The sequence below is a fragment of the Streptomyces sp. NPDC006743 genome (assembly GCF_040703815.1).
Lineage (GTDB): Bacteria > Actinomycetota > Actinomycetes > Streptomycetales > Streptomycetaceae > Streptomyces.
This window is the reverse complement of record NZ_JBEYJA010000037.1, coordinates 1-82489: the sequence shown is the minus strand read 5'-3', so window position 1 is coordinate 82489 and position 82489 is coordinate 1. Positions and strand designations below refer to the sequence as shown.

General features: G+C 73.1%; 75 protein-coding genes and 2 pseudogenes. 41 read left to right on the top strand and 36 right to left on the bottom strand.

The genetic code is table 11. The features are described 5' to 3' along the window. Nucleotides 1-121: 121 nt before the first annotated feature. The 3 genes from ABZ719_RS26290 to ABZ719_RS26280 all read right to left on the bottom strand — a co-directional run bounded on the left by ABZ719_RS26290 (nucleotide 122) and on the right by ABZ719_RS26280 (nucleotide 2702). Nucleotides 122-1024 carry a nucleotide disphospho-sugar-binding domain-containing protein gene (locus tag ABZ719_RS26290; protein ID WP_366727627.1) on the bottom strand — a complete coding sequence of 301 codons (903 nt, stop codon included), beginning with the start codon at nucleotides 1022-1024 and terminating at the stop codon, nucleotides 122-124. A gap of 23 nt (nucleotides 1025-1047) precedes the next feature. Next, on the bottom strand, nucleotides 1048-1860 hold the full coding sequence (locus ABZ719_RS26285; protein ID WP_366727626.1) for an AfsR/SARP family transcriptional regulator: 813 nt from the start codon (nucleotides 1858-1860) through the stop codon (nucleotides 1048-1050). Between the two features lie 215 nt (nucleotides 1861-2075). Next, nucleotides 2076-2702: a dTDP-4-dehydrorhamnose 3,5-epimerase family protein gene (locus ABZ719_RS26280; protein WP_366727625.1), complete on the bottom strand. Its 627-nt coding sequence runs from the start codon at nucleotides 2700-2702 to the stop codon at nucleotides 2076-2078. Between the two features lie 157 nt (nucleotides 2703-2859). Here ABZ719_RS26280 and ABZ719_RS26275 point away from each other — a divergent pair, with 157 nt between their 5' ends. The 3 genes from ABZ719_RS26275 (at nucleotide 2860) to ABZ719_RS26265 (ending at nucleotide 6289) form a co-directional block, all read left to right on the top strand. After that, entirely contained in the window at nucleotides 2860-4284 is a 1425-nt protein-coding gene (locus ABZ719_RS26275) for an NDP-hexose 2,3-dehydratase family protein (RefSeq protein ID WP_366727624.1), read from the top strand. Between the two features lie 449 nt (nucleotides 4285-4733). Continuing rightward, nucleotides 4734-5831, top strand: a complete 1098-nt coding sequence (locus ABZ719_RS26270) for a type III polyketide synthase (protein ID WP_366727631.1) — start codon at nucleotides 4734-4736, stop codon at nucleotides 5829-5831. Next, nucleotides 5831-6289 carry a MaoC family dehydratase gene (locus tag ABZ719_RS26265; RefSeq protein WP_366727623.1) on the top strand — a complete coding sequence of 153 codons (459 nt, stop codon included), beginning with the start codon at nucleotides 5831-5833 and terminating at the stop codon, nucleotides 6287-6289. The genes ABZ719_RS26270 and ABZ719_RS26265 overlap by 1 nt, the downstream gene beginning before the upstream one ends. A 196-nt stretch (nucleotides 6290-6485) precedes the next feature. Here the strand turns inward: ABZ719_RS26265 and ABZ719_RS26260 are convergent, their stop codons facing one another. From ABZ719_RS26260 to ABZ719_RS26250, 3 genes are all read right to left on the bottom strand, one after another. Beyond that, entirely contained in the window at nucleotides 6486-6905 is a 420-nt protein-coding gene (locus tag ABZ719_RS26260) for an ester cyclase (protein WP_366727622.1), read from the bottom strand. 253 nt (nucleotides 6906-7158) lie between these two features. Further along, complete coding sequence (locus tag ABZ719_RS26255) at nucleotides 7159-8301, bottom strand: glycosyltransferase (RefSeq protein WP_366727621.1); 1143 nt, start codon at nucleotides 8299-8301, stop codon at nucleotides 7159-7161. 350 nt (nucleotides 8302-8651) lie between these two features. Continuing rightward, nucleotides 8652-10139, bottom strand: a complete 1488-nt coding sequence (locus ABZ719_RS26250; protein ID WP_366727620.1) for an MFS transporter — start codon at nucleotides 10137-10139, stop codon at nucleotides 8652-8654. Between the two features lie 316 nt (nucleotides 10140-10455). Here ABZ719_RS26250 and ABZ719_RS26245 point away from each other — a divergent pair, with 316 nt between their 5' ends. The 9 genes from ABZ719_RS26245 to ABZ719_RS26205 all read left to right on the top strand — a co-directional run bounded on the left by ABZ719_RS26245 (nucleotide 10456) and on the right by ABZ719_RS26205 (nucleotide 20059). Beyond that, nucleotides 10456-11448 (top strand): NAD-dependent epimerase/dehydratase family protein, encoded by a 993-nt coding sequence (locus ABZ719_RS26245; RefSeq protein ID WP_366727619.1) that lies wholly within the window; start codon nucleotides 10456-10458, stop codon nucleotides 11446-11448. Between the two features lie 48 nt (nucleotides 11449-11496). Continuing rightward, nucleotides 11497-12597 (top strand): DegT/DnrJ/EryC1/StrS family aminotransferase, encoded by a 1101-nt coding sequence (locus ABZ719_RS26240; RefSeq protein WP_366727618.1) that lies wholly within the window; start codon nucleotides 11497-11499, stop codon nucleotides 12595-12597. After that, the gene (rfbC, locus tag ABZ719_RS26235) at nucleotides 12597-13202 is read left to right on the top strand and encodes a dTDP-4-dehydrorhamnose 3,5-epimerase (RefSeq protein WP_366727617.1); all 606 of its coding nucleotides are present in this window, start codon (nucleotides 12597-12599) and stop codon (nucleotides 13200-13202) included. Before ABZ719_RS26240 ends, rfbC begins: the two co-directional genes overlap by 1 nt. A 1-nt stretch (nucleotide 13203) precedes the next feature. Next, nucleotides 13204-14100 carry a glucose-1-phosphate thymidylyltransferase RfbA gene (gene rfbA, locus ABZ719_RS26230; protein ID WP_037859022.1) on the top strand — a complete coding sequence of 299 codons (897 nt, stop codon included), beginning with the start codon at nucleotides 13204-13206 and terminating at the stop codon, nucleotides 14098-14100. A gap of 33 nt (nucleotides 14101-14133) precedes the next feature. Beyond that, a complete protein-coding gene (gene rfbB / locus ABZ719_RS26225; protein ID WP_366727616.1) occupies nucleotides 14134-15165 on the top strand; it encodes a dTDP-glucose 4,6-dehydratase in 1032 nt (343 codons plus the stop codon). Between the two features lie 109 nt (nucleotides 15166-15274). Beyond that, nucleotides 15275-15682: a hypothetical protein gene (locus tag ABZ719_RS26220; protein WP_366727615.1), complete on the top strand. Its 408-nt coding sequence runs from the start codon at nucleotides 15275-15277 to the stop codon at nucleotides 15680-15682. Continuing rightward, nucleotides 15679-17976 (top strand): TOMM precursor leader peptide-binding protein, encoded by a 2298-nt coding sequence (locus tag ABZ719_RS26215; RefSeq protein ID WP_366727630.1) that lies wholly within the window; start codon nucleotides 15679-15681, stop codon nucleotides 17974-17976. The genes ABZ719_RS26220 and ABZ719_RS26215 overlap by 4 nt, the downstream gene beginning before the upstream one ends. 130 nt (nucleotides 17977-18106) lie before the next feature. Then, nucleotides 18107-19345: a histidine kinase gene (locus ABZ719_RS26210; protein ID WP_366727614.1), complete on the top strand. Its 1239-nt coding sequence runs from the start codon at nucleotides 18107-18109 to the stop codon at nucleotides 19343-19345. Between the two features lie 105 nt (nucleotides 19346-19450). Then, nucleotides 19451-20059, top strand: a complete 609-nt coding sequence (locus ABZ719_RS26205) for a response regulator transcription factor (RefSeq protein ID WP_366727613.1) — start codon at nucleotides 19451-19453, stop codon at nucleotides 20057-20059. Between the two features lie 36 nt (nucleotides 20060-20095). Here the strand turns inward: ABZ719_RS26205 and ABZ719_RS26200 are convergent, their stop codons facing one another. Then, nucleotides 20096-20725 carry an NADH oxidase gene (locus tag ABZ719_RS26200; RefSeq protein ID WP_366727612.1) on the bottom strand — a complete coding sequence of 210 codons (630 nt, stop codon included), beginning with the start codon at nucleotides 20723-20725 and terminating at the stop codon, nucleotides 20096-20098. Between the two features lie 280 nt (nucleotides 20726-21005). Here ABZ719_RS26200 and ABZ719_RS26195 point away from each other — a divergent pair, with 280 nt between their 5' ends. The 5 genes from ABZ719_RS26195 (at nucleotide 21006) to ABZ719_RS26175 (ending at nucleotide 25912) form a co-directional block, all read left to right on the top strand. Continuing rightward, a complete protein-coding gene (locus ABZ719_RS26195) occupies nucleotides 21006-21284 on the top strand; it encodes an acyl carrier protein (protein ID WP_366727611.1) in 279 nt (92 codons plus the stop codon). A gap of 21 nt (nucleotides 21285-21305) precedes the next feature. After that, nucleotides 21306-22100 (top strand): 3-oxoacyl-ACP reductase FabG, encoded by a 795-nt coding sequence (gene fabG / locus ABZ719_RS26190; protein ID WP_366727610.1) that lies wholly within the window; start codon nucleotides 21306-21308, stop codon nucleotides 22098-22100. Nucleotides 22101-22128: 28 nt separating this feature from the next. Continuing rightward, the gene (locus ABZ719_RS26185) at nucleotides 22129-23064 is read left to right on the top strand and encodes an aromatase/cyclase (RefSeq protein WP_366727609.1); all 936 of its coding nucleotides are present in this window, start codon (nucleotides 22129-22131) and stop codon (nucleotides 23062-23064) included. 293 nt (nucleotides 23065-23357) lie between these two features. Further along, nucleotides 23358-24638, top strand: coding sequence for a beta-ketoacyl-[acyl-carrier-protein] synthase family protein (locus ABZ719_RS26180; RefSeq protein WP_366727608.1), 1281 nt, complete (start codon nucleotides 23358-23360; stop codon nucleotides 24636-24638). 80 nt (nucleotides 24639-24718) lie between these two features. Further along, nucleotides 24719-25912 (top strand): ketosynthase chain-length factor, encoded by a 1194-nt coding sequence (locus ABZ719_RS26175; RefSeq protein ID WP_366727629.1) that lies wholly within the window; start codon nucleotides 24719-24721, stop codon nucleotides 25910-25912. A gap of 142 nt (nucleotides 25913-26054) precedes the next feature. Here the strand turns inward: ABZ719_RS26175 and ABZ719_RS26170 are convergent, their stop codons facing one another. The 4 genes from ABZ719_RS26170 to ABZ719_RS26155 form a co-directional block, all read right to left on the bottom strand. Then, nucleotides 26055-26504 (bottom strand): nuclear transport factor 2 family protein, encoded by a 450-nt coding sequence (locus ABZ719_RS26170; RefSeq protein ID WP_366727607.1) that lies wholly within the window; start codon nucleotides 26502-26504, stop codon nucleotides 26055-26057. A gap of 146 nt (nucleotides 26505-26650) precedes the next feature. Then, complete coding sequence (locus ABZ719_RS26165; RefSeq protein WP_366727606.1) at nucleotides 26651-27001, bottom strand: antibiotic biosynthesis monooxygenase family protein; 351 nt, start codon at nucleotides 26999-27001, stop codon at nucleotides 26651-26653. Nucleotides 27002-27275: 274 nt separating this feature from the next. Next, nucleotides 27276-27479 (bottom strand): ferredoxin, encoded by a 204-nt coding sequence (locus ABZ719_RS26160; RefSeq protein WP_234438710.1) that lies wholly within the window; start codon nucleotides 27477-27479, stop codon nucleotides 27276-27278. A 40-nt stretch (nucleotides 27480-27519) separates the two neighbouring features. Continuing rightward, complete coding sequence (locus ABZ719_RS26155; RefSeq protein WP_366727605.1) at nucleotides 27520-28731, bottom strand: cytochrome P450; 1212 nt, start codon at nucleotides 28729-28731, stop codon at nucleotides 27520-27522. Between the two features lie 518 nt (nucleotides 28732-29249). On the opposite strand from ABZ719_RS26155, the gene ABZ719_RS26150 reads away from it, so the two are divergent. The 6 genes from ABZ719_RS26150 (at nucleotide 29250) to ABZ719_RS26125 (ending at nucleotide 35549) form a co-directional block, all read left to right on the top strand. After that, nucleotides 29250-30734, top strand: a complete 1485-nt coding sequence (locus ABZ719_RS26150) for an FAD-dependent monooxygenase (RefSeq protein WP_366727604.1) — start codon at nucleotides 29250-29252, stop codon at nucleotides 30732-30734. A 24-nt stretch (nucleotides 30735-30758) separates the two neighbouring features. Beyond that, entirely contained in the window at nucleotides 30759-31085 is a 327-nt protein-coding gene (locus tag ABZ719_RS26145; RefSeq protein ID WP_366727603.1) for a TcmI family type II polyketide cyclase, read from the top strand. Between the two features lie 177 nt (nucleotides 31086-31262). Next, nucleotides 31263-32447: an FAD-dependent monooxygenase gene (locus ABZ719_RS26140; RefSeq protein ID WP_366727602.1), complete on the top strand. Its 1185-nt coding sequence runs from the start codon at nucleotides 31263-31265 to the stop codon at nucleotides 32445-32447. Next, on the top strand, nucleotides 32444-33940 hold the full coding sequence (locus tag ABZ719_RS26135) for an FAD-binding protein (protein ID WP_366727601.1): 1497 nt from the start codon (nucleotides 32444-32446) through the stop codon (nucleotides 33938-33940). The genes ABZ719_RS26140 and ABZ719_RS26135 overlap by 4 nt, the downstream gene beginning before the upstream one ends. 40 nt (nucleotides 33941-33980) lie before the next feature. After that, nucleotides 33981-34349, top strand: coding sequence for an antibiotic biosynthesis monooxygenase family protein (locus ABZ719_RS26130; protein WP_366727600.1), 369 nt, complete (start codon nucleotides 33981-33983; stop codon nucleotides 34347-34349). A 231-nt stretch (nucleotides 34350-34580) separates the two neighbouring features. Continuing rightward, nucleotides 34581-35549: an LLM class flavin-dependent oxidoreductase gene (locus ABZ719_RS26125; RefSeq protein WP_366727599.1), complete on the top strand. Its 969-nt coding sequence runs from the start codon at nucleotides 34581-34583 to the stop codon at nucleotides 35547-35549. A 438-nt stretch (nucleotides 35550-35987) separates the two neighbouring features. On the opposite strand, the gene cydC is transcribed toward ABZ719_RS26125, so the two are convergent. From cydC to ABZ719_RS26105, 4 genes are all read right to left on the bottom strand, one after another. Next, complete coding sequence (cydC, locus tag ABZ719_RS26120) at nucleotides 35988-37739, bottom strand: thiol reductant ABC exporter subunit CydC (protein WP_366727598.1); 1752 nt, start codon at nucleotides 37737-37739, stop codon at nucleotides 35988-35990. Continuing rightward, nucleotides 37736-39445: a thiol reductant ABC exporter subunit CydD gene (cydD, locus tag ABZ719_RS26115; RefSeq protein ID WP_366727597.1), complete on the bottom strand. Its 1710-nt coding sequence runs from the start codon at nucleotides 39443-39445 to the stop codon at nucleotides 37736-37738. Before cydD ends, cydC begins: the two co-directional genes overlap by 4 nt. Nucleotides 39446-39461: 16 nt before the next feature. Continuing rightward, nucleotides 39462-40484 (bottom strand): cytochrome d ubiquinol oxidase subunit II, encoded by a 1023-nt coding sequence (locus ABZ719_RS26110; protein WP_366727596.1) that lies wholly within the window; start codon nucleotides 40482-40484, stop codon nucleotides 39462-39464. 276 nt (nucleotides 40485-40760) lie between these two features. After that, nucleotides 40761-42053: a cytochrome ubiquinol oxidase subunit I gene (locus tag ABZ719_RS26105; protein WP_366727595.1), complete on the bottom strand. Its 1293-nt coding sequence runs from the start codon at nucleotides 42051-42053 to the stop codon at nucleotides 40761-40763. A gap of 616 nt (nucleotides 42054-42669) precedes the next feature. Between ABZ719_RS26105 and ABZ719_RS26100 the strand changes: the two genes are divergently transcribed. Further along, nucleotides 42670-43245 carry a GNAT family N-acetyltransferase gene (locus ABZ719_RS26100; protein ID WP_366727594.1) on the top strand — a complete coding sequence of 192 codons (576 nt, stop codon included), beginning with the start codon at nucleotides 42670-42672 and terminating at the stop codon, nucleotides 43243-43245. Nucleotides 43246-43259: 14 nt separating this feature from the next. Here the strand turns inward: ABZ719_RS26100 and ABZ719_RS26095 are convergent, their stop codons facing one another. Continuing rightward, nucleotides 43260-44399 carry an NAD(P)/FAD-dependent oxidoreductase gene (locus ABZ719_RS26095; RefSeq protein WP_366727593.1) on the bottom strand — a complete coding sequence of 380 codons (1140 nt, stop codon included), beginning with the start codon at nucleotides 44397-44399 and terminating at the stop codon, nucleotides 43260-43262. A 135-nt stretch (nucleotides 44400-44534) separates the two neighbouring features. Between ABZ719_RS26095 and ABZ719_RS26090 the strand changes: the two are divergent. The 4 genes and pseudogenes from ABZ719_RS26090 to ABZ719_RS26075 all read left to right on the top strand — a co-directional run. Further along, nucleotides 44535-44765 (top strand): annotated as a pseudogene (locus tag ABZ719_RS26090) (TetR family transcriptional regulator); the annotation flags it as partial. Nucleotides 44766-45083: 318 nt separating this feature from the next. Continuing rightward, nucleotides 45084-45551 (top strand): annotated as a pseudogene (locus ABZ719_RS26085) (TetR/AcrR family transcriptional regulator C-terminal domain-containing protein); the annotation flags it as partial. A 370-nt stretch (nucleotides 45552-45921) separates the two neighbouring features. Further along, entirely contained in the window at nucleotides 45922-47274 is a 1353-nt protein-coding gene (locus ABZ719_RS26080; RefSeq protein WP_366727592.1) for a glycoside hydrolase family 3 N-terminal domain-containing protein, read from the top strand. 273 nt (nucleotides 47275-47547) lie between these two features. After that, nucleotides 47548-48474 carry a VCBS repeat-containing protein gene (locus tag ABZ719_RS26075; RefSeq protein ID WP_366727591.1) on the top strand — a complete coding sequence of 309 codons (927 nt, stop codon included), beginning with the start codon at nucleotides 47548-47550 and terminating at the stop codon, nucleotides 48472-48474. 207 nt (nucleotides 48475-48681) lie between these two features. On the opposite strand, the gene ABZ719_RS26070 is transcribed toward ABZ719_RS26075, so the two are convergent. From ABZ719_RS26070 to ABZ719_RS26055, 4 genes are all read right to left on the bottom strand, one after another. After that, nucleotides 48682-49878 (bottom strand): NAD(P)/FAD-dependent oxidoreductase, encoded by a 1197-nt coding sequence (locus ABZ719_RS26070; protein WP_366727590.1) that lies wholly within the window; start codon nucleotides 49876-49878, stop codon nucleotides 48682-48684. Between the two features lie 82 nt (nucleotides 49879-49960). After that, nucleotides 49961-50338 (bottom strand): nuclear transport factor 2 family protein, encoded by a 378-nt coding sequence (locus ABZ719_RS26065; protein WP_366727589.1) that lies wholly within the window; start codon nucleotides 50336-50338, stop codon nucleotides 49961-49963. A gap of 43 nt (nucleotides 50339-50381) precedes the next feature. Next, complete coding sequence (locus ABZ719_RS26060; protein WP_366727588.1) at nucleotides 50382-51350, bottom strand: MBL fold metallo-hydrolase; 969 nt, start codon at nucleotides 51348-51350, stop codon at nucleotides 50382-50384. Nucleotides 51351-51454: 104 nt separating this feature from the next. After that, entirely contained in the window at nucleotides 51455-52045 is a 591-nt protein-coding gene (locus ABZ719_RS26055) for an NADPH-dependent FMN reductase (RefSeq protein WP_366727587.1), read from the bottom strand. 209 nt (nucleotides 52046-52254) lie between these two features. Here ABZ719_RS26055 and ABZ719_RS26050 point away from each other — a divergent pair, with 209 nt between their 5' ends. Next, entirely contained in the window at nucleotides 52255-53226 is a 972-nt protein-coding gene (locus tag ABZ719_RS26050) for an Lrp/AsnC family transcriptional regulator (RefSeq protein WP_366727586.1), read from the top strand. 260 nt (nucleotides 53227-53486) lie between these two features. On the opposite strand, the gene ABZ719_RS26045 is transcribed toward ABZ719_RS26050, so the two are convergent. From ABZ719_RS26045 to ABZ719_RS26020, 6 genes are all read right to left on the bottom strand, one after another. Further along, the gene (locus tag ABZ719_RS26045; protein ID WP_366727585.1) at nucleotides 53487-53921 is read right to left on the bottom strand and encodes a nuclear transport factor 2 family protein; all 435 of its coding nucleotides are present in this window, start codon (nucleotides 53919-53921) and stop codon (nucleotides 53487-53489) included. A gap of 380 nt (nucleotides 53922-54301) precedes the next feature. After that, nucleotides 54302-55096 carry an ABC transporter permease gene (locus ABZ719_RS26040; protein ID WP_366727584.1) on the bottom strand — a complete coding sequence of 265 codons (795 nt, stop codon included), beginning with the start codon at nucleotides 55094-55096 and terminating at the stop codon, nucleotides 54302-54304. Beyond that, nucleotides 55093-56088 (bottom strand): ATP-binding cassette domain-containing protein, encoded by a 996-nt coding sequence (locus ABZ719_RS26035; protein WP_366727583.1) that lies wholly within the window; start codon nucleotides 56086-56088, stop codon nucleotides 55093-55095. Before ABZ719_RS26035 ends, ABZ719_RS26040 begins: the two co-directional genes overlap by 4 nt. A 103-nt stretch (nucleotides 56089-56191) precedes the next feature. Beyond that, nucleotides 56192-57034: a DUF4097 family beta strand repeat-containing protein gene (locus ABZ719_RS26030; protein ID WP_366727582.1), complete on the bottom strand. Its 843-nt coding sequence runs from the start codon at nucleotides 57032-57034 to the stop codon at nucleotides 56192-56194. Between the two features lie 206 nt (nucleotides 57035-57240). After that, complete coding sequence (locus tag ABZ719_RS26025) at nucleotides 57241-57801, bottom strand: hypothetical protein (RefSeq protein WP_366727581.1); 561 nt, start codon at nucleotides 57799-57801, stop codon at nucleotides 57241-57243. A 704-nt stretch (nucleotides 57802-58505) separates the two neighbouring features. Next, nucleotides 58506-59195 carry a ScbR family autoregulator-binding transcription factor gene (locus ABZ719_RS26020; protein WP_366727580.1) on the bottom strand — a complete coding sequence of 230 codons (690 nt, stop codon included), beginning with the start codon at nucleotides 59193-59195 and terminating at the stop codon, nucleotides 58506-58508. A 164-nt stretch (nucleotides 59196-59359) separates the two neighbouring features. On the opposite strand from ABZ719_RS26020, the gene ABZ719_RS26015 reads away from it, so the two are divergent. Continuing rightward, nucleotides 59360-60307 carry an NAD-dependent epimerase/dehydratase family protein gene (locus ABZ719_RS26015; RefSeq protein WP_366727579.1) on the top strand — a complete coding sequence of 316 codons (948 nt, stop codon included), beginning with the start codon at nucleotides 59360-59362 and terminating at the stop codon, nucleotides 60305-60307. Here the strand turns inward: ABZ719_RS26015 and ABZ719_RS26010 are convergent. Then, a complete protein-coding gene (locus ABZ719_RS26010; RefSeq protein ID WP_366727578.1) occupies nucleotides 60284-61555 on the bottom strand; it encodes a cytochrome P450 in 1272 nt (423 codons plus the stop codon). The two genes, ABZ719_RS26015 and ABZ719_RS26010, sit on opposite strands and share 24 nt — an antisense overlap. A 399-nt stretch (nucleotides 61556-61954) precedes the next feature. On the opposite strand from ABZ719_RS26010, the gene ABZ719_RS26005 reads away from it, so the two are divergent. From ABZ719_RS26005 to ABZ719_RS25990, 4 genes are all read left to right on the top strand, one after another. Beyond that, nucleotides 61955-62899, top strand: coding sequence for a ScbA/BarX family gamma-butyrolactone biosynthesis protein (locus ABZ719_RS26005; protein WP_366727577.1), 945 nt, complete (start codon nucleotides 61955-61957; stop codon nucleotides 62897-62899). A gap of 363 nt (nucleotides 62900-63262) precedes the next feature. Then, nucleotides 63263-63835, top strand: a complete 573-nt coding sequence (locus ABZ719_RS26000) for a transcriptional regulator (RefSeq protein ID WP_366727576.1) — start codon at nucleotides 63263-63265, stop codon at nucleotides 63833-63835. Nucleotides 63836-63922: 87 nt separating this feature from the next. Next, entirely contained in the window at nucleotides 63923-64276 is a 354-nt protein-coding gene (locus tag ABZ719_RS25995) for a helix-turn-helix transcriptional regulator (RefSeq protein ID WP_366727575.1), read from the top strand. Continuing rightward, nucleotides 64273-66159, top strand: coding sequence for a helix-turn-helix transcriptional regulator (locus ABZ719_RS25990; protein ID WP_366727574.1), 1887 nt, complete (start codon nucleotides 64273-64275; stop codon nucleotides 66157-66159). Before ABZ719_RS25995 ends, ABZ719_RS25990 begins: the two co-directional genes overlap by 4 nt. Nucleotides 66160-66319: 160 nt before the next feature. On the opposite strand, the gene ABZ719_RS25985 is transcribed toward ABZ719_RS25990, so the two are convergent. Beyond that, on the bottom strand, nucleotides 66320-67048 hold the full coding sequence (locus tag ABZ719_RS25985; protein WP_366727573.1) for a transglycosylase SLT domain-containing protein: 729 nt from the start codon (nucleotides 67046-67048) through the stop codon (nucleotides 66320-66322). 280 nt (nucleotides 67049-67328) lie between these two features. Between ABZ719_RS25985 and ABZ719_RS25980 the strand changes: the two genes are divergently transcribed. Then, on the top strand, nucleotides 67329-68735 hold the full coding sequence (locus ABZ719_RS25980) for an FAD-binding oxidoreductase (protein WP_366727572.1): 1407 nt from the start codon (nucleotides 67329-67331) through the stop codon (nucleotides 68733-68735). A 15-nt stretch (nucleotides 68736-68750) separates the two neighbouring features. Here ABZ719_RS25980 and ABZ719_RS25975 read toward each other — a convergent pair whose 3' ends face one another. The 4 genes from ABZ719_RS25975 to ABZ719_RS25960 form a co-directional block, all read right to left on the bottom strand. After that, a complete protein-coding gene (locus tag ABZ719_RS25975) occupies nucleotides 68751-69182 on the bottom strand; it encodes a hypothetical protein (RefSeq protein ID WP_366727628.1) in 432 nt (143 codons plus the stop codon). Nucleotides 69183-69352: 170 nt separating this feature from the next. Beyond that, nucleotides 69353-70537, bottom strand: coding sequence for a putative sulfate exporter family transporter (locus ABZ719_RS25970; protein ID WP_366727571.1), 1185 nt, complete (start codon nucleotides 70535-70537; stop codon nucleotides 69353-69355). Beyond that, a complete protein-coding gene (locus ABZ719_RS25965) occupies nucleotides 70534-71097 on the bottom strand; it encodes a cysteine dioxygenase family protein (RefSeq protein ID WP_366727570.1) in 564 nt (187 codons plus the stop codon). Before ABZ719_RS25965 ends, ABZ719_RS25970 begins: the two co-directional genes overlap by 4 nt. Before the next feature lie 199 nt (nucleotides 71098-71296). Further along, complete coding sequence (locus ABZ719_RS25960; protein WP_366727569.1) at nucleotides 71297-72202, bottom strand: LysR family transcriptional regulator; 906 nt, start codon at nucleotides 72200-72202, stop codon at nucleotides 71297-71299. 278 nt (nucleotides 72203-72480) lie between these two features. Here ABZ719_RS25960 and ABZ719_RS25955 point away from each other — a divergent pair, with 278 nt between their 5' ends. The 3 genes from ABZ719_RS25955 to ABZ719_RS25945 all read left to right on the top strand — a co-directional run bounded on the left by ABZ719_RS25955 (nucleotide 72481) and on the right by ABZ719_RS25945 (nucleotide 76096). Then, on the top strand, nucleotides 72481-74136 hold the full coding sequence (locus ABZ719_RS25955) for a VCBS repeat-containing protein (protein ID WP_366727568.1): 1656 nt from the start codon (nucleotides 72481-72483) through the stop codon (nucleotides 74134-74136). A 353-nt stretch (nucleotides 74137-74489) separates the two neighbouring features. Then, nucleotides 74490-75002, top strand: a complete 513-nt coding sequence (locus ABZ719_RS25950; RefSeq protein ID WP_366727567.1) for a hypothetical protein — start codon at nucleotides 74490-74492, stop codon at nucleotides 75000-75002. 419 nt (nucleotides 75003-75421) lie between these two features. Beyond that, nucleotides 75422-76096 carry a hypothetical protein gene (locus tag ABZ719_RS25945; RefSeq protein ID WP_366727566.1) on the top strand — a complete coding sequence of 225 codons (675 nt, stop codon included), beginning with the start codon at nucleotides 75422-75424 and terminating at the stop codon, nucleotides 76094-76096. An 86-nt stretch (nucleotides 76097-76182) separates the two neighbouring features. On the opposite strand, the gene ABZ719_RS25940 is transcribed toward ABZ719_RS25945, so the two are convergent. Next, entirely contained in the window at nucleotides 76183-76308 is a 126-nt protein-coding gene (locus ABZ719_RS25940) for a hypothetical protein (RefSeq protein ID WP_366727565.1), read from the bottom strand. A 413-nt stretch (nucleotides 76309-76721) separates the two neighbouring features. Between ABZ719_RS25940 and ABZ719_RS25935 the strand changes: the two genes are divergently transcribed. Continuing rightward, nucleotides 76722-77195, top strand: coding sequence for a GMC family oxidoreductase (locus tag ABZ719_RS25935; RefSeq protein ID WP_366727564.1), 474 nt, complete (start codon nucleotides 76722-76724; stop codon nucleotides 77193-77195). 140 nt (nucleotides 77196-77335) lie between these two features. Here the strand turns inward: ABZ719_RS25935 and ABZ719_RS25930 are convergent, their stop codons facing one another. Together ABZ719_RS25930 and ABZ719_RS25925 are read right to left on the bottom strand one after the other, a co-directional pair. Then, complete coding sequence (locus tag ABZ719_RS25930; protein ID WP_366727563.1) at nucleotides 77336-78325, bottom strand: aldo/keto reductase; 990 nt, start codon at nucleotides 78323-78325, stop codon at nucleotides 77336-77338. A gap of 201 nt (nucleotides 78326-78526) precedes the next feature. Then, nucleotides 78527-79114: a flavodoxin family protein gene (locus tag ABZ719_RS25925; protein WP_366727562.1), complete on the bottom strand. Its 588-nt coding sequence runs from the start codon at nucleotides 79112-79114 to the stop codon at nucleotides 78527-78529. A 304-nt stretch (nucleotides 79115-79418) separates the two neighbouring features. Here ABZ719_RS25925 and ABZ719_RS25920 point away from each other — a divergent pair, with 304 nt between their 5' ends. Next, nucleotides 79419-80141 carry a TetR/AcrR family transcriptional regulator gene (locus tag ABZ719_RS25920; protein ID WP_366727561.1) on the top strand — a complete coding sequence of 241 codons (723 nt, stop codon included), beginning with the start codon at nucleotides 79419-79421 and terminating at the stop codon, nucleotides 80139-80141. An 81-nt stretch (nucleotides 80142-80222) separates the two neighbouring features. On the opposite strand, the gene ABZ719_RS25915 is transcribed toward ABZ719_RS25920, so the two are convergent. Continuing rightward, nucleotides 80223-81476 (bottom strand): amidohydrolase family protein, encoded by a 1254-nt coding sequence (locus tag ABZ719_RS25915; RefSeq protein ID WP_366727560.1) that lies wholly within the window; start codon nucleotides 81474-81476, stop codon nucleotides 80223-80225. A 142-nt stretch (nucleotides 81477-81618) separates the two neighbouring features. Between ABZ719_RS25915 and ABZ719_RS25910 the strand changes: the two genes are divergently transcribed. Next, the gene (locus tag ABZ719_RS25910; RefSeq protein WP_366727559.1) at nucleotides 81619-82116 is read left to right on the top strand and encodes a MarR family winged helix-turn-helix transcriptional regulator; all 498 of its coding nucleotides are present in this window, start codon (nucleotides 81619-81621) and stop codon (nucleotides 82114-82116) included. Nucleotides 82117-82489: the final 373 nt, after the last annotated feature.

Here is an 82489-nt window from a genome sequence, read left to right as displayed (position 1 = left end):
ACGCACGCTCGCGGCGTTGCCGAAAGGCCCTGGTAGCTCCGCTACAAGGACCTTCCGGCGCCTTGCGATCGCACGCACCGGACGCCGCGAGCTGACCGGAATCCCCTTTTGTTCGCAGCTCTCAGCGCACCAGCGCCTCGATGTCCGCGACGAGGTCCGCGGGCTGCGGCATGCGGGCGATGGCCAGGCCCAGGCGGGCCGCCTCGGGCAGCACACGGCCGCCGTTGACCAGCTCGGCGACGTGGAAGCGCAGCCGCAGCATGCTGGGGTCGCCCGCCAGCTCGTCCTCGGACAGACAGCGGCCGATGCCGGCCTTCTCCAGACGCGCTCCGGCCCGCCGCTCGTCCTCCCCCGCGGGCAGCACCAGCTGGGAGATGCCGAACCGGGCCGCCGCGTACACGACCCCCTCGTCGCCGCCGTGCACGACGGCGACGCAGCCGGGCAGCAGCAGGCTCCAGGGATGGTCGTCGCCGGTCAGTTCGAGCAGTTGCAGGCCGAGGCTCTCGACGCCCTCCGCGACCCGCCGGAAGAGCCGCGCCCGGCGCCGGTCCTTTGGCCGGGACCCCACCGGCGCCCCGGTGACGCAGACGCGCGGGGTCAGCGCGAGAGCCGGGAGCCGGGGCACCGGCCTCCCCGGCGGTTCCCAGGCGTCGCAGCGCACCTGCCAGGAACCGGGTTCCGGCCGTTCCCGCAGCGGCGGCGGGCAGGGGTCGATCCAGACGGTCGGCCGCGGCGACGACGGCGGCCGGGCGTAGGGGAGGTAGCCGATGGTGGGCACCCCGGACTCGGCCGCCATGGCGGCCGAGTCCGGGCACAGCGGATCGTGGACCACCAGGTCGGGCCGCCAGGCCCGGCCGAACCGCTGCGGCCCGGCCAGGACCGGCACGAGTCCGGCCCGGACCACGCGGTGGCGGGCCCGGGCCGGACAGCAGAACCGGACCTCGTTGCCGGCCGCCTGCATCGCCCTGGCGAGCAGGACGAGTCGCAGGACGGCCGGCATGCCGAGGCCTCCGGAGAACAGCACGCGCACGGATCCTCCTCGCGGAGTCACCCGGTGAAGCGGTCGAGCAGCCGCCCGGTCCCGGTACCGATGTCCAGCACCGGATCGCTGCCGAGCACGGCCCGCTGCAGACGCTGAAGGCGCTGTGAGGGCTCGATGCCCAGTTCCTCCACCAGGTGGCCGCGCAGGTTCTGGAAGACCTGGAGGGCGGCGGAGGGGCGCCCCGCCCGGTAGAAGGCCACCATGGACTGGGCGTGCAGCCCCTCGTGCAGCGGGTGCCGGGCGGTCAGCGCCGTGAGCTCGGTGAGCAGTTCGGCGTGGCGGCCGAGCCGCAGTTCGACGTCGTTGCGCCGCTCCATCATCCCGAGGCGGCTCTCCTCCAGCCGCATCGCCTCGATCTCCAGCAACGGCCCGGTGCGCACGTCGACCAGGGCGGGGCCCCGCCAGAGGCCGAGGGCCTCCCGGAACAGCTCCGCGGCCTTCTGGTTGTCGCCGCGGTCGTAGGCGCGCTGGCCGAGGGAGGACAGCCGGTCGTACTCGTGCACGTCGATGCTGCCGGGCTCCGCGCGCAGGAGGTATCCCCCCTGCCTGGTCAGCAGCACTTCCTTGGAGCCGCCGGGCTCGCCCTGCAGCGCTTTGTCCATGCAGCGCCTGAGCTGGAGGATGTACGTCTGCAGCGTGGTGAGCGCGCTGCGCGGCGGGGCGTCGCCCCAGATCTCCTCCATCAGCGCGGACACCGGCAGGACCTGGTTGGCGTAGATGGCGAGCAGTGTCAGGATCTGCCGCGGCTTCGCCGCCGTGGGCAGGATCGGGACGCCACTCAGCTCGGCGTCCAAAGACCCCAGAACGAAGATTCGCATGCGGCTCCCCCTTGTCTGTCGTAGGACCTCGAACCTCCCACGCGGCCCGCCGGGCGGACAGTGCGTCACTCCCCCTCTGCCGGGTGTCCTGGTCCTGCCCGGCGTGTGACCGATTCATGGTCCGTTTCCGGTCACCGCCCGGGCCGCCCGGCCGAAGGGGCCCCGGACATGACTGAGGCCCCGCGTGTCCGTCACGGCACGCGGGGCCCGGTGGTTCAGTCGGTGGCGGCGGGTAAGGAGCCGGCGTACAGCGCGAGGCAGTCCTCGTAGGCCGGCAGGAGCCCCCTGGCGAGCGCCTCGGCGGCGGTGGGCGCGGCCAGGTCGTCGTCGGTCATCACCGGTGCCCTGGTCAGTCCCCAGGGCAGCGCGAGGGCCGGGTCGAGTGCGCTGACCGTGTAGGCGGCGCCCGCGGTGTACGGCCGGGAGCTGTGGCAGGCGACGACCGTGTCGTCCTCGAGGGCGAGCCAGGCGTGGCCGAGCCCCTCCGGGACGAACACCCCGGCCGCGGTGCGGTGGTCCAGCCAGAGCGTCTCGTACCGGCCGTAGTCCGGGGATCCGACGCGCAGGTCCACCACGACGTGGACGGCGGCTCCCCGCACACAGCACAGCAGCCTGGCGCGGCCGTCCGGGCCCGTGCTGCCGTGGATGCCGCGCAGCACCCGGCGCCGGGCGACCGACAGGTCGCTGTACCGGATCGCGAAGGGTCGTCCGATCGCTTCCTCGACGCAGTCCTCGCGGAACGCCTCGTAGCGGACCACGACGTCGTCCTCGACGGCCCGCGACGAGATCAGGAACACGTCCGGGAGGGCGAGTTCGCTGATCTCCAGGCTGCGGAAGTCCATGCCGGCGAGGGTAGACGGTGCTGCTCAAGACCGGCTGGAGCGCTGCGTACGGCGTTCGCTCCCCCGTCTCGAGGCTCTCTCCAGCCGTAGGCGATCGGGGTGCAGGAGGGTCGTGGTCCCTGTCCCCGCGCACGAGCCCACGCGAAGGAGCCCGTCCATGACGATCGCCGCGACCCCAGGGGTGCCCTCCGAGACGACCGCGGACCTCGCGCTGCGCTTCGCGCTGTCCGCGCAGGCACACGACAGCGCCATCACGTCCAACGCCGGGTTCCGCCGCTGGTTCACCGCCCAGCGCCGCGCCAAGCGCTACGACGTACGGCGCATCCCGTTCTCCGCGCTCGCCGGATGGCACTTCCAGGACGGCACCGGCAACCTGGTGCACGAGAGCGGACGGTTCTTCTCGATCGAGGGGCTGGACGTGCGCACCTCCTGGAACGGACGGGAGAGCAGCTGGACGCAGCCGATCATCAACCAGCCCGAGATCGGGATCCTGGGCATCGTGGTCAAGGAGTTCGACGGCGTCCTGCACTGCCTGATGCAGGCCAAGATGGAGCCGGGCAACCTGGAGACGGTGCAGCTGTCACCGACCGTCCAGGCGACCCGCAGCAACTACACGGGGGTGCACGGGGGTTCGGCGGTCCGCTACCTGGAGCACTTCGTGCCGCCGCGCCAGGGCGGCCGGGGCAGCCGGGTGCTGTTCGACTCGCTGCAGTCCGAGCAGGGCGCCTGGTTCCTGCGCAAGCGCAACCGGAACGTGGTCGTGGAGGCGGTCGGCGAGGTCCCCGCGCACGAGGACTTCGTGTGGCTGACCCTCGGGCAGCTGTACGGGCTGCTGCACGAGGACAACGTGCTGAACATGGACGCCCGGACCGTGCTGTCGCAGATCCCCTCGTTCACCGGCGGCGGGCGCCCGCTGTACTCGCTCCAGGAGGTCCTGGGCCGGCTCACCGAGGTGAAGTCACGGCGTGAACTGGTCCAGCGGTCCGTACCGTTGGCGGAGGTCGCCCACTGGCGGCGCACCGACGACGAGATCGCCCACGAGTCGGGGCACCACTTCACGCTGCTCGCCGCGGACATACGCGCCACCAACCGTGAGGTGACGCACTGGTCGCAGCCGCTGCTCGCACCGGCCGAGCGGGGCCTGGCCGCGTTCCTGGTGCGCCGGGTCGCGGGCGTGCCCCACCTGCTGGCACAGGCCAGGTCGGAGGCCGGGGTGCTGAACGTGGCCGAACTGGGGCCGACGGTGCAGTGCCAGCCGGGCCGCGCGCTGTCGCTGCCGCCCGGGGACCGGCCCCGCTACCTGGACCTGGTCCTCGGCGCGCCGCGGGAACGGATCCTGTTCGACTCGGTGCAGTCCGAGGAGGGCGGCCGCTTCCACCACGCCGACAACCGCTACGTGCTGGTGGAGGCCGGGGACGAGTTCCCGCTCGACGTGCCGGAGGAGTTCATCTGGGTGACCGAGGAACAGCTCGGCGGCCTGCTGCTGCACGGCAACTACGTGAACATCGAGGCGCGCACCCTGATCGCCGCACTGCGCGCGACCCGTGCGGTACGGGGGGAGTCCGCCCGCTGGAGGGACTGAAGGCGGGTCGAGCGACGGCGGTTCCCGCTCGTGGCCGCGGCGCCGCGGCCGCGGGCGGGCGTCACGGTGCCGTCCAGGAGGCAGACGGTGCCGTTGCGTGGCGGGCGAGTCGAGGAGGTGAACCGAAGGCCCGGCAGGTGCGTTACACAAGTGAACACCGAGGCGTGCAGACGTACGGCCCCGCACAAGGCGAACCGCCCGCCGGCCTCTGCTGTGAGGAAAGGGAAAGCATGAGACACAGCGACGTCGCGATGGACGAACGGGTCCAGGAACACTTAGGGAGCCCCGGAACGGCCGTCCTCACAGCGGACAAGGGCACGTCAGCGCCGTCGCGCCGTGTCCCTGGCGGCTCGGCGACCGCGAACGGCGGGCACGGTGCGCACTGCGCGGCCGAGGCCGAGGGCATGGTCCATGCCGAGTGCGTGTCACGGGGGGTGGGTGACATGCCGCTGCCCCTGCTGTGCAGGCCTGCCGTCGCCGTACCCGAGCATGTGATCACCCAAGAGGAAACGCTGGCGCTCGCCGCGCGGCTGCACCCGGACCACCCGCAACTGCCGCTGGTGCTCCGCCTGATCAGGAACACCGGCGTGATCAAGCGGCACACCATCCGTCCGGTCGACGAGATCCTGCGGCACACCGGATTCACTCACCGCAATCGCGTCTTCGAGAGCGAAGCCAAGAAACGCCTGCCTGCGGTGATCAGTGACGCGCTCGCCCATGCCGGACTGCGGGCCGAGGACATCGACGTCATCGTGCTGGTCTCCTGCACGGGGTTCATGATGCCCTCGCTCACGTCGTGGATGATCAACGAGCTGGGGCTCCGCACCGACACCGTGCAGCTGCCCATCGCGCAACTCGGCTGCGCCGCGGGAACCGCGGCGATCAACCGCGCGAGCGACTACTGCGTGGCCCACCCGGGCGCCAACGCCCTGATCGTCTCCTGCGAGTTCTGTTCCCTGTGCTACCAGCCCGAAGACCACGACGTCAGCAGCCTGTTGTCCAACGGACTGTTCGGCGACGCCGTCGCCGCCGCCGTGGTACGCGGTGACGGTGAAGGCACGGGGGTACGGCTGCACGCGCAGACCTCTCACGTGCTGCCGGGTACCAGCGCCTGGATCGCCTACGAGGTCAAGGACACCGGCTTCCACTTCCGCCTCGACAAGGGTGTGCCGGGGACCATGCGGCGGATGATGCCTCAGCTGAACGCCTTCATCGAGAAGAACGGCCTGCGGCTGCCGGAGCTGGACTTCTACGTCGTGCACACGGGCGGCCCCCGCGTTCTGGACGCCATGCGCACCCACGGCGGCGTTCCCGACGCCGGACTCGCCGACAGCCGGCACACCCTGTCCCATCACGGCAACGTGGCCTCGGCGGCCGTCTTCGACGTCCTGCGCCGTACCGCCGACAGCCGACCCCGCGAAGGCGCCGGCGGCGTGATCGCCGGCTTCGGCCCCGGCATCACCATGGAACTGGCCCTGGGCACCTGGCACACGAGCGCGAGCACGACACCGCAGGTGTCGCCGCTGTCAGCGGAAGGCGAGGCGTGATGAGCTTCGGCAGAACCTTCGAGGAGTTCGAGGTGGGCGCCGTCCACCGGCACTGGCCGGGGAAGACCGTCACCGAGTACGACCACCACCTGTTCTCCCTGCTGACCATGGTCCGCCACCCGCTCCACCTGGACGCCCACTACGCGAGCACCGCCACCCGCCACAAGCAGCCCCTCGTCATCGGCAGCTACATCTTCTCGCTGCTTCTGGGCCTGTCGGAGGCGGATGTCGCGGGTAAGGCCATCACCCACCGCGGTTTCGAGAAGATCGACCACTGCCATCCCCTCATGCACGGGGACACCCTGTACGCCGAAAGTGAGATTCTCGCCAAGAACGTCGTCCCCGACCGGCCCGAGCGCGGGCTGGTCACCGTCGAAACCCGCGGCCGCAACCAACACGACACGCTCGTCATGACCTTCACCCGCACTCTCGTGGTCCCCCGAACAACAGACGGATGACAGCCGGCGGCCCCACCGCGCGCCCGTGACAGCGGGCCGCCGCTTCCGCAGGGCGGCCGGCGCAGGTCCGACGGCCTCCCGCGGTGCCCACGGCTCACCCGGTACGGGATGTGAGTACCTCCGGCCGCACGGCCGGGCGGGCCGGCCCCTGCCCGCTCGCCCGTCCACCTCGGCCACGTCGTCCGGCGCCCTTCTCCTACGCGTGCGCGACGGCCGCCGGGTCGACCCCCAGCTGCCGGAAGATGTCGCCCATGTCCAGCTGGTCCCAGTGCTCGGCGAGCAGGCCGTCCTCCACCCGCCAGATGTCGATGGACTGGAAGCTCACCGTGCGGCCGGTCGCCGGGACGCCGAGGAACGTGCCCTGGTGGGTCGCGGTGTACTCGAAGCGGCCGGCCACCCTGTCCCCTTCCGCGACGATGTCGTGCGCCACGGCCCTGATGTCGGGGAAGGCGGCGAACACCCCGACCCAGAAGGCCTGGTTGGCCTCGATGCCGTCGGCCACCACCGGGTTGTGGTCGATGTGGCCGGGCGCCGTGTGCTCCGGCATGGTGCTGACGTCATGGGTGTTGATCATGTCCACGAAGTGCTGGACCAGAGCGTGGTGGTTCTTCGACATGGTGGTCTCTTTCGGCTGGGTCGGAGAAGAACGGTCGGTCCGAGCATCGCCACCGGCGGTCGAGCCACCCTGGAGCTGGGAACAACCCCGTTCCACGAACCCGGTGACCGCCGCGGCGGGACCGCGCCCGCGGCCTCGGCCCCGCGGGGTCCCGCACGGCCCGCAGGGGTGCCGGGCCCCGGCCCGGCACCCCGGTATGCAGCACGCCCCGCGCTCGCGGCGAGCGCGGGGCGCGGTGCGTACCGGGGCCCGGTCAGCGGACGAACTCGGGGAACCGCGCGACCGTCTCGGCCGGCTCGGGCATGGCCGCCATCTCGCGGGCGACACGGCGGGCGGCCTCCTGGTGGGCGCCGTCGCCCAGCAGGGTGCGCATCTCGGCCTCCACCGCCTCGGCGGACACCTCCGGGGCCGGCAGCACCCGGCCCGCCCCGGTGGCGCGCACCGCGGCCGCGTTGTCGGGGCCGTCGTCCCCGGGCTGCGGCAGGATCAGCGCGGGCAGCCCCGCGGCCAGCACGGCCAGGGTGGTGCCCGCGCCGCCGTGGTGGACGACGGCGGTGGCGTGCCGCAGTGCCTCGGCCTGCGGCACCCACGGGAGCACGACGACCCGGTCCGGCAGTTCGCCCAGCGCGGCCGGATCCACCACGGGGGACGCGACCAGGACGCGCACGTCCAGCGGCAGCAGGCCGTCGATCGCGGTGCGCAGCAACTCCGCGGAGCCGAGCACGGTGCCGAGGCTGAGATAGACCAGCGGCCCCTCTCCCTCGGTGACCCGCGCGGGCAGTTCGCCCGGCTCGGCGAAGGGGACCGACCGCTGCGGGATCCGCTGGACGTCCGAGTCCAGGAAGTCCTGGTTCTGCACGGCGGGCGGGCAGATGTCGAGGTACGGGTTGCCCAGGGTGCGGCTCTGGCCGATCTTGCCGGCCACCCCCAGGTCGCTCGCCGTGGCGTACAGCTCCTGCTGGACCAGCGGATCCATGGTGTCGTCGTAGGAGACCCGCCCGATGCCGTGGCAGACGGCGGGCACGCCCGCCGCGACGGCCGCGAAGGCCGCGCCCGGGTTGAGGATCTCGTACACGAGCAGGTCGGGCCGGACCGAGTCGAGGACGGGGGCGAGGTCCGCGGCCACACTGCGCGGCAGCACCGAGCCGAACGCCTTCACGGCCAGGCCCGCCAGTACCTCGGGCGGCACGTCACTGGCCTGTACGGCACCGCCGTTGGCCTCCAGGAAGGCCTGGCCGCCGGCCGCCTCGATGAACGCCTCGGGGACGGTGAGCCCCGCGGTGAGCGGCCGCAGTCCCGCCTTCTCCAGGATCGGGTGGAACGGCTCGCTGGTGGCGAACCACACCTCGTGCCCGGCCTCCTGAGCCGCCTGGGCGAGCGGCACCAGGGGGAACATGTGTCCGTAGTTTCCAAGGCTTGCGAAGAGAACCTTCATGTCGCGACGGCCTTTCTGCCGGTGGCGTGATGAGGAGGAGGTGAGCAGTGATGACGGAAGAAGTGATCAGTGATGAGGGGTGACCGCGATCAGTGACGACGGGTGACCGTGGGCGGCGTGATGACGCGTGGTAAGTGACGTGGTCGCAGAGGACTTGAGGACGGATGACGTGACCACGGAAGACTTGACTACGGACTACGGACTACGGACTACGGACGACGTGATGACGGATGGCGGGGGACGCGGCGACGGTGACCGCCGCGCCCCGCGCCGCGGCGTCGTGTGGGGGCCGCGGGCCGGCCGGTGAGGTGTCAGCTGCCGGCCACGGGGGCCGGTTCGGCCGCCTCCCGGGCCGGTTCGGCACGCTCCGCTCCGCCACCGGGCCGCCCCTGCGCGTCGGCGGGCCGGGTGGCGAAGAGCATCACGACCGCGCCCAGTGCCATGGCCGCCGCACCGACCCACAGGGCGGGCACGAAGCCGTCGACGAAGTCCCGTCCCGAGGTGTAGCCGCCGCTGTGGCTGAAGACGCCGGCGAGCAGCGCCACGCCGAGCGCCGCGCCCAGTTCCTGGGTGGCCGAGGTCGAGCCGGAGGCGATGCCCTGCTCGGATTCGGCCACGGAACTCATCGTCAGGTTGAGGAGCGGGGCGAAGAAGCAGGCGACGCCCACGCCGCCCAGGACGAAGCCGGGCAGCTGCCCGGCGTAGGACACGTCCGGGCTCATCACCAGCGCCCAGTAGGCGAACCCGGCGGCCATCAGCGCGAGTCCGAAGACGACCACGGGCCGTCCGCCGATCCGGTCCGACAGGATGCCCGCGACGGGTGCCACCAGGAGCGGCATCGCCGTCCAGGCCAGCATCCGCACGCCCGCCTGGGCCGGTGACAGGTGCTGGATGGTCTGCATGAACTGCGTGATGAGGAAGACCACGCCGTACATCCCGACGGACATCAGCAGACCGCCGGCGTTGACGGCGCTGAAGGCCCGGTTGCGGAACATGCCCATGGGCAGCATCGGCGCGCTGCTGCGCCGCTCCCACAGGACGAACAGGGCCACCACCACGACGCCGGCCAGCAGGGAGCCGACGACCTGCCAGGCGCCCCAGCCGCCGTGGCCGCCGGCCCGGATCAGGCCGTGGACGAGGCCGAGGATGCCGATGCTGACCAGGAGCGTGCCCGGCACGTCCAGGCGGCTGTTCGCGCCGCGGCTCTCGGCCAGACCGCGCCAGGCGGCCGGAGCGAGCAGCAGGCCCACCGGCACGTTGATCCAGAAGACCCACTGCCAGGACATGTGTTCCACCACGACACCGCCCACCAGCGGGCCGCCCGCGATGGCCAGCCCGTTGAGCGCCCCGTAGACACCGAGGGCGGCACCCCGTTTCGCGGCGGGCACCGCGTGGGTGAGCAGGGTGAGGGAGAGCGGCATGATGATCGCCGCGCCGGCGCCCTGCACCGCGCGGGCGGCGATCAGTTCGCCGATGCCGGGTGCCAGGGCGGCCGCGGCCGACGCCGCCGTGAACAGCAGCAGACCGGCGGTGAACACCCGGCGGCGGCCGAACCGGTCGCCGAGGGCCGCACCGAACATCATCAGCACGGCGAACGACAGCGTGTAGGCGTTCACCGTCCATTCCAGGTCCTGCAGGCTGCCGCCGAGCTTCTCCCTGATGGTGGGCAGCGCGGTGACGACCACCAGGTTGTCGAGCCCTGCCATGAAAGCGGTCAGGCCCGTGATCAGCGTGGTGGTGCCCGGCGACTTCCCCGCCTCGGCCGCACCGCCGCCGACGGCGGCTTTGTCAGTACTCATTCAGGGATTTCCTTCCCGACTTCACCATGGAGGGGCGACGGTTCTCCTCGCGCGGTCGGTGGCGAGGCGCCGGTCCGCCGCGGACCGGCGCAAGACGTCGCGCCGAGACTAGGCAGCCGGTCTCAAGCACCGGTCGAGCCGTGGTCCGCGCCGCCCGCGCCGGGGCCGCCTCCAGCGCTTCTCCGCCCGCACCCGATCGGACGGCAGCAGCATCGGGGCCGGCGGGACCCGGGCAGGCCGTGGGGCCCGCACCGCTCGAGGCGCCCTCGCGTACCGGCCGCACCGCATCCATCCGCCCGCCCTGGGAGGCACCCGCATGACAACGGAACCGACCGACCGGCCCCTGGTGGCCGTGCTCGGCGCCACCGGCTTCGTGGGCTCGGCCGTGCTCGCCGCGCTGGCCGGCCGCGACCTGCGCCTGCGCGCGGTGGCCCGGCGCCCGGCCGCCGTGCCGGACGACGCCCGCGCGGAGGTCGAGGTGGTCACCGCCGACCTCACCGACCCGGACGCCCTGGCCGCCTCCGTCAAGGACGCGGACGTGGTGATCCACCTGCTGCTGTGCGAGGGCGGCTGGCGGGCGTCGGCCGAACCGGGCGGCGAGCGGGTCAACGTCGGGGTGATGCGCGACCTGCTGGACGTGGTGGCGGACCCCGGCCGGCCACCGCTGGTGGTCTACGCGGGCACCACCGGACAGGTCGGCGCCCCGCCGCGGGAGCCGCTCGACGGCAGCGAGCCGGACCGGCCGCTGACGGTGTACGACGAGCAGAAGCTGACCGCGGAACGGCTGCTGCTCGCGGCGAGCGAGGCCGGAGCGGTCCGCGGAGTCAGCCTCAGACTGCCCACCGTGTACGGCGAGGGGACCGTGCCGGGCACCGCGGACCGCGGGGTGGTCGCGGCGATGGCCCGCCGGGCGCTGGCCGGCGAGGAGATCACCCTGTGGCACGACGGCACCGTCCGCCGCGACCTGGTCCACATCGCCGACGTCGCCGCCGCGTTCGCCGCCACCCTGGACCATCCCGCCGAGCTGGCCGGCCGCGCCTGGCTGGTGGGCACCGGACGCGGTGACGCGCTCGGTGACGTCTTCCGCGCGGTGGCCCGGCACGCGGCGGCCCGTACCGGTGCCCCCGCCGTCCCGGTCGTCTCGGTGCAGCCGCCCGCGCACGCCCCCGAGACCGACTTCCTGAGCGTGACCGTCGACTCCGCCCCGTTCCGCTCGGTGACCGGCTGGCGTCCGCTGGTCGGTCTCGACGAGGGCCTGGAACGCACGGTGGCCGCCCTGGGATCCGCCGTACCGCACGCCCGCCGCTGAACTCCCCGCGCCCGCAGGACCAGAACGACGACAGGAGAAGGAACGCGCATGACCACCTATGTATGGGACTACCTGCCCGAATACCACAGCGAGCGCGAGGACATCCTCGAGGCCGTCGAGAAGGTCTTCTCGTCCGGCACGCTGGTGCTCGGCGACAGCGTCAAGGGCTTCGAGGAGGAGTTCGCGGCGTACCACGGCGCGCGGCACTGCGTCAGTGTCGACAACGGGACCAACGCGCTCAAACTCGCCCTGCAGGCCCTCGGGGTCGGCCCGGGCGACGAGGTGATCACGGTGTCCAACACCGCGGCGCCCACGGTCGTCGCGATCGACGGCACCGGTGCCACACCCGTCTTCGTCGACGTCCACGAGGACGACTTCCTGATGGACGTCGGCCAGGTCGAGGCGGCGATCACGGAGCGCACCAAGGCGCTGCTCCCGGTCCACCTCTACGGCCAGTGCGTGGACCTGGAGCCGTTGAAGGCCCTGGCCGACCGGTACGGTCTGGCGCTCCTGGAGGACTGCGCGCAGGCGCACGGCGCCACCCAGCGGGGCAGGCTCGCGGGCACCACCGGCGACGCCGCCGCCTTCTCCTTCTACCCGACGAAGGTGCTCGGCGCGTACGGCGACGGCGGAGCCGTGGTCACCTCACGCGCCGACGTGGAGGCCGAGCTGCGCAAGCTGCGCTACTACGGCATGGAGAAGGTCTACTACACGGTCCAGACGCCGGCCCACAACAGCCGCCTGGACGAGGTGCAGGCCGAGATCCTGCGCCGCAAGCTGACCCGGCTCGACGCCTACGTGGCCGGCCGCCAGGAGGTCGCCCGCCGCTACCAGGAGGCGCTGGGCGGCACCGGCCTGATCCTGCCGAAGGTCAACGAGGGCAACACGCACGTCTACTACGTCTACGTGGTCCGCCACCCCGAGCGGGACCGGATCCTCGAGGCGCTCAAGGCGTACGACATCAACCTCAACATCAGCTACCCGTGGCCGGTGCACACCATGACCGGCTTCGCCCATCTCGGGTACCGGAAGGGGTCGTTGCCGGTGACGGAGAAGCTGGCGGGCGAGATCTTCTCGCTGCCGATGTACCCGTCGCTGCCGGCCGGCCTGCAGGACAAGGTCATCGCCGCCCTGAAGGAGGTGCTGTGATGAAGGTCCGCGAACTGGCCGTCGCCGGAGCCCTGGAGTTCACCCCCACCGTCTTCCCCGACGAGCGCGGGCTGTTCCTCTCCCCGTTCCAGGGACCGGCCTGGGCCGAGGCCACCGGGAACACGCGCTTCCCGGTGACCCAGACCAACCACAGCCGGTCCAGGCGCGGTGTGGTGCGCGGTGTGCACTACACGCTGACCCCGCCCGGCTGCGCCAAGTACGTCTACTGCCCCAAGGGTTCGGCCCTGGACATCGTGGTGGACATCCGGGTGGGCTCGCCCACCTTCGGGAAGTGGGACGTGGTGCTGATGGACCAGCACGACTTCCGGGCCACGTACTTCCCGGTCGGTCTGGGCCACGCGTTCATCGCGCTGGAGGACGACACGGTGATGTCGTACATGGTCACCGCCAGCTATGTGCCCGAGCACGAGCTGGCGATCTCGGTCACCGACCCGGCGCTGGGTCTGCCGATCCCGCAGGACATCACGCCGGTCTACTCCGAGCGGGACACGGTGGCGCCCACGCTGGCCCAGGCCGCGGAGCAGGGCCTGCTGCCGCGGTACGAGGTGAGCACCCGGCTCGAACGGCAGTGGAGGGACGCCTGAGATGAAGGGCATCATCCTCGCCGGGGGCAGCGGCACCCGGCTGCGCCCGCTGACCGGTGCGCTGTCCAAACAGATCCTGCCGGTCTACGACAAGCCCATGATCTACTACCCGCTCTCCGTCCTGATGCTGGCCGGTGTCCGGGACATCCTGCTGATCTCGTCCAAGGACCATTCGGACAGCTTCCGCACCCTGCTCGGGGACGGCTCCCGGCTCGGCCTGAACATCTCCTACGCCGAGCAGGACCAGCCCCGCGGCATCGCCGAAGCACTGCTCATCGGCGCCGACTTCATCGACGGCGATCAGGTCGCGCTGGTGCTCGGCGACAACATCTTCCACGGGCCGCGCTTCTCGGAGATCCTCGGCGACGCGGTGCGCCGGCTCGACGGCGCGGCGCTGTTCGGCTACCGGGTGCGCGACCCGCACCGCTACGGGATCGGGGAGATCGACGAGCAGGGCCGGCTGCTGTCGCTGGAGGAGAAGCCGCGCCACCCGCGCTCCAACCTCGCGGTGACCGGACTGTACCTCTACGACAACGACGTGGTCGGGATCGCCAAGAACCTCTCCCCCTCGGCCCGGGGCGAGCTGGAGATCACCGACGTCAACCTGGCCTACCTGGCGCAGGGGCGGGCCCAGCTCACCCCGCTCGGCCGGGGCTTCGCCTGGCTGGACATGGGCACCCACGACTCGCTGCTCCAGGCGGCCCAGTACGTCCAGCTGGTCGAGCAGCGGCAGGGCGAGTTCATCGCCTGCCTGGAGGAACTGGCGCTCAACCTCGGCTTCATCACGCCCGAGCAGTGCCTGCGCCTGGGCGAGGAGATGCGGGGTACGGACTACGGCGCCTACGTCACCGAGGTGGCCTCCCGCCGCATCCCGCGTCCGGCCGTCCGCGCCGCCTGACACACGTCCCCTGCCGACCGAGGAGCCCGCCCCATGCACCCGATCCCACCGGCCGCACCGGCCACCACCCGCATCCTGGTGACCGGCGGGGCCGGCTTCATCGGCTCCCACTACGTCCGTACGCTGCTGGGGCCCGAGGGCCCCGGCGACGTCTCGGTCACCGTCCTGGACAAGCTGACGTACGCGGGCAATCCGGCCAACCTCGACGAGGTACGGGCACACCCGCGGTTCTCCTTCGTGGAGGGGGACATCTGCTCGCCCGAGCTGGTCGGGAAGCTGATGGCCGAGCACGACCAGGTGGTGCACTTCGCCGCCGAGTCGCACGTCGACCGGTCGATCGACGGCGGCGCGGAGTTCGTGCGCACCAACGTGGTCGGCACGCACACCCTCGTCGACGCGGCGCACCGGGCCGGCGTCGAGGTCTTCGTGCACATCTCCACCGACGAGGTGTACGGCTCGATCGACGAGGGCTCCTGGCCCGAGAGCCACCCGCTGCGGCCGAACTCGCCGTACTCCTCGGCGAAGGCCTCCAGCGACCTGATCGCGCTGTCGTACCACCGCACCCACGGTCTCGACGTCCGGGTGACCCGCTGTTCCAACAACTACGGCCACCACCAGTTCCCCGAGAAGGTCGTCCCGCTGTTCGTGACCAACCTGCTCGACGGCAGGAAGGTCCCGCTGTACGGCGACGGCGGCAACGTCCGCGACTGGCTGCACATCGACGACCACGTGCAGGGCATCGAACTGGTCCGCACCCGGGGCCGCGCGGGCGAGGTCTACAACATCGGCGGCGGCACCGAACTCTCCAACCGGGAGCTGACCGAAGCGCTGCTCGCGGCATGCGGCGCCACCTGGGAGGGCAGTGTCGAACAGGTCGAGGACCGCAAGGGACACGACCGCCGCTACTCGGTCGACTGCACGAAGATCCGCGAGGAACTGGGCTACGCACCCCGCAGGAGCTTCGAGGAGGGTCTGGCCGAAACTGTGCGCTGGTACCGGGAGAACCGGAGCTGGTGGGAACCGCTGAGGCAGCGGTTGACGGAGGTGGAGCCTCCACTTGAATGAGAACTTCACCCGTCGCCGATGATCCGGACACTGTCCGTCAGCCGCCCGCTCCGCGAAGAATCCCGGCCATTGGAGCACCAGCCGACCACGTCAGTCAGGATCTTCTCCGATGAGCCACGCCAGCATCACTTCCGACGATCTCGTCTCGCCTCGCTCGACGCGCGTCACCGGAACGGCTACCGCCCGCCCGCTCCTGGTGGTCGAGACCCTCGACCATTCCGCCGGCTCCACCGTGCAGTTCACCTACACCTACGCCGGCGGCGCCGCACCCGACGGCGCCACCCCCCGGCTCACGTTCCGCACCCCGGCCGCCGCGGCCGACCACGTCCAGTTCACGTTCTGCGCCCAGCCCGACCCGGTCGACCACGCCCAGTTCACCTTCTGCGCCCAGCCCGACCCGTCCGACGACCCCATGTTCACGTTCTGCGCCCACACCGCGTCCGCCGACGCGGGCGGGGAGCGGACCGCGGATCCCGTGGCCGTCCAGGAGGACGCGGTCGCCGGGGCGTGGATATGACTTCCGGCTCGCCGCACTCCTGGAGATCCGGACCGGCCGCCCTACAGGACGGCTCCACCCTCGTGGGCTTCAGGCACCACCTACGTCCCGCGAACGTCCCCGGCGAGGCGACCTACCTGGTCTCCCGCCGGGGCGTCACCGCCCTGCGCGGCGCCCTCGCCGAGGTGCTCGTCCCGCTGCTCGACGGCACCCGGTCACTCACCGAGATCCTGCACGCCGCCGCACCCGCGCTGAGCGCCGAGGAGACCCAGGGCGGTCTGCACCTGCTCAGCGAGGCGGGACTGCTCCGCTTCGAGCAGCCGGCCCCGGCCGCGACGGACACCGACCCGGTCGCCGAGGCGTACTGGGACCTGGCCGGCCTGGACGGCGCCCGGGCGGCGGCGGGGCTCGCCGGCGCCCGGCTCCGCGTCCTGCCGCTCGCCGGTGTGGACGCGGGACCGGTGCTCGCCGCGGGCGCCGGGTCCGGCGTCACGGTGACCGAGGCCGACGGGGACCTCACGCTGGTCCTGTGCGACGACTACCTCTCCCCGGAGCTGAAGCGGGTCGACGTCGAGCACCGGGCGGCGGGCAGGCCGTGGCTGCTCGCCCGGCTGTGCGGCTACGAACCGTGGATCGGCCCGTTCTTCCAGCCGGACGAGGGGCCCTGCTGGTCGTGTCTGGCCGCCCGGCTCGCACAGCACCGCGGGTACGAGGCACCGCTCCAGCAGGCGCTGGGGCTCGACCGCCCGCTGGGCCGGCCGGCCGCCTCACTGCCGGCGGGCCGCGCCCTGGCCGCGCAGAGCGTGGTCCTGGAGGCCGCCAAGTGGCTGGCCGGGCTGCGCTACGCCGACCAGGGCTCCGTCCGTACGCTCGACACCCTGCGGCTGGAGACCAGGGTCCACGCCGTCTCCCGTGTCCCCCAGTGCGCCTCCTGCGGGGACCCCGGACTGACGGCGCGGCGGGTGTCCGCCCCGTTCGTCCCGGTGTCGCGGCCCAAGGCGGGCCAGGGCGGCAGCGGTCACCGGGCCCTCAGTCCCGACCAGCTGCTGAAGCGCTACGGGCACCTGGTGAGCCCGGTCACCGGCATCGTCCCGATGCTCGAACCCTCTCCGGGCGCACCGGAGTTCGCCACCACATACGTGTCGGGGCGCAACCTCGCGATGCGGGACAACGGCCTGGCCGGGCTGCGCTCGCTCAGCGGCGGCAAGGGCCTGACCGACGCCGAGGCCCGTACGAGTGCGCTGTGCGAGGCGGTGGAGCGCTACAGCGGCACACGGCACGGTGACGAACCGGTCGTGGTGGACACCCTGCGCGCGCTCGGCGACGAGGCCATCCACCCCAACTCCTGCCAGTTGTACGCGGAGCGGCAGTTCCGCGAGCGGGACCGCTGGAACCGCTCGGGCTCGCCCTTCCACCACGTGCCCGAGCCCTTCGACGAGAACCGGCCGGTGGAGTGGGCTCCCGTGTGGTCCCTGACCGAGCGGCGCAGGCGGCTGCTGCCGACGTCGATGCTCTACTTCCCCGCCGGCGCCCCGGCTCCGCACGGGCCCTTGGCCGACTCCAACGGCAACGCGGCGGGCAGCAGCCCGGAGGACGCCCTGCTGCAGGGTTTCCTGGAGCTGGTGGAGCGGGACGCGGTGGCCCTGTGGTGGTACAACCGCACCCGGCAGCCGGCGGTCGACCTGGACGCGTTCGACGAGCCGTACATCGGGCGGCTGCGCGCGGGGTACCGGAAGCTGGGCCGGGAGCTGTGGGCGCTGGACCTCACCTCCGACTTCGGCATCCCCGCGATGGTGGCCCTCTCCCGGCGCACCGACGGGTCCACCGAGGACATCGTCTTCGGTTTCGGCGCCCACTTCGATCCAGCCATCGCGCTGCGCAGGGCGCTCACCGAGATGGGGCAGCTGCTGCCCGCCGTGGGCGCGTGCCGCCCCGGCGAGGGGTACCGCGTCAAGGACCCCCTGCCGGTCCGCTGGTGGCGCGAGGCGACGCTCGCCAACCAGCCGTACCTGGCGCCGGATCCGGCCACCCGGCCGCGTACTCCCGGCCACTGGCCCTACGCGGCGCGCACCGATCTGCTCGACGACGTCCGGGCCGTCACCGAACTCGTCCGCGCCAAAGGCCTGGACCTGCTCGTCCTGGACCAGACCCGGCCGGACATCGGAATGCCGGTGGTCAAGGTCGTGGTGCCGGGGCTCAGACACTTCTGGGCCCGGTACGCGCCGGGCAGACTCTTCGACGTACCGGTCGCGCTCGGACGCCTCGCCGGCCCTACGCCGTACGAGCAGCTCAATCCGATCCCGCTCTTCGTTTGACCGAATACTTTCGGACAGGGGAACGGGATCCGGGTAGAAAATTCGCCAGCCGTTGACCGTACTCTGCCTAGAATGACGCCGGTTCCATCTGAACCGGGATGGAGAGACGGGCGGGGGGCTCGGACGAGCGATGAACGGTAAGGACCCGAACGGACACGCAGCACATTCCGGCCAGACGTTCACAAGAACCGCCCGCGGCATTCTGCTGGCCGCGCTCGCATGCTATTTGGGCATCACCTTCCTCAACATCCTGTCCCAGCCGCTCGGTCCCTATAATCTGGCCCTCGCCGTCGCCTGCCTGATCCTGGTGTTCCTGCTCCAGCTCGTGCACTCGGCACCCGGCGCCTCCGCGGCACGGCCGCGCAGCAAGCTCCTCACCCTGGCCGCGCAGGGTGTCCTCTCCTATCTGCCGCTGATCTGGTTCGGGGTGCCCTGGGGCGCGATGGCGGGGTTCTTCGCCGGATCCGTGCTGCTGCTCCTGCCGGCCAGGTCGGGCTGGACGCTGTACGGGCTGACGACGCTCAGCCTGCTCATGCCCGGGTGCCTGCACCACCTCGCGGTCGTCGACATCGTGTACATGTGCCAGACCACCGCGCTCACCGGTCTCGTGGTGTACGGGCTGAGCCGGCTGACCGCCCTGGTCGACCAGTTGCACCGGGCCCGCACCGACCTCGCCCGGCTCGCCGTCAGCAACGAGCAGCTGCGGTTCTCCAGGGACCTGCACGACCTGCTCGGGTACAGCCTCTCCGCGATCACCCTCAAGAACGAGCTGATCCACCGCCTCATCCCGGCCGACCCGCTCCGGGCCCGCAAGGAGGTCGACGAGGTGCTCGGCATCTCCCGGCAGGCGCTGGCCGACGTGCGCCGGGTCGCCCGCGACTACCGGGAGATGTACCTCAACTCCGAACTCACCTCCGCCGAGTCGGTGCTGGCCGCCGCCAGGGTCTCGGTCACGGTCGACACCCATGAGGCCATCGGGCGGCTGGGACCGGCCACGTCCACCGTGCTGGCCACGGTGCTGCGGGAGGGCGTCACCAATCTGCTGCGGCACTCCAAGGCCTCGTACTGCCGGATCTCCGCGCGGGTCGAGGACGGTCTCGTCCGCCTCACGATCGTCAACGACGGTCTGGTGACCGGTCACCAGGCCCCCTCCTCGCCGCACAGCGGCAGCGGCCTGGGCAACCTCCAGCAGCGGCTGGAGGACATCGGAGGGCGGCTGATCGTGCGGCGCCTGCACGACGGTTCGGGCGCGGACACCTTCCGGATCACCGCCGAGGCACCGCTCCAGGCGGCGCGCTCGGGCGACATGTTTCCGGGGCGGGGCGCGGCCGGCAAGGCGACGTACGGCAGGGCCGACAACATCGCGTGAGGAGTCTTGGCGTGATCTTTGCGTACTGACGGAAAAACGACGGCGGCTATACGCTTGAGTAGCATCCAGCGTACGCAGTCGGCGGGGGAACGGGGAAAAGCGACGATGATACGGATCCTGCTGGCCGAGGACATGCACATGGTCCGCGGCGCGCTGGTGGCTCTGCTCGATCTGGAGGAAGACCTGACGGTGGTCTCCGAGCTGGAACGCGGCGACGAGATCCTGAGCGCGGCGCGCGAACACCGGCCGGACGTGGCCATCATCGACATCGACCTGCCGGGGCTCGACGGCCTGAGCGCGGCCGAGCTGCTGCACGAGCGTCTCCCGGAGTGCCGGGCCCTGATCCTCACCAGCCTGGGGCGCCCCGGCACCCTGCGCCGGGCGATGTCCGCACACGTGGCGGGCTTCCTCCTCAAGGACGCCCCGCCCACCGAACTCGCCCACGCCGTGCGCCGGGTCGCCGCCGGCCAGCGGGTGGTCGACCCGCAACTGGCCCTGGCCGCCTGGGGCGGCGCGGAGAGCCCGCTGACCACCCGCGAGACCGAGGTGCTGCAACTGGCCGCGCAGGGCACAGAACCGCAGGAGATCGCCGCACACCTGCGGCTCTCGGTGGGCACGGTGCGCAACTACCTCACCACCACCGTGACCAAGCTCAACGCGCGTAACCGGGTCGACGCGATCCGCATCGCCCGCGAGTCGGGCTGGCTGCTCTGACCGGCCCCGCCGCCTGCCCGCCGCGCGGCGGGGCGGTCAGGCCGCGGCCACCGTCAGCCCGGCTCCGGCCAGATAGCCGAGGATCTCCAGGGTCAGCTCGGCGGGCAGCGGAAGCACCTCGACCATCGCCTCCGGCGTCATGGGCCAGGCCAGCAGCGACACCACCCACATCGCCTCCGGGCGGTGGATCTCCACCCGGTGCCCCAGGGTGTGGCACTGCACGAGGAAGGTGTTGCCCCGCACGGTGATCGTCGCGGTGGGCCGCAGCCGCACCCGGCGCCACGCCGGCAGCCGGACGGTGGCGAAGCGGGCGCTGCGGCCCACCGGCACCACGGAGAGCACCGGCCCGCGGAGATCGTCCAGGGACAGTGTCCTGATCACCATGGGGGAGATCCCGCGGAGCACGGACAGGACCACCGTGAACGTCTCGTGCCCGGGCGTCGTGCGGCCCTCCGGCGGCGGCAGGTTGGCGAGCAGTACGGGACCGAGTTCCATCCGGCGCAGCGCCTCGGCCACGGCGGGCCCCGGGTCCTCGACCCGCTCGGTGCCCTGCGGGCCGCTGAGCACCAGCGCCCGCCCTTCCTCGTCCCAGCCGACCACCGTGTCCTCGCGCAGAGACCACAGGTGGTGGATGCGCAGGGGGGCGTCTTCCGCGTGGGGAGTCACGGTCAACCACCTCCTCGGAGCGGCGGGACCGGCGGAGGTGCGGCTCCGCCCACCGGCCCGCTCGCGTCCTTGAGTATGGAACCGCGCACGGCGCCCTGGGCAGCGAACAGATCACACCGAAGGCATGAGGAAATCACGGGTCCCGCACCGCCCCCGCCCGCCAGGTGCTCCGGCGGCGCGATCCAGTCCTTCTTGAGGCCGCTCTGGCCCAATGGTCGGCGTCCGGCAACCGTGGCGCCCGTCACGGACCGTGCCGGCCCACCCGCCAGGAGGGGGAACCATGTCAGGGCTCCAGTTCACCGAGGACGACCTCAAACGCATCCTGTACGCCGCCGCAGGCACCGAGGAGGAGGGCGTCGCCGACGGCGACTTCGCGGACACCGAATTCCAGCTGCTCGGCTACGAGTCGCTCGCGCTCCTGGAGACCTGCGGCCGCATCGAGCGCGAGTACGGCGTCGCGCTCGCCGACCACACTCTGGCCGACGCGCTCACCCCGCGCCTGCTGGTCGAGGCCGTGAACCGGTACCTCGGCGAGCAGACCGTGGCCGCCACCCGCTGACGGACGCCCCAGGAGGCGAGCATGACACAGCACACGACACAGGAGAGCCGGACCGCGCTGGTCACCGGCGCGACGAGCGGCATCGGACTCGCCGTCGCGCGGCTGCTGGCGGCCCAGGGGCACCGGGTGTACATCGGTGCGCGCGACGCCGGGAACGTGGCCGCGACGGTCAAGGAACTCCAGCAGGAGGGCCTGGACGTGGACGGCTCGACGCTCGACGTGCGGTCCGCGGACGGCGTGCGAGCGTTCGTGCGGGCGGCCGTCGACCGGTTCGGCGCCGTGGACGTCCTGGTCAACAACGCCGGCCGGTCCGGCGGCGGGGTCACCGCCGACCTGACCGACGAGCTGTGGGAGGACGTGATCGACACCAACCTGAACAGCGTCTTCCGGATGACCCGTGAGGTGCTGAACACCGGCGGCATGCGGGCCAGGCCGCGCGGGCGGATCATCAACATCGCGTCCACGGCGGGCAAGCAGGGTGTGGTGCTCGGCGCGCCGTACTCCGCCTCCAAGCACGGCGTGGTCGGTTTCACCAAGGCGCTCGGCAACGAGCTGGCGCCGACCGGCATCACCGTGAACGCGGTCTGCCCCGGCTATGTCGAGACCCCGATGGCCCAGCGGGTGCGGGCCGGGTACGCGGCGGCGTACGACACCACCGAGGACAAGATCCTGGAGAAGTTCCAGGCGAAGATCCCGCTCGGCCGCTACTCCACCCCCGAGGAGGTCGCGGGCCTCGTCGGCTACCTCGCCTCCGACACCGCCGCCTCCATCACCGCGCAGGCCCTCAACGTCTGCGGCGGCCTCGGCAACTTCTGACCCGCACCCCCCGACAGGAGAGACGACGATGACCATCCGTGAAGTGGCGCACGAGATCACGGTCTCGGCGCCGGCCGATGTGGTCTACCGGCTGCTCGCCGAGGTGGAGAACTGGCCCCGGATCTTCCCGCCCACCATCCACGTCGACCACGTCGAACGCGGGGCGGGCGAGGAGCGGATCCGGATCTGGGCCACCGCCAACGGCGAGGCGAAGAACTGGACCTCGCACCGCACCCTGGACCCCGCGGCCCGCCGCATCACCTTCCGCCAGGAGGTCTCCGCGCCTCCGGTCGCCGCCATGGGCGGCACCTGGATCATCGAGGCACTGTCCGCGACCCGGTCCCGCGTCCGGCTGCTGCACGACTACCGGGCGGTCGACGACGACCCGGACGGCCTGCGCTGGATCGACGAGGCGGTCGACCGCAACTCCCGCTCCGAACTGGCCGCGCTCAAGGAGAACGTCGAACTGGCCTGCTCGACGCAGGACGTGACGTTCTCCTTCGAGGACTCCGTACTCGTCCAGGGCACCGCCAAGGACGTCTACGACTTCGTGAACGAGGCGCACCTGTGGAGCGAGCGCCTGCCGCACGTGGCGAGCGTCCGGCTCGAGGAGGACACGCCGGGCCTGCAGACCCTGGAGATGGACACCAGGGCGAAGGACGGCTCGACGCACACCACCAAGTCGTACCGGGTGACCTTCCGGCCGGACAAGATCGCCTACAAGCAGGTCACCCTGCCGGCGCTGATGACCCTGCACACCGGCATCTGGACGTTCACCGAGACGCCGGACGGGGTGCGGGCCGCCTCGCAGCACACCGTGACCCTCAACACGGCCAACATCGAGCGGGTCCTCGGCCCCGACGCCACCGTCGCCGGCGCACGTTCCTACGTGCACGAGGCGCTCAGCACCAACAGCCTCGCCACGCTGGGCCACGCCAAGGCCTACGCGGAGGCCAGGCACTGACGGCCGCGCTCCCGGCCCGCCCGCCCGCAGGCGGCGCGGGCCGTCGCCGTGCGCCGCGGCGGAGACCGGCTCCGGCCGCCCCGCCCTCCCGCCCGGCGCGCCGGGAAGGCCGCGGCGCCGCCCGCGTCCCGGGGGGCGGCGCGAGCCCGCGCCGGCGGCACGAGCCGCGGCTGGGTCGGCCCTCCAGCACGGTTTGAGTCACCCAGTGCACCGTCGAGTTGCTTGCGGGATCCGCCGGGGCACACCCAGGACTCCGCGCCCGCACGCCCATCCCGGCACAACGGAGGAGCCACATGGAACGACGCGTAGTCATCACCGGGATCGGGGTGATCGCGCCGGGCGGCATCGGGCTGAAGGAATTCTGGTCACTGCTGACGTCCGGCCGCACCGCCACCCGGTCGATCACCCGATTCGACACGTCCCAGTTCCGCTCGCGGATCGCCGCGGAAGCCGACTTCGACCCCGAGCAGTCCGGCCTGTCGCCCCAGGAGACGAGCCGGATGGACCGCGCGGCGCAGTTCGCGGTCGTGTGCGCCCGGGAGGCCATGGCCGACAGCGGCCTGGACTTCGCGGGGCTCGACCCGCACCGCGTCGGCGTCACCGTCGGCAGCGCGGTGGGGGCCACCACGTCCCTGGACACCGAGTACAACGTGGTCAGCGACGGCGGCCGCACGTGGCTGGTCGACCACCAGTACACGAGCCGGCACCTCTTCGGTCACTTCGTGCCGAGTTCGTTCGCCTCGGAGGTGGCCTGGGCCGTGGGCGCCCAGGGCCCGGCCGCCGTGGTCTCCACCGGCTGCACCTCGGGTCTGGACTCCGTCGGGCACGCCGCCGAGCTGATCCGTGAGGGCTCGGCCGACATCATGGTGGCCGGAGCCACCGAGGCCCCCATCTCCCCCATCACCGTCGCCTGCTTCGACGCCATCAAGGCGACGTCGCCGCGCAACGACGACCCCGAGCACGCCTCGCGCCCCTTCGACGCCTCCCGCAACGGCTTCGTGCTCGGCGAGGGCGCCGCCGTGTTCGTCCTGGAGGAACTGGGCCGGGCCAGGGCCCGCGGCGCCCATCTGTACGCCGAGATCTCCGGCTTCGCCTCGCGCTGCAACGCCTACCACATGACGGGCCTGCGGCCGGACGGCAAGGAGATGGCGGAGGCGATCCGGGTCGCCCTGGACCAGGCCCGCCTCGATCCGACGGCCATCGACTACGTCAACGCGCACGGCTCGGGAACCAAGCAGAACGACCGCCACGAGACCGCCGCGTTCAAGAAGAGCCTGGGCGCGCACGCCTACGGGACCCCGGTCAGCTCCATCAAGTCGATGATCGGCCACTCGCTGGGGGCCATCGGCTCGCTGGAGATCGCCGCGAGCACCCTCGCCATCGAGCACGGCGTGATCCCGCCCACGGCCAACCTGCACGAACCCGACCCCGAGTGCGACCTGGACTACACGCCGCTGACGGCACGCGAACAGCACACCGAACGGGTCCTCACCGTCGGCAGCGGCTTCGGCGGCTTCCAGAGCGCGATGGTGCTGACCAGGCCCGACGGCACACGGAAAGGCGGTGTCCGATGAGCACCCCGACGAGCACCCGGGCGAGCGGGGCGGCCGCCCCGCGGCCGTCCGCGGGCCCCGCCCACCCGGTGTTCACCGGGATGGGCGTCGCCGCGCCCAACGGCCTCGGCCGCGACCGCTGGTGGCAGGCCACCCTGGCCGGGGAGAGCGGCATCAGGCCGGTGTCCCGGTTCGACGCCCGCGGGTATCCGGCACAGCTCGCCGGGGAGGTCCCCGGCTTCGACGCGGCCGAGCACATCCCCGGCCGGCTGCTGCCGCAGACCGACCACATGACACGGCTCGCGCTCACCGCCGCCGACGAGGCGATCGCCGACAGCGGTCTCGACCCGCACAGCGAGCCGGAGTTCGCGTCCGGAGTGGTGACCGCGGCGTCGGCGGGCGGGTTCGAGTTCGGCCAGCGGGAGCTGGAGGCCCTGTGGGGCAAGGGCAGCCGCCACGTCAGCGCCTACCAGTCCTTCGCCTGGTTCTACGCCGTCAACACCGGCCAGATATCCATCAGGCACGGCCTGCGCGGTCCCAGCGGGGTCATCGTCAGCGAACAGGCCGGGGGGCTCGACGCGGTCGCCCAGGCCCGCCGGCAGCTGCGCAAGGGCAGCCGGCGCATCGTCACGGGCGGCGTGGACGGGGCGATCTGCCCGTGGGGCTGGGCCGCGCTGCTCGCCGGCGGCCACATGAGCACCGTCTGCGACCCGGCCCGCGCGTTCCTGCCCTTCGACGCGGCCGCCCGCGGCCAGGTGGCCGGTGAGGGCGGGGCGATCCTCGTGCTGGAGGACGCGGCCACCGCCCGGGACCGCGGCGCCCGGCCCTACGGTGCGCTCGCGGGGTACGCGGCCACCTTCGACCCGCGGCCCGGCAGCGGGGGCGAACCGGGCCTGCGGCGGGCCGCGGAAGGCGCGCTCGCCGACGCGGGCCTGACCGCGGACGCGGTCGACGTGGTGTTCGCGGACGCCGCCGGGGTTCCGGAACTGGACCGGGCCGAGGCCGATGCGATCTGCGCGCTGTTCGGGCCGCGCGGCGTGCCCGTCTCCGTGCCCAAGACCATGACGGGCCGGCTCGCCGCGGGCGGCGGTTCGCTGGATCTGGCCGCCGCCCTGCTGGCGCTGCGCGACGGCGTGATCCCGCCCTCCGTGCACATCACCGGCGACGGCCTGCCGGAGCACCTCGCCCTGGACCTCGTCACGGCCACCCCCCGCGAAATGCCGCTGCGCACCGCGCTGGTGCTGGCCCGGGGGCAGGGCGGATTCAACGCGGCCACCGTGGTGACGGCTCCGTGAGGGGCGCCGGGGCGCGGCCCCGGTACATGCCGGAGGGCCTCCACGGGCGTCACCCGCGGAGGCCCTCCGGCATTCCCGGTCACTTCAGGTCCGGCATGCCCGGTCCCTTCGGATCCGGGGTGCCAGGTGGTGTGCCGTGCCGTCACACGAGGTCGTCGCGGCTGACGTGGCGCCGCCGCACGGCCGGCCCCTCGGGACCGATCTCCAGGACGTCCTCGCAGGTGGCGCTGCACAGGATGGTCGCCTGACCGCCGCGCGGCGTCTCGATGAGCAGGACGTAGGAGCGTGCGGTCACCGTCGTCCCCTCCTGTCCGGTGACCGACACCATGCCCAGCCAGTGGCGGCGCTGGATGCCCTGCGCGGCGAAGTGGTCACTCGCCTTGCGGGCGGCCGCCCCGATCGCCTCGCGGCCGACGGTGGGCTCGGGCTGCCCGTTCGCCGCGAAGACGCCGTCCTCGGTGAAGGTGCGCATCCACGCGTCCACCTCGCCGCTGTCCAGCAGGTGCATCTGCCGCACGTAGAACTGCTGGACCTGCTGGTACAGCTCCGCCGAAGGCCGCTGTCCTCGCAGGGGGATCTCCTGCACGCTCATCGGGACTCCTCATCGCTCGGTGGCGTCGGTCCGGGCCCGGGGCCCGGGTCCGCCTCCCCACCCTCCAGGCGGTCCCTCGTGCGCTCCTCGACAACCGATCGACCACCCGGGGGCTCAGGGTCCCCCACGCCCTGCCTGCTGCCGTGTCACACGTCGATCCGCTCGAAGATGTGCGGGTAGGACACGATGTCGTCGGGGAAGTCGGCCGCCATGCGCTGGAACTCCGGGCTGCCGAACGCCCTGGCCAGCGCCTCGGTCGACTCCCACACCGCCACGTTCATCATCAGCCGGCTCCCGCCCGTTCCCCGGTGCATCTGCAGCGAGACGAATCCCGGCTGGGCCTTCATGAACTCCGCCTGCCTCCGGAAGAGAGGCAAGAACTCCCCGGCCCTCTCCTCGGGCACGAAGAAGGTGTTGGCCAGGACGACGGGCCCCGTCCTCTCCTTGAACTGCGCGAACATCGGCGTCATCGGGTCCAGCGTCTCCAGCTCGGCCATCTTCGGTCCTCCCTCTCGCTTCTTTCCGGGACTTCTCCATCGTCCCGGCGCGAACGGACCGTGAAGTCAGCCGCAGCTCCTGTTCCCACGGGCGACTCCGGTCGCAGCGCGTGACACCGCGTCAGACCTGGGGATGACACCGGGTTCTTCTCCTCCCGTGTCCTCCCGGCCGGCCGAGCCGCCGTGTCACCGCATCACAAAACGCCGATCAGACCCGCTCGCCACGGCGGCCGTGACGAACGGACCAGATCCGCTCGCGACGGCCGCCGTCGGGTCACTCCCCCGTGAGGCGGATGGCCTGGGCCGGGCAGGCCGACCGGGCCTCCTCCAGGGCGCGCTCGTCCAGTCCCTCCCCGGATCCGGCGCCGGCCCGGACCCGGCTCAGCCCCTCCTCGTCCTGTTCGAAGACCTCCGGGGCGTTCCAGGCGCAGAGCCCCGCGCCGATGCACACCTCGCGATCGACCTCGATCATCGCCATCTCCGTCGTCCCTCCTCACCGTTGCCCTGCGCCGGAGCCGTCACCATTCGACCGGGAACTCGATCAGCCCCTGGATGGTGTCCCCCGGCTTGATCGGCAGCTGGTCCACGGTGACGCCCGAGCGCAGCCGGGGCAGCCGCCGGAACAGGGTGCCGAGTGCCACCTCGAGCTCCAGCCGCGCCAGGTTCTGCCCCAGGCACTGGTGAACCCCGAATCCGAACGCCAGATGGTGCTGCCCGCTGCGGTCCAGGCGCAGCTCGTCCGGCTCCGCGAAGTGGTCCGCGTCCCGGTTGATCATCGAGGTGTTGAAGACCACGCCCTCGCCCGCCCGGATCACCTGGGCGCCGCAGGGGATGTCCTCGGTGGCCACCCGCAACAGCTCGTCCACGACCGACAGGTGCCGCATCAGTTCGTCGACGGTCTGCGGCAGCAGCCCCGGATCGGCGCGCAGCGCGGCCAGCCGGTCCGGACGCTCCAGGAGGAGCAGCGTCCCGAGCGAGATCATGTTGGTGGTGGTCTCGTGCCCGGCCACCAGCAGGTTGAACGCCAGCCTGGCGATCTCCTCGCGGTCCGTCTGGCCGGTGAGCAGCCGGTCCCGGACGAGTTCGTCCAGCAGCCCGGAGTGCGGGCCGTCCTCCAGCCCCTGCCGCCGGCGCTGCTCCTTGTCGAGGAGGAGCCCCTCCAGGTAGCCGAGCATCTTGCCCCGCGCGGCCGCGGACTCATCCGGCCCGGATCCGCGCATGACCAGCCGCGACAGCTCCTCGAAGGACGTGTGGTCCTCGTACGGCACCCCGAGCAGCAGGCTGATCGCCATCGACGGCACGGGCAGCGCGAACGCGGAGACCAGTTCGGCGGGCGGTCCCTGCTCGACCATCGCGTCCAGCAGCTCGTCGACGATCCGCTGGATCCGGGGCCGCAGTGCCCTGATGCGCGGCACGCCGAAGCCGGGGATCAGCATGCGGCGCTGCCGGCCGTGCTCGGGTTCGTCCGCGTTGAACAGCAAGGGGGGCAGGTGGCGCAGCGCCGTCAGCACATGGCTCGTCATGGGGAAGCCGGCCTTGCGCCGGTCGGCCGACAGCCGCGGGTCGCCGAGCAGCCTGCGGGCCTCGGCGTGGCCGGTCACCGCCCAGGCGGTGGTGCCGTCGTAGAGCGTGACGCGGGTCAGCGGGCCCTCCTGCCGCAGGGACCGGTAGCCGGCGGGCGGTTCGTACGGGCAGGAGCGGTCCTGCGGGAAGGTGATGGGACGGGTCACCGGGCCTCCTCGGGTGTGATGGCGGGTTCTTCGTCGCGGCCTGCTGCCCCGGCTCCCGCGGCGGTCGGGGAAGGAGAGGGGGTCACCGGTGGACGTCGAGGAGGGCGGGGCCGAGCACCGGATCCGCGTCTGCTCGGGTCTTTTCGAATGACACGGTCGCTCAAGGAGCCCTCGACGTTTCCTCATGCATTCGAAACAGCGGCGGCCGAGGAATCAAAGAAATTGAGGTGCGTGCATTCCATGGTCAGGCCCCCAGGATGCCCGGTTGCGGTAGCGGCGCACTGGAGGGGAAATAGAGGCGCGGTAGAGAACTGCCGGACGGTAAATGGGCAGTTGACACCGCGACAGGCCCGGTGGCACGGTAATCCGCAGCGAGGCCGCCGAGCCGGATTTCTTCGAATTACTCTCATAAGCACCCCGGCCCTTCGGTCGCTTTCCCGGCCGCGCCTCGTCCGCCCGGCCACCGCCTTTTCTCTCCGCGGCTTCCTGCCGCGGTTCCCGCCTGCCAAGGAGGCCCCATGGACGCTCCGGTGATCATCGTCGGCGCGGGCCCCGCGGGGCTCGTGCTGGCCGCGGAACTGCGCCTCGGCGGCGTCGAGGTCCTCGTACTGGACCGGCTCGAGAAGCCGTCGCAGGAGTCGCGGAGCCTGGGCTTCACCGCCCGCGCGGTGGAACTGTTCGACCAGCGCGGCCTGCTGCCCCGCTTCGGCGACCTGGGGATCAGCGCCTCGGGGCACTTCGGCGGCCTGCCGCTGGACTACAGCGTCCTGATGGACGCCCACTTCGGAGCGCGGAGCATCCCGCAGGCCACCACCGAGCGGGTGCTCGGGGAGTGGGCGGCGGAGCTGGGCGCCGACGTCCGGCGCGGCTGGACCGTGGCCGGCCTGCACGACGACGGCGACAGCGTGCGGGTCGAGGTCGAGACGCCCGGCGGGCCGCGCCTGCTGCGCTGCCGCTACCTGGTCGGCTGCGACGGCGGCCACAGCTTCGTGCGCGCCGCCGCCGGCTTCGAGTTCCCCGGGACCCCGTCGACCCGCGAGATGTTCGTCGCCGACATCGGCGGGTGCGCGCTCAGGCCGCGTCCGATCGGTGAACGGCTGCCGGCCGGCATGGTGATGGCCACCCCGCTCGGCGACGGCGTCGACCGCATCATCGTCGTCGAGCACGGCGTCCCGCCCCGGCGGCGCACCCGGCCCCCGGAGTTCGCCGAGGTGGCGGACGCCTGGGAGCGGCTGACGGGGGAGGACATGCGCGGCGGCACCGCGCACTGGATCAGCTCCTTCGGCGATGCGACGCGCCAGGTCACCGAGTACCGGCGGGGTTCGGTGCTGCTGGCCGGCGACGCCGCCCACACCCATCTCCCGGTGGGCGGCCAGGGTCTGAGCGTCGGTGTGCAGGACGCCGTCAACCTCGGCTGGAAGCTCGCCGCGGTGGTGCGCGGGTCGGCCCCGCCGGCACTGCTCGACTCCTACCACGCCGAACGCCATCCCGTCGGCGCCCGGCTGCTGGTCAACACGCTGGCCCAGGGCGTGCTCTTCCTGTCCGGCTCGGAGGTCGAACCGCTGCGCGAGGTGGTCGCGGACCTGATGGAGCTGGACGAGGTCCGCCGCCATCTCGCCGGAATGGTCAGCGGCCTCGACATCCGCTACGACGTCGGCCCCGGCACCCATCCGCTGCTCGGCGCCCGCGTCCCCAAGCGGGAGCTGCGCGGGCCGGACGGGCCGACGACCACCGTCGCGGGCCTGAGCACCGGGCGGGGTGTGCTGCTGGACCTGGCGGACGACCCGGAGCTGCGCCGGGCCGCCGGGCCCTGGGCGGACCGGGTCGACGTGGTGACGGCGGCCCCGCACCACCTCCCGCAGGGGTGCCCGCTCACCGGGACGTCCGCCGCGCTGCTGCGCCCCGACGGCCACGTCGCCTGGACGGACCCCGGGTGCGGGCCGCTGTCGGACGCGCTGGACCGCTGGTTCGGGACGAGCCGTGTGGCGGCCTCCCGTCAGTAATCGCCTTCGAACGAGGAGAGATCGATGCACAGCACCTTGATCGTTGCCCGGATGGACCCGGCGTCGCAGGCCGAGGTCTCCCGCATCTTCGGGGAGTTCGACACCACGGAGATGCCGGGACTGATGGGCACCCGCCGCCGCCAGCTGTTCAGCTACCGCGGCCTCTACTTCCACCTCCAGGACTTCGACTCCGACGGCGGCGGCGCGGCCATCGAGGAGGCCAAGAACCACCCGCTCTTCGTGAACGTCAGCGCCGACCTGAAGCCCTTCATCGAGGCCTACGACCCGGCCACCTGGCGCTCGCCCGCCGACGCGATGGCACAGCGCTTCTACCACTGGGACGCCCGGTGAACGAGCTGCCGGGCGACGGCCGCACCGCGAGCCGCGGGCCCGGCCTCCCCGGTGCGGGCGCGTTTCGGCCTCGGGCGGCGACGGCCGGCGGCGGCCCGGCGCCCGAGGGCCTGGGACGGTACCCGGCGGGCGCCGCCCTGGGGCACGCCGGGGACGACACCGAAGGCCGGTGCTGAAGTGGACGACCGGGTCATCGTCGTCGGTGCCGGGCCCGTCGGGCTGGCGCTCGCCGGTGAACTGCGCGTGGGCGGGGCCGAGGTGACGGTGCTGGAGCGGCTGGCGGCGCCGACGACGGAGTCCAGGGCCACCACCCTGGACGCCCGCACCATGGAACTCCTGGACGAGCGCGGCCTGCTGGAGCAGCTCGGCACCGTCCCCCGTGAACCCCGGGGGCACTTCGGCGGCCTGCCCCTCGGCCTGGACGGCCAGCCCTCCCCGTTCGCGGGCCAGTGGAAGGTGCCGCAGGCGCGGGTCGAGGCACTGCTCGGCGACCGGGCGCGCCGGCTCGGCGCGGACATCAGGCGGGAACACGAGGTCCGCGCGCTGCGTCCGGCCGCGGACGGCGTGAGCGTCGAGGCCGTCACCGGCGGGTCCGGGCGGCGCGTGCGGCTGACCGCCGGGTACGTGGTGGGCTGCGACGGCGAGGAGAGCACGGTCGCGGCCCTGGCGGGCTTCGAGTTCCCCGGCCGGGACGCCCGCCGCGAGCTGCTGCGCTGCGACGTCCGCGGGGTGGACGTGCCCGACCGCCGCTTCGAGCGGCTGCCCCGCGGCTTCGCGGTCGCCGCGACGCGGGAGGGGCTGACCCGGGTCATGGTGCACGAGTACGGGCGCACGCCCGCGGTGCGTACCGCCGCACCCGCCTTCGACGAGGTCGTCGGGGCGTGGGCGCGGGTGACCGGGGAGGACATCAGCGGCGGCACCCCGGTGTGGGTGAACGCCTTCGGCGATGTCAGCCGCCAGGCCGCGCACTACCGCCGGGGGCGGGTGCTGCTGGCCGGGGACGCCGCCCACCGCCACCTGCCGGTCGGCGGCCAGGCCATCAACCTCGGCCTGCAGGACGCCTTCGACCTGGGCTGGAAGCTCGCCGCCGAGGTCGCCGGCACCGCGCCGGCCGGACTGCTGGACTCGTACCACGACGAGCGGCACCGGGCCGGCCGCCGTGCCATGGCGGTCATCGACGCCCAGGCCCTCATCATGCTCGGCGGCCCGGAGATCGAACCGGTGCGCTCCTTGTTCGGCGAACTCCTCGGCCACCGGGCGGTGCGCGACCTGCTGGCCGCCCGGCTCGGTGGTCTGGACGCCGGCACCCGCCCGCCCGGGCCGGCCGGGACGCCGGAGCGCAGGCAGGAGGTCCCCTCGTGATCTCCCGTCGGGCACTGCTCGGGACGGCCGCGGCGGTCTCCGCCACCCGTCTCCTGGGTCCGGGCGCCGTCGCGTGGAGCCGGCTGGGCAGGCACCTCACCGGTGACCTGGTGCTCCCCTCCGACGCCCGGTACGCGACCGCCAGGCAGCTGGACCTGATGCAGTTCGACACCATCGCCCCGCAGGCCGTCGCGTACTGCGCGGACGCGCGGGACGCGGCGCTGTGCCTCGCCTTCGCACAGCAGAACGGGATCGCTCCGGCGGTGCGCAGCGGCGGCCACAGCGCCGCGGGGTACTCCACCGGCACCGGCCTGGTGGTGGACGTGTCCCGGCTGGACTCGGTGCGGGCCGGCGGCGGTTCGGTGACGCTGGGTCCGGGCGCGCAGAACGTCGACGTGCTGAACACGCTGGCCGACTCGGGCCTGGCCCTCACCGGCGGCGCGTGCCCGACCGTCGCCGCCGGCGGGTTCGTGCAGGGCGGCGGGCTGGGGTTCCTCACCCGGACCCTCGGCATGGCCTGCGACGCGCTGACCTCGGCGACGGTGGTGCTGGCGAGCGGCGAGGCGGTCACGGCCTCCGCGCGCGAGCACCCGGACCTGTTCTGGGCGCTGCGCGGGGGCGGAGGCGGCAACTTCGGCATCGTCACGTCCTACACGCTGACGCCGTCCGTCCTGTCGCAGGTGGTCACGGCGCGCCTCGGCTACACCTACGACCGGGCGCTGGACATGCTCGACGGCTACTCCCGGTGGCTGGCCGAGTGTCCCCGCACGATCGGCTCGGCGGCGGTGGTCACCCTCGCCGACGCCGCGCCGGGCAACGTCCCGGTCCCGTCGGTCATCGTGGTCTCCACCGGGAGTCCGGCCGAACTCGACGCGGAACTGGCCCGGTTGGACTCCCTGACCGGCGCGCCGGCCGCGCGGCAGACGTCGGTGGTGTCCTACCGCGAGCTGATGACGGGGATCTTCGGCTGTGCGGGGAGGGCCACCGAGGAGTGCCACCGGTCGGACGTCTTCCCGCGCGGGCAGCTTCCCCGGACCGCGTTCGCGCTGGAGCGCAGCCGCCTGGTCCGTGACGACGTGCCGCGCGAGGGCTGGGCCCGCGTCCTGGCGCTCTTCGACGACCAGCGGGTGTCCGGCGGCCAGACGCACGGCCTGCAGGTGCTGCCGATCGACGGCGCCGTCCGGGACCTGGACCGCACCGCGACGGCCTTCGTGCACCGCGACAGCCGCTTCTCAGTGAACTTCCAGGGCTTCATGGCGCGGGGGCCGGTCACCGACGAGCTGCGGGCCGCCGCGAAGGCCTGGGTCGACGCGGGCTTCGCGGCCGTCGACCCGCTCTCATCGGGCGAGGCCTACCAGAACTTCATCGACCCGGACCTGGCGGACTGGAAGACCTCCTATTACGCCGAGAACTATCCGCGACTGGTGAAGACCAAGAACAGTTACGACCCGAACGGCCTCTTCGGCTTCGCGCAGGGCATAGGCGCGGCCTGACGGGCCGGCAGTGAATCAATACCGAGAGAAAGAGTCAGAAATGGCCAAGCTGGAGAACCTGGACCCGACCACGCCGCTGTTCGCGCAGTTCAAGGAGAAGACCGGGCCCATCGTCCTGGCCAACACCTTCATCGTCCCGAAGGACAGGGCCGAGTCCTTCCTGGCCCACTGGAAGAAGCAGGCCGAGTTCATGAAGGCGCAGCCGGGATTCGTCTCCCTGCAGATGCACCAGGGCACGGCGGGCAGCCTGCAGTTCATGAACGTCGCGATCTGGGAGTCGACCGAGGCCCTCGCCAAGGCGCTCGGCAACCCGCAGTTCCAGGCCATGTCCGCGCAGGTCCCGGACGACATCGTCTCGTACGCGCACATCTTCGAGAAGATCGCCGTCGAGGGCCTCTGCGAGGCCTGACCCGGAGATCTCGCAGCACCTTGGCCCCGGCGATTCCGGCACCTCCCGCGGAGGTGCCGGAATCGCTTTCCGGCCCCGGTCCGCACCGCAGACGCGGCGCCCGCCCAGGACGGGAAAGACGTTCCCGGCCCACACGGGGAGGAAGGTCATGACTTTCCGCCGCGGTGGAGACGCCGTACACCGAAAGCCGCTCCGGTCCACCGAACTCACTTACTGAATGGGGATTTCACCATGGATGTCGGACTTCTCTTCGACCTCCGGAACCCGGAGGGCTGGAAGCGCCCCTGGGCCGACCACTACGCGCAGAGCCTGGAATTCTGCGAGGAGGCGGACCGGCGGGGCGTGGGCGGGCTGTGGTTCACCGAGCACCACCTCTTCGAGGACGGTTATCTGCCGCAGCCGCTGACCTTCGCCGCCGCCGCCGCCGCCCGCACCCGCCGGGCCCGGATCGGCACCTCGGTGGTGCTGCCCGCGCTGCGCAGGCCCGCCCAGCTCGCGGAGGAGGCGGCGATCGTCGACCTGGTGAGCGGCGGACGCCTCGAACTGGGCATGGGCGCCGGCTACCGGGTTCCCGAGTACGACCTGATGGGCGCGGACTTCACGCGGCGGTTCCGGCGGACCGAGGAGAACATCCGCGAGGTCCGCAGGCTCTGGGAGGAGGGCGGCATCACCCCGGGCCCGGTCCAGGAACCCGTTCCGCTGTGGGGCGGCTTCTACGGGCCCCGGGGCGCGCGGATGGCCGGCCGGCTCGGCATCGGGCTGCTGCACATCTCCCGCGAGCTGTTCCCGCACTACCGCGAGGGCCTGGTCGAGGGCGGCCACGACCCGGCGACCGCCCGGCTCTCCGGCCTGCTGCCGATCATCCTCGCCGACGACCCGGAGGAGGCGTGGGCACGCGTCGCGCCCTGTCTCGCCCACCAGATGAACAGCTACCGGCAGTCATCGGTGGAGGGCACCGACAAGCCCCGGCCGCCGATCATCCACCCCGACGAGTTCCGCAACCGGACCTCCAACGCCCCGTGGGGCGCGCTGAAGATCCTCACCCCCGAGGAAGCCGCCGCAGAGATCAAGGAGACGGTCGACGGGCTGCCGGTGGAGCACCTGATCTTCTGGGCGAGCATCGCCGGCATGCCGGACGACCTGACCGCCCGGAACATCGAACTGGTCAGCGAGGAGCTGCCGCCGCTGCTGGGCCGGTGACGGCCGCCCCGGCGCCTGCCGCCCGGCCGCGCGGTGACGACGATCGCCATGATCTCGTCCGGGGCGCGCCGGGCGTTGCCGGGGCAGTCCACGCTCTCGTCCGAGGCGCGCCGGACCTTCCCAGGACACACACGACCTCGTCGAGGACGGCCGAGCCTCCCCGGGGCGGTCCCCGGGCTCATCCGGGGCGTCCCGGGCCTTCCCGGAGCGGTCCACGACCTCGTCCGGGGCGCGTCGCGCCTTCCTGACTCCCGCGGCGCCGGATCCTCCTGCGGCGCGCGGCGGCCGACCACCCCGTCCGCTGCCGCGAGCCGCAGGTACCGCCCCGCCCATGCCCGCCGCAGGTACCGCCCACCCACACCCGCCGCATGAACCGCCCGCCCGGGCCCGCCCCTTGTACGGCACCCGCCCGTGCTCACCGCTGTACGGCGCCCGTGCTCACCCCACGGTGAGCGCGGGCGCCGTGCGCTGCTCGGCCTCGCGTTCGGCGGTGTACTGGTCGCGGTAGTAACCCTCCCGAGCGAGGAGTTCGGTGTGGCTGCCGCGCTGGACGACGTGCCCCGCGCGCAGCACCACGATCTCGTCGGCCGCCTCCAGGCCGCGCAGGCGGTGGCTGACCAGGAGGAGGGACCGGTCGCCGGCCGCGGCCAGGGTGTCACGGAGCAGGGCGCCGGCCGTCACGGGATCGACGGACTCGGTGGGTTCGTCGAGGACCAGGACGCGGGGATCGGCGAGCAGGGCCGCGGCCAGCGCCAGCCGCTGGCGCTGGCCGCCCGACAACTCGGCCGCGTCGTCCCGTACTTCTGTGTCCAGGCCGCCCGGCAGGGCCCGGATCCAGGCGGCGGCACCCGCCTGCGCGAGGGCGGACCACAGTTCGGCGTCCCCGGCGTCCGGCCGGCCGGTCCTGAGCACGGAGCGGACCGTGCCGGCGAAGACGTGGTGCTCCTGGGTGAGCCCGCACACCAGACGGGGCCGCAACTGCCGGCCCCCCACCCGCTCCACCGGCACACCGTTCAGCGTCACCCGTCCCGCCCCGGGGCGGACGAACCCCAGCGCGGCGGCCAGGACGGTGCTCTTGCCCGCGCCGCTCGGCCCGACCAGGGCGACCTTGCGGCCCGGGGCCAGGGACAGGCCGAATCCGCTCAGGGCCGCCCGGGAAGCTCCCGGGGGCACCACGGTGACATCGTCGAACTCCAGCGTGAGGGGGCCCGCGGGCACCGCAAGCGGGTGCGCGGGTTCGGGCACGGGCGGGCGGGCGCGCAGGACTTCCCTCAACCGCCGCAGCCCGTGCCCGAGTTCACCGAACCGCTCCGCGGCGGCCTGCACGGGAGCGCTCGTCTCCACGGCGGCGAGCGCGGTCAGGGTGAGGACGGCGACGGTGACCGGGCCGAGCCGCCCGGCGTCCTGCGCCCTCGCGGCGAGCACCGCCACCGCGCCGGTCGTCACCAGCCGGACCAGGAGCCCCGCGGCGCCGGCGGTGGCCCCGCGCAGCGCCACGGAGCGTTCCAGCCGGGCGACGGTCCGCGCGGCGGCGCGCTCGCGCCCGGTGGCGGCGGCCGACGCGCCGCAGACGGCGAGGTCCTCGGCCCCCTCGATGATGTCCACGCTGCGCACCGCCAGCGTGCCGCGGGCCCGCACCAGGCGTACCCGCGCCCGGTCCAGGGCGGCGGCCGCCGCCACCGGCAGCAGCACCGAGCCGGCCAGCAGGCCGCAGCCCAGCGCGGCTCCGGCCGCGGGCAGTTGCAGCCAGACCCAGGCGGTGACACCGGCGCCGACCGTGAGTGCCGCGAGGCCGGGCAGGACCACCCGGACCACCAGGTCCTGCGCCGCCTCCACGTCCGCGAGCAGCCGGGTGAGCAGGTCGCCGCGGCGGAACGCGGGCCGCCCGGCGGGAGACAGCGGCTCCAGGGCGTCGAAGAACCGGCCGCGCACCCGTTCCATGATCCGCAGGGCCGCGTCGTGTCCGGCCAGCCGCTCGCCGTAGCGCAGCGTGCCGCGGACGATCGCCAGGGCGCGGACCGCCACCACCGCCACCGACAGGGCGGCCAGCGGGGGCTGCTCGAAGGCCCGGCAGATCAGCCAGGCGGCGGTGCCGGTCAGGGCCACCGCCGACACCTCGCACAGTGCCGTGGCGAGGGCCGCGAGGACCAGGCGGGTCCGCGGCAGTGCGGGGGCTGAACGGCTCGTCATGTCGGCTGTCCTTCCAGCAGGCGCGGCCGGCCGTCGACCGAGCCGTGGGCGGCGTGGAAGACGGTGTCCGCGAGTTCCATGACCCGGGGGCGATGGGTGACCACCAGCACCGTGGTGCGCTCGTCGCCGGCGAGGGCGCGCAGGGCGTCGAGCACCCGCTGCTCCGTCTCGCCGTCCAGCCGGGCGGTGGGCTCGTCGAGCAGCAGCAGCGACGGTTTGCGCAGCAGGGCGCGGGCCAGCGCGATCCGCTGCCGTTCACCGGCGCTGAGCACCGCGCCGCCGTCGCCGAGCGGGGTGGCCGGGCCGTCGGGCAGTGCCGCCACGAAGTCGGCGGCCCCCGCGGCGGCCAGCGCCTGCCACACCTCTTCGGGGCCGGCGTCGGGGCGGCCGAGGCGGACGTTGTCCGCGAGGGACATGGCGAACAGGTGCGGTCGCTGCGGCACCACCCCGAGCATGGCGGTCCAGGCGGCGCCGGGGACGTGCGGCAGCCGGTGGGACCCGACGCGGATCTCGCCGCCGAGCGGTGCGAGCTGGCCGGCGAGGGTGCGCAGCAGCGTGCTCTTGCCCGCGCCGCTGGGTCCGGTCAGCGCGTGGCAGCGGCCGGGTTCGAGCGTCAGCGACACGTCGGTCAGGGCGGCGGGGCCGCCCGGGAACCCGACCGTCAGCCGGTCCAGGACGACCGGCGCGCCGGCCGGGGCGGGCAGGGGCACCGGGTGCGGCGCAGGTGCGGCCGGCCGCGCCGGCTCGGGGGCGGCCGCCCTGATCCGGCGGGCCTGGTCGAGTACGGCCCGGCCCTCCTGGCTCGCGTGGAAGCGCAGCGCCAGGGAGCGCAGCGGGCGGTACGCCTCCGGTGTGAGCAGCAGGACGGCGAGGCCCGCGGTGAGCGGCATGTCCCCGGCGAGCAGCCGGAAACCGACCGGCACCGCGATCAGGGCGACGGCGAGGGTGGTCATGGTCTCGAGGACGAAGGACGACAGGAACGCCTGCCGCAGGGTGGCCATCGTGACCACCCGCAGCTCGGTGCCGGCCGCGCGGATGCGCCGGGCCGCGTCGTCCTGCCGCCCGAACACCCGCAGGGTGGTGAGTCCGCCGACCGCCTGGCGGAAGCGCTCGCCCAGGCGCAGGAGCACGTCCCAGTGCCGCTCGGTACGCGCCTTGGTGTGCAGTCCGACGACGGCGAGCACCAGCGGGACGAAGGGGAGCGTGACCAGCACGGTGAGCCCGGAGGGCACGTCGAGGTACAGCAGCGTGCACACGACGGCGGGCGGCACAACGACGGCGTGCGGCAGCACGGCCACGGCGCCCGAGACGTACCCCTCCAGCGCGTCGGCGCCGCGCGTCAGCACGGCCACCACGGCGGCGGGCCGCGGCCCCGCGCCCCGGATCCGGCCGCGGCCCGCGGCCTCGACCAGTTCCTCGCGCAACGCCTGCTGCACCCGCGTCGCCTCCCGCGCCGGATACCAGCGCTCCCACCAGGCGAGCCCGCACCGGGCCGCGACGACCCCGGCGGCCAGGGGCAGCGGCACCGTGGCGAAGGCCTCGCGGGAGCCGCCGTCGAAGAGGGCGGCGAGCACCCGGGCCAGGAGCAGCGCCTGGGCGACGAGCAGCGCGCCGCCGAGCGCCGCACCGGCGGTGCACACCAGGAGGAACACCTTCACGCGCGGGTGGATCCGCACCAGTTCGGGGTCGAGCGGTCCGTGCTTCATGCGTCCCCCGGGGGCGTCAGTGGAAGGCGGGGGCCGTGGACCGCTCCGCGGGTGCGCGCAGCAGCCACCACATCCGCAGTTGCACGGCGATCACCAGCAGCAGGACCGGGCCCGCGGTCCAGGTGATCAGGGCCAGTGCGGTGCTGTCCGCGGCGAGGTCCTGGGCCGCGACGGCCCGCACTCCGGCCCGCGCGGGGGTCGCCAGGTACGGGTACTTGGCCGCGAACACGGCGACCGGCGCGAGCCCCACCGCGACGGTCGTGGCCGCGTACGCCCGCCAGGGCCGTCCGGCGGACAGCGCGCGGACGGCAGGCAGCAGGGCGAGCACGGCGAGCGCGAGCAGCGCCGGCGCGAGGGCGGGCCGGCGCAGCGCGGCCCCGTCGGTGTGCCCGCCGGCCCAGGAGGCGAGGACGGTGAGGGCGACGAGCAGGAAGCCGGCGCCGCACAGGCGGCGGGCGAGGACGCCGGCGCGGGCGGCGACCGCTCCGGTGGTGCGGGCGGCGGTGAAGGCGCAGCCGTGCGCGCCGAGCAGCGCGACGGCACTGACCCCGCCCAGCAGGGCGTACGGGGTGAACGCCGCGCCGCTGCCCACGACATGGCCGCCGCCGTCGAGGTCGAGCGACCCGGCGACGGCGACCAGGAACGCTCCCCAGCCGAACGCCGCCGCGGTGCCGGCCGCGCAGATCACGCCGTCCCACCGCCTGCGCACGGTGGCCCCGGGGTGCCGGCTGCGGAGCATCACGGCGCTGATCAGGACCAGTGCGCCGGCCATGGCGACCAGGGCGAACGGCGCCGCGCCGACCAGGAGCTGGGTCTCCAGGCCCGGCATGGTGCCCACCAGGACGCCGAGGGACACCAGCAGCCAGGACTCGTTGACGAGCAGGAACGGGCCGAGGCCGCCGAGCACCTGCCGGCGTTCGCGGTCGTCGTGAGCCGTGAACAGCAGGGTCGAGCCCACTCCGTAATTGGTTCCGGCGAGCGTCAGGTAGCCGGTGAACAAGGCGATGAACCCGATGGTCCACAAGGTCGGGTAACTCATGGCCGGTGTGCTCCTTTGCAGCGTGAGGTGCGGGGGCGGGGCGGCGGGCGCGGTGGTCGTCAGGCTCCGGGGCCTGTCCGGCGGATCGTGTCGCGGTCGCGGCCCGGTGCGGAGCGGCTGGTGCGACCGCGGCACGCACATCTGCCGCACCGTCGCCGGCTGCCCACGCTCGGCGTGGACGCCCTCCTCCGCCTCGCGGCCGCACGCACCGGCCCCCGCTCTCCGCCACGGAGAGGCGCGGGCCGCGAGGGTGCGGGCCGGTCCGCCGGACAGGCCCTACAGGAGGACGCTGTCGCGCTCGTCGTCGAGGGTGCCGCCGGGGTCGGGGTGCTCACCGGAGACGGACTCCTGTGCCCACAGGTCGGCCTGCGCCGGTCCGCGCATCGCCGCTTTGCCGAGCAGCCACCAGTCGAGGACCAGCAGGGTCGTGACGATCGCCCCCAGCACCACCAGGGAGACGGTCAGCTGGGTGGTGGTGAGCGAAGGGGTCAGGGCGTGCCGGGTGGTGAGGATGTCGTCGATGACGAACGGCTGCCGGCCGATCTCGCGTACCAGCCAGCCGGCGATGTTCGCCACGAAGGGCATCACCATGGCGACCCGCAGCACGCGGTGCAGCGGCTTCGACGTGAGCATCCGGTCGCCGCGCAGTGCGATCAGGGTCCACACGGAGACGATCAGCAGCACGAACCCGACGGCCATCATCACATAGGCGCTGTACTGCACCAGTGGTGCCGGCGGCAGCCCGGCGTCCCCGAAACGCTCCGTCAGCTCCCGCTGGAACGCGGTGATCCGCTCACTGTCGCCGTCCAGCAGCGCCTGCTTGATCGGCTGCTGCTCACCGATCCGCTCGATCTGCACCGCGCCGCTGAGGCCGACCAGCAGGGCGCCCCAGAAGCCGGCGTGGGCGCCCATGCGCATCGAGTGCCGTACGAACGTGTCGTCGGCCCGGCCGCGCCTGCGCAGCAGCACCGAGACACCGAGCATGAAGAACCCGCCGACCGCGAGGGCCCCGCCGATGATGTGCAGGATGGCGATCCACGCGTTGGGGTTGGTGAACAGGGCGAGCGGGTCGGTCAGCTGGAGGGTGCCGTCGCGCATCTCGTACGCCACGGGGTTGTTCATGAACCCGTTGGCCAGCAGGGCCCAGACGACGGAGAGGTACGCGGCCGCGGCGACGATCCAGATGCAGGCGAGGTGCGCCTTCGCGGGCAGCCGCTGCCAGCCGAAGATCCACAGCGCGAGGAAGGTCGACTCCACGAAGAACGCGACGACGGTCTCCACGGCGAGCGGCGCGCCGAAGACTCCGGCGCCCATGTTCTCCAGGCCCGACCAGTTGGCGCTGAGCTGGTACTCCATGGCGATGCCCGCGCCGATGCCGACCGCGTAGTTGATGACGTAGAGCGTGCCCCAGTACTTCGTGGCCTGCCGCAGCGCCGGGTCGCCCGTGCGGACCCAGCGGGTGTGGCAGACCGCCACCATGACCACGAGGCCGAGGGTCAGTGCGACGAGCAGGTAGTGCACCCCCACGGTCAAGGCGAACTGGGTGCGTGCCAGTCCGACGGTTCCCATGTCCTAGTCACCCCAAAGAGATCGGTTCGGCCGCCGGCGCCGCGTCGGTGGCGTCAGCGCTCGGTGTCCGAGCGACGCCGGATGTTCGGTCATCGGCAGGGATACGGGAGACCGGCATGAGCATCCCTTTCACGGGCGTCGGCGACTTCGGGCACGTCCGTCCCCTGGTTCTCCGGCGCGCGCCGCCCGGCCGGCCGGGCACGGGGCCCGGTTCGCCACGGGCGAGCGGTTCCGGCCGGTCCTGCACGGTGCGGGCCTCGAGCCGGTGACGGCCTGCTGCTCCGTTCCTGATGCCGTTCATCGAAGCAACCGGCGGTCGAGTCTCACTTGAGTCCCGCCGGCCGGGCCTTCCTTGCCCGCTCCCGGCCGGACCGCCCGGAGGGCGGGCGCCGGCCGCGGCGGGGTGCGCGGCGGCGCTGCGGGGGTGCGGCGGCGGTGCCGGGGAGCGGAGTTGCGGTGCCGGGGGTGGGGCGCCGGTACGGGAGCGCGGCGTGCCGACGCGGGCGGGGCGGAGTGCCGGTACGGGGGCTGTGGAGTGTGCCGGTACGGGGTCGCGGAGTGCCGGCAGGGGGCACGGAGTGCCGGTGCGGCTCCGGGGGTGGTTACGCTGCGGGGCATGGATCCGGCCCTGACCAGCGGTGTGACCGCCCCCCTGACCCTCCTCGACGCCGGGGAGCTGGCGTCCGACCCGGAGCTGGAAGCCGGGTTCGCCGCGGCGGCGCACGGCATCCTCGCGGACCTGGTCCGTGCGGGTGCCGCGCTGGGCTGGGTCGAACCGCCCACGCGGCAGGAGGTGGCGGAACTCCTCGGCCACGTCCGCTGCGCGGCGCGCTCCGGTGACGCGGCCCTGCGCGCCGCCTACGTCGGCCGCCGGCTCGCCGGGTTCGGGTACTGGCTCCGCTACGCCCGGCCGACGCACCGGCCGCACGCCGACCTGGAGAAGATCGCGGTGGCCGCCGCCGCACAGGGCCGAGGGACCGGCCGGGCACTGACCGCCGCCCTGATCGCCGACGCCCGGGAGGCGGGCGTCGAGGTCCTCACCCTGGACGCCCGCGGCGACAACACCCACGCCCTGCGCCTGTACCGCTCCCTCGGCTTCACCGAGTACGGCCGGCTGCCCGCCTTCGTCGCCGTCGGCGAGGACCGCTACGACAAGGTCTTCTGCATGCTGGACCTCCGCCGGGAGAGCTGACCGGCGGGCAGTCCTCACGCGGAACCGGCCCGCTCCTCTCCCGTGAACATCTCGAACAGGCTGCGGGGTGCGCGGGGGCCGAACATGCGTTCGTGAAGGCGTACGGCTTCGGCGGCCTCCCCCGCGCTGCGGGGGAACAGGTCCCGTTCGTACGCGGCGAGCGCGGCCTCGGTGTCGTCGGGGTGCGCGACGAGGGCCTTGGCGAGTTCGGCGCCGTCGTACATGGCCAGGTTGGCGCCCTCGCCGGACGGGATCATGAGGTGGGCGGCGTCGCCGAGCAGCGTCACCCCCGGCACCCTGTCCCACCTGTGGGCCGGCGGCAGGGTGTACAGGGGGCGCAGCACCGGCGGGGTGTCCCCGCCGGTGATCAGTTCCGTCAGTTCCGGTGCCCAGCCGGCGAACTCCCCGGCGATCCGCGCGACCGCCGCGGCGGCGTCGGGGAAGCCGGCGGCGGCGAACCAGTCCAGCGGCCGGGACAGCGCCGCATAGGTGTGCAGCGTGCCGCCGTCCTCCCGGTGGGCCTGGATCCCCTTCCCCGGGGCGAGCGCGAGCATCGCCCCTGCACCGACGGCCTTCGCGGCGGCCGGGTGCCGCTCGTCGGCGTCGTACAGGTACGTCTCGACGAAGGACGTCCCCGTGTACGCGGGCACCGCGCCGGACAGCAGGGGCCGGACGCGCGACCAGGCTCCGTCCGCGCCGACCAGCAGTTCCGTGACGACCGTGCCGCCGTCGGCGAAGGCCACCTCGTGGCGGCCCCCGCCCAGGGAACGGACGCCGCTCGCCTTGCTGCCCCAGCGGACCGTGCCGGCCGGGAGCGACTCCAGCAGGATCCGGCGCAGTTCGCCGCGCCGCACCTCGGGGCGTCCCCCCGTGCCGTCGTCGGGTTCGTCGAGCAGCACGCCGCCGTCCCGGTCGAGGATCCGCATCGCCTGGTGGCCCTCGAGGATCAGCGCGCGGAACTCGTCCGTCAGGCCGGCCGCCTCCAGGGCGAGCTGCCCGTTGTGGTCGTGGATGTCGAGCAGGCCGCCCTGCGCGCGGGCCGCCGGGGAGGACTCGGCCTCGTGGACGGTGACCGGGACGCCGTGGACGTGCAGCACGCGGGCGAGCGTGAGGCCGCCCAGGCCCGCGCCGACGATCGTGACGGGAGTGCGCATCGTGGTTCCTCGTTCCTATGGATGTTCGGCGGGCCGCGGGCAGGTCCGGGCGGCCGGGCGTTCTGGTACGCCGTTCCATTCTGGAGCGGCGTTCCAATGCTGGAACGGTGCTCCAGGCGTGTCAAGATGGCGGCCATGGCAACGCGGACGCGCCGGTCACAGCGGCGCACGGAGGCGCTCTCCCGGGAGCGCATCGTCGAAGCCGCCGTCGACCTGCTCGACGCGGCCGGCGAGAACGGGCTCACGTTCCGGGCGCTGACCGAGCGCCTCGCCACCGGCCCCGGGGCGATCTACTGGCATGTGGCCAACAAGGAGGAACTGCTCGGCGCCGCCACGGAGGCCGTCGTCACCACCGCCCTGACCGCGGGCCCCGGGACAGCCGGCGCGCCGGCGGAAGCCGACGCGCCTGCCGGACCCGGCCTGGGCAGTGCGCCTGGCGGACCTGGCCTGGGCGGTGCGCCTGCGGAAGCCGATGCGCCTGCCGAAGCCGACGCGCCTGCCGGGTTCGACGCGGCCGGCGCGCCTGCGAAAGCCGGTGCGCCTGCCAGACCCGGCGTGGGCGGTGCACCTGCGGGAGCCGATGCGCCTGGCGGCTCCGACGCGGCCGGCGCGCCCGCCGGGTCGGGCGGACTTCGTGAGGCAGCCCGGCCCGCCGGGGCGGGCGGCCCCCGTGCGGCGGCCCCGGCCGCCGGATCGCCGCAGGACGCGATCCGGGCCGTCGCGCTCGGCCTGTTCGACGCGATCGAGGAACACCCCTGGCTCGCCACGCAACTCGCCCTGCAACTCTCCCGCAACCCCTGGGGATCGGTGACCCCGCGGATCTTCGAAAGCATCGGCCGGCAGGTCGCCGCGCTCGGCGTGCCCGAGGCCGGCTGGTTCACGGCGACCTCGGCGCTGGTGCACTACGTCCTCGGCGCCGCCGGCCAGAACGCCGCGAACTCCGCGGGCGCCCAGGCCGGCGAGCCTGTCCCGGACCGCGCCGAGTTCCTCGGCAGCGTGTCGGCGGCGTGGGAGGAACTCGACCCGGACGACTACCCGTTCACCCGGGCCGTCGCGGCCCAGTTGCCCGGACACGACGACCGCGAGCAGTTCCTCTCCGGGCTCGGTCTCGTCCTCGCCGGCATCACCGCGCTGCATCCGCCCGGCGAGTAGGCCCTTGCCGCCCCGGGCACGCGCGCCGGCCGCCCGGCGAGCAGGCCCTTCCCGCACCGGCCGCCGCGCGCCCGGCCGCCGCTCCCCGGCGCCCGCGCGCAGTCGCCCGCGCGCACGCCCGCGCCCCGCCGCGCACTCCGGGCAGGCGCTGATGCGGGAGCGGCCCCGGCGGATCGCCGGCCGGCCCGCCGGGAAGGTGAGCCGGACCGCCGCCGGCCCCGCCGACCGGTGGGCAGGTGTGAGCCGTCGGACGGCGACGTACCGTGTGAAGGACGGAAGAGGCGCGCCGGTCCGCGTGAGGGACGCGCCGGCACGCCCCGCCCGCACCCCTGGTGCGGTGCGGAGAACGTCGAAGGCGGGAGAAGAAGTCATGCCGGCACGTGTCCGACGCACCCGGGGCCACCGGGCCGCCCTGCGCACCGCGGTCCCCGTGGTCACCCTGCTTCTCGCGGCGACGGCATGCGGAGGGACCTCCGCCCAGGTGGGCGCCGTGGGCTCGACGAGCGCCCCCGGCTCCCCGACGGGGCTCCCGACCGCCCGCGGCACGCAGAGCACGCCACCGTCGAGCGCGGGCCGCACCGCCGCCGACCCGCCCGCCGCCGCCAGGAGCCAGGGCGCCACCCTCGGCGACCACCGGAGCACCCCCCGTGCCCTGCCCTCGGCCAGGGCCGCTCAGTGTGTGAACGACTACTACTCCGGCATGACCACGGCCCAGCGGGTCGGGCAGCTCTTCATGGGCGGGATCTCCGCCGCCCACCCCGACGCGTCCCAGGTGCGCACCCTGCGCGACCAGCACGTGGGCTCCGTCATGCTGACGGGCCGCAGCACCGCCGGTACGGCGGCGACCCGGAAACTGGTCGACGGCATCCGGGCCCAGTCCGACCAGGTCGGCGGGCGGCGGGCCGGCATGGTGGTCGCCACCGACCAGGAGGGCGGGCAGGTGCAGGTGCTGAGCGGTCCCGGCTTCTCGGCCATGCCCGACGGACTGACCCAGGGCGGCTGGAGCACCACGACCCTGCGCACCCGGGCCGCCGACTGGGCGAAGCAGCTCAAGGCCGCCGGGGTCGACCTGAACCTCGCTCCGATCGCCGACGTGGTTCCCGCGAGCCTGGGCACCCGCAACCGCCCCATCGGCTACTTCCACCGCGAGTACGGTCACACCCCCGCCGCCGTGACCTCGCACAGCGGCGCCTTCGCCGCCGGGTTCGCGCAGTCCGGGGTGATGACCACGCTCAAACACTTCCCCGGCCTGGGCCAGGTGCTGGGCAACACGGACACCACCGCGAACGTGGTGGACTCGGTCACGACCGCCAAGTCCGCCTCGCTGCAACCCTTCCGGGCCGGCATCCAGGCCGGTTCGCCCTTCGTCATGATCTCCTCGGCCGTCTACACGAAGATCGACGCCAAGCACCTGGCGGCCTTCTCCCCGGCGGTGATCGACCAACTGCTGCGCCACGACCTGAACTTCAAGGGCGTGGTCATCTCCGACGACCTCGGTGACGCGGTGGCGGTGCGGTCCTTCACCCCGGCGCAGCGGGCGGTGGACTTCATCGCGGCCGGCGGGGACATGGTCCTGACGATACGGCCGTCCATCGTGCCGGAGATGACGCGGGCCGTGCAGAGCCGGATGAAGCAGGACGCCTCCTTCCGCGCCAAGGTCGACGCCTCCGTGCACCGGATACTCGACGCCAAGCACAAGGCGGGCCTGCTGGACTGCGGATGACGGGGGCGGCATCCCGGAACCGGAGGCGGGGCCAGGAGCACGGGCGCGCCCGCGGAACCCGTGGGAGCCGGCGCGCCTTCGGCAACCGTGAGCGCGGGAATGGTTGTACGGCTCATGTTGCGCTTCTGTCCCGCTTCTGTACCACTTCGCCCACAGGGAGAAATCCCGGTTGATGCGTGAGGGAGCTGTGGAAAGATCGCGGAGTATCTCCGGATCTTCCCGGGCCGCACCGCGGCCCGTCATCCGGCCCCCATGATCAACTGGAGGACCCACGTGGCCAAAAGCTCCGGCCTGAACACGCGTCGTACCGCGGCGCGTGTCACGGTTGCGGCGGTCACCGCCGCGCTGGTGGCGACCGGCACCACCGCCGCTTTCGCCGCCGACGCACCCGGACGGTCTGCCTCGCAGGTCACCGCCGCCGCCAAGGCGTCGGGCGCCGCGAAGTACAGCGTCACTGCACAGTTCAAGGCGGCCCAGGTCAACGCCGTGTACGGCATGGACAGCAAGGGCAACCTGTACGGTTACGGGCCCGACGGCAAGGGTGGGCTCGGTTCCCGCCAGCCGACCGGAAACGGCTGGCAGGACGCCCGCTTCATCACGCAGGTCGACCAGAACCTCGACGGCGAGTCGGACGGCATCTGGGACGTCACCGCGGGCGAACTCCACTACACGAAGTGGGGCTCCTCGTCGGTGCTGGTCGGCGGCGGCTGGAACATCTACAACCGTGTGCTTTCGACGGGCAACCTGGGCGGCGCCTCCTACGAGGACCTGCTGGCCCGCGACAGCTCGGGCGTGCTGTGGCTCTACCTGGGTTACGGCAACGGAAAGCTGACCTCGCGTTACAAGGTCGGCGGCGGCTGGAACGCCTACACCGACCTGGCGGGCAAGGGCGACCTGACCGGCGACGGCAAGGACGACATCGTCGCCAAGGACTCCTCGGGCGTGCTGTGGCTCTACAAGGGCACCGGCAATTCCAAGGCCCCCTTCGCCGCGCGCACCCGCATCGGCAGCGGCTGGAACACGTACAACGCCCTGATCTCCGTCGGTGACATCAACTACGACGGCATCACCGACCTGCTCGCCCGTGACAAGAACGGCGCGCTGTGGCTGTACAAGGGCACCGGCAAGGCGTCCGCGCCCTACGCGTCGCGTGTGAAGATCGGCAACGCGGGCTGGAACACCTACCGCATCCTGTACTGATCTGCACACCGCCCCGTGAGGGGTGTCCGAGCGGGCCGTTCCCTGCGGGGGGCGGCCCGTTCGGCATGTGCGGGCGTCTCCGTCCCTGGTGCTGCGAACGGAAAGGTTTGCCGGGAAGCTCGCGATGTCCGGCACTGGGGTGGGGGCACCTCCCACGCCGTTCGGGCAGTGGGGGAGCATCGCACACCTTTCCGGTCACAGCACTGGCTAGGCTCGGGGCTCCTCGACCGGCCCGGGGATCTGGTGGCGGATGTCGGTGTTCCAGTCCAGGAGGCGGGCGAGCGCGTCCGCGCCGGGGCTCCCTGGCCCGCTCGCCGCCCGGCCGGCCGGGGAGGGGGTGTGGGTGCCGCGGGAGATGCTGCCGCTGACGGTCGTGTTGTGCTCGGTGCGCGGGCGGCGCAGCGACTCGTAGAGCGTGAGCGCCGTGGGGTGGTCGGGGCTGTCGCGCAGGCACTTGGCGAGGACGACGGCGTCCTCCAGGGCCATCGAGGCGCCCTGTCCGGTGGCCGGGGAGGCGGCGTGGGCCGCGTCGCCGACCAGCAGGATCCGGCCCGAGCGCCAGGGTGTGCCGGCCGGGAGTTCCGTCGCGTTGGTCACCATCAGTTCGTCGCCGGTGGCCGCGACGATGTCCGCGACCGGGGTGGGGTCCTTGCTGAGCAGGGGGACGAGCAGGTCGCGCCAGCGGCCGGGGGTGCCCCGGTCGATCGCGTCTGCGGACAGCGGCCGGTCGCTGACCCGCGCGAACCAGTACGTCTCCCCGGCGGGTGACGTGGTGTGGCCGAACGCGGCGGTGCTGCCCCGCACCATCGTGATGCAGGCCGCGTCCGGGGAGCCGGGCGCGGTGCGCGTGTAGCCGTAGAAGACCCGCTGGCCGGCGTAGACGGGCCGGGCGGCGGGGGCGAGGGTGCGGCGGACCGTGGAGTGCACGCCGTCCGCGCCGACGAGCAGGTCGCCCGTCGCGGTGGTGCCGTCGACGAAGTGCGCGGTGACGCCGTCCGCGCCGTCCTCGACGGCGGTGAGGCGGGCCCCGTGGCGCACGGGGACGCCCCGGCGCGCGGCCTCCGCCTGGAGGACGGCGTTGAGTTCCCCGCGGCGCAGGCAGCGGTAGCGCAGCAGGGGGTCGCCTGGGTCGCCCAGCGGTACGTGCGCGGACTCGGCCCCGGCCGCGTCGAGGACGCGCATCGAGGTCAGCGGAAAGCCGATCGCGGTGACGGCGGCGGCGGCGTCGAACTGCGCGAGGGCGCGCATGCCGTTCCCGGCGAGCGTCAGGAAGGCGCCGATGTCCTCCGCCGCGTCCGGATGCGCCTCGTGGACGGTGACGTCGTACCCCGCCTTGTGCAGGGCCAGGGCCGTCGCCGTGCCGGCGATCCCGCCGCCGATGACGAGTACGCGAACCGCTGCCATGTCTCCCCCACTCCTGCGCCCGGTCCCCCGGGTCCTACCCGCCCGGGCGGCGCCGACGCGCCCGCGTCCGGGAACGGCCGGTTCAGCGGGCTCCGGCCGGGTTGGCGTCCTCGCCCAGGTAGGTGCCGTACCCCTCGGCGACCAGCGGGCCGTCGAAGATCAGCACCTCGTTGACCAGGCCGCCCTTCTGGTTGCGGTAGTTGATGACCAGGCAGTCCACGCCGACGTAGCTGCCGACCACCTCGAACCGCAGATCGGGGATGCGGCGCAGGCCTTCCGTCCAGTAGGCGCGCAGCGCGTCCTTGCCCCGGATCACCCCGTCCCCGCCGAGCAGTTGGGCGGCCACCGGCGACCGGAACGTCACCTCGTCCGTGAAGTGCGCGAGCAGGGAGTCCAGGTCGTGCGCGTTCCACGCGGTCACCCAGGAGTCCACGAACTTCCGTGCGCTTGCTCGGTCCATGGCCGCATTATGTCGTCCGCGGTCACTGGTCGTGGCGCCTCGGTCATACCGTCCTCGGGGCCGGCAGGAGCGCCGGTGCCGCGACCGGCGCCCAGCCGGTGCCGGTCAGACGTCCGAACGCCTGGTCTCCGAAGTGGAACGCGAAGCCGATCGTTCCCGGCTGTCCGAGTTCCGCCGTCAGGCGCCGGCGGGCGGCCCTCACCCCGGCTCGGTCGATGTCGGGGCGTGAGGGCCAGTCGGGGTGGGTGAGCTGCGCCGGTGCGTGGAACACGTCCCCGAGGACGATCACCCGCTCGCCCGCCGCGTCGATCACGTACGAGGTGTGTCCCGGGGAATGGCCCGGGGTGATCAGGGCGCGCACACCCGGAAAGATCTCGTCGCCGTCGTCGAACGGGGTGTGGTCCGCGCCGATGCGGGTGAGGACGTCCGCCTCCGGGGCGCCCGGCACGGTGGTGCCGCAGTCGTGCGGGGCCCATTCCGGGGCGGCGACGAGGTAGCGGGCCCGAGGGAAGGTCTTCTCCCACTTGTCCGGCGTCCTGCCGGGTGTGAACGCCCAGCCGGTGTGGTCGACGTGCAGGTGGGTGAAGGCGACCGCCCCGACGTCCTCGGGTGCGTGTCCGAGCGCCGCGAGCGTCGCGGGGAGTGCGCCGCAGTCGCTGTGTCCCACCAGGTCCCCGGAGACGCGGACCGGCCCGCGCACGGGCCCGAGCCCGGCGTCGATCAGCAGGCGGCGGCCGTCACGTTCGACCAGCAGGCCGCCCGCGGACATGGGCACCCGGCCGCTCTCGTCGAGCAGTTCGGGGTGCGCGTCCCAGTATTGCCGGGGAACGCCGGGGAAGAAGCCCGATGGCAGCATGGCCATCGCGCCGTCCACGACGTAGGTCACTCGCACGTCGCCCAGCACGAGCGACCGGACGGCGGACTGCCGGTTGAGGGCCGCGGGGCGCGCGGCGGGGTGCGGTGCCGGATGCGCGACGTGCCCGGCGGGGTGCGGTGCTGGGTGCGGGTCCATGGTGGGGTACTTCCTCTTCTGCTCGGCCCCGCCGGCTTCTTCACGGGGCCATGGGCTTCAGCTTCTTGGGGCGGACGTCGGCTGGTGCGCGGGGCAGCCGGCGGTCAGTGGACGGTCGCGGCCGTCCGGTGCCGGTCCGTCTCACCGGCGGCGAGCAGGGTGAGGGCGTCGAGCACGTCGCACAGCAGCCGCTGGGCCGGGGAGCCGTCCGGGAGGCATCCGTCCTCGCCGAACTGCCGGTGGGCCTGGAAGAGCAGGAACTCGGGCTGCTGCACGACGCGGGCGTTCATCTTGTGCAGCACCTGCCGCAGGGCAAGTTGGGCGCGGACGGTGCCGAACGGGCCGGGGGAGGCCCCCATGACGGCGACCGGCTTGAGGGTCAGCGCCGGGCCTTCGTCCCCCGCCGGGCGGGAGAGCCAGTCCAGGGCGTTCTTCAGCGCGCCCGGGACGGAGGCGTTGTACTCGGGGGTGGCGATCAGCACGGCGTCGGCGTCCTGGACGCGGCGGCGCAGGTCGGCGACGGCGGGGGGTGCGGGGTGCTCCTGGTCCTCGTTGAAGTGCGGCAGCCGCCCGAGGCCGTCGTAGTGGTCGAAACGCAGCCGCGGGCCGAGGCGTTCGGCCTCCCGCAGCAGGGCGCTGTTGAGGGAGTCGCGGCGCAGGCTCCCGGACAGGGCGAGTACGTCGAGGTGGGTCATGGGGTCTCCTCCACGGTCCGGGCCGAGGGCGGCCCGGGAAGGGGTGCAGGGGTGGGTGTGAGCGGGCGGGTGTCCACCGGGGTGTGTGTGAGCCGGGTGTGCGGGCGGGCTCCCGATGTGATCCATCCTGGGCGTCGCGGCGGAACCGCGCCAGAAAGACCCCGCAGAAGGCCGATCATGCGCCATGCGGACGGCATAGAGTGCCGCTTGTGCGCCAGAGCCTCGATGAGACGGACCAGCGGATCGCCGCCGCCCTGATCGCTTCCCCGCGCGCTTCCTGGCGGGACGTCGCCGCCTGCCTGGACCTGTCCGAACGCACCGTGGTCCGCCGCGCCGGCCCGCTGTACGCCGACGGCACGCTGCGTGCCACCGCGGAGCGCAACCCGATCCGCTTCCCGCACCTGGTGCCCATGGCCCTGCGCATCCGCTGCCGCCCCGACCGCATCCGGACGGTCGCCTCCACGCTGGCGCGGCGCGGCGACACCCTGTGGGTCGACATCCTCGGCGGAGGCGACGAGATCAGCACCATCGTCTTCCTGGACGGCACTGAGGAACGCAACCGGCTCCTGCTGCGCGATCTGCCGGCCACCGCCGCCGTCCACGACTGGACGTCCCACACCCTGCTGCGGGTCTTCCCCGCCTCCCTCAACTGGGGTGCCCGGCTGCTCGGCGACGAGGAGGCGGCACGCCTGGGCGTACGCCCGTTCCCGCTCAGCTCCCCGCCGCCCGATCCCCTGCCGTCCGCGGACCTGGCGCTCGTCCGGGCCCTGACGGAGGACGCCCGCGCCGACTACGCGACCCTCGCCGCGCGGACCGGCACCACGCCCCGCACCGTCCGGCGCCGGCTGGAAGCGCTGCTGCACGACGGCACGGTGCGCCTGGTCACGGAGACCGACCTGGCCCTGCTCGGCCTGCGCACCAAGGCCCAGTTGTGGCTGTCCGTGGCACCCAGCGCCCTCCAGGCCGCCGGTGAACGGCTCAGCCGGGAACCGGCGGTGCGCTTCACCGCGGCGACCACAGGACCCGCCAACCTCCTGGTCATGGTCACCACCACCGACCTGGACGCCCTCTACCGCTTCCTCACCGACACCATCGGCGCCATGGCACACGTCACCGCCATCGAGACCACCCCGGTCCTGGCCACGGCCAAACGCACCGGCCTGACCCGCCCCGGCTTCTGACAGCGGCGAGCAGAAGCGGGTTCCGGTCAGCGGGCGGTGCCCGGTGCGTGCGATCGCAAGGCGCCGAAGGATCCTTGCAGCGGAGCTGGCAGGGCCTTTCGGCAACTGCGCGAGGGTGCGTGCCGGGCGCGGCCCGCCGGGCCCCCTTCTGTCCGCAGCGCTGAACCACCGGGTGGCTGCCACGGCCCGCGAGCGTCCGGCCGGGCCGGGGCGAGTGACTGCCGCCTCACACACCCCGCGCCGGACGGGTCCCGGCCGGTTCAGGTGCGCAAGTGGCGGCTCACGTCGCCCACCAGATGGATCCGGACCCGGCGTTCCGTGAAGCGCCATTCGCCGTCACGGAGTGCGAAGCGGTCGTTGTAGCGGCCCGCCGCGACGGGTTGCAGCGGCAGGCCGGGCAGGCTCTGGAAGACGGTCACGTAGGCGCGGGCGGTAGCGGTGCCGGTCTCCTCGTCGGCCTCGACGGCGATGTTGGTGGTGGCGTGGTGGGTGCGCGGGGTGCCGTCCTCGTAGAGGATCACCGAGTCGCGGAGCATCTTCTCCACGGCCTCGGCGCCCCGGACCGGCGCGCCGCTCCCGAGGAACTCGGCGTCGGCGAACAACTCCCCGACCGCGGCGAAGTCTCCGGTGTCGACCAGTTCCGCGTACCGGGCGATCAGGTTGGTGACGGCCTGGACGTCTGTGGTGGCTTTCATACACGTGAGGATAGGAGACGGGAACACACACAGCGCGGATGCGCCGGACCGGCACACGTGTGTCACGGCGGCGGCGGTCGCTCCGTACGTACCGCGTACGCCCCGGCATCGCCGCGCACGTGCCCGGCGCGGCCGGCCGTCGCGCGGTGACCGACCGGTCCCTCGCGGGCCGCCTGTCACCAGTGCCGTCCTGCCGGTGACCGCCAGGCCGTTCCGCCGAAGGGCGGGCCGGCGGCGGCCGGCGCGACGAGACCGTCTCGCGAACGCGGAAACGGCGTGCCCCGACAATGATGTCGCGGTACGCCGCTCCCGGCCCGCCGGTCCCCCGTGAGCGCCCCGCCGTCACAGGGGGTCGCGGCGCTCGCCCCGGGTCGTCGCGGTCACTTCGCGGCGCGTTCGTACGTCGCCTTCGACCAGCGGTATCCGAGTGCCGTCAGACCCAGGCACCAGGCCACGGCGATCCACCAGTTGTCGTCGATCGGGGTGCCGAGCAGCAGGCCCCGCAGGGTCTCGATGGCCGGGGTGAACGGCTGGTACTCGGCGAACGGCCGGAACCAGCCCGGCATCGCGTCGAGCGGCACGAAGGCGCTGGACAGCAGCGGCAGGACCATCAGCGGCAGGGCGTTGTTGCTGGCCGCCTCGGCGTTCGGGCTGGACAGGCCCATGCCGACGGCGATCCAGGTGAGCGCCAGGGAGACGAGCACCAGCAGGCCGAACGCCAGCACCCACTCCAGAACGGTGGCGTCGGTGGACTGGAACCCGATGGCCACCGCCACGGCTCCGACGAGGACCACGCTCGTCACACACTGGAGCACGCTGCCGGCGACGTGCCCGATGAGCACCGAGCCGCGGTGGATCGCCATCGTGCGGAAGCGGGCGATGATCCCCTCGTTCATGTCCATCGAGACGGAGACCGCGCTGCCGATCGCGGTGCCGCCGATGGTCAGCATCAGGATGCCCGGGACGAGGTAGGCGAGATACTCGGACCGGTCCGCGTGACCGCCCCCGATGCCGGCGCTCATCACGTCGCCGAAGATGTAGACGAAGAGCAGCAGCAGCATGACGGGCGTGAGCAGCAGGTTCAGCGTCAGGGAGGGGTAGCGCCTGACGTGCAGAAGGTTGCGCCGCAGCATCGTGGACGAGTCGCGCAGGGCAAGGGAGAGAGAGCCGCTCATCGGACGTTCTCCTTCGGCTGGTCGGGCAGGCTCGGCTGGTCGGTGGCGCCGGTCAGGGCGAAGAACACGTCGTCGAGGTCGGGGGTGTGCACGGTCAGTTCGTCCGCCTCGATGCCGGCGGCGTCCAGCCGGTCGAGGACGGAACGCAGGGCGCGCTGGCTGCCGTCGCTGGGGATCTGCAACGACAGTGCTTCCTCGTCCCGGGTGACCTCGCCCAGCGCCGAGACGGCGCCGCGGTAGGCGGCCGGGTCGGAGAAGCGCAGGCACACGTGCCCGCCGGGGACGAGCCGCTTCAGTTCCTCGGCGGTGCCCTCGGCGGCGATTTTCCCGTCGTTCAGCACCGCGATACGGTCGGCGAGTTCGTCGGCCTCCTCCAGGTACTGGGTGGTGAGGAAGACGGTGACGCCGTCGGAGACGAGCGCGCGGATGATCTGCCACATGGTGTGGCGGCTGCGCGGGTCGAGTCCGGTGGTCGGCTCGTCGAGGAAGATGATCCGCGGATCACCGACCAGCGTCATCGCGATGTCGAGGCGGCGCTTCATGCCGCCCGAATAGGTGGAGGCGGGCTTCTTCGCGACGTCGGCGAGGTCGAACCGTTCCAGCAGTTCGGCGGTGACGCGCCGCCCCTCCCGCTTGGACAGGTGGTGCAGGTCCGCCATGAGGAGCATGTTCTCCTCGCCGGTGATCAGCCCGTCCACGGCGGAGAACTGCCCGGTGACGCCGATCGCGGCGCGCACTCCGTCCGGGGAGGCGGTGACGTCGTGGCCCGCGACCTGGGCCCGTCCGCTGTCGGCGGTGATGAGGGTGGAGAGGATCTGCACGGTGGTGGTCTTGCCGGCTCCGTTCGGCCCCAGCAGCGCGAACACCGAACCGGTGGGAATCCGCAGGTCGATGCCGTCGAGGACGACCTTGTCGCCGTACGACTTGCGCAGACCGACGGCGCTGACGGCGGCCGGCGTGGGGTCGTCGCCCCCTTGCCTGTGCATGGGCATGACAAAAGAAGGCATGGAGCCCTCCGTTTCGAAGGCTGAAGTGGCGGGAGAAACTGAAGCGGCGGGAGAAGTGGCCGGATCGGAGCCGGGGCTCGCAGGACGGTCAGGCCTTGGCGCGGACGATGTCGATGTTGCCGTGCCGGGTGCGGGCGTGGATCGTGACGGTCTCCTCGGTCTCAGCCGGGGCATCGGACGAGGTGAGCCTGTTGCGCACCTGCCCGGAGTCCGAGCGGGCGTCGAGCCAGGCCGCGGTGCCCTCCCGGATGCCGACCTCGATGGCACCGTAGGAGGTCTTCAACTGGATCTCGCCGCGGACCACTTCGCCCACCCGCAGCGTGCCGTTCGCGGTGGTGGCGGTGACCGAGTCCCCGGCGCGCCGGACGTCGATGTCACCGTTGGCGCCGCTGACGCGCAGCTCCCCTGTGACGGCCTCGACGGTGGTGGTGCCGTGCGAGTTCTTCAGGACGGCGGGGCCGTCGAGGAGCCCGGCGCGCACACTGCCGGAGCTGCTGGTGATCTCGGCCGCGCCCTCGACCCGGCCCACGGTGACCGAGCCGTGCGAGGAGGTCAGCCGGAGCGGCCCCGTCGCGTCGAGGCGGACGTCACCGACCGACGTCTTCACGCGGACCTCGCCGAGCCGGCCCTCGCCGAGCACCTGGACCCAGGAGCCGGTCACGTCGATGTCCGAGCCCTCGGGCAGCTCGACCGTCACCCCGACGACGCCGCTCGGTCCGATGAACCGGCGCTCCTTCGTCCTGACGGTCAGCACACCGTTCGTGTAGGCCACCTCCGTCTGCTCGGCGGCCCGCACGTCCTTGTCCCGCTTCGGGTCGCCGGGCCGCACCGAGACGACCGTGTCGGTGCGGTCGCCCGCGGTGAACTGGACGGAGCCGGCGCCCACGTGGGCGGTCACCGCGATCGGTCCGGGAGTGTCGAAAGAAGGCATGGCTGTACCGTCCTCATGAGTCCTGGAGGCATCCGCGCAGGTGGGCGCGGTGCGGGGTGAAGTGGTGCGCGTGCGGTCGTGCGGGTGGAGAGGCCGTGCGGGTGGAGAGGCCGTGCGGGTGGAGAGGCCGTGCGGGTGGAGAGGCCGTGCGAACCGAAGATCCGTGCGGGACGAAGGGCCGTGCCGGGGCAGGGCGGGCGGTGCGGCTAGCGCACCCAGCCCGAGAAGCTCTGCCCGGTGGTTTCCGTCGTTCTGGTGGTACCGGTGGTGCCGGTCGTCGCGGTGGTGCGGGTCCTCTCCGTCGTGCGCGGCCGGCCGCCGTCGACCGCGGCCGCCACGGCCCGGACCAGCCATGCGTTGACCGACAGGCCCTCACGGCTCGCGGCCTCCTCGGCGCGCGCCTTGAGGTGGGCCGGCAGACGCAGGTTGACGCGGGCGGTGCCGCCCTCGTCGCCCTCGGCGGGCACGGGGGCCACGACCGGTTCGACCGGCGGGGCGACGACCTCGACGGGGGCGCCGGCGGCGGGCGGCAGCGTCACCACGAAGTCGGGGTCGAGCCCGCGCAGCCGTACGTCGACCGAGCCCGGGGCGAGTTCCCGGGTGATCTCGTCCGTCGCGGCGGAGAGCACGTTGAGCATGGTCAGCCGGGTCGCCGACTCCAGGGGAGTGGTGAGCCGCTCGGCCAGCTCACGGGCGTCGTCCCCGCCGGCTTCGGCGGCCACCATGAGTTCGCGGCGAAGGGTGTCGACATACGGGGTGAGGTCCATGACGCCATCATGGCACCAATATGGCGCCATGCGCAACAGCACAGGGCGGGGCGCGATCTCACGCGCGAGGCAATCCAGGTACATCTCGGGATCGACTAGGAGGAATCCCACCCGGAACAGGCCCAGCTTGAGGGGTAGTGAAGCAATTCGCTGGCGTAACTCCCACGCGAAGTGGCGCCATCTGGTGCCATCTGGCGCCATACGGCCCGGGGTGTGGCGTCAGGTGGCACCAGATGGCACCCGTCGGCGCCACAAAGCGTTCCTCGCGCACCGCGAGCACTCCGGTCACGGCTTCGTCCGGTGACCGGGGTGCTCGCGTGGTGACTGCCCGGCCCGCCGGGTCGAGGGAAGCGGTCGTGGGCGGGGCCGCGCACGGCGAAGGGGCCCCGGCCCGCCCGGACTTCATGCGCACCGCAGGGGCCCGGCGAGGACCGATGCGGCGAGAGCCAACGCGGCGAGGGCCAGCCCGGCGAGGACCGGCCGGCGAGGGCTCAGAGCCGCGAACAAAAGGGGCGTCCGATCAGCGCGCGGCGTCCGGCACGTGCGAGCGCACGGCGCCGGAAGTTCCCCGTGGCGGCACTGTCCGGACCTTTCGGCAACGCCGCGGGCATGCTTGCCGGGTGCCGTGAGCCCGGCACCCATCTCGTTCGCGGCTCCCGAGCCGCTGCGCGGGCCGGCGAGCGGGAAACAGCACGCCCGGTATGTCAGTCAAGGGCGCCGGCGACTTCCGGGGCCCGGTCCTCCGCCGCTCTCCCCGCGCGCCGCTCGGTCTCGCGGACGACCTCCTCGACGCGTTCGGGAGTGACGATCAGACGGCTCAGCACGGCCGGGACGGCGATGCTGGGCAGCAGGTGCTCGAAGAGGGCCACCACCCGCTCCACCAGGTCGGCCCGGTCGCTCAGCGTGTGGGAGTAGACCTGCACGCCGGTCCAGGCGGCGGAGATGACCCAGGCGCTGGCCGCCGGGTCGACGTGCGGCAGCAGCTCACCCTGCGCCCTCGCCTCCTGGAGCACCTTCTCCGTGGTCCCGATCCACAGGGTGACCGCCTGGCCGCCGAAGAGCGTGCGCATCTCCTGGCCCAGCGAGAGCCGGGCGGCGGCGCTGACCACGGGGTCGCGCCGCATCCGGTCCGCCGTGAGCAGCCCGGTGTCCACCAGTTCCTGGAGCTTGCACACCCTGGGCGCGAGGGAGACCTCCGCGAACTGTGCGCTCAGCACGCCCTCGGCCAGCGCCTGCTTCGAGGGGAAGTGGAAGTACAGCGCCCCTTTGGTGACGCCGGCACGGGTCAGGATCTCGCCGATCGTGGCGGCCTCGTAGCCGCGTTCGTCGAAAACGGACGCGGCGGCCTTCAAGATGGCGTGCCTGGTACGGATCGCACGCTCCTGCTGTGCCACGACTCCTCCTACGCGCTTGCTGCCTGGCGGAGAACGCCTCACTGCCCGTTCCCCCCTGGAAACAAAACCAGGTAGTCCGTATTTTCACAAGCAGTGCCGGGAGGCCGCGGACTCCGCGCGGCCGGGAGCGGCAAGGATGTCCAGGACCGACAGGGGGCCCGCGCATGTCGCAGCATCTTCTCATCACCGGGGCGAACGGCTTCATAGGACGGCACGTGGTGCGCGCCGCGCTCGCCCGCCCGGACATACGGATCCGGCTGGTCCGCCACCGCGGGGACCTGGCGGCGGTCGACGAGGACCGGGTGCGGGTGGTCCGCGCCGATCTGGGGGACGCGGCCTCGGTCGACGGGCTGTGCCGGGGCGTGGACACGGTGGTGCACTGCGCCTCGCGCATCGGCGGTGAGGAGGCGGAGCTGCGCGCGGTCAACGAGGCGGGCACGGCGGCCCTGGTCGCCGACGCCCGGCGGCACGGCGTGCGCCGCATCGTGTACGTGAGCACCGCCGCCGTCTACGGCCGCGGCCCCTTCCGCGGGGCCGAGCCGCACGAACTGGCCGTCCGGCCCCGGTCCGTCACCAGCGCCACCCGCGCCGCCGCCGAGCGGATCGTCCTCGCGGCCGGGGGCACCGTCCTGCGCCCGCACCTCGTCTACGGCACCGGGGACCGGTGGGTGATCCCCGGCCTGGCCCTGCTGGTCCGGCACCTGGGGGCGCCGGTCGCGGGCGCCGGTGTGCACTCGGCCGTCGAGGTGTCGGCCCTGGCCGGGGCCGTGGTGGGCGCCGCGCTCGCGAGCCCGGACCTCGACCTGGCGGGCGCCCACCACGTCAACCACCCGGTTCCGGTGCCCGGCGCCGTCCTCATGGAGGCGGTGGGCGGCGTGCTCGGGACGGACGGCGCCGCCCCGCTGGACCCGGAGCGGGCCCGCGCCCGGCTGCGGGAGCACCCGCAGGCGCTGCACCACCTCGAGATGCTGACCTCGGACCACTGGTTCGCCGGCTCGTCCCTGTGGCGACTGCTGGGCCAGGACCTCGGCCCGGAACCCGCCGAGGGACTGGCCCGTCATCTGCCCTGGTACCGGGACCAGTTGGGCTCAGCCGTGCACGCCGGCCGCTGAGTCCCCCGAGCGCTGCGGGCCGAGGAGCAGCGGAACCTCCCGGTGGCCGTTGGAGATGAAGGAACCCAGCGGACGCAGGTCCCCGGCCGGTACCGCGAGGGCGACGTCCGGGAACCGGTCGAACAGGCCGCGCAGCGCGATCTCCGCCTCCATGCGGGCGAGTTGGGCGCCCACGCAGAAGTGCGTGCCGTGCCCGAAGGCGAGGTGCTCGCGACGGGTGGCGCGGGTGACGTCGAAGCGGTCCGCGTCGTCGCCGTGCACGGCGCGGTCGCGCCCGGCCGCGGCGAAGGAGATGACGAGGGGCTCGCCCTTGCCGATCACCGTGTCGCCCACGGCCACGTCCTCGACGGCGTAGCGCAGGATGCCGTTGGCCCCCGGTGCCTCCACCCGCAGCGCCTCCTCGACCGCGTCCGCCCAGCCGGCCCGGCCGGTCCGGACGCGGGCGAGCTGCTCGGGGTTGGCCAGCAGCAGGCACAGGGCGTTGTCGAGCAGGTTCACCGTGGTCTCGTAGCCGGCGGTGAACAGCAGGATGAGATTGTCGACCAGTTCCTTCTCGCTGAGCCGGGAGCCGTCCGTCTCGTCCCGGGCTGCGATGAGGCTGCTGGTCAGATCCTCGCCGGGGGTGTCCCGTTTGATCGCGACGAGGTCGCCCATCGTCCGGTACAGGTCCACCTGGTTGCGCCGGGCCGCTTCCATGGAGGCGGTCGTGTCGAAGAAGCCGCTGATGATCCGGTGCAGTGAGGCGCGGAACTCCTCGGGGATGCCGAACAGTTCGCTCAGCACGCGGGTGGGCAGCAGGTGGGCGAAGCGGCCGCGGAAGTCGACCGGCCGGCCGTCGTCGGCACGGGCGAGTTCGTCCAGGAGCGTCCGGGTGATCTCCTCGACGCGGGGCCGCAGCCGGGCCACCCTGCGCGTGGTGAAGGCCGAGGCCACCAGGGCGCGCAGGCGCTTGTGGTCGTCCCCGTAGGCGGTGACCATGTTCTGCACCGAGACCCAGATGGCCAGCGGCCAGGTCTCGCCGATCTCGCCGTTGATCCACGCGGGCCAGTGCCGGTAGGCGTCCTTGGAGATGCGCGGGTCGATCAGCAGTTTTTTGATCGTCTCCTGCCCGGTCACCCACCAGGCCTCGACCCCGCCGGGCAGGACGACCCGGGTGAGGGGCCCTCGCGCGCTCAGCCGGGCCGCCTCCCCGTGGATGTCCCGGCCCGACGGGTCGATCGCGTACGGACACTGCTGCTGACGGGTCATCGATTGTCTCCAGAGAGCCAGATCCGCAGGACATCAGGGGCGACGGCGGCCCGACCGTAGCACTCTGCCGGGGCCCTCCATCGGTACTTCGGCGGAACCATAACAAACCAGACGACCGGTTTTGCAAGAGTGCGGTGCACGGGAGAACAACCAGGACCCCCGCACTCGGCCGATCCCGGGGCAAATACCCCCTCTCCCCCGACCCCCGGGCACAGAGCCCCCCGTTCTCCCAGGTGCGGGCCGGAAAGTTGCGCCCTTGAACCACTGCAAACGGAGCCGTGCCTTCAGTCACCGGCGCGCACACTTGGGAAATCCTTTACCTTGAGCCCTCACCAAAAAACCGGTGGGTCCGTATCTTTGAGGCGTCGTCGAACAAAGCTTCCAGGCGGGGGGCCTGCGATGGGTTTGCACAGCACGCACGACGAAGGCGGACTGTCGACGCTGCCGCGTCTGACCACCACGGTCCCGAAGGAGTACGTCCACCGCGCCTGTGTGGCCGAGGTGTTCCTCACCGGCTGCACCGGCCAGGAGGACCAGCGGTTCTCCCTCACCGGGCAGTGGCCCAGGGCACACACCCTCTTCAACCGCTCCGACGGCCGCGGCCACGATCCGCTGCAGGTGGCGGAGACGTTCCGGCAGGCAGGCATGTTCCTCGCCCACGCCGAACTCGGTGTTCCGCTCACCCACCAGTTCGTGATGTGGAACCTCAGCTACACGACCTACCAGCAGCACCTGGGGATCGCGCTCAGCCCGACCGACTTCGAACTCGACGCCCGGTGCGCGGAGATCACCTGGCGCCGGGGAATGGCGGCCTCGCTGCGGCTGGAGCTGGCCATCGTCCGCGACGGCGTCCTCGCGGCCCATGGGGCGGGCACCTTCTCCACCGTCCCGCCCGCCGTGTACCAGCGGCTGCGGACGAACCGCAAGCCCGCCCCGGACGACGCGTTCGACCTCACCACCTCCCGCGTCCCGCTCGACCCGGCGGTGGTGGGCCGCACCTCCCCGGCCGACGTGGTGCTCACCGCCACGGACTCTCCCACCCGCTGGCTCCTCACCCCGGACCTCACCCACCCCATCCTCTTCGACCACGCCGGGGACCACCTGCCCGGCATGGTGCTCCTGGAGGGCGGCCGCCAGGCGGCCTGCGCCGCGCTCGCCCCCCAGGGCCTGATCCCGTCGAGCGCCACCACGGAATTCGTCCGCTACGCCGAACTGGACCGGCCGTGCTGGATGGACGTGGTCCGGGTGTCGCCCGAGTCCGGCGGCATGACGACCGTCCAGGTCGCCGCCCACCAGGACGGAGAGACGGTCTTCACCTCGACGATCACGGGCCCCGCCTGCTGACGGCACCGGCCGCCAGGGTCCGCGAGGACCCCGTACTCCCTCGTCCTTCCACCGCCCGCGCCCCTCGGGGCTCCCGCCACCAGGCGGTGGTTCGCCGCCTCGGGCAGCAGTGCGCCACCTCGGGCAGTGGTGCGCCGCCGCCGGTGGTGATGTGTCGTGACCGGTGGCGATGTGTCGCCGCGGCCGGCCGCTCCGCTCGGCCGCGGGGACCGGTGGTCCGCCCCCTTCAGCAGAGCCGGGGCACGCGAGCGCACGGGAGTGCGCCGCCCACCGGAGTCCGCCCGCCGTGGACCATACTGATCCCGAACGCCCCGCCGGCACCGTGCGCCCGGACCGGGGCCGGGCCCAGGCAAGGAGGCGGACATGCCCGAACGCACCCAGGAGTTCGGCAAGTACGGCGCCCGCGGCATCAAGGGGTACGAGGCCGTCGCCCGCCGGCTCGACGCGCTCGCCGGTTTCATCGTCACGCCCGTGACGGTCCGGCGCGGTCTGCTGGCCCGGCTGCACTACCTCACCCGCACCCCGCACGCCCGTGCCGCGGCCCGGGCGGCGGGCCTCACGGTCACCGACCGCACCCTGAAGGCCTGGCTGGAGGGCCGGCGCAACCCGTCGAAGAAGAACCTCGAGCGCGTCGAGACCGCCTACCGGACCGTGCGCCGGCACAACGTCGCCCGCCATCTGCTGAGCCGCCTCAACCGGGAGGGCCGCGGGACGCGGGTGGAGATCCACCCGCTCAACCAGTCCCAGGTGCCCCGGCCACGGCAACGCGTCGTCGAGTTCCGCGCCCTCAACATCCGCCGCTGGGACCGTATCGTCGAGGCCTGGGCGGCCGACGACGCGCAGGCGCTCGACGACGCCTGGGTCGACCAGATCGTCGACCTGGGTTCGCAGTGGGGCCAGTACGAGTACGTCACCAACGTCGGCTTCGCCGCCTGACCACAGGCCGCTCAGCCCTGCGGAAACGCGGGCCGCCTCATGCGCCATACGCATGGTTCATGGGCACGAGGTGTTAGATTCGGCGGTATGCGGATGACTCTGGCGGACCGGGTCCGGACAGCGGTGGCGGCGCTCCTGCACGCCACCGGCGAGTCGCAGACGGACCTCGCCGCGGCGCTCGGTGTGAGTCAGGCGCAGGTGAGCCGGCGTCAGTCCGGGAGCGCCGCGTGGAGCCTCGACGACTGCGACGCGGTCGCCGGGCACTTCGGCATCGACGTACTCGACCTGCTGGCCGGACCGACGCGGGCCTCGGAGGCGCTGCCGGACGCCCGCCGCCGGGACGCCGTCCGCCGTGCGGGGGCGGCCGCGGCCCGGCCGGCGCCCGGGCCCGCCCGTCCCGTCGCCCTTCCCGCCACCGCCCAGGAGGAGGCCGCGCGATGACGGACTTCGACGCGATCGACGCCCTGCTGGCCGCCGCCCGCCAGGAGGTGCCGCTGCCGGACGTGGCGGAGCGGCGCGTGCTGCGGGAGGGGCTGAACCTCTCGCGCGCCCAGGTGGCGCAGGCCCTGGGGGTCAGCCCGTCCACGGTGGGCGGCTGGGAGTCGGGACGGGACCCCAGCGGTGAGGTCCGGGAGAAGTACGCGTACTTCCTCTCCGGGGCGCGCACCCGGCTGGCGCAGCGGTCCGGACCGGCGGAGCCGTCCGGAGCTGGTGAGCAGGAGCGGGAGGCCGAGCGGGAGCCGGCCCCTGCGGTGGCCGACGCCGCCGGCGGGGCCGGGGAGCCGGCCGCCGGCTCTCGCACCGGAGGCGAGGGCCCGGCGGGCGCGGGCGCCGGCGACGCGGACTGCGCGAACGAGGGCCCCGCTGACGAGGGCGCCGTGGACCAGGGCTCCGTGGACCAGGGCTCCGTGGACCAGGGCTCGGTGGACGAGGTGGAGGCACTGGCGGAGCCGCGGGCCTGTGTGCTGTGCGGCGGACCGGCCCGGCAGCAGGTGGCGGGGTTCCCGCAGCATCTGGACCCCGCCGAGTGCTCCGCACCGGGGGCACCCGCCCCCTCCCCCGCGCGGACCTCCGCCCCCCGCGACCCCGGCGCCGCGCACGGAACGGCCGGAACCGCTTCCCGCACCACGGGCCCCAGCACACCCGCTTCCCGCACCACGGGTCCCGGCACTTCCGCATCCCACAGCGCAGGTCCCGGTGTCCGAACCCCCCGGCCGCCCGCCCGCACCGCCGGTCCGGCCTTCCGGTCAGGCGACCGTGACCGGGGCGGCGACCGTAGCGGCGGCCGGGGCGGGGACCGTGGCGGTGTGCCGATCGTCGCGGCCGGGCGGCGGGCGCAGGCGGCCTCCGCCGGCGCGGCGGACCCGATCGCCCGGGCCGTGGCCGAGGCCCTGACGCAGCATTCCGGTGATGTCGAGGCGGCCACGGCCGCGCTGGTCAGGCGGGCGATCCCGGACGCGATGGCGCTGCTCGACCACACCCGCAAGGGCGGACGCTACGACGTCGTGGCCCACCCGTGGCTGCCCGATGTGCTGCACAAGCAGAGCGCGCGCGGCGCGGACCAGATCTGGGAGGCGCGCCCCAAGTGGACGCGGCCCGAACTGCCGCCGGGCACGCACGAGGTGACCGCCCTCGACGTCAACGGCGCCTATCTCAGCGCGCTCAAGACGCACCTCCCCCTCGGCCAGCTGGAGCACTCCACCGGCGACCACCACGACCGCCGCCGGGCGGGCGTGCACCTGATCACCCCGCCGGAGTGGGAGCACGACGCGGTGCTGCCGAACCCGATCGGCAACCGCGACGAACCGGGCCCGCTGTGGGTGACGGAGCCGACGCTGCGGCTGCTGCTGCGGCTGTCCGGGCCGAAGTACGGTCTGTGCGACCCGCCGGAGATCCACGAGTCGTGGACGTCGGGCGCGACGGAGAACCTGCTGGAGAAGTTCCGGGTGGCGCTCAAGGACGCCCGGGACCGGGCCCTCGCCGAGGACGACGAGGTGACGCTGACGTACGTGAAGGCGATGTACTCGAAGTTCGTCTCCACGCTCGGCGAGTCGAACTACAACCGCGAGATCTACCGCACCGACTGGATGCATCTGATCCGCAGCCAGGCCTTCGTGAACCTGTGGTGGAAGGCGCACCGGTGCTACGACGAGGGCCTGCTGGTGGTCCGCGCGATGGGCACCGACGAACTGCACGTGAGCGGTGACTGGCGCGGGGTCTTCCCCGAGGGCCGCGGTCTGACCGAGGTCAAGGTCAAGGACACCTACACGGTGGAGGCCGAGGACGGCACCGCCGTCGGCGTCCCTTCCCCCGAAGACAGCTGAGCAGCTGAACGACCGCCCGCGCCGGGGAAGTTGAGCTGCCCTTCACCTGAAGGGCAGCTGAACGACCGTCCGCCCGACGGCGGCCGGACCAGGCCCGCGGCCGGACCGGGCCGACCGCCGGACCAGGCCCGCGGTCGGTTTGCCGGCCCCGGCGGCCCGCTCAGTACCAGTGGTTGGTCTGCCAGAACGACCAGGCCCCGCACGGGCTGCCGTAGCTGGAGTTCATGTAGTTGAGGCCCCACTTGATCTGCGTGGCCGGGTTGGTCCGCCAGTCGGCGCCCGCGGAGGCGTACTTGCCGGCCGGGAGCGCCTGGAAGAGGCCGTACGCGCCGGAGGACGCGTTGACGGCGTTCATGTTCCAGCCGGACTCGTGGCTCACGATGTTGCTGAAGCACTGGAACTGGCCGCTCGGCACCATCTGCCGGGCGATGGCCTGGATCTGCGCGGTGGAGTAGGAACCCTGGACGGGGAAGTCGGAGGCGTCGGCGGTCGTGCTCTGGCTCGACGCCTGCCTCAGTTCCTCCTGCTGCTTGGCCTGTTCCTTGGCCTTCTTCTCGGCGGCTTCCTTCTCCGCGGCCTCTTTCTCCGCGGCCGCCTTCTTCGCGATCGCGGTCCGGGCCGCCGCCTTGCGGGCCGCCTGCTCGGCGTCCTTCTTGGCGCCGGCGTCGGCGGCGATGGCCTGGGCGTCCGCCTGCTGCGTGAGGGACGCGGTCTGCACGGGGGCCTGGCGGCCCACCGGGATGTCCGCGAGAAGCGTCGCGTCGGCCGCCGTGGCCTCGGCGTCGTTGTTCTGCGCGCTGCTGACCGAGGCAACGCCCACGACGCTTCCGACAGCGGTGACCGCGGTGGCCGAGGCCACTGCGAGTCCCCGGACCGAGATCCGGCTCACACGATTTCCTTTCGGCAGGCCCCCGTTCGGCACGGGGGCGGGTCTCTCCGACCCTGACTCTGCCGTACCGGGCACCACAAGGCAATCCCCGGCCGCTGCGATCACGGGCGCAACGGCGGCCTCACAGATCACACATGCGGGGATGAACTTCCGACGACGTCGGACACGTGTGCTTGCCGTAAGGGCTTCTCCCGCCGGTGACCGCCGCCGCGCCCGCGCGACGGCCGGGGCGGCGCGAGCCGGGAACGAGCCGTACACCCAGTGGATTTGCGAGATCAGCGTGAACGTGGACCTGGACGTGAACATGGACATGGACATGGCTTCCCTGCGGCAGGCCGTCACCGGGCTGGTGCTGCTGCCCGGCGAGGAGGGCTACGCGGCCGAGTGCGCCACGTACAACCTCAACAGCGGCCTGGCGCCGGCGCTGGTGGTCGGGGCCACCGGCGAGGCCGACGTGTGCGCGGCGGTCCGGTTCGCATCCCGGCACGGGCTGCCCGTGGCGGTGAAGAACACGGCCCACCAGGTGACCGCGCCCGCGCACGGCGGCCTGCTCATCACCACCGGGCGGATGAAGTACCTGTCCGTGGACGCGCAGGCGCGGACCGTGCGCGCGGAGGCGGGGCTGCGCTGGCGCGATGTGCTGCCGCGCACGGCCGAGTTCGGGCTCGCGCCGCTCGCGGGCTCGGCGCCCGACGTGGGTGTGGTCGGCTACACCCTGGGCGGCGGCCAGAGCCCGCTGCTCGGACGGACCCTGGGTTACGCGGCCGACCACGTGCGCGGCCTCCGGGTCGTCACGGCGGACGGCGAGGCGCGCCACGTCGACGCGGACAGCGAGCCCGACCTGTTCTGGGCGCTGCGCGGCGGCAAGGGCAACTTCGGTGTGGTGACCGAGATCGAGTTCGACGTGTTCCCGGTGACGCGGTTCTACGGCGGCGGCCTCTACTTCCCGGGTGAGTGCCTGGCCGAGCTGCTGGAGGCGTGGCGCGCCTGGCTGCCGACCGTGCCGGAGGAGATGACCTCCTCCGTCGGCATCCAGCGGCTGCCCGACCTGCCGGTCCTGCCCGAGCCGCTGCGCGGTGCCTTCGTGGTGCACCTGCGGGTCGGCTACCTGGGGTCGGCGGCCGACGGCGAGCGGCTGCTGGCGCCGCTGCGGGCGGTGGCCCCGCCGCTGCTCGACCTGGTCGGGGAGAAGCCGTACACCTCGCTCGGGGAGATCCACCTGGATCCGGTGGACCCGATGCCGTACTACGACCGGAGCGTGTGCCTGGGCGAGTTCACCGGGGAGACGGTGGAGGCGCTGGTGCGGCTGGCCGGTCGGGGCTCCGGCTGCACGCTGGCCAACGTGGAGATCCGGGCGCTGGGCGGCGCCTTCGACCGCGAACCGGCCGTTCCCAACGCGGTGTCGACGCGGGGGGTGCCGTTCGTCGTGTTCGGGTTCGCGGTGGGCGGGGCCGATCAGGCGGACGCGCTCAGGGGCGGGCTGGCCGAGGTGGTGGACGGGCTGGAGCCGTGGGCGCTGGAGCGCAACATGGTGAACTTCCTGTCGCCGGACGAGGCGACCGCGCCGGAGGGGGTGCGGGCGGTGTACGGGCCGGAGCGCTACGACCGGCTGGCCGGCGTGAAGCGGCGCTACGACCCTTCCAACGTCTTCCGTTTCAACCACAACGTGGCTCCGGGCAGGGCCTGAGCCTGCCGGCGGGCGCTACTTCTTGGCCTGCAGCGGGCCCGCGAAGGACTTGCGCAGGGAGGCGGGGGCGGCGAGCGGGAGCAGTGCGGCGAGCACCTTGCCCTTGACCGAGGCGGGCCGGCGGGTCAGTTCGACGTCGACACGGGTGCCGTCGGCCTCGGGGGTCGCGGTGAAGACCCAGCCGCCGCCGGCGCCGAAGAGCTTCGAGTCGAGCGTGGTGATGTCGACCCTGCCCTTCTCGGCGTCCCACTGGTAGCGCGCCCGCTCCCAGGCCGCGGCGGTGCCCTCGGTCACCTCGGCCCAGGTGTCGCCGAGTTCGTGGACGGTGAAGTGCTCGGCGTCGATGGTCGGCCAGTTCTCGGCGCGCGAGGGACCGAAGTCGGTCAGCACCCTCACCACGTCGGCGGGGCTGAGCGAGGAGATGAGGTGGAAGCGGATGACGGCCATGGTGTCCCTCACATCGAGAAGTAGTAACCGGCTTGACTGGTGACGACTCTTCCATGAAGGTCGTCACCAGTCAAGCCGGTTACTCATGAGGGGCGGGGTGCGAGCCCCGGTCCGCGGCCCGGTCCGTCAGATCGCCACATCGGCACATCGGCAGGCCGCCGGACCGCCGGTCAGGTCGTCAGCAGGACACCGCCGTAGGAGACACCCGCGATCACGATCCAGGAGCAGAGGCCGAGCGCCGCGACCCGGCCGCCGTCGCGGACCAGGGAGGGCAGGTGGACCGCGCTGCCCAGGCCCACGAGGGCGGCGGCGAGCAGCAGTTCCTGGGCGTGGTGGGCGAGGCCGAGGACGGTGTGCGGGACCAGTCCGGTGGAGCGCAGCGCCACCATGGCCAGGAAGCCGGCGACGAAGAGCGGTACGACCGGCGTCCGCACTCCCCCGCCCGCCCCCTGCGCGACCGTCGTGCCCGCTCCACCGCTCCCACCGGCCCCACCGGTGCCGTCCGTGCCGGGGGCGCCAGGGGTGCCGTCGCACCCGGCCGCCGTCCGTGCGGCGGCCTTGCGCCGGGACCGGCGCAGGGACAGTCCGACCGACGCGACCAGCGGTGCGAGCATCGCCACCCGCATCAGCTTGACGAGGACCGCCTCACGCAGCGCGGTCGGTCCGGCGGTCTGCGCGGTCGCCACGACCTGGCCGACGTCGTGCACGCCGGCCCCCACCCAGCGGCCGAACTGGGTGGCGTCCAGGCCGAGCGGGGCGTGCAGCAGCGGCAGGACGACGATGGCCAGGGTGCCGCAGAGCGTCACCATCGCCACCGCCGTGGCCACGTCCTCCTCCTCGCTGCCCGAGACGTCGCTCATCGCCCCGACCGCGGAGGCACCGCAGATGGAGTATCCGGTCGCGATCAGCAGCGGCTGGTCCCCGGGCAGACCCAGGCGCCGCCCGAGCCAGACCGTACCGGCGAAGGTCGCGGCGACGGTGCACACCACCATGACGACCGTCTGCCAGCCCAGGCCGAGGACGTCGTCGAGGCCGACGCTCAGGCCCAGCAGGACCACACCGGCCCGCATCAACCGCTTGCCCGCGAAGGTGAGTCCGGGCCGCGCCACGCCCCGCACGGCGGTGCGCACACGCGGCAGATGAGCGGCGACGACACCGGCCACGACGGCGGCGGTGAGCATCGGCACGCCCGGCAGCAGCCGGTGCGCCGTCCAGGCCAGCGCGACGCCCGCGGCGGCCGCCGCCAGACCGGGCAACTTGGTCCGCGGTCCGGCGCCCGCCGACGGCCGGGACGGCCCGGCACCCGCCGGCGCGGGCTCCGGCGGCCTCGTCACCGGCGCGGTCCGCCCGCTCATCGTTCGTCGGCCGGCGGCTCGTAGACCCGGCGGACGCTGCTGCCCAGACGGTCGATGTCGGCGCCGTAGATGTGCAGGGAGACCGCCTTGCCGGTACCGCCGTTCCAGACCCGGTGGATGTCGCCCGGCGGCGCGAACCCGCAGACGTCGCCCCGCTCGTTGACGACCTCCTCGGTGGCGACGAGCCGCGCCGCCGCGCCCTCGCCGGTCAGCCGGTAGCGGCGTTCGTGCTCGCGTCCCTCGTGCACTCCCGTGACGCACCAGGAGACGTGGTCGTGGACGGAGGTGCGCTGTCCCGGCAGCCACACCAGGGCCACGACCGAGAAGCCGCCGTCCTCCTCCACGTGCAGGACGTGCTGGCGGTAGCGGTCGGCGCTGCCCTCGCACTGGGCGTCGGTCAGCAGGTCACCGGCGCCCAGGTGCGGCGCCAGCCGCCGAGCGACCAGATGTGCGGTGCGCTCACCGGGCAGGTTCTGCCGTACGGCCTCGCGCACTTCCTGGACGAGACGGTCGAGGCGGGGGGTGGTCGCCCTGCGCGTCCGGACGTCGGTAGTGGTCATGACGCCAGCGTCGGACCGCGGGAACCGCACGTCCAACGACGGTTTCTTCGGTCGTTCCCAAGCCGTGCTTATGCGGGGTGGCCGGTCGCGGGCGCGGATCCGGCCCCGCGCGCCCGGCCGGGCAGGCCCTGCGTACGCGGCCGGGCCGGCTCCACTTCCGCAGCCGGGCCTGCTCCCCTACGCGGCCGGGCCGGCCAGGTCAGCAGCCGACCCTCCGCTGTGCGACCGCCTTGATCGTGTCGACGACCAGGGCGGTCGCCGGGACCCGCAGGTGCTCGCGCAGCACGTACGCCGAGATACGGCGGCGTACGGCGGGCTCCAGGGCGCGGCCCGCGACCCGGTCGAGCCGCAGGAAGGACAGCACGAGGCCGGGCATCATCGCCACCCCCAGCCCCTCGGCGACCAGCGACTGCACGACGAGGCCGTCGTCCGTGGTGTACGCGATGTCGGGCGCGAAGCCCAGTTCGGCGCACTCATGCAGGAAGTTGGTGCGACAGCGCGGGCACCCGGCGATCCAGCGTTCCTCGGCGAGGTCGGCGAGCCGGACCGCGCGCCGCCGGGCCAGCGGGTGGCCGACCGGCATCAGCACCGTCAACTGGTCCTCCAGCAGCGGTATCTCCACCACCTCGTCCGGCACCGACTCGCGCAGCCCCGGGTAGGTGAAGGCCAGGGTGATGTCGCACGCGCCGCGCGCCAGCCGCTCCAGCGAGTCGGGCGGCTCGTCCTCCAGCAACTGCACCCGTATCCCCGGGTGGCCGGCGGCGAGCCGGGCCAGCGCCTCGGGAACGACGGTGGCGTTGGCGCTGGGGAAGGCGCAGACCCGTACGCGGCCGCTGCGCAGCCGGGTGATCGCCGTGACCTGCTCCTCCGCCACGGACAGGCTGGTGAGGATGGCCTCCGCGTGCCGGGCCAGGGTCTCACCGGCCTCGGTCAGCCGCATCCGCCGGCCGACGCGGACGAACAGCGGTGAGCCGACGGTCCGTTCCAGCGCCTTCATCTGCTGGGTCACCGCCGGCTGGGTGTACCCGAGGACCGCGGCGGCTCCGGAGTAGGTCCCCGCGTCCACCACCGCGTGGAACGTCCTTATGTGCCGTGAATCGAACACGTGTCAAATCATAAGCGGAACTTGGGTTCCCGTTCCCGGAGGTGTCCGTACACCCGCACCTTCCCCGGTTTCCGGGCGGATTTCGGTTGCGGGGACAGGGCAACCATCTGCGGTGCACGGCTGTCGTACACTCCGACGATCATCGGCTTCACTGAATCTTTTCAGGAAGCCGACACCACAACCTGATCAGTGGGGGGCTTTTGTCTATCTCGCGCCCATTCGGTAGAGCGCGTCGGTCCCGGCTGCTCGCCTGCACCGCCCTCGCGGCGGCCGCGGGCATGTTTCTGAGCACGCCGGCCCTCGCCGCCGACAAGCCGTCGCAGGACGTCACCATCCCGACGCCCAAGGCCGCCGTGCCCAAGGGGGAGCGCCCGCAGGCCGCCCCGCACGCGGCGCCGCACCTGCGCGCGGGCGTCAAGGCCGCCGGGGCGACCTTCGACATCGACGGCGACAACGTCGGCGACAACATCATGCGGCTCGACGACGGGACCACCCTCGTCTGGCTGAGCACCTCGAACAAGTTCGAGCAGTACACCATCAACGGCGACAACCCCGACGAGAGGCCGAAGGACATCCTCACGCCGGGGAACCTCGACGGCACGGGCGGCCCCGAGGTCCTGACGCTGTCCACGACCGGCACCCTGTCGCTGTTCCACAGCGAGGGCGTCTCCGGCACGGGCTACAGCGTCTGGAACGGCCAGGGCTGGCAGATCTACAACAAGGTGTTCGCGCCCGGCGACGTGACCGGCGACGGCAGGCCCGACCTGCTCGCCCGCACCTACTCCGGTGACCTGTACCTGTACCAGGGGACGGGCAGCGACAGCTCCCCGTTCCGCGCGCGGGTCCTGGTCGGCGGCGGCTGGTCGATGTTCGACCAGCTGGTCGGCATGGGCGACATGAACAAGGACGGCATCGGCGACGTCGTCGCCCGCACGCCCTCCGGCGACCTGTACTTCTACGCCGGCCAGGGCAACGCCACGGCGCCGCTCGCCGCCCGGAAGAAGATCGGCAGCGGCTGGAACACGTACAACCAGCTCATCGCCGCCGACGACTGGAGCGGCGACGGCCAGGGCGACCTGCTCGGCCGCACCGCCTCCGGCGAGCTGTACTACTACGTGGCCGACGGTTCGGGGAACTTCCGCGCCCGGCAGTCGAACGGAAACGGCTTCGAGCCCGTCGAACTCTTCGCCGGCAGCGGCGCGAACCCCTTCTGGGGCAAGTCCTCACTGATCGGCATGGACAACGGCGGCACGCTGTACTGGTACGGCGTGATGCACAACGGCCAGTTCGGCGCGCGCGCCAAGATCAGCGACACCGGCGGCTGGGCGGGCGCCCGGATCGCGTACGCCTCCTCGCTCGACCCGGACGGGTACGCGGACCTGCTGGAGCAGTACGACGGGGTCCTCTACAACCACGGTTACGGGGCCGACGACTCCCTGGCCACCGGCTGGAGCAAGTACAACCTGTTCCTCGGCGCCGGTGACCTGAACGACGACGGCAAGGGCGACGTCCTCGGCCGGGACACCTCCGGCAACCTGTACCTGTTCCGCGGGAACGGCACCGGTGCGTCCCTCGCCTCGCCGCTCAAGATCGGCGGCGGCTGGAACGGCTACGACAAGATCGTCGGCGCGGGCGACCTCACCGGCGACGGCCGTGCCGACATCGTCGCGCGGACGCCCTCCGGCACGCTGTACCTCTACCGCGGTACGGGCAACAGCGCCTCGCCCTTCGCCTCCAAGGTGAAGATCGGCACCGGCTGGCAGCAGTACAACAAGCTGGCCTCGCCGGGCGACATCGACGGGGACAACCGCGCCGACCTGGTCGCGGTCAACTCCAAGGGCGAGCTGTACCGTTACTCCTCCACCGGTCAGGGTCAGTTCAAGACCCGGGCGAAGCTCGGCACCGGCTGGAACACGTACAAGAACCTGTACTGACGCACGGCGCGTACGCACAGGAAGGGGCTCTCCCCGGCGGCATCGCCCGGGGGGAGCCCCCTTGTGTGTCCGCATCCGCCCGGACGCCTCTCGAAGGAACCCCGAGGCACCGAGGAACCGGAGGGACCGAGAAACGGAAAGGGTCCGAGCCCCGGAGAGGCCCGGGAAACGAGAGGGGTCCGAGCCCCGAAGAGGCCCGAGGAACTGAGCGACCGAGGGACTGAGGGACCGAAGGGACTGACATTCCAGGGCACCGCATGCAGTCATATGACCGATGCGTCCGGCTCTGCGGAGGGCGACGCTGGACCGAGCAGCGCCGCACCGGCGCGCACCGTTCCCGTTCGGAGTCCCGCATGACCAGGTTCAACATGATCGACCTGACGGGCCGGCCGGCCGTCCGCCGTCCGTCGGCCCGGCCGCCGCTGCCCCGGCGCCGCCCCGCGGCCGGCCACGACGGCCCCTCCCGCAGACCCGCCCTCACCCTCGTCCCGGGCAGCGATCCCTACCGCAGCCCCGTCGAACTGCGCACCCTGGTCAGGTCGCCCATGCCCGAGGACGTGCGCGGGGCGCTGGTGACGGTGGTGCGCAAGGCGCCCGGCCGGTCGTTCCAGGTCCGTTGGAGCACGCTCGACGACCCCTCCCGCATTCCGCCGGGCCGCGTCCGCCTGTCCTGGACGCCCGCCGGGGAGGACCGGATGGACGTGAGCGCCCACCTCGGACTGCCGGGCGCCCAGGTCCTGCTGGCCCTCTGGCCGGCGCTGCGCGGCAACTGGAGCGACGTGGTCCGGCCGACCGTCGCCGAGGTGACGGAACTGCACGCGGCCCTCAGCCTGGCGAGCGCGGCCCTGGACCACCTGGTCCGCTGAACCGTCCGCCCTCCTCCCCCTGGGACCGCTTCCTCCTGGTTCCGCCCGCCGGGCAAAGCCGCCCGCCCCGGGAACAGCGGCGACCGGCCGGGCGTCACTCCGACGGCACTCCGGGACACATGAACCGCACACATGCGGCACATCCGCGGCACACCGGCGGCACATCACGGACGGGCGGCGACACAGCACGACGTGTGCGGGCGCGGCGTGACGTGTGCGGGCGCAGGGCTACGCCCGTGGCGGCACGGTGCGGCGCGCCCGGCGGCACAGTGCCTGCACCGGGGCCAAGACATTTGGGGGGGTGTCGCCGGGTCCACCCCGGATCCGGGGGCCAGACCGACGGCTTCCGGGCCCTGGGCCTGCCAGCCTTTCTGGTGCCGGGGCGGTGAGGCCCCCGGCACCGACCGAGGAGGACCACCGTGCAGGAGACCGTCGCCCGGCGCATGACCGCGGTCAGCGCCCTCGCCGCAGCCACCGCCTTCATCGTCGAAGTACCGCTGTACTTCGTCTACTCGGGGCCGCCCCCGGACGCCAACGTGCTGGCCCGGCTGCTGACCGGGATCCTCGCGCTCGGATGCCTGCTCGTCCTCGTGGCGTCCCTGCGGGAACTGGTCAGGACCGTGCGGCCGGACCTGGAGTGGGCCGGCACCCTCGCCTTCACCGCCGGGGTCGCGTACACGGTGGTCACCCTGGTCTCCAGCGGCCTGGAGGCGGGGGCGGTGATCCAGGCCGACCGTCCCGTCGACCCCACCATCACGGTCAGCGGCACCTACGTCCTCTACGGTTCCGTCTCGCGCATGCTGATGGCCATGTTCCTGGCCGCCACGGGCTACGCGCTCTCCCGCACGGGCCTGCTGCCCCGCTGGATCCACCGCACGGCCTACGTCCTGGCCGGGGTGAACCTGGCCTTCGTGCCGTCGCTGTTCTTCGGCAACACCCCCGCGCACTTCTACGCGGCCAACGGCTGGGGGACGACCGCCCTGATGGGCGCCCTGTTCAGCTACTGGCTGCTCGCCCTGGGCATCGCCGCCCACCGCGGCACGCGCAAGCGCCTCGGCGCCGGCCCGGTACCGACGCCCTCGCCCGTCCCGTGATCCGGGCCCCGACTCCGTCCACCGGCCCGCCGTGCCCCGCCCCGCCACCGCCCGGGTCGGGGCACGGCGGCGGGGCGGACCGCCGCTCAGGCGTCCGCGGCCTGCGGGGGCCCGGCGTCCGCGAGGCGGTTCAGCCACTCGACGAGCAGGGTCCGCTCGGCGGGGGTGACGGCCGGACGGTCGGTACGTCCGAGCGCCGCGCGCAGGGCCATCGCGGCCTTCGCCGTCTCATCGGCGGCAGTGCCGCCGGCGCCACCGGAGCCGGTGCCACCGGAGTCACTTGCCCGACCCGCCCCACCGGAGCCGCTTGCCTCACCGAAGCCGCTTGTCTCGCCGGCCTCACCAGTGCCGCTTGTCTCGCCGGCCTCACCAGTGCCGCTTGTCTCGCCGACCGCGCCCACTCCCCCGGCTCTCCCTGCTCCCCCCCGCTTTCCCCGGCCCGCCCAGTCCCTCCGGTGACGGCGGGGGCGGTGGACGGGGAGGGGACGGCCGCCGCGGGCGAAGCTGGGGCGGCCGGGGTGCTGATGGCGGCGAGCACCATCTCGCGCGCGGCGTCCGCGGTCCGCAGGTCGCGCTGCTCCGGCGGGGCGCCGATCAGGGTGAGGATCGTGCCCACCCCCGCCGCGTGCACCAGGGCCGCCGCGCGCTCGATGCTCATGCGCAGCCGGCCGGCCGCGGCACCCTGCGGATCACCTCCGCCGACCCGTACGCGCCGCCGGTCCTGGACCCCGCCTACTTCACCGAGGAGCAGGACGTCCGCGCGGTGGTGTCCGGCATCCGGACGGCCCGCCGGATCGTGGGCTCCCCGGCACTCGCCGAGTGGGGTCCCGAAGAGGTGAGCTTAGGACCCGGCGCCCTGGACGGGCAGTCCCTGGGCGCCTACGCCCGCAGGTACTTCGGCTCGTACTGCCACCCGGTGGGCACCTGCGCCCTGGGCGAGGACGAGGTCTCCGTCGTCGACTCCGCACTGCGGGTCCGGGGACTGGACGGGCTGCGCGTGGCCGACGCCTCCGTCATCCCGTCGATCCCGTCCAACAACACCAACGCCACGGTCTACGCCATCGCCGAGCGGGCGGCCGACCTGCTGCGTCACCCGTGAGGGCGGGCGGCGCCCGCGGACACGTACCCGATCCCCCCCACGGACGCCCTTTCGGGGCACACGGCCGGGCCGCGCCTGGGGGGTTCGATCCCGGCCGCGCGTCGCCGGTGTGGGCAGGGGTGCCCCGCCCGGGCCGGCTCTCAGGTCCAGGCCGGCACGTTCCCCCCGGCGTAGCGGGCGCCGAAGCCGCCGTGCGGCAGGATCGCGTCGACGGCCTCGAGGTCGGCGTCGGTGAGGGTGAGGCCGACCGCCCCCGCGTTCTCCTCGATGCGCTGCGGGCTGCGGGTGCCGGGGATGGGCACGATGTGCTCGCCCCGGGTCAGGAGCCAGGCCAGGGCGAGCTGGGAGACGGTGGCGCCCTTGGCCGCCGCGAGGGCGGCGAGCCGGTCGACGGCGTGGAGGTTCTTCTCGAAGTTGCCCGGCTGCCAGCGCGGGTCGGTGTTGCGTATGTCGCTGCCTTCGTAGCGGCCGGCGGGCTTGGCGGTGCCGGTGAGGAACCCGCGGCCGAGGGGCGAGTAGGCGACGAAGCCGATGCCGAGTTCGTCCAGGACCCGGAAGAGCTGCTCCACGTCCCGTTCGAACAGGGAGTATTCGGTCTGCAGGACGGAGACCGGCTGCACGGCGTGCGCCTTGCGGATCGTCTCGGGTCCGGCCTCACTGAGGCCGAAGTACTTCACCTTGCCCGCCTCGATCAGTTCCTTGACGGTGCCCGCGACCTCCTCGACGGGCACGTCGGGGTCGACGCGGTGCTGGTAGAAGACGTCGATGTGATCCACGCCGAGGTGGCGCAGGCTGTTGTCGGCGACCTTGCGGATCGTGTCGGGCCGGCTGTCCAGGGGGCCGCCGATCCGCTCCGGCGGCACCGACATGTCGACGCCGAACTTGGTGGCCAGGACCACCTCGTCGCGGAAGTCCCGGACCGCCCTGCCGACCAGGATCTCGTTGGATCCGGTGCCCCGGCCGTACATCTCGGCGGTGTCGAAGAAGGTGACGCCCAGCTGGTGGGCGCGGCGGAGGGCGGCGAGGCCGGCCTCCTCGTCGGTGGGTCCGTACGCCATCGTCAGGCCCATCGCGCCGTAACCGATCGCCGAGACCTCGAGGCCCTGGCTGCCCAGGGTCCGGTACTGCATGTGCACTCCTCCGAGTGGGATGAAAGGCGCTGTGACGTCGCGCGCCCCGCGCGTCCTCCCGCCGGCCCGAACGCTCCGGCCGGCCGCGGGGTCGCGCGGACGTGACTCCGCGGCGGGCGGACTCCACCCGTGACCTGCCGGTCCGCGGTCGCCGTGCGTTCGTACCGGGTGGGCCGCCGGGGCGGTTCACGGACCGTCGGGTCAGTGCGCCGCGGCGGCGAGCCCGGCGCGGTGGATCCGCGTCTGCTCGGCGACGCGCCGGCCGAGGTGGCGGGCGGTGCTCAGGTCCGCGTCGTGGACCGCGGCGGTGTCGTTGAAGCTCTGCGCGCCGGCGCCGAGGTAGAAGCCGAGCCGGTTGTCGTCCTGGGGGCTGGAGGTGGTGGTGTTCCAGCCCGGCAGGAGGTTCAGGCTCACCCAGAGCATGCCGTGCTGGGCCGCCAGCAGCGAGAGGTACTGCAGCGTGTGCATCTTGTCGCCGCTCATGGAACCGGAGTTGGTGAATCCCGCGGCGAGCTTGTCACTCCAGGCACGCGTGCTCCACCGCTTGCTGGTGGCCTCGGCGAAGGCGTGGAACGCCCCGGACGCGGTGCCCATGTAGGTGGGGGTGCCGAAGACGATGGCGTCCGCGGCGTCCAGCAGGTCCCAGTCGGCGTCGCCGAGGGAGGCGACGTCCACGCGGCGGACCCGCGTCCCGGCGACGGAACGCGCGCCGTCCTCGACGGCCACGGCGATCTGCGCGGTGTGGCCGTAGCCGGAGTGCGAGGCGATGACGACGGAGATGTCGGACATGAGTGTTCCTCTCCTGCCGCGAGGGCGGCGTGTGAGTGGGGCGACGATGAGTGAAAGGTGATGCGTGCGTGGGGTGGTGCGTGAATCGGGTGGATGCGTGAATCGGGGTGCCGACGGGCGGTGAGCAGCTCGTCGCGGCGGAGGGCCGCGCTGCTCCACGGGCCGGGGGCCGGCGTCCATGGCCAGGGTGTGGCGCACGTCCAGGAGTCACGGACCGGCGCCGACGAGAAGACCGTATCACCGTTTCGGTATTCGCCGGAACACCGTTAAGGCGGCGATACGCGAACTGCGATATCGTTGTTCCATGAACGAGGAACGTCGGGCCGCGCGCCGCCAGGTGCTGCAGGTGGCCGCCAAGCTCTTGGAGGAGGGCGGCAGCGAGGCGGTGTCCACGCGCGCCGTCGCCGCGGCCGCGGGCGTCACCGCGCCCGCGCTGTACCGGTTGTTCGGCGACAAGGACGGACTCCTGGCCGACCTGGCCGCCTACGGGTTCGAGATGTACCTGGCCGAGAAACGTGAGGCCCTGGCACTGTCCCCCGACGACCCGGTGGCCGACCTCTACCGCGGCTGGGACCTGCACGTCGACTTCGGAGTGCGGCACCCCGCGTTCTACATGCTCATGTACGGCACCGTGCAGCCCGGCCGGCGGCCCCCCGCCGCGGACGAGGCGCACGCCCTGCTGATGACCCTGCTGCGCCGCGCGGCCGAGGCCGGGCGCCTGCGGGTCCCGGTGGAACAGGCGACCCACGTCATCCACGCCGCGACGACGGGCGCCACGCTGGCGCTGATCGGTGAGGCGCCGGCGGAGCGGGACCTGACCACTTCGGCGCGGCTGCGGGACACCGTCCTCGCCTCCGTCACCACGGACCGGGCCGCCCCGTCCGGGTCCGACCTGGCCTCGCGCGCCCTCGCCCTCGACGCGGCACTGGAAACGGCGCTCACCACCGGCCCCCCGGCCGCCGGGGTCCCCCTGAGACCGACGGAGACGGCTCTGCTGCGCGAGTGGCTGCGGCGGCTGGCAGGCTGAACCGGGCCGTCACGAACGAAACCGCCGCCCGCCACGGAGGACGTACGTGGCGGGCAGCGGTCGTCGGCGGAGAGCGGGTCGCTACGAGGCGGAGAGGGCGGTACGGGTGCCCCGGCGCCACACGTCACGCAGGTTGAGGGTGTCGCTGATCGTGGTGGTGGGGTCGCCGTCCACCAGCAGCAGGTCGGCCCGCAACCCCTCGGCGATGCGGCCACGGTCCTCCAGACCGAAGCGGCGTGCCGGGGTGAGGGTCGCCGCACGCAGGGCCTGGACCGGGCTGAGACCGGCCTGGACGAGGTACTGGAGTTCCTGGTGGACGCTGGCGCCGTGGACCACGCCACCCAGGAACGGCAGGGGCAGCGGGGCCGAGTCGGTGCCCACCATCAGGTCGACGCCGGCGTCGTGCAGGGCCTTGACCGAGGCCAGGACGTCCTCGACCTTGCCCTGCGGGTAGCGGTTGTAACTGCTGTTCAGCGTGTTGGTCCATGCCTCGTTCAGGCGGGGGCCGACGCGCGGGTCCCCGGTGAGCGCCGAGCCGGTGACGCCCGTCATGGACGCGTTCAGGACGACACAGGGGACGACGAACGCGCCGGAGGCGGCGACGAGGTCGATGATCTCGTCGGTGTGCGGCTGGTCCATGAACAGGTGGGCCAGGCCGTCGATGCCGGCCTCGATCGCCATCCGCGTCGCGTCGACGGTCAGGGTGTGGGCGATGGCGAGCATCCCGTGCCGGTGGGCCTCGGCGACACCGGCGCTCAGGGTCGCCTGGTCGAGCATGGGCAGACCGGGGTGGCCCTCGACCGTACCGTCGTCGACCATGAACTTGATGTAGTCCGACCCCGCCGCGACGAGCCGGGGGACGAAGGCGACCGCTTCTTCCGGCGTGGTGGAGAACGGCATCAGGGGCATCTCACGCGGGCCGGGCCGATCGCCCCCGTCGCCGGGTCCGTCGTGCCCTCCCGGCTTGAAACCCTTGGGCATGAGTTCGCTCGGGTGACCCCCGGGAGGAGTGATGCCGAACCCCGCGGAGCGGACGTCGGCGAGGGCGTCGTTCTCCGTGATGTGCGCGCGGGCGGCCTTGGTGTGCATGCCCTGCATCTCCAGTTCGGTGGTGATCCCGAACCGCAGCGCCAGCGCCAGTGCCTCTTCGGAGGTGTGGACATGGGCGTCGAACAGACCGGGCAGCAGCGTTGCGCCCCTGGCGTCGACGATGTCCGCCCCGGCAGGCGCTTCACCGCCGACCGCGGCGATCCGCGTGCCGTCCAGCACGACGGTGGTGTCCTCCCGCACGTGCTCACCGTCGAACACCCGGCCGTTGATGATGGCTGTGATCATGGCTCTCTCTTTCTCCGGGCAGGCGCGTCGCTCCGCTGGTGCCGAGTTCTCCCCACCGCCACGACCACATTAATGCAACTCACAACTCCATGCACACTTGCATACATCTGCATGCTGCAGACGCATGCGATAAACTGCGGGGGTGACCCACACGGACGCCTCGCTGCCGCAAGGACAAGCCCTCCTGGACGCCGTCGGCACGGCCTTCGCCCGGCTGAGGCGGCGCACCATGCAGGCCCCCGTCGACCCCCCGGCGGGACCCAAGGACCTCAAGCGCAACCTGGTCCTCAACATCGTCGACGAGGCGGCCGAGGCGGCCACGGAGATGACGGTCGGCGGGATCGCCGAACACCTCCTGGTGGACCCGTCGGTGGCCAGCCGCATGGTGAGCGACTGCATCTCCCACGGCTACCTGGTCCGCGCGGCCTCGCAGCAGGACGGCCGCCGCACCGTGCTCCACCTCACCGAGGAGGGCACCGCCCTCCTCCGCCACTTCCGCCGCCAGCAGCGGCAGGCCTTCGAATACATCACCCGTGACTGGCCCGAGTCCGAACGGCTCGAATTCGCCCGCCTGCTCCTGAAGTACGCGGACTCCACCGCCCGGCTCCCCGCACCGGGCACCGCCGGCGCAACGTCGTGACGGGCGTCGGCACAACGTCGTAACGGGTGTCGGCACGGCCCCGTGGCGGCTGTCCGCGAATCCCCGTGGCGGCCGGTCGCGTAGGACCGCCGTGCGACGGCCGGGCAAGACGATGACGGCGGAGCGCGTCCGTCCGGAGCTCGGCGGGTGCCGGGACCGGTGGCGGCGGGCGGACCGGCCCCGGTGCTGCCCGTGGCGGCGGGCGGACCGGTGCCGATGCTGCCGATGGCGGCGGGCAGGCTGATCTGCCGGAAGGTCCGGCCCATAAGCTGGGCCCGTGAGAGCCGACGCAGCACGCAACCTGGAAGCCGTCCTGACCACGGGGGCGCGGATGCTCGCCGCCGACCCCGGCGCGAGCATCGCGAGCATCGCC

What these genes read in the sequence shown, in the direction of transcription:
- ABZ719_RS26285 (WP_366727626.1), bottom strand. Translation starts at nt 1,860, where the DNA reads ATGCGAATCTTCGTTCTGGGGTCTTTGGACGCCGAGCTGAGTGGCGTC.
- ABZ719_RS26280 (WP_366727625.1), bottom strand. Translation starts at nt 2,702, where the DNA reads ATGGACTTCCGCAGCCTGGAGATCAGCGAACTCGCCCTCCCGGACGTG.
- ABZ719_RS26275 (WP_366727624.1), top strand. Translation starts at nt 2,860, where the DNA reads ATGACGATCGCCGCGACCCCAGGGGTGCCCTCCGAGACGACCGCGGAC.
- ABZ719_RS26265 (WP_366727623.1), top strand. Translation starts at nt 5,831, where the DNA reads ATGAGCTTCGGCAGAACCTTCGAGGAGTTCGAGGTGGGCGCCGTCCAC.
- ABZ719_RS26260 (WP_366727622.1), bottom strand. Translation starts at nt 6,905, where the DNA reads ATGTCGAAGAACCACCACGCTCTGGTCCAGCACTTCGTGGACATGATC.
- ABZ719_RS26255 (WP_366727621.1), bottom strand. Translation starts at nt 8,301, where the DNA reads ATGTTCCCCCTGGTGCCGCTCGCCCAGGCGGCTCAGGAGGCCGGGCAC.
- ABZ719_RS26250 (WP_366727620.1), bottom strand. Translation starts at nt 10,139, where the DNA reads ATGAGTACTGACAAAGCCGCCGTCGGCGGCGGTGCGGCCGAGGCGGGG.
- ABZ719_RS26245 (WP_366727619.1), top strand. Translation starts at nt 10,456, where the DNA reads ATGACAACGGAACCGACCGACCGGCCCCTGGTGGCCGTGCTCGGCGCC.
- ABZ719_RS26240 (WP_366727618.1), top strand. Translation starts at nt 11,497, where the DNA reads ATGACCACCTATGTATGGGACTACCTGCCCGAATACCACAGCGAGCGC.
- rfbC (WP_366727617.1), top strand. Translation starts at nt 12,597, where the DNA reads ATGAAGGTCCGCGAACTGGCCGTCGCCGGAGCCCTGGAGTTCACCCCC.
- rfbA (WP_037859022.1), top strand. Translation starts at nt 13,204, where the DNA reads ATGAAGGGCATCATCCTCGCCGGGGGCAGCGGCACCCGGCTGCGCCCG.
- rfbB (WP_366727616.1), top strand. Translation starts at nt 14,134, where the DNA reads ATGCACCCGATCCCACCGGCCGCACCGGCCACCACCCGCATCCTGGTG.
- ABZ719_RS26220 (WP_366727615.1), top strand. Translation starts at nt 15,275, where the DNA reads ATGAGCCACGCCAGCATCACTTCCGACGATCTCGTCTCGCCTCGCTCG.
- ABZ719_RS26215 (WP_366727630.1), top strand. Translation starts at nt 15,679, where the DNA reads ATGACTTCCGGCTCGCCGCACTCCTGGAGATCCGGACCGGCCGCCCTA.
- ABZ719_RS26210 (WP_366727614.1), top strand. Translation starts at nt 18,107, where the DNA reads ATGAACGGTAAGGACCCGAACGGACACGCAGCACATTCCGGCCAGACG.
- ABZ719_RS26205 (WP_366727613.1), top strand. Translation starts at nt 19,451, where the DNA reads ATGATACGGATCCTGCTGGCCGAGGACATGCACATGGTCCGCGGCGCG.
- ABZ719_RS26195 (WP_366727611.1), top strand. Translation starts at nt 21,006, where the DNA reads ATGTCAGGGCTCCAGTTCACCGAGGACGACCTCAAACGCATCCTGTAC.
- fabG (WP_366727610.1), top strand. Translation starts at nt 21,306, where the DNA reads ATGACACAGCACACGACACAGGAGAGCCGGACCGCGCTGGTCACCGGC.
- ABZ719_RS26185 (WP_366727609.1), top strand. Translation starts at nt 22,129, where the DNA reads ATGACCATCCGTGAAGTGGCGCACGAGATCACGGTCTCGGCGCCGGCC.
- ABZ719_RS26180 (WP_366727608.1), top strand. Translation starts at nt 23,358, where the DNA reads ATGGAACGACGCGTAGTCATCACCGGGATCGGGGTGATCGCGCCGGGC.
- ABZ719_RS26175 (WP_366727629.1), top strand. Translation starts at nt 24,719, where the DNA reads ATGGGCGTCGCCGCGCCCAACGGCCTCGGCCGCGACCGCTGGTGGCAG.
- ABZ719_RS26170 (WP_366727607.1), bottom strand. Translation starts at nt 26,504, where the DNA reads ATGAGCGTGCAGGAGATCCCCCTGCGAGGACAGCGGCCTTCGGCGGAG.
- ABZ719_RS26165 (WP_366727606.1), bottom strand. Translation starts at nt 27,001, where the DNA reads ATGGCCGAGCTGGAGACGCTGGACCCGATGACGCCGATGTTCGCGCAG.
- ABZ719_RS26160 (WP_234438710.1), bottom strand. Translation starts at nt 27,479, where the DNA reads ATGGCGATGATCGAGGTCGATCGCGAGGTGTGCATCGGCGCGGGGCTC.
- ABZ719_RS26150 (WP_366727604.1), top strand. Translation starts at nt 29,250, where the DNA reads ATGGACGCTCCGGTGATCATCGTCGGCGCGGGCCCCGCGGGGCTCGTG.
- ABZ719_RS26145 (WP_366727603.1), top strand. Translation starts at nt 30,759, where the DNA reads ATGCACAGCACCTTGATCGTTGCCCGGATGGACCCGGCGTCGCAGGCC.
- ABZ719_RS26130 (WP_366727600.1), top strand. Translation starts at nt 33,981, where the DNA reads ATGGCCAAGCTGGAGAACCTGGACCCGACCACGCCGCTGTTCGCGCAG.
- ABZ719_RS26125 (WP_366727599.1), top strand. Translation starts at nt 34,581, where the DNA reads ATGGATGTCGGACTTCTCTTCGACCTCCGGAACCCGGAGGGCTGGAAG.
- cydC (WP_366727598.1), bottom strand. Translation starts at nt 37,739, where the DNA reads ATGACGAGCCGTTCAGCCCCCGCACTGCCGCGGACCCGCCTGGTCCTC.
- cydD (WP_366727597.1), bottom strand. Translation starts at nt 39,445, where the DNA reads ATGAAGCACGGACCGCTCGACCCCGAACTGGTGCGGATCCACCCGCGC.
- ABZ719_RS26110 (WP_366727596.1), bottom strand. Translation starts at nt 40,484, where the DNA reads ATGAGTTACCCGACCTTGTGGACCATCGGGTTCATCGCCTTGTTCACC.
- ABZ719_RS26105 (WP_366727595.1), bottom strand. Translation starts at nt 42,053, where the DNA reads ATGGGAACCGTCGGACTGGCACGCACCCAGTTCGCCTTGACCGTGGGG.
- ABZ719_RS26100 (WP_366727594.1), top strand. Translation starts at nt 42,670, where the DNA reads ATGGATCCGGCCCTGACCAGCGGTGTGACCGCCCCCCTGACCCTCCTC.
- ABZ719_RS26095 (WP_366727593.1), bottom strand. Translation starts at nt 44,399, where the DNA reads ATGCGCACTCCCGTCACGATCGTCGGCGCGGGCCTGGGCGGCCTCACG.
- ABZ719_RS26080 (WP_366727592.1), top strand. Translation starts at nt 45,922, where the DNA reads ATGCCGGCACGTGTCCGACGCACCCGGGGCCACCGGGCCGCCCTGCGC.
- ABZ719_RS26070 (WP_366727590.1), bottom strand. Translation starts at nt 49,878, where the DNA reads ATGGCAGCGGTTCGCGTACTCGTCATCGGCGGCGGGATCGCCGGCACG.
- ABZ719_RS26065 (WP_366727589.1), bottom strand. Translation starts at nt 50,338, where the DNA reads ATGGACCGAGCAAGCGCACGGAAGTTCGTGGACTCCTGGGTGACCGCG.
- ABZ719_RS26060 (WP_366727588.1), bottom strand. Translation starts at nt 51,350, where the DNA reads ATGGACCCGCACCCAGCACCGCACCCCGCCGGGCACGTCGCGCATCCG.
- ABZ719_RS26055 (WP_366727587.1), bottom strand. Translation starts at nt 52,045, where the DNA reads ATGACCCACCTCGACGTACTCGCCCTGTCCGGGAGCCTGCGCCGCGAC.
- ABZ719_RS26045 (WP_366727585.1), bottom strand. Translation starts at nt 53,921, where the DNA reads ATGAAAGCCACCACAGACGTCCAGGCCGTCACCAACCTGATCGCCCGG.
- ABZ719_RS26040 (WP_366727584.1), bottom strand. Translation starts at nt 55,096, where the DNA reads ATGAGCGGCTCTCTCTCCCTTGCCCTGCGCGACTCGTCCACGATGCTG.
- ABZ719_RS26035 (WP_366727583.1), bottom strand. Translation starts at nt 56,088, where the DNA reads ATGCCCATGCACAGGCAAGGGGGCGACGACCCCACGCCGGCCGCCGTC.
- ABZ719_RS26030 (WP_366727582.1), bottom strand. Translation starts at nt 57,034, where the DNA reads ATGCCTTCTTTCGACACTCCCGGACCGATCGCGGTGACCGCCCACGTG.
- ABZ719_RS26025 (WP_366727581.1), bottom strand. Translation starts at nt 57,801, where the DNA reads ATGGACCTCACCCCGTATGTCGACACCCTTCGCCGCGAACTCATGGTG.
- ABZ719_RS26015 (WP_366727579.1), top strand. Translation starts at nt 59,360, where the DNA reads ATGTCGCAGCATCTTCTCATCACCGGGGCGAACGGCTTCATAGGACGG.
- ABZ719_RS26010 (WP_366727578.1), bottom strand. Translation starts at nt 61,555, where the DNA reads ATGACCCGTCAGCAGCAGTGTCCGTACGCGATCGACCCGTCGGGCCGG.
- ABZ719_RS26005 (WP_366727577.1), top strand. Translation starts at nt 61,955, where the DNA reads ATGGGTTTGCACAGCACGCACGACGAAGGCGGACTGTCGACGCTGCCG.
- ABZ719_RS26000 (WP_366727576.1), top strand. Translation starts at nt 63,263, where the DNA reads ATGCCCGAACGCACCCAGGAGTTCGGCAAGTACGGCGCCCGCGGCATC.
- ABZ719_RS25995 (WP_366727575.1), top strand. Translation starts at nt 63,923, where the DNA reads ATGCGGATGACTCTGGCGGACCGGGTCCGGACAGCGGTGGCGGCGCTC.
- ABZ719_RS25990 (WP_366727574.1), top strand. Translation starts at nt 64,273, where the DNA reads ATGACGGACTTCGACGCGATCGACGCCCTGCTGGCCGCCGCCCGCCAG.
- ABZ719_RS25975 (WP_366727628.1), bottom strand. Translation starts at nt 69,182, where the DNA reads ATGGCCGTCATCCGCTTCCACCTCATCTCCTCGCTCAGCCCCGCCGAC.
- ABZ719_RS25970 (WP_366727571.1), bottom strand. Translation starts at nt 70,537, where the DNA reads ATGAGCGGGCGGACCGCGCCGGTGACGAGGCCGCCGGAGCCCGCGCCG.
- ABZ719_RS25965 (WP_366727570.1), bottom strand. Translation starts at nt 71,097, where the DNA reads ATGACCACTACCGACGTCCGGACGCGCAGGGCGACCACCCCCCGCCTC.
- ABZ719_RS25955 (WP_366727568.1), top strand. Translation starts at nt 72,481, where the DNA reads ATGTTTCTGAGCACGCCGGCCCTCGCCGCCGACAAGCCGTCGCAGGAC.
- ABZ719_RS25950 (WP_366727567.1), top strand. Translation starts at nt 74,490, where the DNA reads ATGACCAGGTTCAACATGATCGACCTGACGGGCCGGCCGGCCGTCCGC.
- ABZ719_RS25940 (WP_366727565.1), bottom strand. Translation starts at nt 76,308, where the DNA reads ATGGCCCTGCGCGCGGCGCTCGGACGTACCGACCGTCCGGCCGTCACC.
- ABZ719_RS25930 (WP_366727563.1), bottom strand. Translation starts at nt 78,325, where the DNA reads ATGCAGTACCGGACCCTGGGCAGCCAGGGCCTCGAGGTCTCGGCGATC.
- ABZ719_RS25925 (WP_366727562.1), bottom strand. Translation starts at nt 79,114, where the DNA reads ATGTCCGACATCTCCGTCGTCATCGCCTCGCACTCCGGCTACGGCCAC.
- ABZ719_RS25920 (WP_366727561.1), top strand. Translation starts at nt 79,419, where the DNA reads ATGAACGAGGAACGTCGGGCCGCGCGCCGCCAGGTGCTGCAGGTGGCC.
- ABZ719_RS25915 (WP_366727560.1), bottom strand. Translation starts at nt 81,476, where the DNA reads ATGATCACAGCCATCATCAACGGCCGGGTGTTCGACGGTGAGCACGTG.